The sequence below is a fragment of the Nocardia sp. NPDC003979 genome, from assembly GCF_053605015.1.
On sequence record NZ_JBSGIJ010000008.1, the window covers coordinates 56428 to 169562 of the forward strand.

At 67.5% G+C, this 113135-nt stretch carries 110 protein-coding genes and 4 tRNA genes (2 of these 114 only partly in view); 66 read left to right on the top strand and 48 right to left on the bottom strand.

The window, feature by feature from the left end:
* The 3 genes from ACWEVR_RS18490 to ACWEVR_RS18500 form a co-directional block, all read left to right on the top strand.
* On the top strand, window positions 1–1021 hold the 3' portion of the coding sequence (locus ACWEVR_RS18490; RefSeq protein ID WP_452467935.1) for an ATP-binding protein. The gene continues 4436 nt to the left of window position 1, outside the view; only the last 1021 of its 5457 coding nucleotides appear in the window; its start codon lies beyond the left edge, outside the window; its stop codon occupies window positions 1019–1021.
* A gap of 331 nt (window positions 1022–1352) precedes the next feature.
* Window positions 1353–2393, top strand: coding sequence for an ATP-grasp domain-containing protein (locus tag ACWEVR_RS18495; RefSeq protein ID WP_225280910.1), 1041 nt, complete (start codon window positions 1353–1355; stop codon window positions 2391–2393).
* Between the two features lie 12 nt (window positions 2394–2405).
* Complete coding sequence (locus tag ACWEVR_RS18500; protein WP_452467936.1) at window positions 2406–4406, top strand: hypothetical protein; 2001 nt, start codon at window positions 2406–2408, stop codon at window positions 4404–4406.
* On the opposite strand, the gene ACWEVR_RS18505 is transcribed toward ACWEVR_RS18500, so the two are convergent.
* The gene (locus tag ACWEVR_RS18505; protein WP_181697801.1) at window positions 4403–4675 is read right to left on the bottom strand and encodes a hypothetical protein; all 273 of its coding nucleotides are present in this window, start codon (window positions 4673–4675) and stop codon (window positions 4403–4405) included. The genes ACWEVR_RS18500 and ACWEVR_RS18505 overlap by 4 nt on opposite strands.
* Before the next feature lie 231 nt (window positions 4676–4906).
* On the opposite strand from ACWEVR_RS18505, the gene ACWEVR_RS18510 reads away from it, so the two are divergent.
* The gene (locus ACWEVR_RS18510) at window positions 4907–5296 is read left to right on the top strand and encodes a hypothetical protein (RefSeq protein WP_452467937.1); all 390 of its coding nucleotides are present in this window, start codon (window positions 4907–4909) and stop codon (window positions 5294–5296) included.
* Window positions 5293–5760, top strand: coding sequence for a hypothetical protein (locus ACWEVR_RS18515; RefSeq protein ID WP_452467938.1), 468 nt, complete (start codon window positions 5293–5295; stop codon window positions 5758–5760). The genes ACWEVR_RS18510 and ACWEVR_RS18515 overlap by 4 nt, the downstream gene beginning before the upstream one ends.
* A 3-nt stretch (window positions 5761–5763) precedes the next feature.
* On the opposite strand, the gene ACWEVR_RS18520 is transcribed toward ACWEVR_RS18515, so the two are convergent.
* Window positions 5764–6159 carry a RidA family protein gene (locus ACWEVR_RS18520; protein WP_067642604.1) on the bottom strand — a complete coding sequence of 132 codons (396 nt, stop codon included), beginning with the start codon at window positions 6157–6159 and terminating at the stop codon, window positions 5764–5766.
* Window positions 6160–6229: 70 nt separating this feature from the next.
* Complete coding sequence (locus ACWEVR_RS18525; protein ID WP_452467939.1) at window positions 6230–6868, bottom strand: PadR family transcriptional regulator; 639 nt, start codon at window positions 6866–6868, stop codon at window positions 6230–6232.
* Window positions 6869–7009: 141 nt separating this feature from the next.
* On the opposite strand from ACWEVR_RS18525, the gene ACWEVR_RS18530 reads away from it, so the two are divergent.
* Window positions 7010–7942, top strand: a complete 933-nt coding sequence (locus ACWEVR_RS18530; protein ID WP_452467940.1) for an ATP-binding cassette domain-containing protein — start codon at window positions 7010–7012, stop codon at window positions 7940–7942.
* Entirely contained in the window at window positions 7939–8748 is an 810-nt protein-coding gene (locus tag ACWEVR_RS18535) for an ABC transporter permease (protein ID WP_452467941.1), read from the top strand. Before ACWEVR_RS18530 ends, ACWEVR_RS18535 begins: the two co-directional genes overlap by 4 nt.
* Before the next feature lies 1 nt (window position 8749).
* Here the strand turns inward: ACWEVR_RS18535 and glmS are convergent, their stop codons facing one another.
* Both glmS and ACWEVR_RS18545 read right to left on the bottom strand, forming a co-directional pair.
* Window positions 8750–10582, bottom strand: a complete 1833-nt coding sequence (gene glmS, locus ACWEVR_RS18540) for a glutamine--fructose-6-phosphate transaminase (isomerizing) (RefSeq protein ID WP_452467942.1) — start codon at window positions 10580–10582, stop codon at window positions 8750–8752.
* Window positions 10583–10592: 10 nt separating this feature from the next.
* Window positions 10593–10862, bottom strand: coding sequence for a hypothetical protein (locus tag ACWEVR_RS18545; protein ID WP_225280923.1), 270 nt, complete (start codon window positions 10860–10862; stop codon window positions 10593–10595).
* A gap of 106 nt (window positions 10863–10968) precedes the next feature.
* Between ACWEVR_RS18545 and ACWEVR_RS18550 the strand changes: the two genes are divergently transcribed.
* Together ACWEVR_RS18550 and ACWEVR_RS18555 are read left to right on the top strand one after the other, a co-directional pair.
* Window positions 10969–11148, top strand: a complete 180-nt coding sequence (locus tag ACWEVR_RS18550) for a hypothetical protein (protein WP_357399567.1) — start codon at window positions 10969–10971, stop codon at window positions 11146–11148.
* A gap of 101 nt (window positions 11149–11249) precedes the next feature.
* Window positions 11250–11843 (top strand): hypothetical protein, encoded by a 594-nt coding sequence (locus ACWEVR_RS18555; RefSeq protein WP_452467943.1) that lies wholly within the window; start codon window positions 11250–11252, stop codon window positions 11841–11843.
* Here ACWEVR_RS18555 and ACWEVR_RS18560 read toward each other — a convergent pair whose 3' ends face one another.
* The 9 genes from ACWEVR_RS18560 to ACWEVR_RS18600 all read right to left on the bottom strand — a co-directional run bounded on the left by ACWEVR_RS18560 (window position 11844) and on the right by ACWEVR_RS18600 (window position 18746).
* Window positions 11844–13442, bottom strand: coding sequence for a carboxylesterase/lipase family protein (locus ACWEVR_RS18560; protein WP_452467944.1), 1599 nt, complete (start codon window positions 13440–13442; stop codon window positions 11844–11846).
* Window positions 13443–13520: 78 nt separating this feature from the next.
* A complete protein-coding gene (locus ACWEVR_RS18565; RefSeq protein WP_452467945.1) occupies window positions 13521–13952 on the bottom strand; it encodes a MarR family winged helix-turn-helix transcriptional regulator in 432 nt (143 codons plus the stop codon).
* A 92-nt stretch (window positions 13953–14044) separates the two neighbouring features.
* Window positions 14045–15094 carry a Gfo/Idh/MocA family protein gene (locus ACWEVR_RS18570; protein WP_452467946.1) on the bottom strand — a complete coding sequence of 350 codons (1050 nt, stop codon included), beginning with the start codon at window positions 15092–15094 and terminating at the stop codon, window positions 14045–14047.
* A 329-nt stretch (window positions 15095–15423) separates the two neighbouring features.
* A complete protein-coding gene (locus ACWEVR_RS18575; protein WP_452467947.1) occupies window positions 15424–15837 on the bottom strand; it encodes a PIN domain-containing protein in 414 nt (137 codons plus the stop codon).
* Window positions 15834–16127: a hypothetical protein gene (locus ACWEVR_RS18580; protein ID WP_452467948.1), complete on the bottom strand. Its 294-nt coding sequence runs from the start codon at window positions 16125–16127 to the stop codon at window positions 15834–15836. The genes ACWEVR_RS18575 and ACWEVR_RS18580 overlap by 4 nt, the downstream gene beginning before the upstream one ends.
* A 59-nt stretch (window positions 16128–16186) precedes the next feature.
* Window positions 16187–16594 (bottom strand): arsenate reductase ArsC, encoded by a 408-nt coding sequence (locus ACWEVR_RS18585; protein WP_452467949.1) that lies wholly within the window; start codon window positions 16592–16594, stop codon window positions 16187–16189.
* Window positions 16591–17688 (bottom strand): ACR3 family arsenite efflux transporter, encoded by a 1098-nt coding sequence (gene arsB, locus ACWEVR_RS18590; RefSeq protein WP_452467950.1) that lies wholly within the window; start codon window positions 17686–17688, stop codon window positions 16591–16593. Before arsB ends, ACWEVR_RS18585 begins: the two co-directional genes overlap by 4 nt.
* Entirely contained in the window at window positions 17685–18023 is a 339-nt protein-coding gene (locus ACWEVR_RS18595; protein ID WP_376739953.1) for an ArsR/SmtB family transcription factor, read from the bottom strand. The genes arsB and ACWEVR_RS18595 overlap by 4 nt, the downstream gene beginning before the upstream one ends.
* A 93-nt stretch (window positions 18024–18116) precedes the next feature.
* Window positions 18117–18746 (bottom strand): winged helix-turn-helix transcriptional regulator, encoded by a 630-nt coding sequence (locus ACWEVR_RS18600; protein ID WP_452468081.1) that lies wholly within the window; start codon window positions 18744–18746, stop codon window positions 18117–18119.
* A 58-nt stretch (window positions 18747–18804) separates the two neighbouring features.
* Here ACWEVR_RS18600 and ACWEVR_RS18605 point away from each other — a divergent pair, with 58 nt between their 5' ends.
* The gene (locus ACWEVR_RS18605; protein WP_452467951.1) at window positions 18805–19710 is read left to right on the top strand and encodes an alpha/beta fold hydrolase; all 906 of its coding nucleotides are present in this window, start codon (window positions 18805–18807) and stop codon (window positions 19708–19710) included.
* 58 nt (window positions 19711–19768) lie between these two features.
* Here ACWEVR_RS18605 and ACWEVR_RS18610 read toward each other — a convergent pair whose 3' ends face one another.
* Both ACWEVR_RS18610 and ACWEVR_RS18615 read right to left on the bottom strand, forming a co-directional pair.
* Window positions 19769–21085, bottom strand: a complete 1317-nt coding sequence (locus ACWEVR_RS18610; protein WP_452468082.1) for an FtsX-like permease family protein — start codon at window positions 21083–21085, stop codon at window positions 19769–19771.
* Window positions 21082–21855, bottom strand: a complete 774-nt coding sequence (locus tag ACWEVR_RS18615; RefSeq protein WP_452467953.1) for an ABC transporter ATP-binding protein — start codon at window positions 21853–21855, stop codon at window positions 21082–21084. The genes ACWEVR_RS18610 and ACWEVR_RS18615 overlap by 4 nt, the downstream gene beginning before the upstream one ends.
* A 70-nt stretch (window positions 21856–21925) precedes the next feature.
* Here ACWEVR_RS18615 and ACWEVR_RS18620 point away from each other — a divergent pair, with 70 nt between their 5' ends.
* Complete coding sequence (locus tag ACWEVR_RS18620) at window positions 21926–22486, top strand: TetR/AcrR family transcriptional regulator (RefSeq protein WP_452467954.1); 561 nt, start codon at window positions 21926–21928, stop codon at window positions 22484–22486.
* A gap of 250 nt (window positions 22487–22736) precedes the next feature.
* Here ACWEVR_RS18620 and ACWEVR_RS18625 read toward each other — a convergent pair whose 3' ends face one another.
* Window positions 22737–23135: a hypothetical protein gene (locus ACWEVR_RS18625; RefSeq protein WP_452467955.1), complete on the bottom strand. Its 399-nt coding sequence runs from the start codon at window positions 23133–23135 to the stop codon at window positions 22737–22739.
* Between the two features lie 114 nt (window positions 23136–23249).
* On the opposite strand from ACWEVR_RS18625, the gene ACWEVR_RS18630 reads away from it, so the two are divergent.
* Window positions 23250–23636, top strand: a complete 387-nt coding sequence (locus tag ACWEVR_RS18630) for a helix-turn-helix transcriptional regulator (protein WP_452467956.1) — start codon at window positions 23250–23252, stop codon at window positions 23634–23636.
* Between the two features lie 4 nt (window positions 23637–23640).
* Complete coding sequence (locus ACWEVR_RS18635) at window positions 23641–24912, top strand: type II toxin-antitoxin system HipA family toxin (RefSeq protein WP_452467957.1); 1272 nt, start codon at window positions 23641–23643, stop codon at window positions 24910–24912.
* Window positions 24913–25008: 96 nt separating this feature from the next.
* On the opposite strand, the gene ACWEVR_RS18640 is transcribed toward ACWEVR_RS18635, so the two are convergent.
* Entirely contained in the window at window positions 25009–25707 is a 699-nt protein-coding gene (locus ACWEVR_RS18640) for a class I SAM-dependent methyltransferase (RefSeq protein WP_452467958.1), read from the bottom strand.
* Between the two features lie 517 nt (window positions 25708–26224).
* On the opposite strand from ACWEVR_RS18640, the gene ACWEVR_RS18645 reads away from it, so the two are divergent.
* The 4 genes from ACWEVR_RS18645 (at window position 26225) to ACWEVR_RS18660 (ending at window position 30448) form a co-directional block, all read left to right on the top strand.
* Window positions 26225–27217: a hypothetical protein gene (locus tag ACWEVR_RS18645; protein WP_452467959.1), complete on the top strand. Its 993-nt coding sequence runs from the start codon at window positions 26225–26227 to the stop codon at window positions 27215–27217.
* Window positions 27210–28670, top strand: coding sequence for a hypothetical protein (locus ACWEVR_RS18650; protein ID WP_452467960.1), 1461 nt, complete (start codon window positions 27210–27212; stop codon window positions 28668–28670). Before ACWEVR_RS18645 ends, ACWEVR_RS18650 begins: the two co-directional genes overlap by 8 nt.
* A gap of 406 nt (window positions 28671–29076) precedes the next feature.
* A complete protein-coding gene (locus ACWEVR_RS18655; protein ID WP_452467961.1) occupies window positions 29077–29700 on the top strand; it encodes a hypothetical protein in 624 nt (207 codons plus the stop codon).
* A gap of 172 nt (window positions 29701–29872) precedes the next feature.
* Window positions 29873–30448 carry a dihydrofolate reductase family protein gene (locus tag ACWEVR_RS18660; protein WP_439263689.1) on the top strand — a complete coding sequence of 192 codons (576 nt, stop codon included), beginning with the start codon at window positions 29873–29875 and terminating at the stop codon, window positions 30446–30448.
* On the opposite strand, the gene ACWEVR_RS18665 is transcribed toward ACWEVR_RS18660, so the two are convergent.
* Window positions 30430–31134, bottom strand: a complete 705-nt coding sequence (locus tag ACWEVR_RS18665) for a helix-turn-helix domain-containing protein (RefSeq protein WP_452467962.1) — start codon at window positions 31132–31134, stop codon at window positions 30430–30432. The two genes, ACWEVR_RS18660 and ACWEVR_RS18665, sit on opposite strands and share 19 nt — an antisense overlap.
* A gap of 86 nt (window positions 31135–31220) precedes the next feature.
* Here ACWEVR_RS18665 and ACWEVR_RS18670 point away from each other — a divergent pair, with 86 nt between their 5' ends.
* On the top strand, window positions 31221–31730 hold the full coding sequence (locus tag ACWEVR_RS18670) for a DUF1990 family protein (RefSeq protein WP_452467963.1): 510 nt from the start codon (window positions 31221–31223) through the stop codon (window positions 31728–31730).
* A 394-nt stretch (window positions 31731–32124) separates the two neighbouring features.
* The gene (locus ACWEVR_RS18675; protein WP_452467964.1) at window positions 32125–32694 is read left to right on the top strand and encodes a hypothetical protein; all 570 of its coding nucleotides are present in this window, start codon (window positions 32125–32127) and stop codon (window positions 32692–32694) included.
* A gap of 257 nt (window positions 32695–32951) precedes the next feature.
* Here ACWEVR_RS18675 and ACWEVR_RS18680 read toward each other — a convergent pair whose 3' ends face one another.
* A complete protein-coding gene (locus ACWEVR_RS18680; protein ID WP_452467965.1) occupies window positions 32952–34784 on the bottom strand; it encodes an alkyl/aryl-sulfatase in 1833 nt (610 codons plus the stop codon).
* A 244-nt stretch (window positions 34785–35028) separates the two neighbouring features.
* Between ACWEVR_RS18680 and ACWEVR_RS18685 the strand changes: the two genes are divergently transcribed.
* Entirely contained in the window at window positions 35029–35166 is a 138-nt protein-coding gene (locus ACWEVR_RS18685) for a hypothetical protein (RefSeq protein WP_452467966.1), read from the top strand.
* Between the two features lie 255 nt (window positions 35167–35421).
* Here the strand turns inward: ACWEVR_RS18685 and ACWEVR_RS18690 are convergent.
* Window positions 35422–35503 (bottom strand) — tRNA-Leu (locus ACWEVR_RS18690).
* A 372-nt stretch (window positions 35504–35875) separates the two neighbouring features.
* Between ACWEVR_RS18690 and ACWEVR_RS18695 the strand changes: the two genes are divergently transcribed.
* Together ACWEVR_RS18695 and acpS are read left to right on the top strand one after the other, a co-directional pair.
* Entirely contained in the window at window positions 35876–45205 is a 9330-nt protein-coding gene (locus tag ACWEVR_RS18695) for a fatty acid synthase subunit beta domain-containing protein (RefSeq protein ID WP_452467967.1), read from the top strand.
* Between the two features lie 11 nt (window positions 45206–45216).
* Window positions 45217–45654: a holo-ACP synthase AcpS gene (gene acpS / locus ACWEVR_RS18700; protein ID WP_452467968.1), complete on the top strand. Its 438-nt coding sequence runs from the start codon at window positions 45217–45219 to the stop codon at window positions 45652–45654.
* Window positions 45655–45764: 110 nt separating this feature from the next.
* On the opposite strand, the gene ACWEVR_RS18705 is transcribed toward acpS, so the two are convergent.
* A complete protein-coding gene (locus tag ACWEVR_RS18705; protein WP_452468083.1) occupies window positions 45765–46394 on the bottom strand; it encodes a TetR family transcriptional regulator in 630 nt (209 codons plus the stop codon).
* 283 nt (window positions 46395–46677) lie between these two features.
* Here ACWEVR_RS18705 and ACWEVR_RS18710 point away from each other — a divergent pair, with 283 nt between their 5' ends.
* Window positions 46678–47889 (top strand): hypothetical protein, encoded by a 1212-nt coding sequence (locus ACWEVR_RS18710; RefSeq protein ID WP_452467969.1) that lies wholly within the window; start codon window positions 46678–46680, stop codon window positions 47887–47889.
* Window positions 47890–47938: 49 nt separating this feature from the next.
* On the opposite strand, the gene ACWEVR_RS18715 is transcribed toward ACWEVR_RS18710, so the two are convergent.
* A complete protein-coding gene (locus ACWEVR_RS18715) occupies window positions 47939–48703 on the bottom strand; it encodes an ABC transporter permease (RefSeq protein WP_452467970.1) in 765 nt (254 codons plus the stop codon).
* Window positions 48700–49641: an ATP-binding cassette domain-containing protein gene (locus tag ACWEVR_RS18720; protein WP_452467971.1), complete on the bottom strand. Its 942-nt coding sequence runs from the start codon at window positions 49639–49641 to the stop codon at window positions 48700–48702. Before ACWEVR_RS18720 ends, ACWEVR_RS18715 begins: the two co-directional genes overlap by 4 nt.
* A gap of 119 nt (window positions 49642–49760) precedes the next feature.
* On the opposite strand from ACWEVR_RS18720, the gene ACWEVR_RS18725 reads away from it, so the two are divergent.
* Window positions 49761–50492: a TetR/AcrR family transcriptional regulator gene (locus ACWEVR_RS18725; protein WP_452467972.1), complete on the top strand. Its 732-nt coding sequence runs from the start codon at window positions 49761–49763 to the stop codon at window positions 50490–50492.
* On the opposite strand, the gene bcp is transcribed toward ACWEVR_RS18725, so the two are convergent.
* On the bottom strand, window positions 50493–50966 hold the full coding sequence (bcp, locus tag ACWEVR_RS18730) for a thioredoxin-dependent thiol peroxidase (RefSeq protein ID WP_452467973.1): 474 nt from the start codon (window positions 50964–50966) through the stop codon (window positions 50493–50495).
* A gap of 72 nt (window positions 50967–51038) precedes the next feature.
* Between bcp and ACWEVR_RS18735 the strand changes: the two genes are divergently transcribed.
* Window positions 51039–51272, top strand: coding sequence for a DUF3618 domain-containing protein (locus ACWEVR_RS18735; RefSeq protein WP_084458565.1), 234 nt, complete (start codon window positions 51039–51041; stop codon window positions 51270–51272).
* A 226-nt stretch (window positions 51273–51498) separates the two neighbouring features.
* Here the strand turns inward: ACWEVR_RS18735 and ACWEVR_RS18740 are convergent, their stop codons facing one another.
* Complete coding sequence (locus ACWEVR_RS18740) at window positions 51499–51798, bottom strand: excalibur calcium-binding domain-containing protein (RefSeq protein WP_452467974.1); 300 nt, start codon at window positions 51796–51798, stop codon at window positions 51499–51501.
* A 117-nt stretch (window positions 51799–51915) separates the two neighbouring features.
* Window positions 51916–52887, bottom strand: a complete 972-nt coding sequence (locus ACWEVR_RS18745) for a pirin family protein (protein WP_067486934.1) — start codon at window positions 52885–52887, stop codon at window positions 51916–51918.
* A gap of 69 nt (window positions 52888–52956) precedes the next feature.
* Between ACWEVR_RS18745 and ACWEVR_RS18750 the strand changes: the two genes are divergently transcribed.
* The gene (locus ACWEVR_RS18750; protein ID WP_452467975.1) at window positions 52957–53406 is read left to right on the top strand and encodes a MarR family winged helix-turn-helix transcriptional regulator; all 450 of its coding nucleotides are present in this window, start codon (window positions 52957–52959) and stop codon (window positions 53404–53406) included.
* Here the strand turns inward: ACWEVR_RS18750 and ACWEVR_RS18755 are convergent, their stop codons facing one another.
* Window positions 53407–55068 (bottom strand): helicase HerA-like domain-containing protein, encoded by a 1662-nt coding sequence (locus tag ACWEVR_RS18755; RefSeq protein WP_452467976.1) that lies wholly within the window; start codon window positions 55066–55068, stop codon window positions 53407–53409.
* A gap of 172 nt (window positions 55069–55240) precedes the next feature.
* Between ACWEVR_RS18755 and orn the strand changes: the two genes are divergently transcribed.
* From orn to ACWEVR_RS18770, 3 genes are all read left to right on the top strand, one after another.
* A complete protein-coding gene (gene orn, locus ACWEVR_RS18760) occupies window positions 55241–55879 on the top strand; it encodes an oligoribonuclease (protein WP_067486075.1) in 639 nt (212 codons plus the stop codon).
* Window positions 55880–55933: 54 nt separating this feature from the next.
* Window positions 55934–56006, top strand: a tRNA-His gene (locus ACWEVR_RS18765).
* Window positions 56007–56161: 155 nt separating this feature from the next.
* The gene (locus tag ACWEVR_RS18770) at window positions 56162–56503 is read left to right on the top strand and encodes a hypothetical protein (protein WP_067486076.1); all 342 of its coding nucleotides are present in this window, start codon (window positions 56162–56164) and stop codon (window positions 56501–56503) included.
* A gap of 56 nt (window positions 56504–56559) precedes the next feature.
* On the opposite strand, the gene ACWEVR_RS18775 is transcribed toward ACWEVR_RS18770, so the two are convergent.
* Complete coding sequence (locus tag ACWEVR_RS18775) at window positions 56560–57768, bottom strand: L,D-transpeptidase (protein ID WP_452467977.1); 1209 nt, start codon at window positions 57766–57768, stop codon at window positions 56560–56562.
* 232 nt (window positions 57769–58000) lie between these two features.
* Between ACWEVR_RS18775 and ACWEVR_RS18780 the strand changes: the two genes are divergently transcribed.
* The 3 genes from ACWEVR_RS18780 (at window position 58001) to ACWEVR_RS18790 (ending at window position 59690) form a co-directional block, all read left to right on the top strand.
* Window positions 58001–58073 (top strand) — tRNA-Lys (locus tag ACWEVR_RS18780).
* Window positions 58074–58634: 561 nt separating this feature from the next.
* On the top strand, window positions 58635–59264 hold the full coding sequence (locus ACWEVR_RS18785; protein WP_067642507.1) for a transglycosylase SLT domain-containing protein: 630 nt from the start codon (window positions 58635–58637) through the stop codon (window positions 59262–59264).
* Window positions 59265–59345: 81 nt separating this feature from the next.
* Entirely contained in the window at window positions 59346–59690 is a 345-nt protein-coding gene (locus ACWEVR_RS18790; protein ID WP_452467978.1) for a hypothetical protein, read from the top strand.
* Between the two features lies 1 nt (window position 59691).
* Here the strand turns inward: ACWEVR_RS18790 and ACWEVR_RS18795 are convergent, their stop codons facing one another.
* A complete protein-coding gene (locus ACWEVR_RS18795) occupies window positions 59692–60312 on the bottom strand; it encodes a LysE/ArgO family amino acid transporter (protein ID WP_452467979.1) in 621 nt (206 codons plus the stop codon).
* A 71-nt stretch (window positions 60313–60383) separates the two neighbouring features.
* On the opposite strand from ACWEVR_RS18795, the gene ACWEVR_RS18800 reads away from it, so the two are divergent.
* Window positions 60384–61280 carry a LysR family transcriptional regulator ArgP gene (locus tag ACWEVR_RS18800; protein WP_452467980.1) on the top strand — a complete coding sequence of 299 codons (897 nt, stop codon included), beginning with the start codon at window positions 60384–60386 and terminating at the stop codon, window positions 61278–61280.
* 4 nt (window positions 61281–61284) lie between these two features.
* Here ACWEVR_RS18800 and cmrA read toward each other — a convergent pair whose 3' ends face one another.
* A complete protein-coding gene (gene cmrA / locus ACWEVR_RS18805; protein WP_067486092.1) occupies window positions 61285–62088 on the bottom strand; it encodes a mycolate reductase in 804 nt (267 codons plus the stop codon).
* Between the two features lie 49 nt (window positions 62089–62137).
* Here cmrA and ACWEVR_RS18810 point away from each other — a divergent pair, with 49 nt between their 5' ends.
* Both ACWEVR_RS18810 and ACWEVR_RS18815 read left to right on the top strand, forming a co-directional pair.
* Entirely contained in the window at window positions 62138–63466 is a 1329-nt protein-coding gene (locus ACWEVR_RS18810; protein ID WP_452467981.1) for a purine-cytosine permease family protein, read from the top strand.
* Between the two features lie 48 nt (window positions 63467–63514).
* On the top strand, window positions 63515–64690 hold the full coding sequence (locus tag ACWEVR_RS18815; protein WP_452467982.1) for a phosphotransferase enzyme family protein: 1176 nt from the start codon (window positions 63515–63517) through the stop codon (window positions 64688–64690).
* A 378-nt stretch (window positions 64691–65068) separates the two neighbouring features.
* Here ACWEVR_RS18815 and ACWEVR_RS18820 read toward each other — a convergent pair whose 3' ends face one another.
* Both ACWEVR_RS18820 and ACWEVR_RS18825 read right to left on the bottom strand, forming a co-directional pair.
* Window positions 65069–67099: an FAD-dependent oxidoreductase gene (locus tag ACWEVR_RS18820; protein WP_452467983.1), complete on the bottom strand. Its 2031-nt coding sequence runs from the start codon at window positions 67097–67099 to the stop codon at window positions 65069–65071.
* On the bottom strand, window positions 67096–67650 hold the full coding sequence (locus tag ACWEVR_RS18825; protein WP_067642467.1) for a PadR family transcriptional regulator: 555 nt from the start codon (window positions 67648–67650) through the stop codon (window positions 67096–67098). Before ACWEVR_RS18825 ends, ACWEVR_RS18820 begins: the two co-directional genes overlap by 4 nt.
* 113 nt (window positions 67651–67763) lie before the next feature.
* Between ACWEVR_RS18825 and ACWEVR_RS18830 the strand changes: the two genes are divergently transcribed.
* Entirely contained in the window at window positions 67764–69104 is a 1341-nt protein-coding gene (locus tag ACWEVR_RS18830; protein WP_452467984.1) for an MFS transporter, read from the top strand.
* A gap of 179 nt (window positions 69105–69283) precedes the next feature.
* Here the strand turns inward: ACWEVR_RS18830 and ACWEVR_RS18835 are convergent, their stop codons facing one another.
* Window positions 69284–69937: a TetR family transcriptional regulator gene (locus ACWEVR_RS18835; protein WP_452467985.1), complete on the bottom strand. Its 654-nt coding sequence runs from the start codon at window positions 69935–69937 to the stop codon at window positions 69284–69286.
* A 145-nt stretch (window positions 69938–70082) separates the two neighbouring features.
* Between ACWEVR_RS18835 and ACWEVR_RS18840 the strand changes: the two genes are divergently transcribed.
* From ACWEVR_RS18840 to ACWEVR_RS18850, 3 genes are read left to right on the top strand one after another with little or no spacing between them, the layout of a single operon-like run.
* Window positions 70083–71174 (top strand): ferredoxin reductase, encoded by a 1092-nt coding sequence (locus tag ACWEVR_RS18840; RefSeq protein WP_452467986.1) that lies wholly within the window; start codon window positions 70083–70085, stop codon window positions 71172–71174.
* Window positions 71175–71214: 40 nt separating this feature from the next.
* Window positions 71215–72363, top strand: coding sequence for a fatty acid desaturase family protein (locus ACWEVR_RS18845; protein WP_452467987.1), 1149 nt, complete (start codon window positions 71215–71217; stop codon window positions 72361–72363).
* Window positions 72363–72677, top strand: coding sequence for a hypothetical protein (locus ACWEVR_RS18850; RefSeq protein WP_452467988.1), 315 nt, complete (start codon window positions 72363–72365; stop codon window positions 72675–72677). Before ACWEVR_RS18845 ends, ACWEVR_RS18850 begins: the two co-directional genes overlap by 1 nt.
* Here the strand turns inward: ACWEVR_RS18850 and ACWEVR_RS18855 are convergent, their stop codons facing one another.
* Window positions 72678–73163 carry a DUF4254 domain-containing protein gene (locus ACWEVR_RS18855; protein WP_452467989.1) on the bottom strand — a complete coding sequence of 162 codons (486 nt, stop codon included), beginning with the start codon at window positions 73161–73163 and terminating at the stop codon, window positions 72678–72680.
* A 334-nt stretch (window positions 73164–73497) separates the two neighbouring features.
* Here ACWEVR_RS18855 and ACWEVR_RS18860 point away from each other — a divergent pair, with 334 nt between their 5' ends.
* A complete protein-coding gene (locus ACWEVR_RS18860) occupies window positions 73498–73812 on the top strand; it encodes a hypothetical protein (RefSeq protein ID WP_067642455.1) in 315 nt (104 codons plus the stop codon).
* 2 nt (window positions 73813–73814) lie between these two features.
* Here the strand turns inward: ACWEVR_RS18860 and ACWEVR_RS18865 are convergent, their stop codons facing one another.
* From ACWEVR_RS18865 to ACWEVR_RS18880, 4 genes are all read right to left on the bottom strand, one after another.
* Window positions 73815–74807 (bottom strand): ABC transporter ATP-binding protein, encoded by a 993-nt coding sequence (locus tag ACWEVR_RS18865; protein ID WP_067486110.1) that lies wholly within the window; start codon window positions 74805–74807, stop codon window positions 73815–73817.
* A gap of 2 nt (window positions 74808–74809) precedes the next feature.
* Window positions 74810–75643, bottom strand: a complete 834-nt coding sequence (locus ACWEVR_RS18870; protein WP_452467990.1) for an ABC transporter permease — start codon at window positions 75641–75643, stop codon at window positions 74810–74812.
* Window positions 75636–76424 carry an ABC transporter permease gene (locus tag ACWEVR_RS18875; RefSeq protein ID WP_452467991.1) on the bottom strand — a complete coding sequence of 263 codons (789 nt, stop codon included), beginning with the start codon at window positions 76422–76424 and terminating at the stop codon, window positions 75636–75638. The genes ACWEVR_RS18870 and ACWEVR_RS18875 overlap by 8 nt, the downstream gene beginning before the upstream one ends.
* Before the next feature lie 308 nt (window positions 76425–76732).
* The gene (locus tag ACWEVR_RS18880; RefSeq protein WP_452467992.1) at window positions 76733–77809 is read right to left on the bottom strand and encodes a serine aminopeptidase domain-containing protein; all 1077 of its coding nucleotides are present in this window, start codon (window positions 77807–77809) and stop codon (window positions 76733–76735) included.
* 205 nt (window positions 77810–78014) lie between these two features.
* On the opposite strand from ACWEVR_RS18880, the gene ACWEVR_RS18885 reads away from it, so the two are divergent.
* From ACWEVR_RS18885 to ACWEVR_RS18910, 6 genes are all read left to right on the top strand, one after another.
* Window positions 78015–79205 (top strand): lipid-transfer protein, encoded by a 1191-nt coding sequence (locus ACWEVR_RS18885; protein ID WP_452467993.1) that lies wholly within the window; start codon window positions 78015–78017, stop codon window positions 79203–79205.
* Between the two features lie 30 nt (window positions 79206–79235).
* A complete protein-coding gene (locus ACWEVR_RS18890; RefSeq protein ID WP_067486118.1) occupies window positions 79236–79676 on the top strand; it encodes a type II toxin-antitoxin system Rv0910 family toxin in 441 nt (146 codons plus the stop codon).
* Window positions 79673–80551, top strand: coding sequence for a MaoC/PaaZ C-terminal domain-containing protein (locus tag ACWEVR_RS18895; RefSeq protein ID WP_067486119.1), 879 nt, complete (start codon window positions 79673–79675; stop codon window positions 80549–80551). Before ACWEVR_RS18890 ends, ACWEVR_RS18895 begins: the two co-directional genes overlap by 4 nt.
* A 12-nt stretch (window positions 80552–80563) precedes the next feature.
* Window positions 80564–81442 (top strand): SDR family oxidoreductase, encoded by an 879-nt coding sequence (locus ACWEVR_RS18900; protein WP_067642445.1) that lies wholly within the window; start codon window positions 80564–80566, stop codon window positions 81440–81442.
* A gap of 2 nt (window positions 81443–81444) precedes the next feature.
* Window positions 81445–83655: an acyl-CoA dehydrogenase gene (locus ACWEVR_RS18905; RefSeq protein WP_452467994.1), complete on the top strand. Its 2211-nt coding sequence runs from the start codon at window positions 81445–81447 to the stop codon at window positions 83653–83655.
* Window positions 83656–83774: 119 nt separating this feature from the next.
* Window positions 83775–84485, top strand: coding sequence for a TetR/AcrR family transcriptional regulator (locus ACWEVR_RS18910; RefSeq protein WP_452467995.1), 711 nt, complete (start codon window positions 83775–83777; stop codon window positions 84483–84485).
* Window positions 84486–84573: 88 nt separating this feature from the next.
* Here the strand turns inward: ACWEVR_RS18910 and ACWEVR_RS18915 are convergent, their stop codons facing one another.
* Window positions 84574–85227: an MBL fold metallo-hydrolase gene (locus ACWEVR_RS18915; RefSeq protein WP_452467996.1), complete on the bottom strand. Its 654-nt coding sequence runs from the start codon at window positions 85225–85227 to the stop codon at window positions 84574–84576.
* Window positions 85228–85954: 727 nt separating this feature from the next.
* Window positions 85955–86509, bottom strand: coding sequence for a carboxymuconolactone decarboxylase family protein (locus tag ACWEVR_RS18920; protein ID WP_452467997.1), 555 nt, complete (start codon window positions 86507–86509; stop codon window positions 85955–85957).
* Between the two features lie 110 nt (window positions 86510–86619).
* On the opposite strand from ACWEVR_RS18920, the gene ACWEVR_RS18925 reads away from it, so the two are divergent.
* Complete coding sequence (locus tag ACWEVR_RS18925) at window positions 86620–87171, top strand: TetR/AcrR family transcriptional regulator (RefSeq protein WP_452467998.1); 552 nt, start codon at window positions 86620–86622, stop codon at window positions 87169–87171.
* A 50-nt stretch (window positions 87172–87221) separates the two neighbouring features.
* Here the strand turns inward: ACWEVR_RS18925 and ACWEVR_RS18930 are convergent, their stop codons facing one another.
* From ACWEVR_RS18930 to ACWEVR_RS18940, 3 genes are all read right to left on the bottom strand, one after another.
* A complete protein-coding gene (locus tag ACWEVR_RS18930) occupies window positions 87222–87746 on the bottom strand; it encodes an SRPBCC family protein (protein ID WP_452467999.1) in 525 nt (174 codons plus the stop codon).
* Complete coding sequence (locus ACWEVR_RS18935; protein ID WP_452468000.1) at window positions 87743–88078, bottom strand: ArsR/SmtB family transcription factor; 336 nt, start codon at window positions 88076–88078, stop codon at window positions 87743–87745. Before ACWEVR_RS18935 ends, ACWEVR_RS18930 begins: the two co-directional genes overlap by 4 nt.
* A 260-nt stretch (window positions 88079–88338) precedes the next feature.
* A tRNA-Arg gene (locus tag ACWEVR_RS18940) sits at window positions 88339–88412 on the bottom strand.
* Between the two features lie 134 nt (window positions 88413–88546).
* On the opposite strand from ACWEVR_RS18940, the gene ACWEVR_RS18945 reads away from it, so the two are divergent.
* The 7 genes from ACWEVR_RS18945 to ACWEVR_RS18975 all read left to right on the top strand — a co-directional run bounded on the left by ACWEVR_RS18945 (window position 88547) and on the right by ACWEVR_RS18975 (window position 100272).
* Entirely contained in the window at window positions 88547–90628 is a 2082-nt protein-coding gene (locus tag ACWEVR_RS18945) for a cytochrome c oxidase assembly protein (RefSeq protein WP_452468001.1), read from the top strand.
* Window positions 90629–90681: 53 nt separating this feature from the next.
* On the top strand, window positions 90682–91599 hold the full coding sequence (locus ACWEVR_RS18950) for a serine/threonine dehydratase (RefSeq protein ID WP_084457437.1): 918 nt from the start codon (window positions 90682–90684) through the stop codon (window positions 91597–91599).
* A gap of 128 nt (window positions 91600–91727) precedes the next feature.
* Complete coding sequence (locus ACWEVR_RS18955; protein WP_452468002.1) at window positions 91728–92297, top strand: single-stranded DNA-binding protein; 570 nt, start codon at window positions 91728–91730, stop codon at window positions 92295–92297.
* A gap of 70 nt (window positions 92298–92367) precedes the next feature.
* Window positions 92368–94044: an energy-dependent translational throttle protein EttA gene (gene ettA, locus ACWEVR_RS18960; protein WP_452468003.1), complete on the top strand. Its 1677-nt coding sequence runs from the start codon at window positions 92368–92370 to the stop codon at window positions 94042–94044.
* Window positions 94045–94242: 198 nt separating this feature from the next.
* Window positions 94243–99129 (top strand): NAD-glutamate dehydrogenase, encoded by a 4887-nt coding sequence (locus ACWEVR_RS18965; protein ID WP_452468004.1) that lies wholly within the window; start codon window positions 94243–94245, stop codon window positions 99127–99129.
* 41 nt (window positions 99130–99170) lie between these two features.
* The gene (locus tag ACWEVR_RS18970) at window positions 99171–99596 is read left to right on the top strand and encodes a thioesterase family protein (protein ID WP_067486948.1); all 426 of its coding nucleotides are present in this window, start codon (window positions 99171–99173) and stop codon (window positions 99594–99596) included.
* A gap of 4 nt (window positions 99597–99600) precedes the next feature.
* The gene (locus ACWEVR_RS18975) at window positions 99601–100272 is read left to right on the top strand and encodes a hypothetical protein (protein WP_067642432.1); all 672 of its coding nucleotides are present in this window, start codon (window positions 99601–99603) and stop codon (window positions 100270–100272) included.
* A gap of 219 nt (window positions 100273–100491) precedes the next feature.
* Here ACWEVR_RS18975 and ACWEVR_RS18980 read toward each other — a convergent pair whose 3' ends face one another.
* On the bottom strand, window positions 100492–100812 hold the full coding sequence (locus ACWEVR_RS18980) for an AzlD domain-containing protein (protein WP_452468005.1): 321 nt from the start codon (window positions 100810–100812) through the stop codon (window positions 100492–100494).
* Entirely contained in the window at window positions 100809–101801 is a 993-nt protein-coding gene (locus ACWEVR_RS18985) for an AzlC family ABC transporter permease (protein ID WP_452468006.1), read from the bottom strand. The genes ACWEVR_RS18980 and ACWEVR_RS18985 overlap by 4 nt, the downstream gene beginning before the upstream one ends.
* Window positions 101802–101866: 65 nt before the next feature.
* On the opposite strand from ACWEVR_RS18985, the gene ACWEVR_RS18990 reads away from it, so the two are divergent.
* Window positions 101867–102436 carry a helix-turn-helix domain-containing protein gene (locus ACWEVR_RS18990; protein ID WP_067486951.1) on the top strand — a complete coding sequence of 190 codons (570 nt, stop codon included), beginning with the start codon at window positions 101867–101869 and terminating at the stop codon, window positions 102434–102436.
* Here ACWEVR_RS18990 and ACWEVR_RS18995 read toward each other — a convergent pair whose 3' ends face one another.
* On the bottom strand, window positions 102437–103150 hold the full coding sequence (locus ACWEVR_RS18995) for an HNH endonuclease (RefSeq protein WP_452468007.1): 714 nt from the start codon (window positions 103148–103150) through the stop codon (window positions 102437–102439).
* Window positions 103151–103302: 152 nt separating this feature from the next.
* Between ACWEVR_RS18995 and ACWEVR_RS19000 the strand changes: the two genes are divergently transcribed.
* From ACWEVR_RS19000 to ACWEVR_RS19040, 9 genes are all read left to right on the top strand, one after another.
* The gene (locus ACWEVR_RS19000) at window positions 103303–103716 is read left to right on the top strand and encodes a globin (RefSeq protein WP_452468008.1); all 414 of its coding nucleotides are present in this window, start codon (window positions 103303–103305) and stop codon (window positions 103714–103716) included.
* 175 nt (window positions 103717–103891) lie between these two features.
* Window positions 103892–105493 carry a glycoside hydrolase family 13 protein gene (locus ACWEVR_RS19005; RefSeq protein WP_452468009.1) on the top strand — a complete coding sequence of 534 codons (1602 nt, stop codon included), beginning with the start codon at window positions 103892–103894 and terminating at the stop codon, window positions 105491–105493.
* 61 nt (window positions 105494–105554) lie between these two features.
* On the top strand, window positions 105555–105833 hold the full coding sequence (gene ctaJ / locus ACWEVR_RS19010; protein ID WP_067486150.1) for an aa3-type cytochrome oxidase subunit CtaJ: 279 nt from the start codon (window positions 105555–105557) through the stop codon (window positions 105831–105833).
* Window positions 105820–106284 carry a DUF5130 domain-containing protein gene (locus ACWEVR_RS19015; protein ID WP_067486151.1) on the top strand — a complete coding sequence of 155 codons (465 nt, stop codon included), beginning with the start codon at window positions 105820–105822 and terminating at the stop codon, window positions 106282–106284. The genes ctaJ and ACWEVR_RS19015 overlap by 14 nt, the downstream gene beginning before the upstream one ends.
* A 151-nt stretch (window positions 106285–106435) precedes the next feature.
* Window positions 106436–107575 carry an MFS transporter gene (locus ACWEVR_RS19020; RefSeq protein ID WP_452468010.1) on the top strand — a complete coding sequence of 380 codons (1140 nt, stop codon included), beginning with the start codon at window positions 106436–106438 and terminating at the stop codon, window positions 107573–107575.
* 36 nt (window positions 107576–107611) lie between these two features.
* Window positions 107612–108478, top strand: a complete 867-nt coding sequence (locus ACWEVR_RS19025) for an alpha/beta fold hydrolase (protein ID WP_452468011.1) — start codon at window positions 107612–107614, stop codon at window positions 108476–108478.
* A gap of 106 nt (window positions 108479–108584) precedes the next feature.
* Window positions 108585–109784: an alpha/beta hydrolase family protein gene (locus ACWEVR_RS19030; RefSeq protein ID WP_452468012.1), complete on the top strand. Its 1200-nt coding sequence runs from the start codon at window positions 108585–108587 to the stop codon at window positions 109782–109784.
* Between the two features lie 133 nt (window positions 109785–109917).
* Window positions 109918–110307, top strand: a complete 390-nt coding sequence (locus ACWEVR_RS19035; RefSeq protein ID WP_452468013.1) for a helix-turn-helix domain-containing protein — start codon at window positions 109918–109920, stop codon at window positions 110305–110307.
* 77 nt (window positions 110308–110384) lie between these two features.
* A complete protein-coding gene (locus ACWEVR_RS19040) occupies window positions 110385–110870 on the top strand; it encodes a DUF732 domain-containing protein (RefSeq protein ID WP_452468014.1) in 486 nt (161 codons plus the stop codon).
* A 75-nt stretch (window positions 110871–110945) separates the two neighbouring features.
* Here the strand turns inward: ACWEVR_RS19040 and ACWEVR_RS19045 are convergent, their stop codons facing one another.
* On the bottom strand, window positions 110946–111545 hold the full coding sequence (locus ACWEVR_RS19045) for a TetR/AcrR family transcriptional regulator (protein ID WP_452468015.1): 600 nt from the start codon (window positions 111543–111545) through the stop codon (window positions 110946–110948).
* A 60-nt stretch (window positions 111546–111605) separates the two neighbouring features.
* Here ACWEVR_RS19045 and ACWEVR_RS19050 point away from each other — a divergent pair, with 60 nt between their 5' ends.
* Both ACWEVR_RS19050 and ACWEVR_RS19055 read left to right on the top strand, forming a co-directional pair.
* Window positions 111606–112583, top strand: a complete 978-nt coding sequence (locus ACWEVR_RS19050) for a patatin-like phospholipase family protein (RefSeq protein WP_452468016.1) — start codon at window positions 111606–111608, stop codon at window positions 112581–112583.
* 169 nt (window positions 112584–112752) lie between these two features.
* On the top strand, window positions 112753–113135 hold the 5' portion of the coding sequence (locus ACWEVR_RS19055) for a flavin-containing monooxygenase (RefSeq protein ID WP_452468017.1). 1090 nt of this gene lie beyond the right edge of the window; only the first 383 of its 1473 coding nucleotides appear in the window; it begins with the start codon at window positions 112753–112755; the stop codon falls past the right edge of the window.

Genomic DNA, 113135 nt, shown 5'->3' on the forward strand with positions numbered 1-113135 from the left:
GGCGCCGAACCTCGGTGCGGCGCGCGATGTGCTGATGTCGCACTACGAGCACACCTACGTCGTCCCCGGTGAGTCCGCACCGCGCCGGGCCACCAGCACCGACCCCGTCGACCGGGACATCTCCAGCTTCCCGCACACGCTGGCCGACAGCACCTTCGCCACCGTCGGCGAGATCTTCTCGGCGGCCGCGAACCCGGATCGCAAGAAGCCCTTCGACATTCGCACGGTGATGCGCGCGCTGGCCGACCAGGACCACCCGGTGCTGGAACGCTGGGCGGGAATGGCCGACGCCGAGACCGCCGTGGTGCAGGACGCGCACCTCGGCGGAATCCCGGTGTGCCTGCTGGGTATCGAGTCGCGCAATGTGCCGCGTCGCGGCCTGGTGCCGACCGACGGTCCCGACACCTACACCGCGGGCACCCTGTTCCCGCGCTCGTCGAAGAAGGCCGCCCGCGCCATCAACGCGGCCAGTGGTAACCGTCCGTTGGTCGTGCTGGCGAACCTGTCGGGCTTCGACGGTTCGCCGGAATCGATGCGCAAGCTGCAGCTCGAGTACGGTGCCGAAATCGGCCGCGCCATCGTCAATTTCGACGGTCCCATCGTGTTCTGTGTGATCTCGCGCTACCACGGCGGTGCGTTCGTCGTCTTCTCGAAGGCGCTGAACCCGAACATGACCGTGCTCGCCCTGGAAGGTTCGTTCGCCTCGGTGCTCGGTGGCGCACCCGCCGCCGCCGTGGTGTTCGCCGGTGAGGTCAACGCCCGCACCGCCGCCGATCCCCGGATCGGCGAACTGGAGGCGCGCGTGGCCAACGCCTCGGGCACCGACCGGGCGACCCTGGCCGCCGAACTCGACGAACTGCGGTCGTCGGTGCGCGCGGAGAAGCTGGGCGATGTGGCCGCCGAATTCGACCGCGTGCACAACATCCAGCGCGCGGTGGAGGTCGGCTCGGTCGACGCGATCGTCAGCGTCGCCGACCTGCGCCCGCGCATCATCGAAGCGATCGAAACCCGCCTGGGCTAGGCGATTTCGGTGACCGGCCGCCCTGCTCGGGCGGCCGGTCACAGCTTCGTCATGATTCCGCTCGCCCGAACTGGGTAATTCTCGGTTGGCAGCCTGTCGGCTGTCGATCGAGAAGGGATATGGTTTGTCGATTTCCGCTGACGAATCCCAGAGTCGAAATCCGAACAAAGGTTACATTGCCCTTTTGGGCTGGAGTTTGAACGCCGTAGCGGCTGTCGATCGTTTCGATCGGCGCTACATCGTGGTAGCCCCCGCATGGGCGCAAGATTATTGCACAGAACACAACATTCCCTATATTCCATGGGATTTCGAACGTCTCAACGATCGTTCGATGGAGATCGCGGAAACGCTGAAGGATCTGGGCGTCGACGTCGCCATCCCGATCTTCGAGGAAACCGTCGAATGGGCGGGCGCGATCAATTCCGTGTTGCTCGACAATCCGCGCCTGCTCGGTCAGGCCATGTTGCTGCGCGACAAGTCGCTGATGAAGCGGCGCGCCCAGCTCGGCGGCATCCGGGTCGGCATCTTCGAGGAGGCGCACGACCGTGACGACGTGGCCCGTTTCCTCAAGCGGGTCAACCAGACCCTGCTCAAGCTCGACGGTGACCCGAACGACCCGATCCACCTCAAGGCCTTCGACAAGGCCGGCTGCCTCGGTCACCGCGTGATCCGCACGCCCGACGAGATCGACACCATCCCCGACGACGAGTTCCCCATGCTGATGGAATCGCATCTCGACGGCTGGGAGTTCGCGGTGGAGGCCTGGGTACACAAGGGCCGTATCTGCTTTCTCAACATCTCCGAATACGTCACCCTCGGCTATTCGGTGTTCGTTCCGGCCACTCCTGAACTGGAGAAGTATCGGCCGGAGATCACCCGTCAGGTCGAAAAGCTCATCAAGACCTTCGACATCGAGTTCGGCTTCATCCATCCCGAGTACTTCGTCACCAGTGACGGTGAGATGTACTTCGGCGAGGTCGCCTACCGGCCACCGGGTTTCAAGGTGTTCGAACTGCTCGAACGCACCTACGGTTTCAACGCCTATCACGCGCTGGTGCTGGCCTTCGACCCGAAGACCACCGACGAGGAGATCGACGCCTTCTTCCCGAAGGAAGTCGTCGACGCCACCGGGCACGCCGGATGCTTCGGGGTGTACCCGCGCAGGCGGGTGGTCAGCCAGCTGTCGATTCCACCGGAGACCGAGGACCACGACTATTTCGAGTCCCACGAGCTCACCGAGCCGTTGGCCGAGAAAGTCACCAAGCGAACAGCTTTCGGCAACCATTGGGGCCTGCTCTACTTCTTCGGTGACGATCCGTACACTCTGCGGGATCTGCTGAAGCGACAAGAAGAGCTCGACTTCTACATCTGATCGGATCGGCGATTGAGTCCAAGCGACCAGGCGACGCTCGACAAGCGTCTCGCCACCCTCGACCACGCCACCGGTGCCCTGCACGACACCGGCGAATTCGGCAGGCAGGTGAAGCTGCCGCGAGTGCTCGACGCGCTGCGCCGGGTACTGCTGGTGCCAGGCGGGTGTGCGGCGGTGCGCGAGCGAGCGCAGCGCCTCGAGGCGGCAGGCCTGTTCCTCGGCACCGATTGGGCGCAGCCGCAGATTCTCATTCCGGCGCTGAGCACCGGTTCGCTGCGCAGTGCCAATGCCGACACCGTTGTGGTGGAGGCGGTGAGCGACCTGCGGTTGCTCGCCGTGGCCAAGGGTGATTACGAGCATTCGCTCATCTCGGCCGCGGCGGCCACCGAGCACCTGTCGCAGGTGCTCGCGGTGAATCTGTCGCTGCTGTTCTCGCCGCCCACCGAGGCCGAGCGGGAGCAGCAGGGGCGGATGGCGCAGGTGTCGCGCGAGCTGCTGCACTACCTGGTCGCCGAGGTCGGGTACGAGAAGGTGCTCGAGAATCTCGTGGACGAGATCTGGCGCATTCTGCGACAGCGGCCCATCCAGGTGGACGCGGTGAAGCGGATGATCACCCAGATCGCCGTGGCCAGAGCCAATCCCGATGTCGATCTCGGCGCAAGTGGACTCGGCGCCGACCGGCTCATCAGCAGTCTCTACGGCACCACCGAGGGGTGCCGGGAGGATCCCGGCGTCGAGATCTACCGCGCCCGCCTCGAATCCATGGACGACAGCGCCCTGCAGTACGAGGCGACAGGTTTCGCGCGTTCCATGCACGACACCGGCCTGGTATCGCCGTATCATGCTGTGCTGCTGCGCTTTCTGCTCGGCAAGGGTGAGTATCTGCTCGGTGAGGCGATGGGCTTGTCGAGCACCGGTCGCGACAGCCTGCTCTGCTACCACGAACTCGTCCGCACCCTGATCGAGCAAGCCGTGTTCGTCGAAACAGCGCAGTGTGTCTACGGTTTGGCGTTGTTGCTCGAACGCGGCATCCTCTATCAGCCGCCGGTGGCGCCCGCGCTGTGGCGGCAACTGTCGCTGCGCCTGTCACCGCATTCACAGCAGCGGTTGACGCAGGTGTTCGGCGCCGTGCCCGACCCGCGCGCGCGGTTGCTCGCCGGGGTGCTGTCGGTGCTCGGTCAGCCGCTCGGCATCGGCCAGGGCGACAACCCCACCTGCCAGTCGGCGCGGGCCCTGTCGATGTGGGCCTACAACGACCCCGACTACCTGCTGCAATCGGTGGTGTGGGCCGCGCGCGACGACGAGATCGTCATGCACTTCGAAGGTCAGCCGTTGTCCTCACGCGAGCACGGCGACCAGGCGAACGCGCTGCTGCACCACGACCTCGACCCGGTATCACTGCTGGTCGTGCCCCATCTGGACCGCATCTACGCCGAAATGGGCCGCCGGTGCGCCGGCCGTGAGGGCGACCCGCACCGCTGGATCAACCCCGAATTCCACGGCTGGTGGTCCGGACGGGGTTTCCGCATCAATGTCGATGTCGCCACCGGCAATCTCGTCGATCTCGACGATTTCCAGCGCCACTTCTACGCGAGCTATCACCCCTTCTACAACGGCAATCAGCCGGTGATCCACCCGCAGCCCGCCGGTATCGCGGTCACCGACAGCGCTGCCCGCTTCGTCGGCTGGCACGCGATCACCGTCCTGCGCGTGAGCCTCGACCCGCAGGGCAAGATGCGCGTCTACTTCTACAACCCCAACAACGACAGCGGCCAGGACTGGGGCGACGGAGTAGTCGTCGGCACCGCCGGGCACGGCGAACGCTTCGGCGAAGCGTCACTGCCCTTCGAGCAGTTCGCCTCACGGCTCTACATCTTCCATTTCGACCCGCTCGAGCCCGGGGAATCGGCAGCCGTGGACCGCGCGGAATTGGATCGGGTCACCGGCTACATCCGGCGCAGTTGGGGTGCGGACCGCCTGCCACCGGAAGATGGTGTGGCCGAACAGGATTAACTGTGTGTCGCGAGGTAGACCAGCGTGGCCACGCCGAGTGCGAGCGCGCCCAGAATGCCGCCGGCGATGGTGTCGGCGCGATTTGTCGCGATCCCGCGTTCGATCCGGTCCCACCCGACGAACGCCGCGCCGACCGCGATCACGGCGGCGGGCACCGCGAGAAACTCACTCGCGAACGGGATCACGGAGAATCCGCACGCGAAGATGCCGAGGACCAACGAGAGCAGTCCCGCACCGTTGCGCGGCGGCGGCACCTGGGGTCCTGGCATTCCCCGAGCGTAGCGGGAGGGGCGTCGGCGGGCACTGCGCCGCCGACATCATGCCCAGGGCTGTGAACCGTGACGGCGCGCTCGTCGCCGGGATCGGCGTGTCGCTGATCGGTTGCTGATCTGATCTCGGCATCTCTTCTATTTCATTTTCGTTCGGAAGTTACTCCGCGTTATATCGTGCAATTCCCTGTTCGAATGTGCTGATGCTCAGGATGAAATGGGGTTGTCGACATGGTGGTCGGGGCAGAGAAGGGTTCGCTGAGGGGAAGCCATCGCGCGGTTCGGGTGCGTGCGCGGCGGCCGTTGCGGGTGACGGAACTGGTCACCGGGGCGATGGTGTTGCTCGCCGCGGGTGGCGCCATGGCAGGGCCGGTCGTCGCGGCCGTGCTGGTGTATCGGGCCGGTGGGCCGCAGGTCGGCACCGCCGTCACAGCCTCGGTGGTCGTGGCGGTCCTGGCGGTGGCGGCAACCCTGGTCACCGGAGTGTGGCTGCTCGCCACGGCGTGGAGTCGTCGCACCCCACATCCGGCGCCCGGGACCTCGACCGTGCGAATTCCGATGTCCACCGGCCTGCGTCCCCGGCTGGGAATGACCGGCGTCGCCGTGCGAGGTGCGCCATGACGGCGGCAGAGCGGGTCGGCGTCGTCGAGTGCCATCGGTGCCGGTTGTTCGTCGAGGTTCTCGACCGGGACCGGTGCGGGACGCGGCTCGCCCAGCTTCTCGCACGCGCCAGGCAGCACTGGACCAGCCACAGCGATCGCGCCGTGTTCGGTCCACGAAACCACTGGGACGGCATCACCCTCGACGATGCCGTCCGGTGCCCCGGCGACCTGGTCGAGGCGGCCGCGGCCGGTTGCGGCTGCGGTGACCAGGCCGAGGACCTGGCCACCGTCCTCATGCTGCTCTCGGGCTGTCCCGTCGTGGTCGAGCCGGTCGCGGGGCAGCCGTGTTTTCTGCTGTCCCTGTACGGCCTGGCCGACGACGATCTCGGTCTCGCCGAAACCCTCGTCCAGGTCTTCGAACTCGACCATGCCCTGCGCGTCGTCGACCGGACCAGCTGGACCGTTCCGGTCGCCGCCCGCTGACCCTCAACCGCGCACCGCGAGCGCGTCCACCTCGAACAGCATTCCGGGCAGGGCGAGCGCGGCGACGCCGAGCAGCGTCTGGGTGGGTGGTCGCTCACCCCAGATCTGCGCGATCTTCTCGCCGAGCACGGTCAGCTTGTCGAGGTCGTGCTCGACGATGAACGTGCGCAGCTGAGCGACGTCGCTGTAGTCGAGACCCGCTGAGCGCAGCGCGGTTCCGAGGTTGGCGAAGGCCCGCTCGACCTGTCCGGCGAAGTCGTCGGTGGTGGTGTGTCCCTGTGCGTCCGAGTCGTACTGACCCGCGATCAGCACGAGCTCACCGCTCACCTTCGCGACATGGCTGTAGCCGAATCCGGTGGGATCGTGCAGGTCGGCTGGGTTGCTGATATCCAAAGGCATGGCGTCTCTCCTGTGTGCGCGAATGGCCGGCACAGGGGAGACGACGCACCGCCGGACAGTGTGACAACCGCTAGCGTGCGTCCAAGGGGTGGGGTCCGGTACCGAACGGGTTGGGCTCGTCGTCGGCGAGAACGCCCACGAAGGGCTCGCCCTCACCGGCGAACACGTACGCGCCGTCGGCGATGCGCTCGATGAGGCCGCGCGTCCACCTCGCTTCGCTGTCGGCCGAGTCGACCCACATGTGCATGATCTCGCCGATGTGCCCGAGCTGCCCCGGTCCCTGCTCCGGGGTGTAGTACTCGGTGACCGAGGTGCGCCACTGCTCGAGCTTGCCGATGCGCTGTTCGAGCAGGGTCATCACCTCGTCGCGGGGGAGGTCGACCATGAATCCGATGCCCGCCGAGAGCATGTCCACCTTCTGGTCGTAGGAGGTGAGGGCCTCGCGCAGCAGGGTGAAGTATTCCTCGGTGCCCGCCTCGGTCAGCTCGTACTCGACGCGCGGAGGTCCGCCGACGGTGCTCGGCGCGACTTCGTGGGCGAGCAGGAGTCCCTGCTTGGCCGACTGCTTGAGCGCGTGGTAGATCGACCCGGGTTTGGCGTTGGACCATTCGTGGGCGCCCCAGAACTCCAGGTCGTTGCGCACCTGGTAGCCGTGTGCGCGCCCGTGCTGACGGACCGCGCCGAGAACCAGCAGCCGGATCGCTGACATGGCCGTCTCCCTTCCGCGTGATGGCAACCAAAGGTAGCAGCGGATCAAGTTTGACTACTCGAGTCAGTAATCAAGTTTGACTAATCGAGCATACGCGCGTACGTTGGCCGATCTAGTCAAGTTTGATTAATGGAGGGTGAAGTGAGCGACCACGAGATAGTCGTCGAGGGCCTGCGCAAGAAGTACGGCGCGAAACAGGCGCTCGACGGACTCGACCTGGCTGTGCGCACGGGCACCGTGCACGCCGTACTCGGCCCGAACGGCGCGGGCAAGACCACCGCCGTGCGCATCCTCGCCACGCTGCTTCGCCCCGACGAGGGCCGGGTGGAGGTGGCCGGTCTCGACGTGCGCACCCGGTCCGACGAGGTCCGCGCCCGCATCGGATTGCTCGGCCAGCACGCCGCCGTCGACGAGGAACTCAGCGGCCGCCAGAACCTCGAGATGTTCGGTCGGCTCTACCGGTTGGGCGCACGCGGTGCGAGCGCACGCGCGCAGGAACTGCTGGCCCGTTTCGGGCTGGCCGACACCGGCAAGAAGGCGGTCAAACAGTACAGCGGCGGCATGCGACGCCGGCTCGACCTGGCCGCCTCGCTCATCTCCGCGCCGCGGGTGCTGTTCCTGGACGAGCCGACGACCGGGCTCGACCCGCGCGGGCGCACCGAGGTGTGGAACTCGGTGCGCTCCCTGGTCGACGGCGGCACCACCGTCCTGCTCACCACCCAGTACCTCGAGGAAGCCGATCAGCTGGCCGACCACATCTCGGTGATCGACCACGGCAGGGTCATCGCCGACGGCACGGCCGACGAACTGAAGGCCGACACCGGCGGCGACCGCATCGACGTGGTGCTGCGCGACCCGGCCCACCTGACCCGCGCGGCCGCGCTCATGCCCGGCGATCCGGTGATCGATGAGGACCGCCGGATGGTCAGCGCCACCGTCGGCGACCGGATCGTCGCTCTCACCGAAACCGTCCGGGCATTGAGCGACAACGGCATCGACGCCGAAGACATCGCGATCCGCCGCCCCACCCTCGACGAAGTGTTCCTGCACCTGACCAAGGAGAACGCGGCATGAGCGTGACTCACACCCACCCGGCTTCGACACTGAGCGCGGCGCTGGCCGACTCCTGGACCATGACCCGGCGCGAACTCGCGCACTGGGCGCGCCAACCCGTCCAGGTGGGCGTCGGCCTGGTGTTCCCGGTGATGATGCTGCTGATGTTCGGCTACCTGATCGGCGGCGGACGCGGCATCGACGGCGACTTCACCGACTACCTGGTCCCCGGAATGCTCACCATGACAATGGTTTTCGGCCTCGACGCCACCATGGTCGCGGTGACCCAGGACCTCGGCAAGGGCGTGATCGACCGCTTCCGTTCGATGCCGATGAACTCGGCGGCGGTGCTGGTCGGGCGCAGCGTCGCCGACATGCTGTCGTCGGTGCTCGGCCTGGCCGTGATGATCGCGGCCGGGTACGCCATCGGCTGGCGCTGGCACGACGGACCCGCCGCGTTCCTGGCCGGCGTCGCGCTGTTGCTGCTGTTGCGTTTCGCGATGCTGTGGATCGGGATCTATCTGGCGATGGTCGCGGGCAAACCGGAGCTGGTGCAGACCGTGCAGCTGCTGATCTGGCCGCTGAGCTTCCTGTCCAACGCCATCGCCTCACCCGAGTCGATGCCGTCCTGGCTGGGCGCGGTCATCGAATGGAACCCGATGTCGGCCACGGCCACCGCCGTGCGTGGCCTGTTCGGCAACCCGGTCGCCGCGGGCGACTCCTGGGCTGCCCACCATGCGGAACTGCTGGCGGTGGCGTGGCCGGTGGCGTTGATCGCGGTGTTCTTCCCGCTCGCGGTGCGGCGGTTCCGCGACCTGAGCCGCTGACCTATTCGACGGTGACGCTCTTGGCCAGGTTGCGTGGCTTGTCCACGTCGCGGCCGAGGGCGAGGGCGCAGTGATAGGCCAGCAGTTGCAGCGGGATGGTGAGCAACATCGGGTCGAGTTCCGGGGCGACCTTCGGCACCCGGATCACGTCGTCGGCGATGCTCGCGGGCAGGTCCGCGTTGGTGACGGCGATGACCGGGCCACCGCGGGCCTTGATCTGCTCGATCGTGTTGATGTTCTTGGCCAGCAGTTCGTCGTCGGGGACGATCACCACACTCGGCATCTCCGGGTCGATCAGGGCGAGCGGGCCGTGCTTGAGTTCGGAGGCCTGATACGCCTCGGCGTGCACGTAGCTGACTTCCTTCAGCTTCTGCGCGCCCTCGCGGGCCACCGGCCAGGCACGCACCCGGCCGATGAAGAACATGCTGCGCGCCTTGGCGTAGCGCTGGGCGATCTCGGCGATGGCCGCTTCGTCACCGATCAGCTGGTCGATGGCGTCGGGCACGGCGCGAAGCCCGTCGACGATGCGCTGCCCGTCGGCGGCCGAGAGGTCACGCACCCGCCCGAGCAGCAGGGCCAGCATGGTGAACGACACCGTCATATTCGTCAGCGCCTTGGTCGAGGCGACCGAGATCTCGGGGCCCGCGTGCAGGAACACACCGGCACCGCACTGGCGGGCGATCGCGCTGCCCACCGCGTTCACCGCACCGATCACCCGGCCACCCTTGCGCTGCAGTTCCTGCACCGCGGCCAGGGTGTCGAGGGTTTCCCCGGATTGGCTGATCGCCACGTACAGCGCGTCGGGGTCGACGACCGGATTGCGGTAGCGGAACTCCGAGGCCGGTTCCGCCGTGGCGGGGATGCGGGCGAGCTCCTCCACCAGTTGCGCACCGAGCTGACCTGCGTAATAGGCCGACCCGCAGCCGAGGAACACCACCTTGCTGATGCCGCGCAGTTCGCGGGCGTCCATGTTCAGACCGCCCAGGCGCGCGGTGGCGAAGCGGTCGTCGAGGCGGCCGCGCAGGGCCCGGCGCACGGCCTCGCTCTGCTCGGCGATCTCCTTGCGCATGAAGTCGGGGTAGCCGCCGAGCGCGTAGTCCTCGGCGGCCATGTCGATGGTGGTCGGTACCTTGTCGGTCTGCTCGGGTTCGGCGCCGAGGGTGCTGGTGCGGAATCCGTCGGCGCGCAGGGTGGCGATCTCGCCGTCGTCGAGGAACACCACCCGCTGGGTGTGGTGCACCAGGGCGGCGACATCGGAGGCGATGAACATCTCGCCGTCGCCGACACCGAGCACGATCGGGCTGCCGTTGCGGGCAACGACCAGCTCGTCGGGCCGGCGCGCGTCGAGCACCAGCAGCCCGTAGGTGCCCTGCACGCGGTGCAGCGCGGCGCGCACGGCGGCCTCGAGGGAGTCGGTGACGTCGAGCTCGGCCGCGATCAGATGCGCGATGGCCTCGGTGTCGGTATCGGAGACCAGCTCCACACCGAGCGTGGTGAGCTCGGACCGCAGCTGTTCGGCGTTCTCGACGATGCCGTTGTGTACCACCGCGATTCGGCCGCTGGTGTCGGTGTGCGGGTGGGCGTTGGCGTCACTCGGCTCGCCGTGGGTGGCCCATCGGGTGTGCGCGATGCCGACATTGCCGGGCAGTGTGGCGGTATCGCCCTTGTCGCGCAGATCCTGCACCCGGCCCTGTGTCTTGCGAACCCGCAATTTGCCCCGGTACGGCAGTGCAAGACCCGCCGAGTCGTAGCCCCGGTACTCGAGTCGATGCAACCCTTCCAGCAGCACCGGAACCGCTTGCCGATGCCCGACGTACCCGACGATTCCACACATGCCGGCTCCTTTACCCGTAGACGATGCGCCGCAACTGCCGTTCGGTGAACCGGGGAGCCGCCACCGGCCGCTGCGCGAGTTCGCCCGCGAGCAACCGCCAGATCTCGGCATTGCGCACCTGCCGGGCCTGCAACTCCCCGTGCCTGCGGCGCACGAACTCCTCGGCCGTCTCGTCGAAATATCCGACGATATCGGCGACCACTCGAGCCGCGACCCGCTCCGGAAGCCCCGTGGACATGGCCACATGCCGCACCAGCTCCGCCGAGGATCCGTCGTTCACCGCCGCAATCTTACCCGCCGCGATCGTTTCCGCCAAGTTCCCTGCCCGATTTCGGGCAGAATCGTTGCTCATGGCACCGCGCGCGCATTCGGCGGACACTGGAACCATGGTCGACAGAGAACAACGCACCCCCTTCTACGGGGTGGTGCTGATTCTCGTAGCGCTGGGAGCAACCATGGCGGTGACGTTCTACGGTCCGACCTGGCTGCGCGTCGTCGTGTACCTCTTCATGGTCGTAGCCATCATGGTCGGCGGCGTCATGACCTTCCGCGATTACTCCCGCTGAGCTGCGATCCCGCCCGCGCCCCTGGTCCACGCCAGCGGGCGAGCGATCTGCGGGTGCTTTCGGGCACCGCCATCATGGGTGAGCCGTGGCACCATGCGTGGGTGGGTGACTATTTCGAGCGGATCGTCGATGTCGAGGTGGGTGCGGCCGCAGCGGAGGCGCTCGGTGCGCGGGTGGTGGACTGGATGGTGTCGCGTGGCTTGCTGACGCGAGAGATGTCCAGCGAGTCGATGTACAGCTCGAAGGTCGAGGCGGGCTACGTCCCCGGGGCGCAGTGGGCGGGTATCGCGGACAACTGGGGCGCCGATTGGCTGCCCGGCCCGGTCGCCGTCATCGTCGGCCGCCACGCCCATCACGGCGGCCAGGGTGAAACCGAACCCGAGTACGCCACCTGCCCCCACTGCGCCACCCGCACCGTCATCATCGACTACCCGAACCGATGGGAAGCCGACCCCACTGTCTGGCAACCGTTTTCGTCCGCGATCGAGGAATGGGTGACCACCGGCGTCGGCGACGTCACCTGCCGAACCTGTCGGACATCCGCACCGATCAATGCTTGGACCTGGTCAGACGACTTCGCCCTCGGCGCGCTGGCGGTCGAATTCTGGCACTGGCCACCGTTGCACGACACCTTCGTCAGCGAACTCGCCACCCAGCTCGGCCACCGGATCGTGCACCACACCGGCAAATTCTGACTAACCGATCCGGCTGATCCCCGACCACAGGTCGCAATGATGCTGTTGCGCAAAAGAATCGCTGGTATTGATGCCGGCGCTGCTCATTTCGAGGGTGGCGCCGGAGGTGGTCGGCCAGTCGGCGAAGTCCGCTGTCACCGGATCGCCGGTGTGGGCGAACCGGGCCCAGCTCTGCTGAATGCGGCGGGAGAGCTGGTCGCCTGCCGGTGGCAACGGGATCGGGATGCCGAGCAGATCGGTGAACACGTAGGGAAGTTCGGCCGCGTGAAAGGCGCCGGGCAGCAACGGGTTCTGGCCGAGTGGTGCTTCGTTGAATCGGTATTGCCAGACCTCGGCGCCACCGGCACGTGCGGCCTCGGTGGTGAAAAGTGCTGGGCAAGCGAAGAATCCGTCTGTGAGCACCTTTTCCTTCGCCTTGACCGGGGAGGGAAAGTCGGCCGACGGGTATCGGCGCAGAACCTGGCCGGCGTTGTCGCCGAACAGTTCCTGCGCCCAGGTCAGGTAATCGGATTCATCGGGGATCGTGCCCTTCAGATAGTCGAGCAGTGCGATGAAAGCGGCGCCCTCGTCGGCATTGCTGCCGACCACCAGCGGTATATCGCGCGCGGCTCCGGCGGCGAGCGCCTCTTCGGGAGTGGAGGTCAACACGACCCCGTCCTGTACGGGGCTCCAGGTGATCGCCATCGAATGCAATTCGGCACTGGGCGAATCCAGCAGCTTTTCGACCGGAAGCGCGCGCAGGCAGTTCAGTCGCGTGTACGGATCGTGGCACCCGAGGCTCGCCGCGTAGTCGGCCGACCGCTGGAAGGCGAGTTCTCTGTCCGGCGGTGACAGCGGGCTCCGCGCGCACGACCCACTCTGAATGATCGCCCGGTGGAAAAGGCCCTGTGCCAGCGGCGAAGCGAGCTGGGTGCACACACTCATCCCACCGGCCGATTCGCCGAAGAGGGTGACATTGCCGGGGTCACCACCGAACGCGGCCGCATTCTCCTGAACCCAGCGCAGCGCCGCCTGCTGATCGAGCGTGCCGTACGTTCCCGTGATGCCGCTTGTGCTGTCGGCCAGTTCCGGCAGTGCGAGGAAACCGAACGGGCCGACCCGGTAGTTGGGGATGGCCACGATGACCTTGCCCTCACGCACCAATCGGTCCGGGGAGTCGTACTGAGCGTTGGAGCCGAGTACGAAGGCGCCACCGTAAAGCCAGACCATCACCGGAAGATTCGCGCCCGCAGGGTTTTCCGGCACATAGATATCGATGCTCAGGCAGTCCTCACCGGATTCCTGCAGCGCCAGTCCGAACGGCGCCGGAGACGCCTGCGGACACTGCGGTCCATGCGCGACCGCCGCACGCACATCTGTCCACGGAACAGCGGGCCGCGGAGGGGCGAAACGGTTTTCGCCCGCGGTCGCGGCGGCGAACGGAACACCGAGGTATTCGACGATGCCGTTGGTGTGCCGACCGCTGATCGGCCCGCCCGAGACGGTGACCACCGTATCGTCGGGTGCCGCGGCGGCGGGCGAAACCACCACCGCCGCACCGGCACTCGCGAGGACAACGGCTGCCGCCAACAACTGGCGGATGAAGTTCGGGCTCCGCAACGCACGCTCCCACAGTGAAATGCTTTTGAAACAAAACTACTGTAGGTGACCGGCCTCACAGTGGGAAGAGTGCGCGACCTATTCGTCCAGCACGGCCAGCAGCCGCTGCAAGGCGGGCACGGCGGATTCCAACACCCGTCGATCCGCCGGTGACAGTTTCGCCAGCGAGTCCCGCAGCATGGCCGCACTGGCCCGGTCGTACCTGGCCAGCAGTTCCCGGGCCCGCGCCGACGCCACCAGCACCGCCCCGCGCCCGTCCTCGGTCGACGGAACCCGATCCACCAGATCGGCCATCGTCCGAACCAGATTGCTCACCGTCGACTGCGCCACCTTGAGCTCGTCCGCGGCGCGCCCCGGCGCCAGACCATCATGTGCGACAAGCAATCTCAGTAGTTCGATCCGCGCCTCCGGCAGATCGGGCAAACCCTCCATTGCCCGTGTCCGCCGCAACACCGCCCGCCGCAGCGGTCCGAGCAACGCACTCAACTGAGCTTCGACGCCACCTGCCATCCCGCCATTCTCCCGGCCCCCGACGAATGGCTGTCCGCGGCTACCTACGTCAGGTGTCGAGAGCGGCGGGGCCGGCCGTGGTGTGCGGCAGTTCACTCGAACAGTTCCGGCATTTCGATCGGGCGGGAGCCCTCGCGCAGGGACCGCGCGCCCACGACGCCGACCAGCGATGCCGCGATCGCCTGCTCTACCGGGACCAAGGGCTTCGCGCCGTGTTCGACGCATGCGCGGAACCCCTCGAGGATGCGGACCGTGCCCTCGGCTTTCGGCTCGACCGGAGTGCCGTCGGCCAGACACCTGGGTGTGGGTGCGCGTTCTTCGTCGACGGTGACGCCGCCCACCCATCCTTCGGTGCGCACCCGCACCGACCAGGCGCGATCCCCGGGCGCCCGCACCGATTCCGCCAGCCCTTCGGTACCGCGCACCGAAACCCAGCTCCAGTGGCTGTCGGGTTCGCCTTGCAGGAACCCGTGCCTGCTGATCGCCAGCCCGCCCCCACTGAGCCGGACCACCATGACGACGGCCGCTCGCGGATCGGCGGTGTCGACCGGGTACGCCGACACCTCGACCGGCAGTTGACCGGTGAGGGAGAGGATGGGGGAGAGGGTGTGCGTGCAGTAGGCCGTCGGTTCGATGCGTCCGCGCCAGTGGGCGGGATCGCCGATCAGGCCCGTCACGTCGGCGGGCGACATGGCGTGCAGATAGTCGGCCTCGATCAGGGTGGGTCGGCCGATCTCCCCGTTCGCCAAGGCTTTCCGGATGAGATTCACATGAGGATGGAACACGTAGTTCTCGGCGAACGAGTACGTCGCCGACGACCGCCGCTCGGCCGCGAGCAACTCCGCCGCCTGCCGCTCGTCCACGCAGGCAGCCGATTCCGACAGGACGTGGATGCCCCGATCGAGGAAGGCGATGGCCAAGGGTGCGTGCTCGTCGAAGTCGTTGGCCAGCACCACGGCATCCATGGGTTGATCGAGAAGCGCGGCCCATTCCTCGAAGAAGGTTGTCCCAGGCAGCATCTCGGCCGCCTCGCCCCGTCTCGCCGCATCCCGATCACACGCGGCGACCACCTCCATTCCCAGCCGCCGACACCACGTCGCCAGATGCAACCCCATCCGCAAACCCACAACCCCGACCCGCATTGCCCTGTCCTATCATTTCATCCTGGACCGCCTACAAGACCGAGGTCAGGAAGACTCTTGGTCCGCAGCCCCCCATCCGCGAGTCCACCCGCATGCGAGATCTTTGGCGGCACCCCGAACCGGCAGCGGGTCGGTGAAGATCACCCACACCAGCAGAGCCGCTTCGAGGTACGTGAGCTGGTTCGACGTCCGAAACGACGGAAGATACCTCTACACCCGCCACGGCGAAGATATCCACATCGATCCCTGCACCGACCATCAGTTCATCGACGGCCTTCGCCGACTGGTGGATCTGTGTCGCTAGGCGTGGGGCGGTTTACGGGAAGATCCTACGGACGTTCGACCGGTACCACCGTGACGACACCTTCGGTGCCCTTGAAGTCGTCGGGATTGGTTGTGAACAGCGGCAGACGACGGGCGACGGCGATCGACGCAATCATCAGATCAGCTTCGCGACGCCGTGGCTTGCGCCCGTAGGCGATCACCGCTGCGGCAATCAAGCCGTACTGGCGGGCTGCCTCCGTATCGAATGGCAAGGGGTCGAACACGGCCTCCGTTCGCTGGAGGCGGGCGATACGACGTGCACGCTCTACGGCATCGTCGGTTTGGTGCACGCCCGCCGATAATTCGGCCAGGGTCACGGTGCTGGTCAAGAGCTCACCCGGCAGTGACTCCTTGGGGATTCGCTCCAGATAGATCAGGATGTTGGTGTCGGCAAGGCCGCGCAGATGTTTGGCGGTCATTCGGCGTCACCGGATCGCGCATCCCGCAGATAGGTGTCGAAATGAGCTACTCCATCGACGTATTTTTCTTGGTCTGACCGGAACCGGTCAGGGTCCATCGGTGGTAGGTCACTGAACAGCTCGAACAGTTCATCGACCGGCACGGCACGACGCCGACTCGGCTCCGCCGGTTGGTTGATGTAGTGGTCGATAGCTGCCAAGGCGATCTGCTGCATCGACGTGTGTTCAGCCTCCGCGCGCCGCCGCAGGGCATCTGCCTGTTCATCGGACAACCGCAGAGTCATAGCCATACACGCATGATACCGCTAGGTATCACTGATGTCGACGGTGTTGTGGGCAAGTCGCAGCGTCAGCCTTTTGGCAGCAATTCGGCGATCAAATCGTCGATGCGCTTCTTGATCTCGTCGCGGATCGGGCGCACCGATTCGATGCCCTTGCCTGCCGGATCGTCCAACTTCCAGTCCCGGTAATCGATGCCGGGGAAGTAGGGGCAGGCGTCGCCGCAACCCATCGTGATGACGACCGTGGACGTCTCCACTGCTTCGGGGGTGAGGATTTTGGGGGACTGGGCGGTGATGTCGATGCCGAGTTCGGCCATGGCTGCGACGGCGGCGGGATTCAGGGTGTCGCCAGGAGCACTGCCCGCGGAACGGACCTCGATCGCATCGCCCGCGAGGTAAGTGAGGAACCCCTGTGCCATCTGGGATCGTCCGGCGTTGTGGACGCAGACGAAGAGCACCGACGGTCTGTCGCTCATTTGATGTCCTCGGAAGTGAAAGTCGGCGTAGTACCGGCGAATCGGTTGCGCAGCGCCAGCGAGACGTACACCAGGGCCACAAGAACCGGGACCTCGATCAACGGCCCGACAACACCGGCAAGAGCCTCGCCGGAGGTGGCGCCGTAGGTGGCGATCGCCACGGCGATGGCGAGTTCGAAGTTGTTGCCCGCGGCGGTGAACGCGAGGGTGGTGGTGCGCGCGTAGCCCAGGCCCATGACGGCCCCGAGCGCGTACCCGCCACCCCACATCACGGCGAAGTACACCAGCAGCGGCAGCGCGATACGTGCCACGTCCCACGGGTGGGAGGTGATCTGACGGCCCTGGAGTGCGAACAGGATCACGATCGTGAACAGCAGCCCGTACAGCGCCCACGGCCCGATCTTGGGCAGGAATGTCGACTCGTACCAGTCACGTCCCTTGGCCCGTTCACCGATGCGCCTGCTCAGGTACCCGGCCAGCAGGGGGATGCCGAGGAAGATCAGGACCGATTTCGCGATCTCCCAGGGGGAGGTGTCGATGGTGGTCTGTTCCAGGCCGAGCCAGCCGGGCAGCACCGACAGGTAGAACCAGCCGAGTACGGCGAACATGAACACCTGGAACACCGAGTTCAGGGCGACCAGCACGGCGGCGGCCTCGCGATCACCGCAGGCCAGGTCGTTCCAGATGATGACCATGGCGATGCAGCGGGCCAGGCCGACGATGATCAGGCCGGTGCGGTATTCGGGCAGGTCGGGCAGGAAGATCCAGGCCAGGGCGAACATGAGGGCGGGGCCGAGCACCCAGTTCAGCACCAGGGAGCCGATGAGGAGTTTGCGGTCGCCGGTGACGGTGTCGAGCCGGTCGTAGCGCACCTTGGCCAGTACCGGGTACATCATGATGAGCAGACCGATGGCGATCGGCAGCGAAACACCGTCGATCTCGACCGCGCCGAGGGTGTCGCCGAGTCCGGGCACCATGCGCCCCAACAAGATCCCGGCCAGCATCGCCGCACCGATCCACAGCGGAAGGAACCGGTCGAGGGTCGACAGCTTGCCGACGACGGGCGGCTGCTCGGCGGTGGTCGCCGTGCTCACGCGGGCACATCCTCGGTGCTCAGCGCGCTGGAAATGCGGGCGAACGCTTCGGGCACCACGCGGTAGTACACCCACGAAGCGCGCCGCTCACTGGTGAGCAGCCCCGCCTCGCGCAGCACCTTGAGGTGATGGGAGATGGTCGGCTGGCTCACCTCGACACCGTCGGAGATATCGCACACGCATGCCTCACCACCAGCGCGACTCGCGACCAGCGACAGCAGCCGAAGCCGCACCGGATCCGACAACGCCTTGAACACCGCGGCGAGCTCGGCCGCCTCGGTGTGGGTCAAGGGATCGCGAACGACCGGTTCCGCGCAGCACGCGGCATCGGCCATCAGGTTCAGCTCCGACTTCGACATGCATCGATATTGACGTACGTCGAATCAATGCGCAAACGGTGGCGGTGGCCGCTGGCCGGGATGCGCCCGTCAGCCGCCGAAAACGGTGTCGATCACGGACTCGTCGCCGTCGATCTCGATCAACCGGAGGGCGCGCGCCTCGTCCAGCGTCAGCGCGCCGGCGGCGAGGCCGAGCAGGCATCCGGGATCGGCGCGGACGCCTGCGTCGAGTTCGCGGCCGTCATGCCGGCCGACCTCGAAGCCCGAGCGGGTGCCGCGCAGCTGGAAGAACTCCGCTTCGATCTCCAGGCCGATCGTCACCGCACGGCGAAGCTCGACCCGCGCGTTGAGCAAAGCGGGGAGCGCGAGCGCGAGCCATCCCGGACGGAACGCGTCACCCTCGGCCGGGCCACGGCTCATCAGTGGCGTCGACCAGCGGATCAATCCTTCGATCGGTTCACGCAGCTCGGCACCCCACGGTGTGAGGGCGTACTCGACGACGCTGCCCTCGCCGGTCAACCGCCGCTCGATCACACCCGACGCCTCGAGGTCGCGCAGCCGGTCCGCCAGCAGATTCGTCGCGATACCGGGAAGGCCTTCGAGAAGGTCGCGGTAGCGGGCCGGGGCGAGGAGGAGTTCCCGGACTATGAGCAGATTCCACCGGTCGCCGACGACTTCGACGGCTCGGGCGAGCCCGCAGTACTGACCGTAGCTGCGCATCATCACCTACTAACTCTTGATATTCTAAAGTGCGCGTGAGATATTCAATCATACTCTGATGCCGAGTTCTGAGGAGACCGCCGTGGCCGACACAACCAAGAGCGTGCGGCCCGGTTGGGTCGACGACGAACTGTTCCCGTTCGAGAGCCGATTCGTCGAGGTCGACGGGCACACCGTGCATTACGTCGACGAGGGGTCAGGCCCCACACTGCTGTTCCTGCACGGCAATCCGACCTGGTCGTTCCTCTGGCGCGACGTGATCCGTGCGCTGCGCGACGACTATCGATGCATCGCCCTGGACTACCCCGGCTTCGGGTTGTCGACGGCGAAGCCCGGCTACGGCTACCTGCCGGAAGAACACGCCGACGTGGTCACCGCCTTCGTCGACCAGCTCGGCCTCGACGGCGTCACCCTGGTCGGGCAGGACTGGGGTGGCACGATCGGCCTGGCTGTCGTGCAGCGTCGGCCTGCCGTCTTCGATCGGTTGGTGCTCGCCAATACCTGGGCCTGGCCGGTCAACGGAGTCCTCCACTTCGAGGCTTTCGGCCGCCTCGCCGGCGGGCCCTCGAGCCGCTTCCTGATCCGCCGGTTCAATCTGCTGGTCAACACCTTCATTCCCACCGGCCACCGCAGGCGCAAGCCGACAGCGGCCGAAATGTCGCACTACAGCAAGGCATTGGATACGCCGGAGCGCCGTCAGGCCTGCGCCGTGCTGCCCGGCCGTGTCCTGGCCAGCCGGGCATTCTTCGCCGAAGTCGAGGCCGGACTCGCCGCCATCGCCCACCTGCCGACGCTGATCGTGTGGGGTGACGCCGACATCGCCTTCCGCGCTCAGGAGCGCGAGCGTCTCGAAGCGACATTCGTCGAGCACAAGACCGTGATCGTCGAGGGTGCGGGAACTTACGTGGAGTCGGACGCACCCGAGGAGTTCGTCGCCGCTTTCCGCGAATGGGCCGCGACGTAGCGAAAGCGTCGAGCCGACCGGTTGACGCCTGTCCGGTCGGCCGACGGGTTTGTCGCTGTTACGCCGCAGCTGCTCGAACCGCTCGACGGCCTGCCGCCGCGGTCACCCCGACCGTTGTGCCCGCACCGAGCACGACGGCGAGCGCATAGGGCACTGGTGCGAACGCGGCGAGCGGATCACCGGTCTTCACGATCGCGAACGGGACGGTGGTGACGAACGCTCCGAGCGCACCGGTGACAGCGCTGACGATGACGGCTGCGGCGGCCTCGCCGATGAGCATCCGCTGTGACTGGCTCGCCGTCGCGCCGATGAGGTGCATGGTGGCGAACTCCGGGTGGCGGCGGGCGATGGAGGCAATCAGGTTGTTGGACAAGGCGATTGCCATGAACGCGGCGATGAGGAATACCACCAGGTAGTTGATGGTGGCCATCAGTTCCCCGTCGCTGCCGCCGGTGCCGTAACCGCTCTCGATGCTCTGCATGGACAGGGTGCCTGCGGCGACCCCGACGAACAGGGTCAGGAAGGTGACCGCGGGACGTATCCGTTCCGGTGCGGTGGCGAGATTGAGTGCGATAAGGTGCCCGGCCGGGCCCGAGCGCAGAGCCGGGACCTTGGCGATCACGCGGTGCGCCGCACGGATCAGCTCCGGTGCGAGCAGGCCGGACCCGACTGCCGCGAGGACACACGCCGGACCGGTGAGCGCGGTGGTCAGGATATTGTCCGCATCGACCGCGAGTACGGCCGTCGACGATCCCAGACCGGCCGCGAGCGCCGCACCTGCCGCGATCCGGCGGATGCGCGTCGCACCACCGCGCATTCGTGCAGGCGTGGGGTCTTCGATGGGGCTGCGGGCGGCGATGGTGCGGCTGCCGAGCCAGGCGGCGGCGACGGCCGCACCCAGCATCAGCACGGTCGCGATCGAGGGGAGCGTCGCGCCGGGTGAATAGCCGGTGGTGTCGTCGACCAGGTCCGCGCTGCGGATTCCCGCGAGCAGGCCCGCGCCGAGCAGTTGTCCACCGACCAAGCCCGGCACGGCGGCGATGCTCGCCACGATGGCGGTCTCACCGGCGACCATCCGGCGTATCTGCGACGGCGTGGCGCCGATGAGACGGATGCCCGCGATCTCGTTCGTCCTGCCGTGCAGTGCCACCGCGATCGTGGAGATCATGGCGAACAGGACGATCGCCAGTACCCAGCCGCCGAGGATGAGCGGGAACTGCACGAGAAAATCGCGGTCGCCCTCGGCGGCGGAAAGTCCGGTGCCCAACAGCCCTGCCATGGCGGTGACCAGCGCGGTTCCGGCGGCCGCGACGAGCCCGGTGGCGACGGCGGAGGTTCGGTGGTGCGCGAACGAGCGCGCGGCCAGGCGCATCATCGCGACCACGCGTTCGAGCCGCGTTCGGCGGATTCGACCAGCATGGCCATCCGGTTCGCGACATCGCCCGCCGTCGGTCGCGCGAGGCGGTCGACGAGGGCGCCGTCGGCGAGGAACAAGACCTCGTCGGAGTACGACGCGGCAACCGGGTCGTGAGTGACCATGATGATGGTCTGCCCCTGGTCGGCCAGGCGGCGCAGCAGGGTGAGAACGTCACGGGCGCTACGGATGTCGAGTGCGCCGGTCGGCTCGTCGGCGAACACCACCTCCGGGTCGGTGATCAGCGCACGGGCGATCGCGACGCGCTGGCGTTGGCCCCCGGAGAGCTGGTCGGGCCGGTGATCGGCGCGCTCGCCGAGACCGACGTGGGCCAGGAGCGCGCGGGTGCGGTCGCGGTCGGGGCGTCGTCCGTCCAGGCGCAGCGGCAGTTCCACATTGTCGATGGTCGACAGTGCGGGCAGCAGGTTGAACGACTGGAACACGAAACCGATCCGGCGGCGACGCAGTTTCGCCAGCTCGGTCTGGTCGAGAGCGTCCAGCGCCTGGCCGCCGAAGGTGATGCGCCCCGAGGTGGGTGGCTGTAGTCCGGCCGCGCAGTGCAGGAGCGTGGTTTTGCCCGAGCCCGAGGGGCCCATGACGGCCGTGAACGAACCGGGCGCGAGGTCGAGGTCGACACCGCGCAGCGCGTGGACCGACCCGCTCTCACCGGGGTATTCGCGGCGCAGTCCGCGCAGTGACAGCACTGGCGGGGCCGAAGTTGTGGCGTGCATGGGATTCCTCCATGTGAACGAATGTTCTAAACGTTCGTTGTAAACGAACGTTTATATATACTATCGGGACATGAGCAATCGAGACAAGCTCCGGCAGGCGGCACGTGACTGTCTGCTCTCGCTGGGCTACGCGAACACGACCGTGCGCGAGCTGGTCAAGGCGTCGGGAGCCAATCAGGCGTCGATCAACTACCACTTCGGCTCCAAGGAGCGCCTGCTCACCGAGACGTTGCACGACCTCAACCGGGAATGGGGTGACGTACTTTTCGCGGCTCTAGACGGCGTGGATCCACCCGGCCCGGCGGGCAACGCGGCCAGGTGGGAACGAATCATCGCGTCGATCGACGAGCACCGGGCGCTGTGGTACGTGAACTTCGAGTCGGTGTCGGCCGCCCGTCACGACGAGGAGATCAGGGCGATGATCGCCACCGGCCAGCGTGCGGCCCGCCGCATCCTCGCCCGCGCCTTCGGCGGGCTCGACCTCGACACCGCCGATGCCGATGCCATCGATGCGGTCGGGTCCCACTACTTCGCGCTGCTCGTGGGTGTGGCCAGTCAGTGGCTCGCCGATCCCGATCACGCTCCCACCGCAGAGCGCATCGTCGCGGTCGACACATTGCGAAACTCGTAGTTCCGTAATGAGGGTGCGCTACGCCTGCCCCCGCCCGCCGAAACCGGCTGTGGTGCAGACTTTTCCGACGAGTGCGAACTTCCTGGTGCGGAAATCGACCGTGATGGACCTTTGGGTTTGTCGGGTACATAGGCGGCACAACGGCGCCCCGGATCGTGAGATCAGGGGCGCCGCAATTGCATTCAGTATTGGGTTGGGTTCCCGATCCGCGACCGCCGATGGTGCCGGCGTTCGCGGAACCGCTCGGTGGTCAAACCCCGAGCGCACCCGCGATCTTGGCGGCCATCGCGGTCACCGCCGGGAGCGGAGCACCCTTGGCGGCGTGCGTAGCCGGCTCGATCGCGATCAGCACGGTGTCGCGGAAGTTGGCTGCCTCGCCGGGGTAAGCGGCGAGCGCGGCCATCGCGGCCGTGAGGCTGGGCAGCACGGTGTCGGCGAGTTCGGCCACAGTCTTGCCCGGCAAGCGGATATCACGGGACTTCGCCGACAGAACATGACCGACAAGTCCCGTCGCGGAAGTGAGGGCGATGGTCCCGTGCGAGACAGCCTTGTGCGGAGCCCCCGCGGCAGCGATCAACGAGACGGCCCCATAGGCGGCGGTCCGCAGGGTGGCCTTGTCCTGGTCGGTCAGGGTGACGGTGGCGTTCATGGTGTGCTCCTCGTAATCCGTTGTGGTCCATCCCTTTCGGAGTAGGACCGCTTTGTTCGATGAACACACTTTGTCCGGCCTCGCTGACACGGACCTGACGCTCAGCTGACGCCAGTGCTGACATGGAGCACAGCCCGTGAGGCGGCCGGCGAAACACTGGTTACAGACGGCGATGATTCATATATCGATCTTCTGTCGCAACTGTGCCCAATGATCGATAAATGGATCATCTCGGGAACTTCGCGCTATGATCGTTATATGGATCAGATGCGTGCCCTCACCTCGGCAGAGTTCGGCCGAGCTGTACGCCGTGCTCGGGAGCGGCGGGGCCTGCAGCAGGCTGATCTGGCCGAGCGATTAGGCGTTACGAGGATGACGGTGTCACGGCTGGAACGCGGTGGTGCTGTCAGTATGGAAACGGCCATCCGGGCGCTATCCGAGTGTGGCTACGAAGCAGTGGTCGTACCCAAGTTCAGCCAGGTCACCGTCGAGGCTGGGTGATTCGATGGCCAGGAAGAAGGGTCCCGCCCTGGACGTGTGGTTGTACGGGCACCACGTCGCCCGCCTCACTGAACCCAGCACCTATCGATACAGGCTCGATTTCACCGACGAAGCGCTCGATGTTTTCGGTCAGGGGGCGCGGGTGCTTTCGCTTGCCCTCCCGTTCGATACCAAGCCGGTAGCTGATACGAAGGGTGTGGGGCCCCGACCCGTAGCTGCGTTTCTGGAAGGACTGTTGCCCGAAGGGAATCTGCGTCGACATCTCGCCGCGAGTCTTGGAGTCACCGCCATCGACAAGCTCGCACTCCTGCGAGCGGTTGGCGCCGAATGCGCCGGCGCGGTGCAGTTTCTCCCCGAAGGCGAACGGCCGACCGCGGGTAGCGTCAGAGATCTGTCCAGTGACGAGGTGAACCGGATCGTCGCAGACCTCCCGACGTATCACCTCCCCGAAGGAGCGGTGCCACAAGCGTCGCTGGCGGGCATTCAGGACAAGGTGCTGCTGGTCGCCCGGCCGGACGGATCCTGGGGATGGCCCGAGGGGGGCTCGATCTCGACGCACATCATCAAACCCGAGCCATTGGGTGGCGCGACAGTGTCACATCTTATTCAGACAGAGCACTGGGCGATGTCGGTCGCACGTGCGGCAGGTCTCCGTGCTGCACAGACAGCAGTCCAAACATTCGGCGGACGCAGCGCGCTCGTTGTCGCACGCTATGACCGTGCTGATGAGGGAGGACGGCTGCACCAGGAAGACTTCTGTCAAGCCCTCGGCTTGGACCCGGACGCAAAATACGAAAGTACGGCCGAATTCGAACGTCTCGGTTCGCGGTTGCGCCGTATCGCCTCTGTGGCGGCCGACCGGGCGATCGATCCCCAAGCATTTCGCGTCGATCTGCTGTCGGCCATGACCTTCAATGTGATCGTGGGCAATGGCGACGCTCACTCGAAGAACTATTCGCTGCTGCTAGGCCGTCGCGGCGAGGTGTCATTGGCGCCGCTATACGACTCAGCCCCGGTCATGTATCTGGATTCTCGTTTCAAAGGGACAGGCCAGGTGATCAACGGACGCACCACCATCGATACCGTCGATGAAGCCGACTTGGTGGCCGAAGCCCGCTCGTGGGGGTTGGCGCAGCGCGTGGCGCAGAACACTGTGCGGTCTGTGATGGCAAGAGTGTGGGACGCCGCACGCTCGATCGCTTTGCCATCCGGCGCCGAGCAGGTCTCGGGCCAACTCGAAACGCTCTGGAGTCGGCGCAAGTGGAACATGGGCTGAGATTGCCGTCGTAAGGCTTCTCAGGTCACGGTTTCTTCGAGATCCTCTTGTCAAGACAACGGCTTGCGGGGTCGAAAGAGCTGTTCCCAAAGAGCTTCACATCGAAGTCGTCGGTGGCTGGCGACGCGGTAGTCGAGCTGTGAACAGCGTGACGGCGCCGACGTCGGTGATGCTGTACTCGCCGAACGCCTCTTCAAGGGAGGTCTCGAGTTCGCCGCGGTTGTCGTGGCGATTGTTGAATGCGCCTAGCCGACTGTAGACAGCGGTGAGTGCGCGGCCGAACAAGGTGCGAGGAGCATTGTTCCGGCCGAGGATGGTGGAACCGAACAGCACGCCGTCATCGGCGAGCACGTCGGCGAGGTGGCGAAACGCCACCCCCTTCGTGATGAAATCGCCTGGTACGCAGTGCAATACGAAGTTGATTCCGATCGAGTCGTATCCCGCTCCGGCCTCGACCGGGACCGGATTCAGGACACTTCCGCAGACCGAGTCCACCACCCGATCAGGTTTGCTGATGCGGCGGGCGGTGAACGATAGCGGAGTCGGATTCAAGTCCATCAGCGTGATGTGCCCCGGGTCGGGCGCGGCAGAGGTGTTCGCGAGATACCAACCGCTGCCGGGACCGATCTCGAGGTGCCGCCGCCCGAGGTTCTGTTCGTAGAGCTCGAGCATGACGTCGGAGTCGCATTGCCAGGCAAATCTGTTGCTCAGGCGGATAACCCATGCGTCGTAGACCGTCAGGAACGCCCGCGTGTACGGGGCGGCGGCCTCGTGTTCAGGATCAGGTCGAAACAAAGTTCGGTCCTATCGTCCCAATGGCTGAATCCGAGCGTCTGCGGGCTCAGCACGGCTTGGCGATTTCGCCCTGCGCACAAGCCGATTCGGCTCGCATCAGCTCCGGGAGTCGACCCATCCAATCGGCTCCATCCGAGCCCTCTGTTCCCCAGTACGGGGCGTCGAGTTCCGATAGTAGATGGTGCTGTCGCCGGTCGCGACGAGTTGCTCAGCCAGTTCGGGGGATTGAGTGAGTTTGAACTACGAAGTCGTCCGGGCCGATCCACATCTGCGGTTCGAGAAACTGCCAACTGGCAAGGTCGTCGTGCGCAGACGCACGGGCACCCGACCTCGCTGGTGGTCGCGATCGACCCGCTCGCGAGATTGTCGCGCGGCCGGTCGAGATCGACCATGCGCAGTAGTCGGTCGCCCACCAATGACGCACCCCACGTTGGGTGTTATCGGGTTCTGTGCAACTTGTCACACCATGTCTATATCCTCCCAAAGTGGGTAAGGCACACTGATTTCGGAGGACGCGATGGTCGACCAGCTCAACGTGGGCAACACCAGGGAGGGCATCGGCAGGACCGTCGACGGCCTCGGCAAGGTCGCGCGGACCGCGTCGACACAGTTCGTCGGGCAGGTCGGCAGCGTCAAGGAAGCTGCCAGGGGACGCGTCGAAAAGCTGACCGTCAAGAAGGCGGACCCCTACGAAATGGCTGTGGCCGAATACAACGACGTCTTCACCTCCATGGCCGACAGGGGTCTGTCGCTACTGCGTCAGCGCGAACGTTCGACGGATCTGATCGAGCTGGTCGAGCAGTTGGTGAACAGCATCGCCAACACCCCGAAGTCGTTCGGCACCGACTTCGAGGAGATCGAAGTGCACCGGACGAGGTTCCTCGATGCGGAGGAGTTCGCGCAGAAGGAGCTGGAAGCGGCGCGGCTGTCGGCGGCAGGCGCCGGTGCGGGGTTCGCTGCGGGAACCGCGGTGGCAAGGCTCGCGCCGTCCGTGGCGATCTGGGTTGCCACCACGTTCGGGACAGCGTCGACCGGCACCGCGATCTCGACGCTTTCCGGTGCGGCGGCCAGTCGGGCAGCGCTGGCGTGGCTCGGTGGCGGCGCACTGGCCGCCGGTGGGGGAGGCACGGCCGCGGGCACCACACTGCTCGCGCTCGCCGGTCCGATCGGCTGGACTATCGCGGGCGCTACCCTGCTCGCGTCGATCGCCCTGTTCGCGAAGAAGAAGTTCGAGAACCGAGAGGCGAAACAGGAAGCGCTGACCGCGATCAAGCGAAACACCGTCCTCGTCAAAGGCATGGATGCTCAGATCGACAACCTCCTCCAACGGACGATCTTGCTTCGTGAAGGGCTGGTGAAAGGCTACGGAGAATCCCTGGCGCACTTCCGGGCCGACTTCCGTGAGCTCTCGTCCGCCGAACGGATGGAACTCGCAGCCTTGGTGAACAACACGAAGTCGTGCGCGGCCATGCTGAGCCGACGCGTCGAACAGGACACCGACAGTGAGTGAAACAGTCGGGCTCGTGACGAGCGTCCAGGAGCAGGCGGTCGCTTCCTGGGTGAGCTATCTCAATCAGCTCCGCATCGACAACTTTCTCGGAGCGCCGAGCCGGCAGGACGTACACCTTCGGGACGCGCTCACCAGCATCGATGAGGCCATCAGGAAAATCGACCTCGAGGTGGTCGCCGCCAACCGGGGTGGCCTACACGGCATGCACGGCTTCATCGCCGAGGTCGCGGAGGTCGGCGTCGGCAACGCTCGGCAGCAGATCATGGGCCAGGAGCCCATTTATCGGTGGGTGAACGACAACGGGCCCGTAGACCTGATGCGCGGCACCGTGGAGATTCAGCAGAAATTCGTCGCGGCAGGCGGTCGCTTCGCACTGGGTGCGATCGCCGAACACCTTCAGAAGTATCCCGACTACGTGCGCAACGGCGGGAAGTATCAGATCCCCCGTGATTTTTTCGAGGTGGTCCAGCGGCTGCATTCGTTGTCGCCCGAGGAGGCGAGCCGAGAGCTGTCACGCAGTGGCGACGGCCCGTCGTTCAGAGACTGGCAGCGGGTTCAATCGTTTTTCCAGGACAGATCGGTCGGCCTCGATTCGCTCGAACCCTCGACGCTCGAATACGGCGATGTACAGCGCGATGCCTACACCGCGACAATGGCGGCAGAGAAGGAATCGCTTCTCGCCACAGACCAGTCCGCGCGCGACGTTGCCTACCAGCAGAGCCTGCCCAACTTGCGAGAAGGCGCGACGGCGGGCCTGACTGCCGCCACGCTCGCGGGCGGGACCGCCTTCGTGCTGGCCGTGGTCGCCAGACGCCGGGAAGGTAAGTGGCTCAATGATTTCAGTGGGCAGGACTGGGTCGATATCGCAGGCGAAGCCGGCGGGGGCTTCGGCAAGGGCGGTGTCCGAGGACTGAGTATCTATGCGCTCACGAATTTCACCGCTACCTCCGCCGCTGTCGCGAGCTCGATCGTCACCGCTTCCTTCGGTATCGCAGAGCAAGCGAACAAGCTGCGCCGGAACGAGATCGACGAACTGGAGTTCATCGAGAACGCCGAGCTGGTGGCGTTGGAGGCCGCTGTGCGCGCGCTGTCGTCGTTCGTCGGCCAGGCGACCATCCCGATTCCTGTTCTCGGTGCTGTCATCGGCACCACGGTCGGCACCGTGATGTACAAGGCTGTGGCGTCGTCGCTGTCGAAGCGTGAGGCGGCGCTGATCGAGCGCTATCTCGAGGAGCAGCGCATCCTCGACGAGCAGCTCGCCGCCGAGTATCAGGAGATGCTGGCGAAGCTGGACCAGGGCATGTCGGACTATCTCGGGTTGCTCGAACGAGCCTTCTCGCCCGACGTCCAGGTTGCGCTGACCGGATCGATCCAGCTGGCGGTAGAGCTCGGCGTGGCAGCGGACGAGATCCTGGATTCCGATGAGAAGGCTCTCGCCTACTTCCTCGACTGATGTGGAGGGCGGCGGAGCGATCGATTCGGGGTACTCACCAGAGAGATGCCCCCATACAGAACAGTCCCCGGTAGTCTCCATCGAAACGAAAGTTGTCAGTCGTCGCTGACAGCTCCGGAATTCGACTGGCTTGCCGGGGGCTTAGCCGGATCCTGAAAAACAACTCACCGCTGTCGACGGACGTCTCTGTCGGTAGCGTAGCCATTTTCCGGTGCTCCGGTATGTCTCCAGTCTGCTCCGATTTCTCCTGCTGTCAATACTTGTCGCCTGACTATTTCGCCGAAATTCCGAGGTCGGGCGGGGTGCTGGTGTGCGGCATTGTGCGGAGCGCCGTCGCGGAGGACAGTGGGTATGTCCGGTGGTGTCCACCGGGGGCGCCACTCTTCGGAGAAGCAGGAGGTTGCCTGTGTACGCACGTTCGAGCACTATCGCGGCTCAGCCGTCGTCGATCGACAGCGGGATCGCGTATCTGCGTAACAAGGTGATGCCGCAGTTGCCCGAGTTCGACGGATGGGTCGGCCTGTCGTTGATGGTGAACAGGGCGACGGGACGTTGCATCGCCACGACCGCGTGGGATTCGGAGGATGCGCTGCGATCGAGCCAGTCGCGTGCCCAGCCGTTGCGTGACGGCCTGGCCCAGGCGATGAGTGGGCGGCTCGAGAAGATCGACGAATGGGATGTTGCCGTCATGCACCGCGAACATCTGGCAGGCCCGCGCGCGTGCACCCGATGCACCTGGTTGCAGATGGATCCGGCCGGGATGGACCTGCTGATCGACACCTTCAAAACCAGACTGCTGCCGGCGTTCGAGGAGCTCGAAGGATTCCGCAGCGCCAGCTTGTTCGTCGACCGGGAAACCGGGCGTGCGGTCGGCTCCACGGTGTGGTCGAGTGTCGAGGAGTTGGACAGCAGTCGCGCACACACGGACCGGATGAGGGACGCGGCCTCGCGCAGTCTGAGTGCCGAGGTCCTCGATGTAGCGGAGTTCCGGCTCGGCTTCGCGCACCTGCGCGTGCCCGAATTGGTTTGATCGGCGGTGTGAGCCGGCCGGGAGGGTGCTTCCGGCCGGATTCGCCTTGTCCGGCGGACCACCGCGGTTGATGTGGCTCGCGCGTTGGTCGTGTCGGTTTCGTCCAAGACGGGTGTTGGTGCCTCGACTTAGGGTGAGTGCAGTCCGACGCACGATCTTCAGGAGGAATCGCATGGCACGCGAGCTGGTTTACACGGGATTCATGTCGCTCGACGGGGTGGTCGATTCGCCAGGTGGCACCGTCGAGGGGCATCGCAGTGGTGGGTGGGTGATGCAGACCGAGTTCGTGCCTGAGGCGTATTCGCTCAAGGGGGAGGAGCTCGCGGAAACCTCGGCGCTGATGTTCGGGCGTCGCAGCTATGAGGCGTTCGCGCCGATCTGGCGGGATTCCGAAGATCACGCCGCGTACAAGGATCTGCCCAAGTATGTGGTGTCCTCGACACTGTCCGAGGACGACCTGATCGACGGCTGGGGTGAGATCACGATCCTGCGTACCCTCGCGGACGTGGAGAAGCTGAAGCAGTCCGACGGTGGGGCCGTCTTCGTCCACGGCAGTGCCGAACTGGCACGGAGTCTCGGCGACGCCGACCTGATCGACCGCTACAACCTGTTGGTCTTCCCGGTTCTGCTCGGCGCGGGCAAGAACCTCTTCAGTCATTCGGACCGGCCGAAACAGCAACTGCGGCTGCGTGATTCGGACACCTACCGCAACGGTGTGGCGAAACTCGTCTATGACGTGGTGCGCTGACCGAGCGCGATCGCCCCGCCCGCACTTTCGCGTAGTTGCCGCGCTGTGCGCCCGACATAGCGTCGCAGCGCGCGGGCGAGGTGGGGTTCGTCGTAGTAGTCGAGCTTGGCCACGACATCGGCCGCGGTCTCACCCGCACTCAGCAGCAGCGCCGCGGTGCGGACGCGTTCGATCTGGCGGACCGCCCCCTGCGTGAGGCCGGTCGAGGTGCGGAACCGGCGTTCGAGAGTCCGCTCACCGACCGCGGGTCGCCCACCACGCAGTGCCTCGACGACCAGCGGGTCGCGACCGACCACCCCCGCCGCGATCAGCCGTTCGACGAGCGCCTCGGCATCGTCCGGATGTGGTGTCTCCCAGCGTGTTCCGTCGAACCAGAAGCCGCGGTCGGTGACGTCCGGCAGCAAGATTCCGCCGTCTACCAGCGACGATGTCGCGACGGTACGCAACGAGGTGCCGACAGTGAACTGGACACCGAGGAAACTGGCGCCCTCGGGTACCGGCGCCGTCCCCGCCCGGCTCTCCGGCCCCGTCACCGCGGCTCCGCGCACACCGTCCTGGTCCCAGAACACCAAGCCCCACGTCTCGGTCGCCACGGAGGTCATCTCCGCCACGTGCTCGCTGCGGCAGGTCCACACCGTGGAAATCCACGGCGAATCGGACCCGCGCCCCTCGAACACCAAACCCACACGTCGATGCTAAACGGCCGTGCGACGATCTGGTCCCTGTCCCGGAGCTGACCGCCGCCGTTGTCGGGGAAAGTACCGTCATAGGCATGCACGATCTGACCTACGCACCCGCAGGCGCGACCTGCCCCGCCGAGCGCATCTGGGCCGAAGGTCTCGACGGGTTCCGGCGGTTCGAGACATGCGTGGTGATCGGGGACGGTGAGCAGGTGTGGGAAGCGGCGAGGGAGGCGGTGTTGTGCTGGGGTGTGAAGCGGCGCAGTGGGTTTCGGGTCGTCCCGGATGGGACCGTCGCTGTCGGCGCGGAGTATCGGGTGAGCGTGGGGTGGGGGCGGCTGTCGGTCCATGAACCCGTGCGGGTGGTGGCGGTGGTCGATACCGAGGACAGGTGTGGGTTCGCTTATGGCACCCTGCCGGGGCATCCGGTGTGCGGTGAGGAGGCGTTCGTGGTGCATCGACGACCTGACGGGACCGTGGAACTCACACTGAGGTCGCTCACCCGACCCGCGCCGACCGGATTCTGGCGGACGATCTTTCCGATCCTGCTCGTCGCCCAGCGCCACTACCGCCGCCGCTATTTGCGTGCACTGCTGCGCTGACCTATCTCGTTCTTTACCGAGCTGACGGACAGCGCTTTTACTCAGCGCGAAACTCGGTTCGCACCTTCTTGGCTGCCGAGAATCAGCGATGACTTTCTAACGGCCATCTTAAGGGGGCTGTTCATCTCGGCGCGGCCACCATGCGGCCGACCGTGAGCCGGGCACTCATGCTGAATTCCGAACGCAGCGTGCGTGTCTCAAGTCTGTGCGCGAAAGGTGATTCGCATATCGATCGCGAATCCGAACGACAGAATGGATTGGTCAACCGACGCAAATGTGAAATAGATCACAAAGATTGATTTAACATCTTTCGGCTATTACTAATAGCCCGGTCGACATTCGATTGGTCCGGCTTTGGGGGGCACAAAAGGTCGAGAGGGAGTAGTCAATGTTCATGCGCTCAACCCGCAACATTCTCCTCGGTGCACTGCCTGTGGCTATGGCGGTCGCCTTCGCCGGCAGTGGCGTTGCGTCGGCGGACGTCACCGCCGACCAGCCGGCCACCGTGCTGGCCGTCCAGGAGAACAACTTTGCGACGGCCGTCGCCGCGTTCTCGTTCGGATCCGCCGTCCCGGCGGGCGCAGTGATTTCCCAGGAGGCCGAGCCTTCGATTCCGCAGGCTGCCCAGCTTTCGGACGAAAACTTGGTCTCGGAAGTGGCCGCTCCCGAGATTTCGGAGGCAACCGCTCCCGTGGTTTCGGACGTGATCGACACCCAATTGCATGAGGTCGCGACCAATCCGAAGGCCGAGAACTCCGACCCGGTGGTCAACGGTGCCCTCGCTGGTGCCGGTCTCGGTGCGCTGGCCACTCTGGTCAACTGCATCCCGTCCGCGATCATATTGGGCGTGGGCTACCCGATCTGCCTCCTCCTCGGTGTACTTCCCCACGCGGCCGTCGGTGCCATCATCGGTGGCGTTGTGGGCCATGTGAATCCGGAGGTCGTTCCGCAGGTCCTGCCCTGAGAAGGCGGGTCTGCACGTAACTGCCCCTGCTCGGGACTCCCGGTGCTGCTGCGATGAAAAGCGCAGTCGCACCGGGGGTTTTGCTACGGGGATACTGATGTGTCGACCTGGGACGCTCATGAACCCGGAGCTTGCGCGGCAGCAATTGGCGGCTCGCCGGAGTGCACAGCCACCGGCGGCGGCGTGTCGACGACAATGTGGTGGCGAGCCGTGCGAGCTGTTGCCCAAAGCGCTCAGGGTCCATTGCGGGGCGCGGCTTAGGGAGTGACGATCGGGAAGGCCGGATCGAACTCGTCGAGCAATCCGGCGTAGGTGTCGAGCACGCTCACATCGCCGTCGACGGTGATCTTGTCGGCTTGGATCAGTCCCGTGGCGGTATCGGGCTGTAATAGCACAGATACCAGCAGCGGCTTGGGTCCTGATACTCGCAGCTGGGGGTCGCCGGATTTGCCGCGGCGGACGTTGAGCACACCGCGGCGGATCCACATCGTCCACTGCTCGCCGACGTCGGTGAAGTCGAAGTCCATACGCAGATCCACCTGGGCGGCCTTCTCGCCGATGATGTGGACGGCTACGAAGTCGAACAGGATCTCGATCGGCATCGCCAGGATGGAGTCTTGGCTGGCGGTCACATACGGCGGCGGTTGCGCGCCCTCGCGCAGTTCCAAGGCCGCGGACAAGAAGATGCCGCGCCACTGCGGGCCCTCGGCCTGGTAACCCATCTGCTCGTAGGCCTCGGCCTGCAGATCCTTGGCCCGCTGGTTGTCGGGCTGAGCGAACACCAGATGGTGCAGAATCTGGGCGGCCCACCGGTAGTCGGCGGTTTCGATCGCGCGCTGGCCCTCGGCGAGAATCTTGTCGGCACCGGCGAACTCGACGAATCGGGCAGCGGCTTCGACCGGCGGGTGCGGGTGCAGCGAGACCGGGTCGCCGTCCCACATGCCCAGTTCCTTGGTGTACACCGCGCGCACGTCGTGATGCAGGGTGCCGTGATAGCCGCGGTTGGCCCAGTTGCGTCCGAGTTCTTCGGGCAACTCGATGACCTCGGCCGCCTCGAGCGGGGTGTAGCCCTTGTTCGCCAAGCGCAGCGCCTGGTCATGAATGTATTTGTAGGTGTCACGCTGGGATTCCAGGAATGCGGTGACGTTATCGTTGCCCCACACCGGCCACGTGTGCGGGCCGTAGTGCACCTCGGCCTCGTCGCCCCAGCGCTCGAGCGTTTCGTCGAGGTAGCGGGCGAAGTTGCGGGCATCGCGAGTACGAGCCCCGCGCAGGGTCTGAATGTTGTGCAGCGAGTGGTTCGCGTTCTCCGCACAGGTCAGGGCTTTGAACTGGGGGATCCAGATGTGCATCTCCTCGGGCGCCTCGGTGTCGGGGGCGTAGAGGAATTCGAACTCGATCCCGGCGATCTCGCGCCGGGTACCGGTCTCGGTGATCAGATCGGTCGGCGAGATATAGGAGACCTGCGGACCCTTGGTGGAGGCGATCCCGATCCCACAGGTAACAAATCCCTGCGGTCCCGGCGGCAGCATGGAGCCGAAGGCATAGAAGCTTCGGCGCGCCATCGCGTTGCCGGCGATCACGTTTTCGCCGATGGCGTACTTGTCGAATGCCAGACCCGGCGCGATGATCGGCACCTTGCCCGAGGCGACGTCCTCGGCCGACACCACACCTTTCACGCCGCCGTAGTGATCGATATGGGTATGGGTATATATGACCGCCTTCACCGGTTTGTCGGTGACATGCTCACGAATCAGCGCCATGGCTTGTTTGGCGGATTCGACGCCGGCCATGCAGTCGACAACGACGATCCCGTCCTCGCCCTCGATGACGGTCAGATTGGCGATGTCGTTGTTGCGGGCCTGATAGACACCTTTGGTCACCGCGAATAATCCACCCACGCTGATCAGTTGCGACTGCCGCCACAAACTTGGGTTCACCGTGTCCGGGGTCGGTGGATCCCCACGCAGATAGTCGAACTCGCCCGGATCGAAAACCACCTTCGAGCTGTCGGCATCGGAGTAGACCGGACCCGGCAGCGGCGCGATCAACCCACGCTGAGCGTCGGCGAAGTCACCGCGGTTGTCCATGTCATACCCCTGAGGCGCCGCACGGTTGACCTCCGCGGTCGCCGAGCTAGCAGGTTTGGGCTCCTGGCACATGCGCGCTCCTGGACAGTCGGGGGTGGACAGCTGATTTGAGCGTCCTCCTGTCGCACGCCGACACGCCTCACCCTTACGGGGTGAACTTCACCCGCAGCGGCAGCCGATCGGGCAATGACACGCAAAACCCGCGTTTCCAGCCCACCCAACCGAGCGGCGAACCCCGGCCGGCGTGTGGGCCGAGCGCGCCGCCGCCGGGGGCGCACCGGCGACGGTGACCAACGAGACCGCGTTTCTCATCGACTTCCTGCCCGTGATCCGGCGCAGACTCTCGCGTACCGGGTTCACCGTCGACCACGTGCAGTACTAACGCGACGTGCTGCGCCCGTTGATCGCCCGCCGCGAGCAGCTGGACCGGTTCGTGCTGCGCCGCGATCCCCGCGACATCTCCCGGATCTGGGCGCTGCACCCCGAGACCGGCGAGTACCTGGAGGTGCCCTATCGCACGTGGTCGCACCCGGCGATCAGCGTGTGGGACCACAGCGCCGCGGTGGCGCGGCTGCGCGAGCAGGGCCGCGCCGAAATCGACGAGAACGCCCTGTTCTCCATGGTGGAGCAAAATCTGTGCGCGAGAGGGGACTTGAACCCCTACGTCCGTGGACACCAGAACCTAAATCTGGCGCGTCTGCCAATTTCGCCACTCGCGCTGGATGTGTACGACCGTCCAAACTCTACCGGGCGAATCGGGCTCTCCCAAGCGTTGGGGCGGCGTGGCGTACTGGTGGGTAACACGACCTGGGGTTATAACGATTCGATAAAGGTCAATATGAGGGGCACTCATGTTTTGCAAACGGACAGTAGGGCCTCACCTGCGCGTTCAAACATGAGGCGGGGTCATGTTTCAGAATAAAGTGGTACGGGCGTGCGGAAATACTGGGTGGTAGCTGCCGTGGGGGCGGCAAACGTGAGGCTTTCCTCATGATTTTGTGCGATCGTGGCTTCTAACAGGCCCGAGGGGCTGCCGGATACGTGTGCGTGCCGTCGGTGGGCGGAGCGCCAGGAGAAGGAAGTCGAGCGACTTGACGATCAACGAGAGCACCGAGATGGGCACGGGATCGACCGCGAAAGCCGAAGGTCGTGGCCGGGCGACGGGTGTCCGGGTGTCGCTGCTCGAGCAGTTGCGCGGTGGCGCGGGGTACGCGTTGGCCTTCGGTGGGCAGGGCGCGCAGTGGTTGCGTGAGCTCGAGGAGATCGGGCGCGACAGCGCGCTGGAATCGGAGCTGGCCTCGCTGGTGGGTGAGGCCGCGGCGCTGGTCGATCCGGTTGCCACCCAGTTGCTGATGGTTCGTCCCGGTGGGTTCGACCCCATGGGCTGGGTACTCGAGAGCGAACTCGACGAACCGGAGGAGCCGTCCTCGGCGCCGGCCGACGCGGTACTGCGGTCGGCGGCCGTATCGATGCCCGGCGTGCTGCTCACCCAGCTCGCGGCGATTCGCGCGCTGCGCCTGCAGGGTCTCGACCCGGCCGAGCACGCGCCGGTCGCCGTCATCGGGCACTCCCAGGGGCTGTTCGCCGCCGAGGCCGTGCGCGCCGGTGGCGCCCGCGACGCGGAGCTGCTGGCGATTGCCCAGCTCGTCGGTGCGGCCGCCGGTCTGATCGCGCGCAGGCGCGGGCTGATGCCGGTGGGGGAGCGCTCGCCGATGGTCGCGGTGTCGAATGTCGATCCGGAGCAGTTGCGCGCGATCGTCGCCGAGGTGAGCGAAGGGGTCGACCCGGCGCAGGCCGCGGTGGTGTCGATCCGCAACGGACGCAGGCGCGTCGTGCTGTCGGGTGCGCCCGCGCAGATCGACCGGGTGCGGGCGCGCTGCGCGCAGCTGCACGAGGAACAGAACCGTGAGCGCGAGGCGAAGATCCGTGGTGGCGCGGTGTTCTCGCCCGTCTTCGAAGACGTGACCGTCGACGTCGCCTTCCATCATCCGGCACTGGCCGAGACCGTCGACGTGGTCGCGGGCTGGGCCCGTCAGTGCGAGCTCGACGTAGACCTCGCCGCCTCCCTCGCCCAGCAGATCCTGGTCGACCCGATCGACTGGGTCGCCATCGTCGACTCCGCCGTCGAGGCGGGCACCCAGTGGATCCTCGACCTCGGCCCCGGCGACCTGCTCTCGCGCCTGACCGGTGGTTCGCTCAAGGGCACCGGTGTCGGTGTCGTCGCTGCGGCCACGCGCGCGGGTCAGCGCAGCCTGCTCACCCCGGGTGCGGCACCCGGACCCTCGGTGCCGTGGTCGGCGTTCGCGCCCAAGCCGGTGCGCCTGCCCAACGGTCGCATCGTCGTGGAGACCGCGTTCACCCGCCTCACCGGCCGTTCGCCGATCCTGCTCGCAGGCATGACGCCGACCACGGTCGACGCGAAGATCGTCGCGGCGGCGGCCAATGCGGGGCACTGGGCGGAGCTGGCCGGTGGTGGACAGGTCACCGAACAGATCTTCGCCGACCGGATGACCGAGCTGCGTCAGCTGCTGCAGCCGGGTCGCGCGGTGCAGTTCAACTCGCTGTTCCTCGACCCGTACCTGTGGAAGCTGCAGCTCGGTGGCAAGCGGCTGGTGCAGAAGGCGCGTGCGGCCGGTGCGCCGCTGGACGGCGTGATCGTCACCGCGGGTATCCCCGAACTCGACGAAGCCGTCGCGCTGATCGCCGAGCTCACCGAGGTGGGCATCAGCCACGTCGCCTTCAAGCCGGGCACCGTGGCGCAGATCCGGGCCGTGCTGCGGATCGCCGACGAGGTGCCGGACTACCCGGTGATCATGCACATCGAAGGTGGCAAGGCGGGCGGGCACCACTCCTGGGAAGACCTGGACGACCTGCTGCTGGCCACCTACGCCGAACTGCGCGCCCGCGCCAACGTGGTCGTCTGCGTCGGCGGCGGCATCGGCACCCCCGAGCGCGCCACCGACTACCTCACGGGCACCTGGGCAACCAACCACGGCTACCCGGTGATGCCGCTCGACGGCGTGCTGGTCGGCACCGCGGCGATGGCCACCCTCGAGGCGACCACCGCACCCGAGGTGAAGCAGCTGCTCGTCGACACCCCCGGCACCCCCGACTGGGTGGGTGCGGGCACGGCGAGCGGCGGCATGGCCTCGGGCCGCAGCCAGCTCGGCGCCGACATCCACGAGATCGACAACGCCGCTTCGCGCACCGGCCGCCTGCTCGACGAGGTCGCCGGTGACGCCGACGCCGTGGCCGCGCGCCGCGACGAGATCATCGCCGCGCTCGATGCCACCGCCAAGCCGTACTTCGGTGACGTGGCGACCATGACGTACCAGCAGTGGCTGGAGCGCTATGTCTCCCTCGCCGTTTCCAGCGACGTCCCGATCTCCTTCGACTGCGGCAGCGATATCGGCGACGCGATCCGCGACGCCACTCGCTCGGACTGGCTCGACATCAGCTGGCGCGACCGGTTCGCGGAGATGATGCGCCGCACCGAGGCCCGGCTGCACCCGGCCGACCGCGGTGAGATCGAGACCCTCTTCGCCGACGACGCCGACTTCGAGCACCCCGTGCAGGCGCTGTGCGCGCTGAAGAAGCAGTACCCGGCCGTCGCCGAGACCGTGCTGCACCCGGCCGACGTGCCGTTCTTCGTGTCGCTGTGCAAGACGCCGGGCAAGCCGGTGAACTTCGTGCCCGTCATCGACGCCGATGTGCGCCGCTGGTGGCGCTCGGATTCGCTGTGGCAGGCCCATGACCCGCGCTACTCGGCCGACCAGGTGTGCGTGATCCCCGGCACCGTCGCCGTCGCGGGCATCACCCGGGTCGACGAGCCGGTGGGCGAACTGCTCGACCGCTTCGAGCAGGACGCCGCGTTCAGCCTGGTCCGTTCGGGTGTCACCCCGGCGCCGGTGGACGCGCGCCGGTTGGCCGGTGTGGTCGCCGGTCCGATCGACACGGTGCTGGCGGCCCCTGATGTGCAGTGGGCCGGGCGCACCACCGTCAACCCGGTGCATCGCCTCGGTGCGGTGTCGGAGTGGGTGGTCGAGCAGGGCAGCGCGGTGCACACCGGTACCGGTGCCACCCTCACCGAAACCACCGGCCCGGAAGCTGAATTCAGCTACGTCGAGCTGGTCGTTCCGTTGCTCGGCAAGGACGCGGTGCGCATACGGATCACCGTCCCGACGAGCGTGTACTCCGGTGGGGCACCGGTCATCACCGAAGCCGATGCCGAAGCCGCCATGTCCGCACTGCTGGGCGTGGCCGCCGGTGCGTCGCTGCCCGAGGTGAAATCCGGTGTGGCGCACCTGAACCTGGCCTGGCGGCCGGATCTGATCGCCGACCACGCGGGCGTCACCGGCTCGGGTCTGCCCGAGAGGCTCAGCACCCTCGGCCGGACCGCACCCGACGTGCTCGTCGGCGCCTGCTGGCCCGCCGTCTTCGCGGTGCTCGGCGCGGCCCGCACGCCCGCAGGCGGTTCGGTGATCGAGGGCATGCTGGATCTGGTCCACCTGGACCACCAGATCGAACTGCTCGCCGAACTTCCCTCGGAGACAGCGATTCTCGTCGTCCGCGCCGACGGCGGCGAGGTGGTCGACACCGATATGGGCCGCGTGGTCGAGGTGGCCGTGAGCATCGGCGTCATCCTCGATCAGGGCCTCGACGCCACCCCGCTGGCCCGATTGGTCGAACGGTTCGCCATCCGCGGCCGCAACGGCGCCGGTGAGCTCACCGACCCGCCGCGTGCCGCCGGGTCCGTGTCCGACGCGGCCACCGACACCCCGCGTCGCCGCCGTCGCGATGTGAGCATGGCCGCGCCGCGCGCCATGCACGCCTTCGCCGCCGTCTCGGGCGACCACAACCCGATCCACACCAGTGAGGCCGCCGCCAAGCTGGCCGGCCTGGGCAGCCCGATCGTGCACGGCATGTGGCTCTCCGCCGCCGCCCAGCACGCCGTGGTGGCGATGGATCCCGAAAGCTCCGTTCCCGCACGCACTCTCACGGCATGGACCACCCGGTTCCTCGGCATGGTGCGCCCCGGCGCGACCGTGGACGTGCGGGTGGAGCGGATCGCGGTGGACGCGGGCGCCGAGATCGTCGAGGTCTCCTGCCGCGTCGAGGGTGACCTGGTCATGACCGCGACCGGGCGCACCGCCGCCCCGAAGACCGTGTACGCCTTCCCCGGGCAGGGCATCCAGCGCAAGGGGATGGGCCTGGACGCACTGACCCGCTCGAAGGCGGCCAAGCAGGTGTGGGAGCGTGCCGACGCGCACACCCGCGAAGCACTCGGTTTCTCGATCCTGGCGGTGGTGCGCGACAACCCCACCTACCTCAAGGCGCGCGGTGTCGAACACCGCCACCCCGACGGTGTGCTGCACCTGACCCAGTTCACCCAGGTCGCCATGGCGACCCTCGGTGTCGCCCAGGTCGCCGAGCTGCGCGAGGCCGGTGCCTTCGTGGAAGGCGCCATGCTGGCCGGGCACTCGGTCGGTGAGTACAACGCGCTGGCCGCCGTAGCCGGTGTGCTGCCGCTGGAAGCCGTGCTCGAGGTGGTGTTCCAGCGTGGTTCGGCCATGCACGAGCTGGTCCCGCGTGACGCGCAGGGCCGCAGCGACTACCGGATGGCCGCCATCCGCCCGTCGCAGATCGGCCTGCCCGACGACGAGGTCATCGACTTCGTCGCCGGCATCGGCGAAGCGACCGGCGAGTTCCTCGAGGTCGTGAACCTGAACCTGCGCGGCTCGCAGTACGCCATCGCGGGCACCGTCGCGGGGCTCGAGGCCCTGGAGACCGAGATCGACCGTCGCCGCGCCGAGTTCGGTGGCAAGCGGGCGTTCATCCTGGTCCCCGGTATCGACGTGCCGTTCCACTCCTCGGTGCTGCGCGACGGCGTGCCGGAGTTCCGGCACAAGCTCGAACAGCTGCTGCCCACCGAGGTGCACCCGGAGGTGCTGGTCGGGCGCTACATCCCGAACCTGGTGCCGCGGCCGTTCTCGTTGGACCGGGAATTCCTCACCGAGATCGCCGAACTCGTGCCGTCGGAGCCGCTGCAAGCAGTGCTCGCCGACTTCGACAGCTGGGCCGAGCGCGACGCCGAACTGTGCCGCGTGGTGCTGATCGAGCTGCTGGCCTGGCAGTTCGCCAGCCCGGTCCGCTGGATCGAGACCCAGGACCTGCTGTTCACCGACACCGCCCACGGTGGTCTCGGCGTGGAGCGTTTCGTCGAGATCGGTCTCGGTGCCACCCCGACCGTGGCGAACCTGGCCAGCCAGACGCTGAAGCTCCCCGCGTTCGGTGGGGCGACGGTCGAGGTGGTCAATGTCGAGCGCGACGCCGCGGTCGTCTACTCCACCGACACCGATCCCGCGCCGGTCGAGGACGACATCGAGGAGACCCCGGCTGCCGAAACCCCGGCTGCCGCAGCTGCTCCCGTGGCCGCCGCACCGGTGGCGACCGGCGGACCGCGCCCCGACGACATCGTCTTCACCGCCGCCGACGCCACCCGCGTGCTCATCGCGCTGTGGACCAAGCTGCGCCTGGACCAGATCGGTCCGGTCGACACCATCGAGGGCCTCTGCGACGGTGTGTCCTCGCGACGCAACCAGCTGCTGGTCGACCTCGGCGCGGAGCTCTCGCTCGGTGCCATCGACGGCGCCGCCGACGCCGACATGGGCGCGCTCGCGGCCACCGTCGAACGCCTGGCCCGCACCTACAAGCCGTTCGGCACCGTGCTCACCGACGCCATCGGTGACCACCTGCGCAAGGTCTTCGGGCCGTCGGGCAAGCGCCCCGCCGCCATCGCGGACCGGGTCAAGAAGGTCTGGGAACTGGGTGACGGCTGGGCCAGCCACGTCACCGCCGAGGTCTCGCTCGGCACCCGCGAGGGTGCCAGCGTGCGCGGCGGGGACCTCGGCGGACTCGTCGGTGGCGCTCTCACCGACGCCGCCTCCGTCGATGCCGCCATCGACGCGGCCGTGCAGGCCGTCGCCGCCCGGCGCGGGGTCGCGGTCTCGCTGCCTTCGGCCGGTGGCGCGTCCGGCGGCACCGTCGACGCGGCCGCGCTCGGTGAGTTCACCGAGCAGATCACCGGTCGCGACGGCGTGCTCGCCACCGCGGCCCGGGTGGTGCTCGAGCAGCTCGGCCTCAGCGAGCAGGTGAGCGCGCCCGAAGCCACCCCCGACACCCTCGTCGACCTCGTGTCGGCCGAACTGGGTTCGGACTGGCCGCGTCTGGTCGCTCCCGCGTTCGACGCCCGCAAGGCCGTCCTCATCGACGACCGCTGGGCCACCGCCCGCGAGGACCTCGCCAAGATGTGGCTCGGCAACGACGCCGAGACCGCCCAGCTGTCGATCGACGGCTACTACGGTGCCGGGGAAGCGGTTGCGGCGCAGGCGAACTGGTGGCGTCAGCGGGCCATGCACGAGGCCCGCTCGGTGCTGGCCGGGGTGTACGCGCAGATCGCGCAGGTCGCCCTCGACACCAGCGAACCGGGGCTGTGGTCCGACGACGTCGCCGTGATCACCGGTGCCAGCAAGGGTTCCATCGCCGCCGCCGTCACCGGCAAACTGCTCGGCGGCGGTGCCACCGTGGTGGTGACCACCTCGAGCCTGAACGACGAACGACTGCGGTTCTACCGTTCGCTCTACCGCGACAACGCCCGCCACGGCGCGGCGCTGTGGGTGGTGCCCGCGAACATGGCCTCCTACCAGGACCTGGACGCGCTTATCGAGTGGGTCGGGTCCGAGCAGGTCGACAACGCCGGTGGCGCCAAGATCAAGGTCAAGGACGCCATGACCCCGACGCTGCTGCTGCCGTTCGCGGCGCCGCGGGTCGCGGGCGATCTCGCCGATGCCGGTGCGCGTGCCGAGATGGAGATGCGCGTACTGCTGTGGTCGGTGGAGCGGCTGATCGGTGGCCTCTCCGCCCTCGGCGCCGATCACGACGTCGACGCGAAACTGCATGTGGTGCTGCCCGGTTCGCCCAACCGTGGCCTCTTCGGCGGCGACGGTGCCTACGGCGAGTCCAAGGCCGCGCTCGACGCCGTGGTCGCCAAGTGGCGGGCCGAGAAGTCGTGGGCCGCGCGGGTGACCCTGGTGCACGCGCTGATCGGCTGGGTGCGCGGCACCGGTCTGATGGGGCACAACGACCCGATGGTCGAGGCCGTCGAGGCGGCGGGCGTACACACCTGGTCGACCACCGAGATGGCCGACGAACTGCTGAAGTGGTGCACCTCGCGTGCCCGTCAGGTGACGGTCACCGGCCCGCAGCAGATCGACCTGACCGGCGGCCTGGCCCGCGCCAAGCTCGACCTGCCCGCGCTGGCCAAGCAGGCACAGGAAGCGGCCGCCGCGGCCGAGGAGGAAGCGGCCACCGCCGCCACCATCGCCGCGCTGCCCGCACCGCCGACCATGAGCTCGGTGCTGCCGGTGCCCGAATGGGGCGAGGTGACCGCCGATCTCAGTGAGATGGTCGTCATCGTCGGTGCGGGCGAGCTCGGCCCGTACGGCTCCGCGCGCACGCGATTCGAGATGGAGGTCGAGGACGAGCTCTCGGCCGCCGGCGTGCTCGAGCTGGCCTGGACCACCGGTCTGATCCGCTGGGAGAACGAGCCGAAGCCGGGCTGGTACGACACCGAATCCGGTGATTTCGTGCCCGAGGAAGAGGTGGCCGAGCGCTACCACGACACCGTCGTCGAACGCTGCGGTGTGCGCCGCTACGAAGACGACGGCGCCATGCTCGACAATGCCGCGCCGCTGCTCACCTCGGTGTTCCTCGACCAGGACCTGTCGTTCACGGTGGCGAGCGAGGCCGAGGCCCGCGCGTTCCACACCGCCGATCCCGAGCACACGGTGATCACCCCGGTCGCCGATTCCAGCGACTGGACCGTCACCCGCAAGGCGGGCACCGAGATCCGGGTGCCGCGCAAGGCGAAGCTGTCGCGCGTGGTCGGCGGTCAGATCCCCACCGGCTGGGACCCGACCATCTGGGGCATCTCCGCCGACATGGCGGCCTCGATCGACCGGGTGGCGCTGTGGAACATCGTCTGCACCGTCGACGCCTTCGTCTCGGCGGGCTTCAGCCCCGACGAGCTGATGAGCTGGGTGCACCCGAGCCTGGTGGCCAACACCCAGGGCACCGGCATGGGCGGCATGTCCTCGATGCGCTCGCTCTACGTCGACAACCTGCTCGGCGAGCCGCGCCCGAACGACATCCTGCAGGAGGCGCTGCCCAACGTCGCACTGGCGCACGTGGTGCAGTCCTACGTCGGCAGCTACGGCGCCATGGTGCACCCGGTCGCGGCGTGCGCTACGGCGGCGGTGTCGGTGGAGGAAGGCGTCGACAAGATCCGGCTCGGCAAGGCCGAGGTCGTGGTCGCCGGTGGTTACGACGATCTCGGTATCGAGGGCATCGTCGGCTTCGGTGACATGTCGGCCACCGCCGACTCGGCGGCCATGCGCGCCAAGGGCATCAGCGACCGGTACTTCTCCCGCGCCAACGACCGCCGTCGCGGCGGCTTCGTGGAATCCCAGGGTGGCGGCACCGTGCTGCTGGCCCGCGGCGACGTGGCCGTGGAGATGGGCCTGCCGGTGCTGGGCGTACTGGCCTTCGCGCAGTCCTTCGCCGACGGTGTGCACACCTCCATCCCGGCACCGGGTCTCGGCGCGCTGGGTGCGGGGCGTGGCGGCAGCGGCTCGCGGCTGGCCGCCGAGTTGCGCAAGCTCGGCGTCACCCCGGACGACATCGCGGTGATCTCCAAGCACGACACCTCCACCGCCGCCAACGATCCCAACGAGTCGGAGCTGCACGAGCGGCTCGCGGGCGCGCTGGGTCGCAGCGAGGGCGCACCGCTGTTCGTGGTGTCGCAGAAGAGCCTCACCGGCCACGCCAAGGGCGGCGCGGCGGCCTTCCAGCTCATCGGCCTGTGCCAGGTGCTGGAAAACGGTGTGGTGCCGCCGAACCGGAGCCTGGACTGTGTCGACGAGAAGATGCAGGCCTACCCGCACCTGGTGTGGGCCCGCGAACCGCTACGCTTCGGCGAGAAGTTCGCGCTCAAGGCCGGTCTGGTGACCTCGCTCGGCTTCGGGCACGTGTCGGGTCTGCTCGCGGTGGTGCATCCGCAGGCGTTCCTCGCCGCGATCGAACCGGGTGCGCGCGCGGAGTACCAGGAGCGGGCGCAGGCGCGTCAGCTGGCGGGCAGGCAGCGTTTCGCCGAGGCCATGTGCGGCGGCGCGGCACTGTACGAGAAGCCGGCCGATCGTCGCCTCGGCGCCGACGGCACCCCGGCCAAGCAGGTCCGGCAACTCGAGGCCGACATGCTGCTCTCGCCGACGGCCCGCCTCGACCAGGGGCTGTACCGGGCCAATGGAATCGGTTGCGAGACCGGGCTGCTCGGTTCCGCTCCGCAGACCAGCGAAGCGTCGTAGGCTGCCGCTTCGTGACGATTCTCGGTATCGGCTTGGACCTGGTCACCATTTCCGAGTTCGCCGAACAGCTGCAGCGGCCCGGGTCGGCCATGCTCAGGGAGACGTTCACCGCCGGTGAACGCCGCTACTGCCAGAGCAAGCAGACCGACCCGGCCCGCAGCTTCGCCGCCCGCTGGGCCGCGAAGGAGGCGGTGCTCAAGGCCTGGGCGTCGTCGCGTTTCGCGCGCAGCCCGCAGATCGGGGACAACCCGTATCCGCTGATCGAAGTGGTCAACGACGCGTGGGGCAGGCCGAGTATCAAACTGCACGGCCTGGCCGCGGAGTTCCTGCCGCGCGTGCGCGTGCACCTGTCGCTGACCCACGACGGCGACACCGCCGCGGCCATGGTCGTCCTGGAGGACCCGGGCGAACTCGCCGACCTCATTGAGGGGCGGGTAAGCACGAGCTGACGCCACAAGCGATCTCGTGAGAACATGGGTAACTCACCGGGTACGGGCTAACCCGACCACGTTCCTGAGTCTGGCCGCCGACGACAGTTTCCCCGCACTCGAGTCTGGCCTTAGTCGCGGGGAGGCGGGCCAGTGTGCCTGGACTCCTTCTCGGCGACGAGCAGATACGCCACCATCAGCCGCTTGAGTTCGGCGACGGCGTCGGCGTTGGACTGCTCGTCCTGCACCGAGAAGTTGAGCATCGAATAGACGACGTGCACCAGCACCTCGGCCATCATCGTGCGCCGGGCGCGGGGAGTGCGCGGGGTGAGCGGCCGCAGCATCTGCGACACGACCTCGGCGAACTCCTTCTCGTGCAACGCGCCCGTCGCCCGGGTGGACGGGGTGGACTGCATCGCCAGCCACACCTCGCGCCGCGACGGGTCGGTGGTCCACAGATTCGCCAGGTGATCGACGAACTGGTTCATGTGCCGCAACCAGTCCAGCGACGGCACCTCGCCGTGGAAATCGGCGAGCTCGCGCGAAACCGCGACGAGGTCTTGCCGATTCAGCTCACAGACGATCACGTACTTGTTGGCGAAGAACTGATAGAGCGTGCCGATCGGCACCTCGGCGCGCTGGGCGACCTCTTCACAGGTGAACGATTCGAAACCCACCTCGACCAGCAGTTCTCGCGAGGCCTGCAGCAATGCGTCGAACTTGCGCTTGCTGCGCTCCTGGGTGGGCCGCTTGCGCGGCATCAATTCCTGTGGATCGTCCTGCAATTCCAGCGCGGGGTCCGGGCGGTGCTGCTTGGACCGGGCCTGCGCATGTACTTCCACCCATCCAGGCTAGCGCTAGAGGGACCTATACGACATCCGCATACCCGAAGCGTGTCAGGAACCGGTGTGATTCCCACCCATCCGCCCCGTGACCGGTGACGAATCATCAGATGAGCGTGCGTGCATCCGCACGCTGATTCGCGGTTGGTACCGCACCGCGTCGCACAGGGGCATCGTTTCGCTACAGGGGAAGGCAAGACTGGTGGCAGCAGTATCAGTGGTAACCCTCGGCGTGAGCACCGAGCGTGGAGCCGTGCACGCGGTCGCGCTCGCCGAGACGGGCAGTACCCTCACCGACCGGATGGTGCTGCGGCGCACCGTCCGTACCGCCGGTGACAGCAGACCGGAGACGGCCGAAGCGGTGCGTGTGGCGCTCGACGCCCTCGCCTCCGAACTCGGCGACGACTACGAGATCGCCGGTGCGGCTGTCGGATACCGCGACGCCGCCGATCGCCGCGCCATCGTCACCCATCTGGCGACCACGTCGTGGAGCACGGCATCGCTGGTGTCGGCCAAGTCGGCGCACCTGTTCGTCGGCGGCGTGATGACCTGGCTCGACGAATTCGACACCCTGCTCGTCTACGAGGCGGTGCCGGGCTACCAGGCGATGACCCTGCTCGATCCGGGCAGGCACCGCGTGCTCGCCGCGTGCTCACACACCGGGCCGTCGACACCCGAGGCGCTGCGTGCCGGGGTGGCGGCGGCAGGCGACCAGCTGGATGCGGCGTCGGTGCGCCCGGGCGCGGTGGTGCTCATCGGCTCGTCGGCCGACGCGCCCGCCGTGCGCGAGGCCGCCGCGGGCTTCGGGGTGCCGGTGCTGCCGTGTCGGCTGGCCGGCTACGCGCCCGCCGCCGGTGCCGCACTGGTCGCGCTCGGTGACACCAAGGTGGTGCCGATCACCGGGCCCGCGCGATCCCGCCGCGGCACGGCGGTGGCCGCCGCAGCGGCGAGTGTGCTGGCGGGTGGGCTCGTGGTCGGTGGTTCCTACGCGCTGATGGACGGTGGCACGCCTGCGGTCGACAACACCGCCGCGTCGTCCGAACCCGGCCTGGCACCGGCACATCCGGCCCCGGCGCCGCACGCGCAGGACGCCGCCGATTCCGGTTCGGCCGGTGGGATCGGCTCGGGAAGCGGCCTCGCGGTCGACCCGACACCGCCCACCGACATCTGGCCCTACGAAAAGGTGTCACCGAATCCGCAACTGGTGAATCCCGGGGTATTCCCGCTGGACTACCCGACTCAGCTCTACGGCGACGCGGCCGAGGACGAGCCGCTTCCGCTGGAACCGGTACAGCCGGTCGTCCCGGAGATCCCGGTCGCCGTGCAGACCGTGCCGGGCACCGGCATCCCGCTCAGCATGCAACCCGCCCAGGCGATGACGCCGCCGGGCGGAATGTCGCAGTCGGCCGACTGAGCCGCACACGGGCCGCGCGAGAAGATCGCGCGGCCCGTGTCGTTTCCGCTCAGGAACTGGTGCGGCGCTGGAACATCCACCGCGCGGCCAGATACCCGGCCACCGCGATGCCGCCACACCACAGCACCGCGAGCAGCCCGCTGTCGCCGATGGGCGTGCCCATCAGCAGCCCGCGCATCGTCTCGATCACCGGCGTCACCGGCTGGTTCTCGGCGAAAGTGTGCAGCCAGGTCGGCATGGTCGAGGTCGGCACGAACGCACTGCTCACATACGGCAGGAACATGAAGAAGAACGTGAATCCGTTGGCCGCCTCCGGGTTACGGGCCACCATTCCCAGCGCTGCCGACAACCACGACAACGCGAACACGAACATCGCCAGCACGCCTGCCACGCCGAGCCAGCGCACCGGATCTGTCGTCGGCCGGAAGCCGAGCACCACGGCCACGCCGATCACGACGGCCGAGGTGACCAGATTGCGCAACACGCTCTCCACGACATGCCCGGTGAGGACCGCCGAGCGGGCGATCGCCATCGCCCGGAACCGGTCGACAATGCCCTCGGCCAGATCCGTCGACAGCGCCACCGCCGTGGTCGAGGCGCCGAAACCCGCACACAGCAGGATGATTCCGGGCACCACGTAGTCGATGTAGGCACCGTCGACCCGCATCGCGCCGCCGAAGACGTAGACGAACATCAGCAGGATCATCACCGGCAGCGCGATGGTCATGATCATGGTGTCCGGGCTGCGCAGGGTGTGCCGGATATTGCGGTCGAGCATGGTGACCGAATCCTGCACGGTGGTCATGGCGCTCATGCCGCCACCGCCGTCCGGCCGGTCAACGCGAAGAACACATCGTCGAGGTCGGGGGTGTGCACGGTGAGCTGCTCGATGGCGATGCCGAGTTCGGCGAACCGGTCGAGCAGCAGTTTGATCTCCACCGCGCTGCCTGTCGAGGACACCTGCATGCTCAGTTGTTCGGCGTCGACCTGTGCGCTCGGCACCGCCTTCGCCGCCGCGGTGAGCAGGAGGTGATCGGCGAACCGGAACCGGAGGTGGCCGCCGGGGACGAGCCGCTTGAGTTCCTCCGGGGTGCCGTCGGCGACGATGCGCCCGCCGTCGAGGACGGCGATGCGGTCGGCGAGCTGGTCGGCCTCCTCCAGATATTGCGTGGTGAGGAAGACGGTGGTGCCTTCGGCGGCGAGTTCGCGGATGGCAGTCCATAGATCACGGCGGCTGCGTGGGTCGAGGCCGGTGGTCGGTTCGTCGAGGAAGACCAGTCGCGGGCGGCCCATCAGGCTCATGGCCAGGTCGAGCCGGCGTCGCATGCCGCCCGAGTAGGTGTCGACCGGTTTGGCCGCGGCGTCGACGAGGTCGAACCGGTCGAGCAATGCGGCACTGCGGCGCGCGATTTCAGGCTTGTCCAGATGCAGCAGCTTGCCGGTGAGGCGCAGGTTCTCGTGGCCGGTGAGTACACCGTCGACGGCCGCGAACTGGCCGGTGACGCCGATCAGTGCGCGCACGTCGTCGGCCTCGGTGACCGGGTCGTGGCCGAGGACGCGCAGTTCGCCGCGATCCGGTCGGGTGAGGGTGGCGAGGATGCGGACGAGGGTGGTTTTGCCCGCGCCGTTGGGGCCGAGCAGGGCGAAGACGGTGCCCGCGCGGACCTCGAGGTCGAGGTCGTCGAGGACGACGTGGGTGCCGAATGACTTGTGTAGCTGCCGCACCGAGAGTGCGGGTGGTTCGGGTGCCATGGAGTTTCTCCGATCGATGCCACTGTTTATGGCCTATATTGTTTATAGGCTAAACAGTTGTTCGGCACAAGTGGGCCGCCGGTTAGAGTCGTGGCAGAGCGAAGGAGGCGGACGAGTCGATGACGACCGGCGAAGCGGCGTTACCCAGAGCGGTGGAACTGATGTGGGGGCTGGCCCAGCCGGCCGGTCGCGGACCGAAGCGGGCGCTCACCATCGACCAGATCATCGATGCCGCGATCGAGGTCGCCGACGCGGAAGGCGTCGCCGCGCTGTCGATGAGCAGGGTGGCCAAGCAGCTCGGCTTCACCGCCATGTCGCTGTACCGCTACGTCGACAGCAAGGACACCTTGCTCGACCTGCTGATGGATCGCGTCGTCGGCGCGCCACCGGACATCCCCGCTGGAACCTCCTGGCGCGCAGGTCTCGAACAGTGGGCTTCGGCCGAGTTCGACCGGATCGGCAGGCATCCGTGGTGGATCGACATCCCGCTGGCCCGCCCGCCCATGGGCCCGAACAATATGGCCTGGCTCGAGGTGGCGCTTGGCGCGCTCGCCGGGACCGGCGTGCCGGAGCCGACCAAGCTGGAGCTGGTGATGAACGTGTCGGTCTACGTCATCGGCAAACGCCGCATGCTGCGTGATCTGCAGACCGCCGAAGGCGCCGATTTCGCGTCGGTGATGGCACGCGTACTCGACCCGCAGCGGTTCCCCGCGGTCACGGCCGCCATGTCGGGTTCGGCGTTCGACGGCGAGAGCGAGGTCCATTTCGATTGGGCCAGAGCGGATTTCGAATTCGGGCTGGCGCGGATGCTCGACGGTTTCGAGGTGTTCATCCGCACCTTCGCCGAGTAGCTATACCGACAGGTCGCGGCGCAGTTTCGCCACGTGGCCGGTGGCGCGCACGTTGTACTGGGCCACCTCGATCGCACCCTGCTCGTCGACGAGGAAAGTCGAGCGGATCACACCGGTGACGGTCTTGCCGTACATCTTCTTCTCGCCGAACGCGCCCCACTGCTGCAGCACGGTGCGTTCCGGGTCGGACAGCAGCGGGAAGGTGAGGCCCTCGGCGTCGCGGAACTTGGCCAGTTTGGCCGGCTTGTCCGGTGAGATGCCGAGGACGGCGATCCCGGCATCGTTCAGCTCGGCGAGGTTGTCGCGGAAGTCGCAGGCCTGCTTGGTGCAGCCGGGGGTCGAGGCGGCCGGGTAGAAGTAGACGATCACCTTGCGGCCACGGTAGTCCGACAGCGACACGTCCTTGCCGTCGGCGTCGGGCAGCGTGAAATCGGGTGCGGTGTCTCCGGGGGAGAGGCGATGGTTGTCGGTCACCACCGCACGGTAACCGACCGGGTCCGCCGACGGCATGGATAGACTCGGGCGAGCACAGACACATACCTGGAGGTGACGGTGGCCAAGGACGACACCGACCGGATCGAACGCGAGATCGAGATCGCGCGCGCCCGGTTGGCGACCACGCTCGACGAACTGGCGGTGCGCGCCGATCCGCAGCGGATCGCCGACGACACGAAGGCGATCGTGGTCGCCAAGTTCAACGAGCCCAAGGTCAAATACACGCTGATCGGCGCGGGTGCCCTCGTAGCGGGCCTGGTCCTGGTCAAACTCTTCCGCCGCTGAGCGGTCTACGAACACAGAACACCCGATGCGGCACAAGCCACATCGGGTGTTCTGCATTCAAACGCACCCACAACTCCCCGACCCTTAGGGAGGGGACGCCGCGAAGCGGCGGTCGGCGGCCGTCCCGTCGATCAGGTGCCGGTGCGTAGGCGACGAAGGAGCAAGCACCGGTGCCTGATCGACGGGACCACAGGGGCCGCCGACTCGAGCGCGCCAGCGCTCCATGTCACTGCGTGGGGCAGGCCAGGCCGTCACCGTCGGGGTCGAGGTGTGGGGAGTAGCCCGCCTCGCCGCGGAACAGGGGGGCACGGCCTGCGGCCATCGCTTCCTCGCAGCTGCGGAACGCACCGCCGGCCGAACCGGACTGGACCAGGTTGGCCGAGCCGGTGGCGCCGAGCAGGGAGTCGAAGCTGGACGAGCCGGTGCCCGCGGAGCCCGTCACCAACGGATTCGCCTGAGCGGCGGGGGCGACGAGCAGGCCGAGGCCTACGGCGGCGAGGCTGACAGTGAGCCGACGAACGTTCATGAATTCCTCTATGTCTGCTGCGGTTCGGATGTTGGCCCGGACACACGCCTCGGGCGGCGAAGTCAACCTTCATGACGGGGCCCCCGCTTGTCAACCGCACCGTGTGTGCCTCGACTGTTACTCGCCGAGCCTGCGCCCGGTGAGGTGCTCGGCGGGCACGGTGCCCATCCGTCCGGCCTGGAAGTCCTCGAGTGCCTCGATGATCTCGGCGCGGGTGTTCATGACGAACGGTCCGTACTGGATCACGGGCTCGCGCAACGGTTTTCCGCCGAGCAGCAGCACTTCGAGGTCGCCGTAGTCCTGTGTGGTGTCGGCGGTGAGCGTGATGGCCTCGCCCTTGCCGAACATCACCAGCTGTCCGGTGTGGATCGGCCGACGGTCGGTGCCCGCAGTGCCGCTGCCCGACAGCACGTAGGCCATGGCCGTGAAGTCCTGCGGCCACGGTGTTTCCAGCTGCGCGCCGGGGCTGATCGAGGCGTGCGCGTAGGCGATCGGGGTGTAGGTGGAACCGGGTCCGGCGAAGCCGCCGACCTCGCCCGCGATGAGTCGCACCAGGGCGCCGCCGTCGTGCGAGCTGACCAGGGTGAGCTCGCTGCCGCGCAGGTCCTGGTAGCGCGGGGTGGCGAACTTCTGGGCGCGTGGCAGGTTCACCCACAGCTGGATGCCGTGGAACCGGCCGCCGGAGATCACCAGTTTCTCCTCGGGCAGTTCGTCGTGCAGCATGCCCGAGCCCGCTGTCATCCACTGGGTGTCGCCCTCGCCGATCACGCCGCCGCCACCCTGGGAGTCGTGGTGGACCATGGTGCCGTCGAGCATGTAGGTGACGGTTTCGAAGCCGCGATGCGGATGCCACGGCGCGCCCTTGGCCTCGTAGGGCTCATAGGCCACGGGGCCCATCTGGTCGAGCAGGATGAAGGGGTCGGCCGCGCGCAGGTCGACGCTGGGGAACGGGCGCGTCACCTCGAAGCCCGCCCCCTCGCGCTGACGGTGGGCGGTGACGATCTGACGTACCGGTCGCTGGGTTTCGGTGACGTCCGGGCGGGGGAGCCGGGGCAGCACCATGATGTCGTCGACGGTGATCGCGGGCATGGGAAGCGCCTCCTGGAGTGGAACCTGTTTGGTTTCCATGTCAACCAATGTGGCTCTAGGATCATTCCCGTGACCCGATGGTTGTCCGAGCAAGAGCAGCAGACCTGGCAGGCCTTCATCCGGATGCGGCAGCGGCTGGACGCGGCGCTGTCGGCCGGCCTGGCCGGGCACGGGCTGTCGATGGCCGACTACGAGCTGATGGTTCCGCTCTCGGCCGCGCCGGAGGGCTGTCTGCGTGCCAGGGATCTGGCCGCCGAGGTGTGCTGGGACAAGTCGCGGCTGTCCAAGCAACTGGCCAGGATGGCGGCGCGGGGGCTGGTCGACCGGGCCCCGGCCGCCGACGACGCACGTGGCATCGTCGTCACGCTGACCGACCACGGGCGCGACGTCTTGCGCGCCGCCGCGCCCGAACATGTCGAGCTGGTGCGAAAGCTGTTCGTGGACAACATGACCCGCCAGGAAGCCGCGGCATTGCGGTCACTTTCGGACAAGGTGGCCTCGGCGGTCGAGCAGAGCTGACTACCGGCGCCGCCGGGTGCCGAACAGGCTGCGGCTGATCTCGCGCCCCGCCGCACTGGCCGCCGAGCGCAGGAAGCTCTTCACGGCCGGGTTCTTCATGATCCGTTCGGCCGCCGAATCCGCGTCCGGTACGGCGGGCGGCGGGGCGGTTTCCGGTGCGGGTGCGGCAGCCACGCTGGCCAGCAGCATCTCGTAGGCCGATTCGCGGTCGATGCTCTGCCCGTACTTGCCCTGCAACGAGCTCGACCGGGCGGCGGAGCGGATGGCGTCGTCACCGATGGTGTCCATCAGCGACCGCGGCGGCACGATCTTGGTCCAGGCGACCGGGGTCGGGGCACCCTTCTCCGACAACACTGTGACGATCGCCTCACCGGTACCGAGGCTGGTGAGCGCCTCCTCGAGGTCGTAGACCTCCGACTTCGGATACGTGCGAACCGTTTTCGCCAGCGCCTTCTGATCATCGGGGGTGAAGGCGCGTAGCGCGTGCTGGACGCGGGCGCCGAGCTGCGACAGCACCGCGTTCGGGATGTCGGTGGGCAGCTGGGTGCAGAAGAACACACCCACACCCTTGGAGCGAATCAGCTTCACGGTCTGCTCGATCTGCTGCAGGAACGCCTTGGAGGCGTCGGCGAAGAGCAGATGGGCCTCGTCGAAGACGAAGACGAGCCCGGGTTTGTCGACGTCACCCACTTCGGGCAGCGTCTGGAACAGCTCGGCGAGCACCCACATCAGGAATGTGGAGAACAGCGCGGGCCGCGCCGCCTGCTGGCCCAGTTCGACCAGCGTGATGACGCCCTGCCCGTCGACGACCCGGGCCAGATCGGCGGGATCGAGTTCGGGCTCGCCGAAGAACGTGTCACCGCCCTCGGCCTCGAGATTCACCAGCGAACGCAGGATCACCCCGGCGGTCTGGCTGGACACCCCACCGATTCCCTTGAGGTCTTCCTTGCCCTCGGGGCTGGTCAGGTGAGTGATGACCGCCCGCAGGTCCTTCAGGTCGAGCAGGGCAAGGCCCCGCTGATCGGCCCAGTGGAAGATCAGCCCGAGGGTCGACTCCTGGGTGTCGTTGAGGCCGAGGACCTTGCTGAGCAGGATCGGGCCGAAGGAGGTGATCGTGGCGCGGATCGGCACGCCGATGCCCTCGGTGCCGAGCGAGACGAACTCGGTGGGGAAACCGCTCGGCGCCCAGTCGCTCGCACCGGTCTCGGCGGCGCGAGCGCGGATCTTGTCGTTGTCGGCACCGGGGTCGCGCAGACCCGACAGATCGCCCTTCACATCGGCGAGCACCACGGGAACGCCCGCCCGCGAGAGCTGTTCGGCGATGCCCTGCAGGGTTTTGGTCTTGCCCGTGCCGGTCGCCCCCGCGACGAGCCCGTGGCGGTTCATCATGCGCAACGGAATACGCACGCGCGCAGCGGGATCGGTGGTTCCGTCGACGACAACGGTGCCCAGCTCCAGAGCCTCACCGTCGAAGGCGTAACCGGCCGCGATCTGTGCTGCGGCACCCGACGCGGCCGAGGCGTCGGGTGACGTTGCCGCCGAAGCCGATTGCGCCGCCTCCCGCTCGGCGGCCTCCGCCGCGGCGGCTGCCTCGGCGGCGACGCGCGCGGCCTCTTCGGCTGCCAGGCGAGCCGCTGCCGCCTTCTCCTGAGGGGTGGTCATCGCGTCCTCCGTCTCGATCGCAAGAACATGAACGGACAATCTCAGGCAAACTGTATCCGTGCCGGTCACCCCTGTGGTGGCCTTCGGCGGGTGTCGTCGGCAAACACCTCCGCCGCGCCCGCGCGACACACCTGTCGGCGGGGCGCGCCGATACCCCATTAGGGTGGCTCGGGTGTCCGACAAACTCTTGGTCTGGATGGATTGCGAGATGACGGGGCTCCGTCTCGACAGCGACAAGCTGATCGAGATCGCCGCGCTCGTAACCGACAGCGACCTGAACATTCTCGGTGACGGTGTCGACATCGTCATCCACGCCGATGACGCCGCCCTGGCCTGCATGCCACCCGTCGTCGCCGACATGCACGCGAAATCCGGTCTCACGGAGGAGGTCCGGCGTTCGACGGTCACCCTCGAGCAGGCCCAGGAGCAGGTGCTCGACTACGTGCGCCAGTACGCGCCCGCCGCGCGCACGGTGCCGCTGTGTGGCAACTCCATCGCCACCGATCGCGGCTTCATCGCGCGCGATATGCCCGAGCTGGACGCGCACCTGCACTACCGGATGGTCGACGTGAGCTCGATCAAGGAACTGTGCCGCCGCTGGTACCCGCGCATCTACTTCGGTCAGCCGGAGAAGGGGCTCGCGCACCGCGCGCTGGCCGACATCAAGGAGTCCATCCGCGAGCTGGAGTACTACCGGCGCACCGCCTTCGTGGCGCCGCCCGGCCCGTCCTCGGCCGACATCGCCAGCATCGCGGCGGCGGTCACCGAGGCCGTCGACGTCACCGGAACAGGGTCCCGACCAGCGGATTAGGGCATCGGGGCCGGTACAAGCTAGTATTTACCGCGCCGGTGCAAGCCGGTGATGGTGACCGTAGTTCAGTTGGTAGAGCACCAGGTTGTGATCCTGGCTGTCGCGGGTTCGAGTCCCGTCGGTCACCCCGAAGAGAAGGCCCCGATCCTGTGGATCGGGGCCTTCTTCGTTGTAGGAGCCCACATCCGCTTCATGACGCAGGTCACGTTTGAACCGCTACACTCTGGACGGCTGCCCAAATGTGTGGGTCGCCATATCCTCGTTCGACCGGAAAGACCCTTGATGAAGCGTTCCACCGTCGTCGTGGCCCTCGCGGCCGCCACCGTGCTCGGCCCCGTCGCAGGCACCTCGGCGGCGCAGACCCCCGGCCTGCCCCTCACCGACTTCACGGCCACCCCCTCGGGCGGCATGGAACTGCCGGGACCGCCCGAAACGGGATCGGCGCAGAGCGGATCGACCGGCGGCCTCGAGACCACCGGGTCCTCCGGCACCGGCTCGGCAGGCCTGCCCAACCTCGACCGCCTGCTGTTCGGTGGACGCATCCTCTGCGGGGCCCTCGGCAGCGCCATGGCCGTGGCGGGCGAGGCCATGATGGACTGTGCCGATCTGCCCACCCCGGTCTGATCAGGACACGAAAGAGGCCGCCGGAGACATCCGGCGGCCTTTTTCGGCTGTAGGGGTCAGGAGACGTCGGCGTTGCCCGCCTTCCACTCCGCCCACGGAATGTTCCAGTCACCGAGCCCGTCGACGCCCGACAGCGTCCCGCCGACCGTGTTCTTGATGATCGTGATGTCACCACGCTTGGCGTTCTCGTACACCCAGCGCGCATTGGCGGGGCTCAGATTCAGGCAGCCGTGGCTGGCGTTCGAGTAACCCTGCTGACCCACCGACCACGGCGCCGAGTGGAAGAAGATGCCGCTGTAGGAGATCCGCGTGGCGTAGTCCACCGGCGTGCGGTAGCCGTCGGCGGAGTTCACCGCGACACCGTAGGTCGACGAGTCCATGATGATCTTCTCGTGCTTGTCGGCGACGATGTAGATGCCGTTGTCGGTGGGCGTGGAATCCTTGCCCATCGAGGTCGGCATGGTCATGATCACCTCGCCGTTGCGCTCGACGGTCACCTGCTTGGTGTTGTCGTCGGCGGTGAAGATCACCGCGTCACCGATGGTGAAGTGCGAGGTGATGTTGTCCTGGCCGTACAGGCCCTTGCCGAGGTCCTTGCCGTAGACGTTCACCTCCACGTTCACCCGGGTGCCCGGCTTCCAGTAATGCTCTGGGCGCCAACGGACTTCGCGGTTGTTCACCCAGTAGAACGCGCCTTCGACGGGCGGTTCGGTGGTGATCTTGATGGCGTCCTGTGCGGCGCGACGGTCCGGGATGTTCTCGTCGAACTGGATCGCCACCGGCTGGCCGATACCGACCACCTCGCCCTCGCCGGGCATCAGGTACGGCTTGGTCTGGTTGTTCGGTGCGCTCGTGGTGAAGCTCAGGGTGGAGGAGTTCGCTCCGCCGAGGCCGATCGCGGCGGCCGAGAGCTTGTAGGTCTTGCCGTAACCGAGCACCTCGGTGGTGGCCCACGAACGCCCGTCGGGTGCGAGCTGACCCGACACCGTCGTGCCCTGCTGGTTGGTCAGCTTCACCTCGGTGAACTTGCCGTCCTGCACCTGGAACTTCAGCGGCATCCCCGGCGAGACGCCGACCTGGCCGTCCTTGATCTCGGAGACCAGTTTCGGCTTGATGAGTTCGGTGATCGGGTTACGGTCGATCGCCACCTCGACCCCGGCACCCTCGGCCGACGAGCATGCGGAGGCACCGAGGGCGAAAACCGCCAACAGTGCCACCGGAACGATCATCCGCAATGACCGAGGTTTCCCCCGCTTCTTACCCATGTCCAACCCCGTTTCCATACCGACGCCCCGCCATTCTGCCAGCCCGCCCGGTCGCCACCAACGTCGAAAGCGCGGCGACACGACCCGAGTGGGCAATCGTTAGATACGTGCCGGGCCCCGATCTGTTAACACTGCGAACCGTCCGGCATCGGTGCTGGTCAGAGCCCGATTTCACTTTTCGCCCTCGGGCCTGTTAATGTTTCTTCCGCACCGCAGAGCGGAGCAAAGGCAAGCGCCATTAGCTCAATTGGCAGAGCAGCTGACTCTTAATCAGCGGGTTCGGGGTTCGAGTCCCTGATGGCGCACAGCAGACCGCATCCCGGCAGTTACCGCTGCCGGGATGCGGTCTTTTTGCGGTCTGCCAGCCTCGTCATCGATCGTTATCTTCGGGGCCTCGCGCGCCCGTTTTGCCCTCGCGAACAGCCAGGAAACCTGATTCGGGCAAACTTTTTCTGTGACCCATACCACGGTCGCCGCGGTTCTAAACCCCCTGCATACATAACGATTCTGCAACCACGGGTAGAAGCGACCAAGATCGCCAGCACCTGTCGTTCAGGTTTCGTTCATCTCGCGTTAACCTACCGTGACCATTCTGTCATCAGGTCACAAACAGACCTGCGGTTTGGTTAGCCACCGGGAACCCGGATACCGAACAGCGCGTGGTCTCCCCGCAGCCAGCTGTGGAGCACCGTGCGACGAGCGGGACAGCCATCGAGCGTCTCCGTCACCACAGCGTCGCACATTCCCATACCGACAGAAACAACACATCGCCTGACCGGCGTGCGCCGCTGCGCGCGCTGCGCGGTCCACCGCGTCTCCACCGAGGCCTGCGGTCGCCAGACAGAGATGAAGGAACAGAGAAGAACATGATCGTCAAAGACAAGCTCAACTCCATGATCGGCCACCGCCGCGAGGCGTTCACCGTGGCAGTCGCCGCGGTCGGCCTGGTGGCCGTTGCCGCGTCCTCGGCGGTGTCCTTCGCCGACGACAGCGTCCCGCAGCGTGCCGCCATGGTCGTCGAGCAGGCCGAGGCCATCCCGGCCGTCGGTGCCGCCCCCGCCCCCGCTGTGGAGGCCGTGCCTGCCCCCGCCCCCGAGGTGCTGCCCGCCCCGGCTCCGGCTCCCGAGCCGGCGCCCGCCCCCATGCCCGCGCCCGCCCCCGCGGCGCCGGTGTACCCGAACAACCTCGACGGCTGGATCCGTGAGGCCCTCGACATCATGGCCGCCAAGGGCATCCCCGGCAGCTACGAGGGCATCATGCGCAACATCATGCGCGAGTCGACCGGTAACCCCCAGGCCATCAACCTGTGGGACTCCAACGCCGCCGCGGGCATCCCGTCCAAGGGCCTGCTCCAGGTGATCGACCCGACCTTCGCCGCCTACCACGTGGAGGGCACCCCCTTCGACGTGTGGCACCCCGTGGCCAACATCGTCGCGGCCTGCAACTACGCCGCCGACCGCTACGGCTCGATGGACAACGTCAACAGCGCGTACTGATACGCACTGGAGAACACAGCAACGCCCGCGCACCGGTTTGGGGAAGACCGGGGCGCGGGCGTTCGCCGTTAGAATGCCCTCGTGCCAGACAGCGCCGATCAGGCACCCGATCACGCGCATTCCGACGCGGCGACAGTCAGCCGCGTCGCCAAGGCCCGCCGCTTGGCGGCCTACCTGTGGGCTCGCGACATCAGCAGCGCCGAATTGCTCGCCCTGCCCGCGCCGACGCTGCGCAAGCTCGCCCGTGCCGCCGAGACCAATCCGCCGAGCACCGACGAGACGTGGCGGGTGGTCGCCGGCCTGCTCGATCAGAAGGACGCCTGGGCCGCCCGCAACCCCGACCACGAGGCCGCACGCCGCGCCCATGCCGACGAGAAGCTGCTGTGGGTCAAGCCACCGGTGACGCCGTGGTCGTCGCAGTCCTGAGTCAGCCGAGGACGAGACCGATCGCGAGTGCGAGCATCACCACCGCGATCAGCGAGTCGAGAATGCGCCAGGCGAGAGGTTTCGCGAACAGCGGGCCGAGTCGGCTCGCGCCGTAGCCGAGGCCGAAGAACCACAGCACGCTGGCCAGCATGGCCCCGGCCGCGAGGAACCACCGCTCCGAAGGCGCCCAGGTGCTGGCGAACGAGCCGAACAGGACGAGCGTGTCCAGGTAGACGTGCGGGTTGAGCCAGGTGAGCGCGAGACAGGTGAGCACCGAGGCGCCCAGTGCCGCCGAGGTGCCCGTGAGGTCGGCCTGCAGGGCCGACGACCCGAACGCCCGCCGGGCGGCGAACAGGGCGTAGCAGATCAGGAACGCCGCCCCGGCCCACCGCGCGATGGTCACGACCGCCGGATACGACTCGACGACGGTGCCGAACCCGGCCACCCCCGCCGCGATCAGCACCACATCCGAGAGCGCGCACACCGCGACCACCGGGAGGATGTGTCGGCCGCGCACGCCCTGTCGCAGGACGAACGCGTTCTGCGCGCCGATCGCGACGATGAGCGAGAGCCCGAAACCCAACCCGGAGAGTGCGGCCACTGCGGCCGACGATGTCGTCATATCCCTGACGCTAGGAACCTCGCTACCTTCAGTCCAGCTAATAATTCTGCAGAACCATTAGGATCGCTGATGTGGATCTGCAGCTCGACCAGCTACGCGCGCTCGACGCCGTGCTCACCGAAGGCACCTTCGACGCGGCGGCCCGCCGATTGAACCTCACGCCGTCGGCCGTCAGCCAGCGGATAAAGGCACTGGAGGACGCGGCGGGCCGCATCCTCGTGCAGCGGTCGAAACCGGTGCGCCCCACCGAATCGGGACTCGCCGTGCTGCGACTGGCCAGGCAGGTGCACGTGCTCGCCGCCGATACCGCGCGCGAACTCGGCGAGCCGGATCGGCCGGCCGGGCGACCCGCCCGTATTCCGATCGCGGTGAACGCCGACTCGCTCGAGACGTGGGTGCTGCCCGCCGTGTCGCGGATCGCCGGCATCGCCTGTCTGGAACTGCACCGCGAGGACGAGGAACACACCACCCGGCTGCTGCGTGACGGCACGGTGATGGCGGCGATCACCTCCACCGCCACCCCGGTACAGGGCTGCCGGGTGCGACCGCTCGGCGCCATGCGCTATCAGGCGCTCGCCACACCGGACTTCGCGCGGTACTGGTTCCCCGACGGCGCGCGACCCGGCTCCTACACCCACGTGCCGATGATCCAGTTCGACCGCAACGACGACCTGCAAGCTCGCCACCTGCGCGGCGCCGATCAGCAGCCCGCCGATCCGCCGACACATTTCGTGCCGTCCTCCACCGCGTTCCGTGAGGCGGTCCGGCTCGGCATGGGCTGGGGCATGCTGCCCGACCTGCAGACCGAAACCGACCGGGCCGCAGGCACTCTGGTGAACATCAACGGCCGGGCGCGGATCGACGTGCCGCTCTACTGGCAGCAGTGGAAGCTGGATTCGCCCGCCCTGAACGCGGTCGCCGACGCCATCATCACGGCCGCCGCGAAAGCCCTGCTGCCCGTCGAGTGAGTTGTCAGCCGCCGAGCTTCTTGTAGAACGCGCCCGCGATCGGGGCCGTCATCGCGCGCGGACCGTAGTTGCCCGCGACGCTCATGCCCTTGCTGATCAGGCCGGGGACGATGCGCATCTTGTTGCGGGCCAGGGCGTCGATCGACACCTTCGCGGTGTATTCGCTCGACACCCACAGGAAGTCGGGGACCATCTTGTCGACGATCGACTCCTCTTCCGGCGCAGGCGTTTCCGTGCGCACGGGACCAGGCGCCAGCAGGGTGACATTGACCCCGCTGCCCTTGAGTTCACCGCGCAGCGACTCGGAGAACGTGTTGGCGAACGCCTTCGACGCCGCGTAGGTGGCGTTGTTCGGGATGGGCATATTGCCCGCCGCCGAGCCGCTGATCAGGATGCCGCCCGCCTTGCGCTCGATCATGCCCGGCAGCACGGCCAGGGTCAGGTCGTGTACGGCGGTGGCGTTGAGTTCCATCTGCGCGCGTTCGTAGGCGAAGTCGAGTTCGGCCACAGGGCCGAAGGTGGCGATGCCCGCGTTGTTGCACAGGATGGCGATATCGCGCACCGACAGCTCGTCGACCAGGCTCGCGCGCTGGGTGCGGTCGGCGAGGTCGACGGCGCGGACCTCGGCGGTGATGCCGTGCGCCAGCGTCAGCCGCTGCGCCAGTTCGGTCAGGATCTCTCCGCGCCGGGCGACCAGGATCAGCGAATAGCCGCGCCCGGCCAGTTCGGCGGCCAGTGCGGTGCCGATACCGGAGGACGCGCCGGTGACGACGGCACGATTGTCAGCAGTGGGGGAGGGCAGGCTCACACGGCGAAGCTTAGGGGATCGCCCATCCGGCCATAGCATGGCAGTTGTTATGACAACTGACTCCTCGCCTCGCGCCCAGGAGGCGCCGCTGCTGCTGTCCACCGAGCCGCCGCGCACGTTCGGGTTCGCCGATCAGGCCGCCTTCTGGACCAATCTCGGGGTGAGCCTGATCGGGTTCACCGGGGCCATCTATGTGCTGCAGCCGCCGGGGTACGACCGGTTGCCGCTGCTCGGGGCGGTGCTGGCGACCGTGGTCGGCACGATCGTCGGCACGTCGATGGTGGCCGCCGCCGGTGCGGTCGGCGCCGGAACCGGTGCGCCCGCGATGGCCAATTTCCGTGGGCTGTTCGGCACCAAACTGTCCGGGCTGCCGACGGTGGCCAATGTGGTGCAGTGCATCGGCTGGGGAGTGTACGAGCTCACGGTGATCGCGGCGGGTATCGCGGCACTCACCAGCGATCGGGTGCCGCACGCGGTGGCGGTGATCGCGGCCGGTGTACTGAGCACGGTGATGGCGATCTGGCCGATGCATGTGGTGGGGATCCTGCGGCGCTACGTCACCGTGGCGGTCGGTATCGCGATGCTGTATTTCACCGTGCAGATGTTGCGCCAGCCGCTGCCGGATCTGGGACAGACCTCCTGGTCCGGGTTTTTTCCCGCCGTGGATACCGCGCTCGCCGTCGCCGTGTCGTTCGTGCCGTTGGCCGCCGACTACACCCGGCATTCGCGGTCGGTGAAGGTGGCGGGCGGTGCCACCGTGATCGGGTACTCGGTGGCCCAGATCTGGTGCTACCTACTGGGTATCGTCGCCCTGCTGCACGTGGGCGGCGACCCGAACCAGCTGTTCGACTCGTTCCTCGGGATCACCGCGGGCTGGGTGTTCTTCGCGGTGCTCGTGCTGCGCGAGACCGACCAGTCCTTCGCCAACGTGTACTCCACGGCCATGTCGTTGCAGAACCTGCTGCCGCGCGTGGATCGCCGCATCCTGGCCGCCGTCGTCGGCGTGCTCGCCACCGTCTTCGCCCTGAATGTGCGCGACTTCAGTTCTTACGCGAACTTCCTGCTGCTCATCGGCTCGGTGTTCGTTCCCCTCACCGCCGTGCTCGTGGTCGACTACTTCTTCGGGCGCGGCCGAACCGGCTGGGACCTGTCCGACAACTCGCCCGCCCGCCCGATCATGCTGCTGCCCTGGGCGATCGGCTTCGTGGTGTACCAGCTGTGCAACCCCGGCTCGGTGTCGTGGTGGGCCGACCGGTGGACCGGGATCCAGGACGCGCTCGGCGTGCACCCGACCTGGTGGACGTCGGCATCGCTCTTCTCGTTCCTCGCGGCCGGTTCCGCGACCGGTGTCGTCGTGGTCGTCGGCCGGCGACGGTGATTCGGCGGCGCGGCGGGGTGGGCCGGGCGGCCGGACGGAGTCCGAGCGATGGATGAGGAGCGCGTTTTCGGAATGGGCGACGAGCCGCTGGCCGCACCGACATGGCCCGCGCTCACCGAAGCCGAAGCCGCCTCGGCCGTCGCGGCTACGTGGGGCTCGAGTGGGGGCAGGATCGAATGGCGCAGTGCGAGACCGCTTTCCGCGACGGTCGGGGTGCGTGCCGGCAGTGCGCGATTCGTCGTCAAACGGTTGCCGCGTGCGCTGCGTGACCCGGGTGCCCTGGCGGAGGAGCACCGGTTCATGGCACACCTGCGCGCACGCGGGATTCCGGTGCCGGAGGTGCGCACCGTCACCGGGTCCGAGTTGCGAGCGGCTGCGTCCTGCGACGAACTCGGACAGCACCGGTGCGGCGTCGAGTCCACAGAGCCCGATAGCTCAGGTGGCAGCCACGCCGATCATCGTCGTGCGTTCGTCTATGAGGTGCATCAGTCGGGGGAAGGGGACGATCGGTATCGCGCGGACTTTTCCTGGACACCGTTCCGCGATATCGAGGACGCTGCCGGAGCAGGCACGATGCTGGCCCGATTGCATTCGGCCGCCGAGGGTTTCGACGCGCCCGCACGTCCCGCCCGCCCGCTGCTCGCCAGCATGCACAGCGACGTCATCGGCGCCTTCGAATGGCATATCGCGCGTCGGCCCGCTCTCGCGGCTTTCCTCGCCGACCGCGATTGGCGCACAGAAGCCCCCGACCTCCGCGCCGACCTCACCACCGTCGAACCCTCATGGACGCATGGCGATTGGCACCCGACCAATCTCCTCTGGCGCGACCATGAAGTGACCTCGGTGATCGACTTCGGTCTGTCCGACCGCACCACCGCAGTCTTCGACCTCGTCACCGCCGTGGAGCGTACCGCCGTGGACTGGATCTCCCTCCGGGACGGCGGCCCCGCCAACGTTCGCACGGACCAGATCACGGCCCTGTTCGAGGGCTACCAGTCCATCCGTCCGCTGAACCACGCGGAAAGCCAACTGTTACCGGATCTGCTCCCACTGGCACACATCGGCTACGAACTCTCCGAGATCGACTACTTCCTCACGATTCCCCAAGAACCCCGCAACGCCGAAATCGCCTACCACGACTGGCTTCTGGGTCACCTGCGCTGGTACGAAACCCCCGAAGGCCACGACCTCAGAACACTGCTCCACGACCTGTCCACCCGCTGAGGGACTTACCGCCGACCTGCACATCTTCAACTGTGCGGTGCTACTCGGAGCGGCCACCTACCGCACCCCCAGCCACCCGGCACCACTTAAGTCCGCCATGACCGCACTCCCAGCCCCCGCACGACCCGACCTCGAGGAGGGTCCGCCGCGAAGCGGCGCAGCGGCCCCCCAGGGGCCGCGCTCGAGCGCGCCAGCGCTCCAAAAACACAGCCAGCACCACTTGGGCGCAATCCAAAAAGAGCCGGCCACACCCCCAACTCCCAGCCAACCTCCCCACCACAGACAACCTCCCACCAAAGACAACACCCCCACCCACCGGATGCGAGTTCGGTGGATGGGGGCGTCGCAACGGCCGTCCGTCGCGTCGGACGACCGGGTCTAGAGGCGGGCGGCCAGTCGCGTCCCCTGGTCGATGGCCCGCTTAGCATCGAGCTCAGCAGCCAATTCCGCCCCACCGATGAGATGCAACTCGACCCCGGCCGCCCGCAACGGTTCCTCGAGCTCACGCACCGATTCCTGCCCGGCACACACGATCACGTTGTCCACCTCGATGACTCGGGGGTTCTCACGCTTCTCCCCGAAGCTGATGTGCAGACCCGAATCGTCGATGCGCTCGTAATTCACCCCGCCGATCTGCTCGACACCCTTGGCCTTGAGCGCAGCACGGTGGACCCACCCGGACGTCTTGCCGAGATCCTTGCCGAACGGAGTCGACTTGCGTTGCAGCAGAACGACATCGCGAGCGGCAGGGGAGGGGTTGGGCTTCTTGAGCTGGCCGGGGACCTGCTCGTTGTCGGAGTCGACGCCCCACTCTTCCTTCCACTCGTCGAGCTTGAGCGTGGGATGCCCTTCGACGGTGAGATATTCGCTCACGTCGTAACCGATACCGCCCGCACCGATCACCGCGACCTTCTTGCCGACCGGCTTCTCCTGCTTCACCAGCTCCGCGTACGACAGCACCATCGGATGGTCGATGCCGGGGATGTTGGGGATGCGGGGGCGCACGCCGGTGGCCAGCACCACCGAGTCGAAGCCGCCGTCGATCAGTTCGGTTGCACTGACACGCTTTTCGAGGTGCAGCTGGACACCGGTGAGTTCGATCTTGCGGCGGAAGTAGCGGATCGACTCGTCGAACTCCTCCTTGCCGGGGATGCGGCGGGCGATGTCGAACTGGCCGCCGATCTTGTCGTCGGCCTCGAACAGGTCGACGTGGTGGCCGCGTTCGGCGAGGTTCACCGCGGCCGACAGGCCTGCGGGGCCCGCGCCGACCACCGCGATGCGTTTGGTGCGTCGGGTGGGCAGCAGGTTGAGGGTGGTCTCGCTGCCCGCGCGCGGGTTCACCAGGCACGACACCTTCTTGTTGCCGAAGGCGTGGTCGAGGCAGGCCTGGTTGCAGGCGATGCAGGTGTTGATCTCGTCGGTGCGGTCGCCGCGTGCCTTGTTCGCCCATTCGGGGTCGGCGAGCAGGGGGCGTGCGAGCGAGATCAGGTCCGCGTCGCCTCGGGTGAGGATCTCCTCGGCGATCTCGGGCATGTTGATCCGGTTCGACGCGCACACCGGGATGTTCACCTTGCGGGCGATCTTGGCGGTGAACTCCACGAACGCCGCACGCGGCACCGAGGTGACGATGGTCGGCACCCGAGCCTCGTGCCAGCCGATGTCGGTGTTGAGGATGTCGACGCCGACGGCCTCCAATTCCTGTGCGAGCGCGACGATCTCGTCGAAGGTCTGGCCCTTCTCCACGAGTTCGGCCATCGACAACCGGAACACGATGATGAAATCGGGGCCCACCTCGGCGCGGATGCGGCGGGCGATCTCCACGGGCAGCCGCCGCCGGTTCTCCGGGGTACCGCCCCACTTGTCGGTGCGCTTGTTCACCCGCGGCGCGAGGAACTGGTTGATGAAATACCCTTCACCGCCCATGATCTCGCAACCGTCGTACCCGGCGAACTTGGCCAGCCCGGCGCAGCGCGCGTAGTCGTCGATGGTGCGTTCGATGCCCTTGGCCGAGAGGGCACGCGGCTTGAACGGGTTGATCGCCGATTTCACCGCCGAGGCCGAAACACTGGTCGGCATATAGGAATAGCGGCCCGCGTGCAGGATCTGGATGGCGATCTTGCCGCCCTCGTCGTGCACCGCCTTGGTGATGCGCCGGTGCCGGTAGGCCTCCGTCTTGGTGGTGAGCTTGCCGCCGAACGGGAGCAGCCAGCCGGTGCGGTTGGGTGCGTACCCGCCGGTGATGATGAGACCGACACCGCCGCGTGCGCGCTCGGCGAAGTAGGCGGCGAGCTTGTTGGTATCCCAGGCGCGGTCTTCGAGGCCGGTGTGCATGGAACCCATGACCACCCGGTTACGCAGGGTGGTGTGGCCGAGGTCGAGGGGCTCGAACAGATGGGGATAGGCAGTCATGGGCGATGGTCACCTTTTCGCGGTCGCAGGGCCTGCAGTACTTCGTCGCACCATTCGACGTAACCGGTCTCCGCGCGGATACCCGCGCGCAGCACCAGGTACTGGTGCAGAGCGGTGCCGGAGAGCTGGTCCGGCGCCGGAAAGAATTTCTTCTCGCTGAGCTGGTACTCCTCGAGGCGTTGCGCGTGCTCGGCGCGATGGCGGGCCACCTCGGCGCAGACGGCGTCGATATCGCCGTGCGCGGCGCCACGCACCTTGACGCCGAGTTCGTCGCGGGTGGGCACCGATTCGGCGGGCTCGGCGATCCAGCGGGCCAATTCCTCGGCTCCGGCGGGGGCGACCGAGTACACCTTCTTGTCGGGTTTGCCCTGCTGGGCGACCGATTCCACGGTGACCCAGCCGGCTTCCTCCATCCGCTTGAGCACGCGGTAGATCTGCTGGTGGGTGGCGCTCCAGAAGTAGCCGATCGACTTGTCGAATCGGCGAGCGAGTTCATACCCGGAGCCTGCTCGCTCGCTCAGCGAGACCAGGAGCGCGTGCTCGAGTGCCATGCGACGAGGATATGCGCAACCAACGGTTCTATGCAACCAGGTTCATATGGATTGACGGCGTGGCGGATCGTCGATGCCCTGCCGGGCGCCGAACACGCCGTTACGCTCGGTGCATGACCGAGGTGAGCGCGTCCGCGACCATCGGTGAGGCGGCCGGACGCGGACAGGTGGTGGCGTGGGGGCTGTGGGATTGGGGGTCCTCGGCGTTCCAGGCCGTGACGCTCACCTTCGTGTTCTCGGTGTATCTCACCGACAAGGTCGGCAAGGACCTGCCGGGAACGATCTCCGCGAGCGCGTGGCTCGGTTGGGCGCTGGCGGGTGCGGGTCTGGTGGTCGCGCTGACGGCACCGGTGTGCGGGCAGTACTTCGACGCGGTCGGCTCCCGCAAGCGCGCGCTGGCCACGCTGACCGCGCTCACCGTCGGTGCGATGGCGCTGATGTTCTTCGTCCACGCCGAATACCGCGATCTGTGGCTCGGTCTCGCCCTGCTCGGTTTCGCCTCGGCCACCTTCGAATTGGCGACGGTGCCCTACAACGCGATGATGCGCCAGGTGTCGACGCCTGCGACGGTCGGCCGGGTGTCCGGATTCGGTTGGGCGATGGGCTATTTCGGTGGCATCGTGTTGCTGCTGGCCTGCTATGTGGGCTTCCTCGCCGGTGACGGCGACCGCCGCGGCCTGCTCGACATGCCGACCGATCAGGGCCTCAATGTGCGGCTGGTGATCGTGCTCGCCGCCGTCTGGTTCACGGTGTTCGCGCTGCCGGTGCTGTTCACCGTGCCCGAACTGCCACGCACCGGTGCCGATCCCGGAGCCGACCGCGTCGGATTTCTCGGCTCCTACCGGGTGCTGTGGCGGGATGTGCGCGACCTGTGGCGCACCGACCGGCACACCGTGTGGTTCCTGTTGGCCAGTGCGATCTTCCGCGACGGGCTGGCCGGGGTGTTCACCTTCGGTGCCGTGCTGGCGGTCGGCGTGTACGGCTTCGCCGACGCCGACGTGCTGCTGTTCGGTGTGGCCGCGAACGTGGTTGCCGGGGCGGCGGCGATCGCGGCGGGCCGCTTCGACGACCGGCTCGGACCCAAGCGCGTGATCGTCGGCTCGCTGATCGGGATGATCGTCTGCGGCGCGGTGTTGCTGGTGGTGACCGGTTCGCTGATGTTCTGGATCTTCGGCCTGGCCCTGACCGTCTTCGTCGGCCCCGCTCAGGCCTCGGCCCGATCGTTCCTCGCCAGACTCGCCCCACCCGGCCGTGAGGGCCAGCTGTTCGGCCTCTACACCACCACCGGCCGCGCCGTCTCGTTCCTGGCGCCCGCCCTGTTCGGTCTATTCGCCTGGGCCTTCCACAACGACCGTGCCGGAATCATCGGCCTACTCGTCGTGCTCATCGTCGGTCTACTGGTCCTGCTCCCGGTCCGTGCACCGAGGCCCGTCCAGGACGCCAAACCTGTGTAGCGTCACCGATTTCACCAGCACCGATTTGTGAACACCTGTACTCCCAACCGGATCCGCCGCGAATCCGCAAGAACATGGGTAACTCACCGGGTACGAACAAACGCGATCACGAACCCGCGTCTGGCCGCCGACGCAAGTCGGCCCGCACCTGAACCCGGCCTGAATTCTCGGGGAGGCGGTCAGGCCTCGGGGAGGCGGGAGGGCTGCCATGCGGCGATACCCAGAGCGATCAAGCGCATCTGCATCACAGTGCGTTCCACGATCGCCGCCTCCTCGCGCGGCGTCGCCGACACGAATGATCCGATGCCGTCGGTGACGGTGCTGACCAGCAGATCCGCGGCGATCTCGAGTTCCGTTGTGCTCCACGAGTCGAGCGCCCGCAACCGCGACAGGTCCGCGACGATCTCGCGCACGATCAGCTGCATCTCCATCGCGATGGCCTGACGCAGCGGTGCCGAACCGCCGTGCCGTTCGCGCAGGAGGAATCCGAACAGCGCGCGCTTGGCGGCGACCTGGTCGAAGACGAACCGCACGGTGTCGGCGAGGTGGGCGTCGGGCTTGCGCCTGACCTCGCGCAATGCCAGCCGGAGCGCGGTGACACCCTCGTCGACGAGGGTGGCGCCCAGATCGTCCAGCGACGCGAAGTGGCGGTAGAACGCCGTCGGCACGATCCCGGCCGAGCGTGCGACCTCGCGCAGGCTCAATGCGGCGAACCCGCGCTCCGCGGCCAGGGCCAGCGTGCCGTCGAGGAGAGCCGCCCGAGTGTGCGCTTTGCGCTCATTCCGGGTTCCTGCCTGCTCAGTCACATCGGTGAGCATACATCCGTTCACCATAGTCGCTTCCTTGGAAATGTAGTCCGGCTCACATCGTTGCCGGTTGACAGTGGGCCGGGTTCATCCGGCACACTGGTGAGTGTACAGGCGTGCACTGAAATTTTCGCCAGCACGTCCACGGAATATCCGCAGAGGGGCAATACACATGGTGGGACTGATCGACCTGGTGCAGACGTTGACGACGCCGCATCCGCTGGACCGGTACCTCGAACTCGTCAGCCCGGCGCTGACCGCGCGGGAACTGCGTGCCGAGGTCACCCATGTATCCCGCGCGGTGCCCGGCTCGGTGACCCTGACCCTGCGCACTTCGCGCCGCTGGCGTGGACACAAGGCTGGGCAGTACATCCAGATCGGGGTGCTGATCGACGGCGTGCGCCACGTCCGCTGCTACTCGCCCATCGACCCGGAGGGCGGCAGCGACCGTTTCCTGCAGATCACCGTCAAGGCGCACCCCGGCGGGCTGGTCTCGAATTACCTGCACGATCACGCCGAACCGGGCATGGTCGTCAACCTCGAGCCGGCGAGCGGCGTGTTCGCGCTGCCCGAGCAGCGGCCCGCGAAGGTGCTGCTCATCAGCGGCGGCAGCGGCATCACTCCGGTGCTGTCGATGCTGCGCACCCTCGACGCCGAGGCCTACACCGGTGAGGTCACCTTCCTGCACTACGCGCGTCAGCCGGAGATGATTCCGCACCGCGCGGAACTTGCCGCGATCGCCAACCGGCGGCCCAACTTCCGGGTGGAGTACCGCTTCCCGGTGGAGCCGGGCACGGTCGTCAACGGTGAGACCTCCACCGGCAGCGGCTTTTTCGACTACGACGAGCTCGAGCGCGTGGCGCCCTGGTTCGCCGACGCGCAGACCTTCGTGTGTGGCCCGCCGCCGCTGATGAACGCCGTGAAGAACATCTTCGAGGCCGAGGGTCTCGCGGATCGGGTGCACAGCGAGGAGTTCACCCTCACCACCGTTCCGGTCGACCCGTCCGAGGCCACCGGCACCGTCACCTTCTCCGGCAGCGACGTCGCGGCCGAGAACAACGGTTCCTCGCTGCTCGAACAGGCCGAATCGGCCGGGCTCACCCCGGAATACGGCTGCCGCATGGGGATCTGCTTCTCCTGCACCGCGACCAAGGTGTCCGGCTGCACCCGCAACCTGCGCACCGGCGAACTCGACGCCGACCCCGACAAGCAGATCCAGATCTGTGTGAACGCACCCGTCGGCGACGTCGACATCGCCCTCTAGTCAACCGATCACCGCGAAACAACCCAGGGGAGATACTGCTATGACGATCCTCACCGAAACCGCAGACGGTCCGGTCATCCTGACCCCCGACCAGGTCGAAGAGCTCGGCAAGGCGCTCGACGACCTGCGGGCCCGCGTGGTCGCCGACCTCGGCGAACGCGACCGCGAATACATCTACAAGATCATCAAGACCCAGCGTGGTCTCGAGGTGGCCGGCCGCGGTCTGATGTACCTCGGCTTCCTCCCGCCGTTCTGGCTGGCCGGTGTCGCCGCACTCGGCGCGTCGAAGATTCTCGACAACATGGAAATCGGCCACAACGTGATGCACGGCCAGTACGACTGGATGCGTGAGCGCGGCGTGAACTCCCGCGAATTCGACTGGGACACCGTGTGCCCGGCCGATCAGTGGAAGCACTCGCACAACTACATGCACCACACCTACACCAACATCCACGACATGGACCGCGACATCGGTTACGGCATCCTGCGTATCGACGAGGGCCAGAAGTGGAACCCCTACTACCTGGGCAACCCCGTCTACGCCTTCCTGCTGATGGTGCTGTTCGAGTGGGGCGTGATGGTGCACGACCTCGAGGCCGACAACATCATCAAGGGCAAGCGCAAGTGGTCCGACCTCAAGCCGCTGCTCAAGGGGCAGTTCAAGAAGGCGGGCCGACAGGTCCTCAAGGACTACGTGGTGTTCCCGGCGCTGACCGGCCCGCTGTTCCTGCACACCCTGGCGGGCAACGCGGCCGCGAACCTGGTGCGCAACCTGTGGACCTTCTCCATCATCTTCTGCGGTCACTTCCCGTCGGGCGTGCAGACGTTCACCAAGGAGGAGACCGCCGAGGAGACCCGTGGTGAGTGGTACGTGCGCCAGATGCTCGGCTCGGCCAACATCAACGGCTCGCGACTGTTCCACATCATGTCGGGCAACCTCTCGCACCAGATCGAGCACCACCTGTTTCCGGATATCCCGGCCAACCGGTACCCGGAAATGGCGCCCGAGGTGAAGGCGCTGTGCGAGAAGTACGGTCTGCCCTACAACACCGGCCGTTTCTCCAAGCAGATCGGTTCGGTGTGGGTCAAGATCTTCCAGCTCGCGCTGCCCGACAACATCACCAAGAGGGCGCCCAAGCCCGGTGTTATCGTTATGCGTAATCGGAAGGCAACCGAAGTGGGCGTGTAATGGTCGGCAAATTCGAAACCAACAAGGATCTCGTCCAGGAATTGACGACCTCCGGCGCGCAGCGGGTAGGCAATATCGCCGCGCTGATCACCGGAACCGTCGCGGGAGTGGCTCGGGAGATCGGTGAGTTCATCACCGACGCGATCGAGATGAAGGAAGCGGCCGCCGCGGCTCGCCGTGACGCGGCGGCGGCCGAACCGGCCTACGACGCCACCGACGACGAGGTGCGGGCGCCCGAGCAGCCCGTCACCGAGGCCGAGATCGTCGACGAGACCGAGGTGGTCCCGCCGAAGCCGGTTCCCGAACAGCGCTGATCACCACACCGGCAACCGGCGCCGGTGCTCGATCACATCGGTGATGAGATCGCGGTAGCCGTCGGCCAGTTCGGCCAGCCGGGACCAGTGCAAATGGGTTCGACCCTCCGGATCGCCGTCCAGCGCATGCTGGGCGGCGATCCATTTTCGTGCCATCCGATCGATCACCGCGCCGAGGGTCTCGGTGTGCAGCGAGGCCCCCGCGCGATGGGCAAGGTTGGTGGCCACCCAGTTGTCGATGAGCGCCATCTGGGTGGTGCGTTCGCGGTCTATCCCGTCGATCAGGCGCAGGATCCGCGCGCTCGAGGCGGCCGGGTCGCGGGCCTCCTCGATCACCGCGCGCCTGCGTGCGTGGCATTCGGCGAGGGCGGCGGCCGCGTCGAGTACCCGGTGATGGGGCCGGTTCCGATCGATCGGCCGGACGAATGCCCGTAACAAGGCCGACGGTGACGGTGGTTGTGTCAGGTGGCCGGAGTCGATCGGCATGGTGCACGCCCCTGAAAAAGCTCGCGAGGGTGGATACGCCGGGGCCGGGGAATCGCCGGGACGCGCCCCGGCACCGGCGTAGCCCCGCCCAGGCGCCGACGTATTCCGCGACGCTGCGGTGAGGATGACGGCCCGGGAAATATCGGGACCCTTTCAGGAAAGCGCGATCCGGGATCGACGCGCAATAGTATGGTGTACAAAACTCCGGGTCGGCAGAAATTGTTATGTGCCGATGACGGGCGAGTCACCGGGCGGTGACCGGGAAAACCGCTGCGGCACATTCACGGCAATCTCACCGACGACAAGACCCGCGTATGCACTAGCCTCGGTAGATGTGCCGGCTTACGTGTCCTCGCCCGAGCTGACCTTCGGCTTTCTCTTCGCGCTGGAAGACCCGCAGCGAATCGCCGATGTGGTCCGCGACCTGATGGAACGCCGTGCGGTGTCGGTGTTCCGGCTCGCCCGGCTGTCCGACGACGAAGGGCCACCGCAGCGCTATGTGGTGAACTGGGCCGCCATCCCGCAGATCGCCATCACCACCAGCGCCCCCGATGCCGACGAGCTGCGTGCGCAGCGGATCATGCTGGTCAACGCCTTCATCGGCGAGGGCGGCGAGGTGAGTATGTACTCCGGTAACCCGAACGCTTGAATTCAGCGCGCGGACTCGTAGATTCGGCGCACCACGTCCTCGATGCCCGGTTCCTCGATGGACAGATCGCGCACCTTCGCCCGATCCGAGACCGCCGCGAGCAACGCCGCGGCGGTGGTGTGTTCGGCGTCGAAGGCCAGGCGCTGACGCATGCCGCCCGCCGCGCTCGACAGCAGTTGCGCGCCGCACGGCAGATCGTCGAGATCCGGTGTCGGCTCGGCCAGGTCGACGACGAGCACCCGGCGCGCGCCGACGGTGGCGCCGAGGCCGGTGAGCGAACCGTCGTAGACGAGGGTGCCGTGATCCACTACGAGCACCCGCTCGCAGAGTCGTTCGATATCGCCCATGTCGTGGGTGGTGAGGAGCAACGTGGTTCCGCGTTCCATGCGCTCGGCGCGCAGGAACTCGCGTAATCGCTGCTTGGACAACACGTCGAGACCGATCGTCGGCTCGTCGAGAATCACCAGCTCCGGCGAATGCAGCAGGGCGGCGGCCACCTCGGCGCGCATCCGCTGACCGAGCGAGAGCTGACGCACCGGCGTGTCGAGGGTGTCGGCCATCTCCAGCTGCTCGACGAGCTCGTGCGTCCGTTTGCCCGCGACCTCCGGATCGAGCCGGTGGATCGCGGCGAGGATCGAAAACGACTCGTGCAGCGGCAGATCCCACCACAGCTGCGACCGCTGCCCGAACACCACACCGATGCGCGAGGCCAGTTCCCGCCGCTGGCGCACGGGTTCGAGACCGCACGTGCGGACCGTGCCCTTGGTGGGGACGAGGATGCCGGTGAGCATCTTGATCGTGGTCGACTTGCCCGCGCCGTTGGCGCCGATATAGCCCACGGCCGAGCCGCGTTCGACCCGGAAACTCATCCGGTCCACGGCGGTGATGATGTCGCGATGTCTGCGCCAGCGGCTGCCGTTCTTGCGGTACACGCTGAATTGCCGGGTGAGGTCGTCGATGTCGATGATCGGATCCGATGTGGCGTTGTCGTCCATCGTTATCCGCCTCCTCCCTGATAGTGCCTCGTCCCGACCCGCCACGCCGCCGCCGCGAGCAACCACACCCAGGCGGCGGCCAGCGGGGTCAGCCATGCCGACCACGCGGGCAGCAGCGGCGGACCCTGCAGTCCGAGCAGCGCGATGGTCGGCACGTACGCCGTGAACGCGACCGGAATCGCGAACCCGAACAACAGTTTCAGCGGTGTCGGGAACACCGAGGCCGGCTGCATCGCGGCGAACGAGCCGCCGTAGGTGAAGCTGTTGGTGAGCTCGGCACCGTCTATCAAGAAGAACTGTAGCCCCGCCGCACATACGAAAAGGCCACAGAACAGCGCGATTCCACTCAGCAGGGTGATCACGATCAAGGTAACCGGGACGATGCCCCAGTCGATTTCGTTGCGCCACAGCCCGATGCCGAGCACGATCACCGCGACGGCGGCTCTGGCGATCCGGCGCAGCGAGATGTCGCTGGTGATCAACTGGAGCAGCAGTGGTTGTGGGCGAAGGTGATACGCGTCGAGGGTGCCCATGCGGATCATCGCGGGGAGCGAGTCGAGGTGGCCGACCACCACCTGGGCGAGTGCGAAAGCGGTGTTGGACAGGCCGAACAGCAACAGTGCCGCGTCGACGTCGAGCCCGCCGAGGGTGTCGACGTTGTGGAAGATCACCCACACCTCGGCGAACTCCACCAGGCCGATCAGGAACGCGCTGAACACCTCGATGGCGAAGGAAACCCGGTAGACCCGCTGTGCTTTGACACGCGAACGCAATACTGCGAGGTAGGGGGTGAACCAGGTCCCGGACACAATGCGTGCGGTCTCCGGTTCAGCCACCCTGTACCTCCAACCTGCGTTGTCCCGCTCGCAACAACACCCTGCCGAGCAGTCCGATCGCCAGTACCCAGAAGGCTTGTCCCGCAACGACTGACAAGGCTTCCATTCCGACGACCCGCCCTGACAGCGTATCGATCGGGGACTGAAGGATGGAGGGAAACGGGGTAGCGTGTGCCACCACGCGCAACCACTCGGGAAACATGTGGACCGGGACGAAAAGGCCCGCAAGGAACGTGCCGACGATCTGGTACAGCATGCGGATGCCGCGGATCTCCACCACCCAGAAACCGCACAGCGCGACCGCGAAAAGGCACAGGAACGACAACGCGACCGCGAGCACCACGCTCAGCAGGCCGAGCAGATAGGCCGGTAGCGAGTCCGGCATCGACAGCCCGAACAGCGTCGCGCCGATCACGATGCTCGGCACGCCGCGCGGGATGAAGGTGCACGCCGCGCGGCCCATGTCGGCGGCGAGGTAGCCGAGTTGTACGTCGACCGGGCGCAGGAAATCGATGGCGACGTCACCGGTCTTGATCCGCTCGACCAGATCGATCGGCGGGCCCATGAACTGCGTCGCCCCGAGCAGGGCCTGCGACAACCACACGTACGCGGCGATGGTCGACTCGTCGTACCCGCCGAAATCCCCGGCCGATCGCACGGCCGCGACCATCACCGCGGCACGGACGAACCCGAAGACGCAGTTGGTGAACAGCCCGGCGAACATCGCCAGCTTGTACTGCGCCTGTCTCTTGAAACCCGCCCGCACCAGGGTCCAATACACCCCGGCGGTACCTGGTGCGCGCCGTCGGCACCTGCGTCGGCGCACCGCGAGAACAATCCCCGCGTCCCCCTCCGCATTGCCCCGCACAATCAGTCAACTCTAGGCGGCCGACCCTGGATCAGGACGAAAACGGCGTTGTTCGCCGATCGTTGTCAGTCCTTGGGGAACCCCGTCGCGAACAGGATCGCGATGGCGACCGAGCTGACCACAGAGATGGCGAGAATGATCCACATGAGGGGCAAGATTACCTGTCGCCCACTCTTGACACGGCATCGGTCCGGCTCATCTCGGGCACTCGTGCCGGACCGTCAGTGCGCGGTGGCACTCTCTGTCAGGAGTTCGTCGGTGTCGACAGTGGTGTCGGCGAGAAAGTCGGCGATCGCGGCCCAGCTGGTGGTGCGGGCATCGGGGCCGGCGATGATGCCGAGGTGGCTGCCGTCGACTTCGACGAAGGTGACGGGGGCTCCGGTGAGGACGTCGATTCCGGCGGCTACCGACGCGGCGGAGGCGAGGGTGTCGCGGTTTCCGCCGATCAGCAGTACCGGGACGGTGATAGCGGCCAGGTCGACGGCGTGTTGGGCGTTGAGATGCACTGTGCCGGTCCACATTTCGTTGCGGATGATCAGCTGGCGGTACACCTGCGCGTAGAAGCGCGCCGGGTAGCCCGGCATCGTGTCCATGAATCGGTCGACGGCCTGCATTCTGGCCAGCGATTCGGGGTCGTTGGCGTGGCGCGCGATGTAGAGCGGTTTGGTCAGCTCCCGGTCGAGCGATTGGGCGCGGAAACCGATCCGCACGGCCTGTTTCGGGATGCCGCCGAGTAGGCGCACCGGCGTGGTGACGATCTTGGTCGGTGCGAGGCGGCCGAGCGACCTGGCCAGCGACATCGGCCCGTTGCGTCGCTGGTCGAACGGGGTGCCGACCGCCGTCACCGACGCGACGGGGAGTTCGGGGTCGGCCGCGGTGGTCAACAGGCTGATGGTGCCGCCGAACGACCAGCCGATCACCTCGACCGGGGCGTAGGCGTGCTCGGCGCTGACCCGGCGGATCGCGTCGGGCACGATGTCGTCGACCCACTCCTCGAAGCCGAGATCACGGTCGGCGTAGGTGATCTCGCCGTAATCGATGACGTACACCGCACGGCCGAGGCCGAGGAGGAACTCGACCAGGCTCTGGTCGGGCCGCAGGTCGTAGCACGAGATCGTGACCGCCAGCGGCGGGACGAGCAGGATCGGATTGCCGACGGCCGGTGTGGTGCGGCGATAGCACCGCAGCCGCCGATGGGGGTGGCTGTACACGTCGACCGACGGTGTCGGGGTGTAGGGCTCTATCCCCTCCCGGAACAAGGCGCCGATGTTGCGCACCGCGGTGCCCCATCCGACCATCGTCTTTCCTCCATCACTGTGCGTGCGCTGACCTGGACATCGTGTCTCACTTACACGATGGGTCGCAACTTCCCCATGTTCGAACATCTGCGTGACCGGCGATTTTCCGCTCGTCAAGGTATTGACTGGGACACGATGTCCAATATACCTTCCTGGTACACGTAGTCCCACGTACTTGGGATACGCGACACACAGGAGTGCGTACATGACACAGAAGGTGTTCGTCGTCGGCGTCGGCATGACGAAGTTCGAGAAGCCGGGCGCGCTGGAGTGGGATTACCCGGACATGGCCCGTGAGGCGGGCACCAAGGCGCTCACCGATGCCGGAATCGACTACAACCAGGTCCAGCAGGCCTATGTCGGGTACGTCTACGGCGAGTCGACCGCCGGACAGCGCGCTGTCTACGAGCTCGGCATGACCGGCATCCCGGTGGTCAACGTCAACAACAACTGTTCCACCGGCTCGACCGCGCTCTACCTCGCGGCCCAGGCGATCCGCGGCGGCCTGGCCGACTGCACCCTGGCGCTGGGCTTCGAGAAGATGCAGAAGGGTTCGCTCGGCTCCACCTACGACGACCGCGAACAGCCGATGATGCGGCACCTGCTGGCGCTGGCCGAACTGCAGGAGTTCGCCATGCCGCCCGCGCCGTACATGTTCGGCGCCGCGGGCAAAGAGCACATGGAGCGCTACGGCACCACCGCCGAGCAGTTCGCCAAGATCGGCGTGAAGAACCACCGCCACTCGGTGAACAACCCGTACGCGCAGTTCCAGAAGGAATACAGCCTGGAAGAGGTGCTGGCCGCCAAGCAGATCTACGGCCCGCTCACCAAGCTGCAGTGCTCACCGACCTCCGACGGTTCGGGCGCGGTGATCCTGGCGAGCGAGTCGTTCGTCGACCAGCACAACCTCGCCGACCAGGCGATCGAGATGGTCGGGCAGTCGATGGTCACCGACCTCGAGACCACCTTCTCCACCAAGAGCGCGATCAATCTGGTCGGCGCCGACATGTCGCGCACCGCCGCGGAAGCGGTCTACGCCCAGGCCGGGATCGGGCCCGAGGACGTCGACGTGATCGAGCTGCACGACTGCTTCTCCACCAACGAACTGCTCACCTACGAGGCGCTCGGCCTCTGCGCGGCCGGTGAGGGTGGACGCCTCGTCGACGACAACGCCACCACCTACGGCGGCGAGTGGGTCGTCAACCCCTCCGGTGGCCTCATCTCGAAGGGACACCCGCTCGGTGCGACCGGTCTCGCCCAGTGCAGCGAGCTCACCTGGCAGCTGCGCGGCACCGCCGACGCCCGTCAGGTCGACGGCGCGCGTATCGCCCTGCAACACAACATCGGACTCGGTGGCGCGGTCGTGGTGACCGCCTACCGCCCGGCCAACCGCTGATTTCCACCCATCTCACCGAGGAGTATCCCCATGGCATCTGTGTCCGTCTCCACCGAACTGCCCATCACCCCCGAAGCCGCCTGGGCGAAGCTGAGTGATCTCGCGACGTGGGAGGAGTGGCTGACCATCCACCAGGGCTGGCGTTCGGACCTGCCCGCCGAGCTGACCGTCGGATCGCGGTTCATCGAGGTCGTCTCGGTGATGAACATGGCCAACAAGATCGAGTGGACCGTGGCCGAGGTCGACCCGCAGAAGTACCTGAAGATCACCGGCACCGGCATGGCGGGTGTCTCCGTGGAATTCGTGCTGAAGGTCGAGCCGACCGCCACCGGTTCCTCGGCCGCCTTCGACGCCTCCTTCAAGGGCACCATGATCGTCGGCCCGATCGGCAAGGCCGTCGCCAAGAACGCCGAGGCGGATCTGAAGGAGTCGATGGCCAAGTTCACCGAGCTCGTCGGGTCCGCGGCGTGAGCAGCGCCGACGCGACCACGGCCGGAGTCGTCTTCGACGGCTCCGGCCTGGGGGAATGGACCGACGAGGAGCGTTTCTCGGTCACCGCCGAGCGGATCGCCGAATACGCTGCCGCCACCAATGACCCGATCGCGGCCCACCGCAACGGTGAAGTCGCACCGCCGGTGTTCGCGGTGGTGCCGGTGTTCACCTCGATGGCGCCGGCCGCGCTGTCCGTGGCCCCGGTGGAATTGCTGATGAAGCTGGTGCACGGGGAGCAGGACTTCCTGTTCCACCGCCCGATCCGGCCGGGCGACGAACTGGTCGTGCGCGCCAAGCCGATCGGGTACGTCGGCAAGCCCAACGGGTCGACCGTCGTCGTCTACGCCGAAACCCGCGACGCGGCGGGCGAACTCGTCAACGAGCAGTGGATGACCGCGTTCTTCCGCAAGGTCGACGCGGGCCCCGGTGAAGGCGAGGCCGCACCGGAGCACCGCATCACCGACGCCGACCGCGCGGGGGAGCCGGCCGCGCAGGTCACCGCGCAGATCGACAAGGATCAGACCTTCCGGTACTCGCCGGCCTCCGGCGATCCGATGCCGATCCACCTCGACGACGAGATCGCGCAGATGGCCGGGCTGCCCGGCATCATCAACCACGGCCTGTGCACCATGGCCTTCACCTCCTGGGCGGCGCTGACCGAACTCGCCGACAGCGAGACCGCCCGCCTGCGCCGACTGGCCGTGCGCTTCGCCAAGCCCGTCCTGCCGGGCCAGGAGATCACCACCACCTTCTGGCCGACCGGGTCCGCCGACTCCGGCGTGCGCGCCTACGCCTTCGAAACCGAAGCCGCGGGCCAGATCGCCATCACCGACGGCCGCGTCGAATTCAATTAGGAGACAAGACTTATGGGAAAGCTTGACGGTCGCGTCGCGGTGATCACCGGTGCCGGTCGCGGTATCGGTCGCGAACACGCGCTGCTGTTCGCCCGCGAGGGCGCCAAGGTCGTGGTCAACGATCTCGGCGGCGCCAACGACGGCACCGGCACCGATGCCGGGCCCGCCCAGCAGGTGGTCGACGAGATCGTCGCCGCCGGCGGGCAGGCCGTGGCGAACACCGACAACATCGCCACCTGGGAGGGCGCGAAAGCCCTTGTCGACCAGGCGATCAGCGAGTACGGCTCGCTCGACGTGCTGGTGAACAACGCGGGCATCCTGCGCGACGCGTTCATCGCGAGCATGGAGGAATCCCAGTGGGACGCGGTCATCGCCGTGCACCTCAAGGGCCACGCCGCCACCCTGCACCACGCCGCCGCGTACTGGAAGGCGCAGACCAAGGCCGGTAACCCGGTCTCGGCGTCGGTGATCAACACCGCCTCGGCCTCGGGCACCTTCATGCCCAACGCGGGCCAGGGCAACTACGGCGCCGCCAAGGCGGGTATCGCCGCGCTGACGCTGGTCGCCGCCGACGAGCTCGAGCGCTACGGCGTGCGGGTGAACGCGATCGCCCCGATCGCGCGCACCCGGCTCACCCTGGCCACCCCTGGCATGGGCGCGCTGTTCGCCGCCGAGGTGCCCGAGGGCGAGTTCGACCCGTTCTCCCCGGCCAACATCTCCCCGCTGGTCGCGCACCTGGCGGAGGCCGACTGCCCGCTCACCGGCAAGGTTTTCGCGGTGCAGGGCGGCGCCATCATCGAACTCGGCGGCTGGCACGACGTGCGAACGGTCGAGACCGACGGCCCGTGGACCATCGACGGGGTCGCCGCGCAGCTGAAGGAGACCAGCTAGTCATGGCGCGCAACAGCTATGAGCTCGGCGTCGGCGTCAGCGAGGACCACCTGGCCCTCGCCGACGCGGTGAGCGGATTCGTCGAGCGCACCATCACAAGCGAAACCGTCCGTGCGGCAGTCGAATCCACCGATGCGGGCAAGCTGCCCTACTGGGACGCCATCGTCGCGCAGGACCTGCTGAGCCTGCACATCGCCGAGGACCTCGGTGGGCAGGGCGCGGGCCTGCTGACGCTGGCTGTCGCCCTCGAGCCGCTCGGCCGCGGCCTGCACACCGGGCCGTTCGTGCCGACGGCACTGGCGAGCGCGGTGCTCGCGCAGGACGGGGGAGCGTGGGCGCGTGCCCAGCTGCCCGGTCTCGCCGACGGATCGCGGACCGGTGCGGTGGCGCTGTCGTCGTCGCTGACGGGTGTGCTGCGCGACGGCGTGCTGATCGTCGACGGCACGGCCGACGGTGTCGTCGGGGCGTTGTCGGCGGATGTGCTCATCGCGCCGGTCACCGTCGACGGTGACCGGCAGTGGGTCGCGTTCGACAATGTCGAGCTGAGCGTGAGCACCCAGGACAACGTCGACGTGCTGCGCGGTGCCGGGCGGTTGCAGGCGGACGCCGTCGAGGTGCCGGCCGAGCGGGTGCTCACGGTGACCTCGACCCGGGTGCGCTCGGTGGCGGCGGTCGTGCTCGGCGCCGAGGCCGTCGGCGTGATGTCGTGGTGTGTCTCGACCGCGGCGGAGTACGCCAAGAGCCGCGTGCAGTTCGGTCGTCCGATCGGGCAGTTCCAAGGTGTGAAGCACAAGTGCGCGCACATGGGCATCGCGCTCGAGAAGGCGCGCGCCGTGCTGTGGGACGCCGCCTATGCGCTGGATCGCGACGACGACACCGCCGACTACGCGGCCGCGATCGCCGCGCTGATCATTCCCGACGCCGCCGTCGAGGTGGCCCAGGACTGCATCCAGGTGCACGGCGGTATCGGCTTCACCTGGGAACACGACGCGCACCTGTACTACCGGCGCGCGCTCGCGTTGCGTGGTCAGCTGGGCGGGCGCGACGAACGGGCCGAGGCTGTCGCCGGGTACGCGCTGTCGGGGATCACGCTCTCCAACGAACTCGAATTGCCCGAGGAAGCCGAGCAGATCCGGGCGGGTATCCGGGCCGAGCTGGCCGAGATCGCGGCGATCGAGGACGAGGACGACCAGCTCGTCGCCCTCGGTGACGGCGGCTGGAACCTGCCGCACCTGCCCCGCCCGTACGGCCGTTCGGCCTCGCCGCTCGAGCAGGTGGTGATCTCACAGGAGATCAAGGCCTCCGGTATCGCGATGCCGCAGTTGCTGATGGGCACCTGGGCGGTTGGCGCCATCGTCCCGCACGGTGACGAGCGGCAGAAGCGCGAACTGGTCGTGCCGACGCTGCGGGGTGAGCTCGTGTGGTGCCAGTTGTTCAGCGAACCGGGTGCCGGGTCCGACCTGGCGAGCCTGACCACGAAGGCCGTCAAGGTCGACGGTGGTTGGCGGGTCACCGGCCAGAAGATCTGGACCACGGTCGCGCAGTTCGCGCAGTGGGCGATGCTGATCGCGCGCACCAGCCCGGACAAGCCGAAGCACGAGGGCATCACCTATTTCGTGCTCGACATGGCGACCCCGGGGATCACGGTGCGTCCGCTACGCGAGATGACCGGATCGGCGCTGTTCAACGAGGTGTTCCTCGACGACGTGTTCATCCCGGACGAGAACGTGGTCGGCGCGGTCGACGACGGCTGGCACGTGGCCCGCACGACCCTGGCGGGCGAGCGGGTGGCGCTGAGCCAGAAGATGGAGGCCTACGCCACCGACACCGACCTGCTGCGGTTCGCGGTCGGCCGCGAGCTGTCGCCGGTGGCCCGCTACCGGGTCGGCGAGCTGATGGCCGAGAGCCGGGCGGTGGACGTGATCGGTTCCCGGGTGGTGCTCAAGCAGCTGTCCGGCATCGATGTCTCCACCACCTCGAGCGTCGGCAAGCTGCTCGGTATGGGTCTGGGACAGGCGATCTCGGAGTTCATCGTCGCCGAACTCGGTGTCGCCGGTGTCGTCTCGGTGCCGGGCGAGCGTAGCGATCACGCGATGGAACAGCTCATCGCCGGTCGCGCCACCACCATCTACGGTGGCACGACCGAGGTGCAGCTCAATGTCATCGGCGAGCGCATGCTCGGGCTGCCGCGCGACGCGGCGCCGAGCGCGTAACCATGCCGATCGGTCTGCTGTCCGGCTGTCATCACGTGACGGCCGGGCAGCACCCGCGCTGCCTCGATGCCCTGTTCGCGGGCAAATCCCCGTCCGACCTCGCGGTGTAGGGTCCGACTGTGCCGAATCTGGAATCCGCCGCGCCCGCTACCTCGTCCGATGGTCGATCGCAGCGGTGGGACGGGCACAAGGCCGAACGGCGCGACCAGATCCTGGCCGCCGCCGTCGTCGCCATCCGCGAGGACGGCGCGCGGGTCGGCGTCAAGGACATCGCCGCCCGGGCCGGCGTCCCACGCTCTGTGGTCTATCGCCTCTTCGGCGACCGCGACGACCTCGACGAACAGGTCCGCACCCGGATCATCTCCGAGCTGATGACCCGGCTGACCCCGGTGCTCAGCCCGGAGGGCACCGTCGGCGACGCGGTCACCAGGGCGGTCGAGACCTATATCGGCTGGATCGTCACCAATCCTCACCTGCATCGATTCCTGGCCGCCGGGTCGAAACGGGTCGTCGGCAGCTCCCCGTCGGTCTCCGACGCCCGCACCGCCGTCGCGGTGCAGACCGCGCGCCTCTTCGCGATCAGCATCGCCCGCCACGGCGGCACAACCGAGGTCGCCGAGCCCATGGCCTTCGGTCTCGTCGGCATGGTCGACAACTCGGTCAACCGCTGGCTCAGCCGCGGCATGCAACCACTCACCGCCGACGAACTGTCACGCGTCCTGCAACGCTGGATCGTCAACACGATCGCCGTCACCCTGGCCGACATCGGCGTCGCCGTCGACGCCCAAACCCCGGTCGCCGACCTCTTCGGCCCGGACCAGGACGACTGAGATACCAAGTCTCGCGGCCCGATACGTCCCCTGAGACGCCAGGCGAACTCGGCTCGATGAACCCGGTGTAGATATGGTCGACACAGGTTCAGACGGTGATCGGTGTATCGATTGCGAGCCGCTGGTAGCGCACCTTCTCGGGCAGCAGGCCCGCCAGTTGATCGGTCAGGGTTCGACCGATGTCGTTGAGATCGCCGTCGTGGATGGGGACGACGATGTTCGGCTGGGTCGCGTCGACGTAGTCCACGGCATCGGCGTACCTCATCCATGGCCCGCTCACCGGCAGGAACAGCACGTCGAGGGTGGTGTTGCCGGGCAGGGGCGGGAAGGCGTCGCCGGGATGCAGAATCCGGTTGTCGATCAGGTAGGCGACATTCGGCGAGCTCGGCAAACTGGGATGGATCGCGGCATGCTCGCCCACAATCGCCCGCACCCCGAGGCCCGCGAGATCGAAACGCCTGTTCTCGTCGGCTCGTTCCAGCTGCCGAGCTTCGGCGCCTGCGGCGGCCAGTTTGTCGACAACTGATTGCGGAGCAAGGACCCGGGTCCTGGGCCGCGTGGCCAGCGCGGAAGTCATTCGTCCGATGTCGACGTGGTCGTCGTGGTCGTGGGTGACCAGGAACGCGGCGACGTCGGCGAAGGCTTCCGGCGGCGCCAGAACGCCGGGGTCGACCACGACCACGCCGTCCTCACCGGTCAGCCGCACCGTCGAATGTCCCAGCGACGCAATCGAAACGCTCATCCTGCTCCAGTTCTGGCGAAGGGGGACGTCGGCTGTCTGTCCCCGGAGGAACTGTTCAGGCCGACGAGGTGGAGGGTGTTGAAGAAGCGAGGTGCGACGAGCAGCGAGATGCGAATGATCCGCATAACGAAGCATGTCACACGGAGGGCGCCATCTGAACGCATTGTCGAGCTGCGACCGATTCCGCGCGGTGCCGCAGCGCGGCTGCGCGCTGTCGCGGAAGAATCGCCGCAACGGAATCACGAGCCGCGTGCCCGCGATCGCGGTGACGACCGCGACGATCAGTACCGGGAACCCGGCGAGCACCGCGGCCACCCCGGACAGGCCGGTCGCGCTCCCACCCCGACCATCGCGACGAGGCTGGTGAACCACGACAGCGTCACCAGACCGGTCACGGCGACCGTTACCGGACCCCTCCCAACCCGGGCGAGTCCAAACTCGTTGTCGCAAAAGAGGACTAAAACCCAACGCGCGCAACTCGATTGCACGTTTCTGCGGTGGGCCGAGCCGCGACATCGCTCGGCGACTTCGGCTCGGCCCGCGCGTGATCACCTCGGCCGGTGAAGGATTCCGGCCCGGAACTCCCACTGCCGCGTTCCGGTCGCCGCCACCGGTACCAGCATCGGGGCGATATCGAGCACGGCGGGCAGGATCAGCGTCACCCATTGTGCCCGCGCCCGCCGGCACAACGAGGCTGGTAAGGGTCTTCGATGCCCTGAAATCGGTGTCAGGCGGTCACTGTCGGCAGCGGTGTGACCAGCGGCCACTCGACGTCGACGCCGAGAGCTTCGTTGACATAGTTCGTGAAGATGTTGCGAGCGACATTCGCGACCACCTCCACGATCTCCTCATCCGACAGTCCCGCCGAGCGTGCAGCCTCGAATTCGTCGTCGCCGACGTGGCCTCGACGCCGCACCACCGCCAGCGTCAGTTGCAAGATCGCCGCGCTACGCGCATCCGCGCTCTCGCCGCGACGTGCGGCCTGGATCTCGGCCTCGTCGAGCTTGACGACATTGCGCGAGACCGCGCTGTGTGCCGACAGGCAGTAGGTGCAACCGTTTGCCTCGGCGACAGCCAGGGCGATCCGTTCCTGATCGGGCGCGCTCAGCACCCCCGCCTTCAGCGCGCCGAACATGCCGAGGAACCCGCGCAGTGCTGCCGGGCTGTTCGCGAGCGCCTTCGCCATGTTCGGCACCACGCCCATGGTGGTGCGAGTGGCTGCCAACTGCTCGGCGGCAGCGCCGGTCGCGTTAGCGGGATCGATCAGATTCACACGAGACATGACGTCCTCATCCTCCAGAATCGAACCGAACTGTTCGGTTCGATCGAAGGAAACATAAGCCCCACCGACACCGCTGTCAAACGAACTAGTTCGTTCGATATGATCGTGTGGTGACGACGTCGACCCGCCCCCCGTCCGTACAGCAGCGACTCCTGGATACCGCCGACGCGATGTTCTATGCCGAGGGGATCCGCGCTGTCGCCATCGACCGGGTCATCGCCGAGAGCGGCGTCTCGAAATCGACCATGTACGTGCACTTCCGAACGAAGGAAGACCTGGTGCAGGCGTATCTGCGCCGCCGAACCGACAATTGGCGCGCTCGTGTCGAATCCGAAGTCGCCCGCCGTGCCGCCGGCGCCGTCGAGCAGGCGTTGACCGTGTTCGATCTGTTCGACGAGATGTTCCACGCCCCGGGCTACCGCGGCTGCCCCTTCGTCAACGCTGCCGCGGAATACCCCCTTCACGACGGAATTCGCGAGACCGTCGCCTATCACCGCGCCTGGATCAACGGCCTGTTCCCGAAGATCCTCGGCGACCGCTGCGATTCCGAGTTGTCCGCCGGCCTCGTCCAGCTCCTCGACGGTGCGATCGCCGCTGCCCATCTCGACGGAGACCTCGACTCCGCCCAGCGCGCACGGCGCATCGCAGAGCGGATCCTCTGACGACCGGATCGGTTATGCGCCAGGGTGCCGGATCGCGGAATTTTCCCTGATCAGCGCCGGAAACTTCCGCCGCTGACCGTGTCAGGGGTTCCGTGTCGGGAGGATTGCGCGGTCTCGGCGAACAGTTCCAGCAGGGTGCTCCATCCGCCGCCGCGTTCGACGATCGTGTCCTGGATGGCTTTGCCGTCGACGAGGCGGTCGAGGTGGCGGTGTTCCAGGGTGACAGCGGTTTGCTCGGGCCCTTCGGCGGTGAAGCGGACTTCGATCTCGCTGGCGTGGGACGGGTCGGGGTCGAATTCCCAGTGGCCGTTGATCTGCCAGGTCACCACGAGCCGGTGCGGTGGTTCCCAGACCAGTACTCGGCCCCAGTCGCATTCGGTGTCGTCGACGCCGCGTTCGTACCAGCGTCCGCCCTCGCCGGGCTCCAGGATCGCATCGGCCATCTCGCTTTTGCCGATGTGGTAGGCCGCGGGCCACCAGCTGCCGAATGATTCGGTGAAGAACTCGAACGCCCGCTCCGGGCTCATCGCGACGGTGGCTTTGCCTGCCAGGACGGGCCGTTGTCCAGTGGTCATGGTCGATTCTCCTGTTCGAAATCGTCGGCGGCCGCGTCGGCGGCCTTCTGAAAAGCGGTCAAAGCCTGGTCCCAGATGTTCTGGAAGTAGGCCTGGATCGCGGCGAGGCCGTCGGGATTGATGCGGTATATGCGTTTGGTGCCGTCGGGGGTCGCCACGACCAGACCGCCCTCTTTCAGGACACGCAGGTGCTGCGACACCGCTTGACGGGTGACCGGCAGCGTTTCGGCGAGCTCGCCCACCGACGACGGCCGCCGGGCGAGACGCTCGAAGATCGCCTTGCGAGTCGGATCGCCCAGAATCCCCGGATCCACATCTTTGAAAGCCTCCACTTGCGTAAGTGTGCGCTTTCAAATAAAGGTACGCAAGACCTGGGTGCCGTCAATGGTCGGCGGATTTGTGAGTGGTGAACGCGCTGCGAAGTCAGGCGCTGTACGAGGCATCCGTCGTCCGCGGTGACCGTCTCGAGCAGGCCGGTTCGTCACGACCTGGGCTGCGGGTACCGGGGAGTTCGATGTTCGTGGCGCAGGCGGTTCAGGGAACGTTCTGGAGAACAGCTCCCCAAAAACGCCCCTGAACTGCGCAAATGATGCGCCCCCGGCAGGAATCGAACCTGCGACCTAGGGATTAGAAGGCCCTTGCTCTATCCAACTGAGCTACGGAGGCAGACGCGTTCACCTTTGTCGATGTCGGCGTCGGTGTCCAGCGCGAAAAGTATAGCGACCGACCGGGTGGTGGGCGGGGTCGGGAGCGACGCCCCATGGGCGCGTGGGGGAGCAGGTCGAACTACCCTCGTTGACATGTCGTTATCGCAAGACCGCTCCGCAGGAACCGTCGGCGACGGCGCTGGACCGGCGGAGACGGATCGGGCGGCCGCGACGGGCAGCAGTTCCTCGGCGGGTGGGCGGGCGTTCGGCGCGCTCGGTGCGATCGCCGGGGCGATGGCCGCGGCGGTCGCGGCGATCGTCGTCGCGTTGTCGGCGGCGCAGGCGCTGAGTCTGCTGGGGATCCCCGATCCCGGCGCGCTCACCACGTACGGGTTGCCCGCGTTGCGGGCCCTCGCCGACCTGTCCGCCGCCGTGACGGTCGGCTCCCTGCTGTTCGCGGCGTTCCTGCTGCCGCCGAAAGACAGCGGGTTGCTCGAGGCGGGCGGGTACCGGGCCGTGCGACGGGCCTCGGACGCGGCGATCGTCTGGGCGGTGTGCGCGGCGTTGCTCGTGCCGCTGACGGTGTCGGATACGACGGGTCAGCCGGTGGGTTCGATCTGGCGGCCCGAGGTGCTGTGGCCGGTGATCGCCCAGGTCGAGGTGGCGGGTGCGTGGCGAACGACCACCGTGCTCGCCCTCGTTCTCGCGATCGGGTGCCGGTTGGCCTTGCGCTGGAGTTGGACGCCGATCCTGCTCGCGCTCGCGATCGGCACCATGATGCCGTTGGCTTTGACCGGGCACTCGTCCTCGGGCGGTTCGCACGACGTGGCGACCAACTCGCTCATCCTGCACATGATCTCGGCCGCGGTGTGGGTCGGTGGGCTGGTCGCGGTGCTCGCCCACGCGATGCGCGGCGGCGCCGATACCGATGTCGCCGCCCGGCGTTTCTCGCTGGCCGCGACCGTCGCGATCGTCGTCATCGCGCTCAGTGGTGTGATCAACGCCTGGGTCCGGGTGCCTGCCGCCGAGCTGTTCACCACCACGTACGGCAGGCTCGTGCTCGCCAAAACGGCGGCACTCGTGCTGCTCGCGGGCCTCGGCTTCCTGCAGCGACGGGCCGCACTGCCCGCGCTGGCCGCGGATGCGCGCGATCGCGCGGCGCTGATCCGGTTCGCCGGCGTGGAGATGCTGATCTTCGCCGCCACGATCGGCCTCGCCGTCGGACTCGGACGCACCCCACCTCCGCCACCGACGGCCATCCCCACGCCGACGGAAGTGGAACTGGGCTACACCGTCGACGGCCCGCCGACCGTCGGCAGGCTGCTGTTCGACTGGCGGTTCGACCTGATCTTCGGCACCCTTGCCATCGTGCTCGCCGCCCTGTACCTGCTCGGTGTGCACCGGCTGCGCGCCCGCGGCGATGCCTGGCCGCTCGGCCGGACCATCGCCTGGGTCAGCGGTTGCCTCGTGCTGCTGCTCGCCACCTCCTCGGGCGTCGGCCGGTACGCGCCTGCCATGTTCAGCGTGCACATGGGCGCGCACATGGCGTTGTCGATGCTCGCGCCGATCCTGCTCGCCCTCGGCGGTGCGGTGACCCTCGCCCTGCGCGCGCTCACGCCCGCCGGTCGCGGCGGGATTCCCGGTCCGCGCGAATGGATCCTCGCGGCCGTGCACAACCCGGTCTCGCGGTTCCTCACTCAGCCGGTGGTCGCCTCGGTGATCTTCGTGGCCGGGTTCTACGCGCTCTACCTCGGTGGGATCTTCGACGCCACCGTCGATTCGCACGCGGCGCATCTGATGATGAACGCGCACTTCCTCATCAGCGGTTATCTGTTCTACTGGGTGGTGATCGGCATCGATCCCAAACCGCGTGAGGTGGCGCCGTTGACCAAGCTGGCCATGGTGTTCGGCACCCTGCCGTTCCACGCCTTCTTCGGTATCGCTCTGATGAGCATGACGACCGTCCTCGGTGGCTGGTTCTACCGCACCCTCGATCTGGGCTGGAATATCGACCTGCTCGCCGATCAGCGCAACGGTGGCAGCTTCGCCTGGGCGAGCGGTGAGGTGCCGCTGGTCGTGGTGATGCTTGCGCTGCTGATCCAGTGGTCACGCAGCGATCAGCGGCTCGCCAAGCGCACCGACCGCGCGGCCGACCGCGACAACGACGCCGAACTCAACGCCTACAACGCGATGTACGCCGAACTCGCGCGCCGCGACCGCGAGGTGCGTCCGTGACCGAATGCGGTATACCGGCGAGCCAGACGAGCCGACCGGTCGGGACCCCGCGTGTGCTGCGGACCGACGTGCGGACGGCTCGGCGCCGATTATCGGGGCGGGTACGTAAGACACCGGTGTTCCACACCAGCGTCGACGGGCCCGACGGACCGGTTCCGGTGTCGTTGAAGATGGAGTTCCTGCAGCACGGCGGCACCTTCAAGGTGCGCGGCGCGTTCAACGCGCTGCTGGCCGAGGAGTCGGCCGGACACGTTGTCGTCGCCTCGGGTGGCAACGCCGGGATCGCGTTCGCGCTGGCAGCGGCGCAGCTCGGTAAGGAATGCACGGTCGTCGTGCCCGAATCCGCACCGCACACCAAGGTCGCGGCCATGTGGGCACACGGTGCCGAGGTGCTCTGGCACGGTGCGACCTTCGCCGAGGCCGAGCGCCACGCGGTGACCCTGGCGGCCGAACGCGGCGCCGGGCACCTGCGCGCCGACGACATTCCCGCGGTGGTGGCGGGCGCGGGCATCATCGGCCTGGAGCTGGAGGAACAGGTGCGTGGGCGGCCGCCGGTGCTGGCCGCCGTGGGATGTGGCGGGCTGATCGCCGGACTCGGTGCCGCGCTCGGCAGGCGACGTCAGATCGTCGGGGTGGAATCCGAGCACACGCCCGCGCTGTCGGCCGCGCTCGCGGCGGGCAGGCCGGTCGACGTCGCCGCGCCGTCCCCGGGCGACGAACCGATGTGCGCGACCCGGGTCGGCGATATCGCCTACGACATCGCCAGCAGGCAGCAGATGCGGGCGCTCGGCGTGGCCGACGACGCGGTGACCCGTGCGCGCGAATACCTGTGGCGCGAATTCCGGGTGGTCGTCGAGCTCGAGGGCGCGTCCGCGCTGGCTGCGGTGCAGAGCGGGGCCTACAAACCGGAGCCCGGCGTGCGGCCGATCGTGGTGTTGTGTGGGGCGAACACCGAACTCCCCATGCTCTGACACGGCAGATATCCACAACCCGAGAAGTTGTCCCCAGATGTCGGCGGTGCCGGATCGGCGGTGCTCGCCTGCGCCATTCTTGGATGGTCAGAGCAACAACACCGAATGTCTGAGCGGGGGCGGTTTCGATGTACGAGGCGAATGCGACGGTGATCGGCACGGTGGTCAACCATCCCGTGCGGCGGGATCTGGCCAACGGGGAGCAGGTGGTGTCGTTCCGGATGGCGAGCACGGCGCGCCGGTTCGATCCGAGCGCGGGTGAATGGGTGGATGCGGGCACGCTCTATCTCACGGTCAGCTGCTGGCGCCGATTGGTGGCCGGGGTCGATCGATCACTGCGCAGGGGCGACCCGGTGATCGCCTACGGTCAGCTGCGTTCGCACGAATACCGGGGCAAGGACGGCGGCGAACGTCGTGATCTGGAGATGCGCGCCGTCGCGGTGGGACCTGACCTCGGCCGGTGCAGTGCCACGATCCAGCGACGCTCGGAGGCGGCGCGGTTCACCCCGCACGTGGTACGGAATATTTCGGGCGATCAGGGCGCTGTAGTGTCGGCTGCCGCACCGCCGGGGGCGGAGGGCGAGTATGCGCCCGACGACCATTCTGCCGTAGCCTCTACGTCCGCGGCGGATTCCCTCCCGGCGCGATCGCCGGACGAGATGCCGATCGAAGGCATTCCCGCGCAGGTCGACGCCTGAGGGCAGGTCCGCGGCACCGGCCCCCGCTCCGCATCGCACCCCCGTTACCCGCACCGATAGGCTTCCATATATGGCTGAGTTCATTTATTCGATGATCAAAGTTCGCAAGGCGCACGGCGACAAGGTCATTCTCGACGACGTTTCGTTGAACTTCCTGCCCGGCGCCAAGATCGGCGTGGTCGGCCCGAACGGCGCGGGTAAGTCCAGCGTGCTGAAGATCATGGCGGGGGTGGACCGGCCGAACAACGGTGAAGCGTTCCTCGCGCCCGGCGCTTCGGTCGGCATCCTCATGCAGGAACCCGACCTGAACGAGGAGAAGACCGTCCGCGGCAACGTGGAGGAGGGCCTCGGCGAGGTCAAGGTGAAGCTGGATCGCTTCAACGAGATCGCCGAGCTGATGGCCACCGAGTACTCCGACGAGCTCATGGACGAGATGGGCAAGCTGCAGGAGTTCCTCGACCACGCCGACGCGTGGGATGTCGACTCCCAGCTCGAGCAGGCCATGGACGCGCTGCGCTGCCCGCCGCCGGACGAGCCGGTCACCAACCTCTCCGGTGGTGAGCGTCGCCGCGTCGCGCTGTGCAAGCTGCTGCTGAGCAAGCCCGACCTGCTGCTGCTCGACGAACCGACCAACCACCTCGACGCCGAGAGCGTGCTGTGGCTCGAACAGCACCTCGCCTCCTACCCGGGCGCCGTGCTCGCCGTCACCCACGACCGGTACTTCCTCGACAACGTCGCGCAGTGGATCCTCGAGCTCGACCGTGGTCGGGCCATCGGCTACGAGGGCAACTACTCCACCTACCTGGAGAAGAAGGCCCAGCGTCTCGAGGTGCAGGGCAAGAAGGACCAGAAGCTGCAGAAGCGCCTCAAGGAGGAGCTGGCCTGGGTTCGTTCCGGCGCCAAGGCCCGTCAGGCCAAGAACAAGGCCCGTCTCGGTCGCTACGAAGAGATGGCGGCCGAGGCCGAGCGGCACCGCAAGTTGGACTTCGAGGAGATCCAGATCCCGGCGGGTCCGCGCCTCGGCGACATCGTGGTCAACGTGTCGCACCTGGACAAGGGCTTCGGCGATCGTCAGCTGATCAAGGATCTGTCGTTCACGTTGCCGCGCAACGGCATCGTCGGTGTGATCGGCCCCAACGGTGTCGGTAAGACCACGCTGTTCAAGACCATCGTCGGCCTCGAAGAGCCCGACAGCGGCGAGGTGAAGGTCGGCGAGACCGTCAAGCTCAGCTACGTCGACCAGAACCGTGCGGGCATCGACCCCAACAAGAACGTCTGGCAGGTCGTCTCCGACGGGCTCGACTTCATCGAGGTCGGTAACCAGGAGATGCCCTCGCGTGCCTACGTCAGCGCGTTCGGTTTCAAGGGCCCGGATCAGCAGAAGCCGGCCGGGGTGCTCTCCGGTGGTGAGCGCAACCGCCTGAACCTGGCGCTCACCCTCAAACAGGGTGGAAACCTGATCCTGCTCGACGAGCCGACCAACGACCTCGACGTCGAGACCCTGAGTTCGCTCGAGAACGCGCTCGAGCAGTTCCCGGGCTGCGCCGTCGTGATCTCCCACGACCGGTGGTTCCTCGACCGCACCTGCACCCACATCCTGGCGTGGGAAGGCGACAACGACAACGAAGCCAAGTGGTTCTGGTTCGAGGGCAACTTCGAGGCCTACGAGGCGAACAAGGTGGAGCGCCTCGGCGCGGAAGCCGCTCGCCCGCACCGGGTTACGCACCGCAAGCTCACTCGCGACTGATATCCGCGCGGACCGCATCGACGGCCCGGCCTGACGATCGACTTGTCGATCGATCGGCCGGGCCGTCGGCGTTTCACAAGTTACCGGCGGGGAAGCCGGATTTCCGACGGCACGGCTCGCGCGGCGGCGTTAGTCTCGGAATCGCGTCACCGGACTTTACGGAATCGAAGCCAACCGAAACATGGGAGCAGGCGAAAGATGACGGTCTCGTCGGAAATGTCGAGTGCGGGCTGGGCGGCGGGAATGCCACCGAGTTTGCGCGACGATCTCGCGACACTCGAGGAGGCGTATTTCCGACACGTCGACGCGGGGGACGTGGATTTTCCGATCACCGGGATCACCCAGATCTTCCGCCACCACATGGAACTCGCCGCCGTGCGGCAGCCGGGTAAGGCCCTGGTCCAGGTGCATCATCCCGACGACGGGTCGGGCATGGGCGCCGCCGTGCAGGTGGTGACCGACGATATGCCGCTGCTGGTCGAGTCGATCACGGCGGCGCTGGGCCGCATGCAGGTGAGCGTGAGCGAACTGATCCACCCGATCTTCGAGGTCACTCGCGACGCCGACGGCACGCTCGTCGGCGCGGCACCGCACGAGGTGGACGGCAACGGCGCCGAGGGGCTGGCCGAGTCGTGGATGCATCTGCAGTTGCACCCGTCGACCGAGCGGGCCCAGCTCGACGAGATCGAACGCACCCTGCCCGAGGTGCTCGCCGACGTGCGTCAGGTGATCGACGACACCGAGGCGATGGTCGCGGCACAGAGTTCGCTCGCCGACCATCTCGACCGGACCGCCGCGGCGAGCACCGCGCCCTTCCCGTCGGTCGATCTCGCCGACTGCGCCCAGCTGCTGCGCTGGCTGGCCGCCGGGAACTTCACCCTGCTCGGCTACACGCGCTACCAGCGCACGACCGAGAACGGCCACACCGTCTCCGCGCGGGTTCCGGGCACCAGCCTCGGTGTGCTCCGTCCCGATATCGGCACCGACTTCCAGGTGCCGATCAACGGTGGTGACCGCCCGCTGCTGATGCTCACGCAGGGCTTGGTCCGCGCGACCGTGCACCGCTCGGTGTACCCGTACTTCATCGGGGTCGCCGACGTCGACGACGCGGGTGCGGTGGTCGGGGTGCATCTGTTCATCGGTGTGTTCACCGTGAGCGCCGTGCACGAGAACGTCCTCGACATTCCCGTCATCAATCGCCGCGTGCGCACGGCCATCGAGGCCGCGGGCTTCGACAAGGACTCGTTCTCCGGGCAGGCGATGCTCGAGGTGATCGAGTCGTTCCCGCGCACCGAACTGTTCTCCGCCGACACCGCCACCATGCGGCGCACCGCCGTCGCGGTCCTCGGCGTCGGTTTGCGCAGGCAGGTACGGCTGTTCCTGCGCTGCGACACCTACGGCCGGTTCGTTGCCTGCATGGTGTACCTGCCGCGCGACCGCTACACCACCGCGGTGCGGCTGGAAATGCAGTCCATTTTGGTGCGCGAACTCGGCGGCGTCGACATCGACTACTCGGCCCGGGTGAGCGAAAGCGAGCTCGCCAGTGTGTATTTCACCGTGATGCTGCCGCCCGAGGCCGCCGGTCAGGACGGCCCCGACACCTCCGAGGAGAACCGGCGCCGCATCCAGTCGCTGCTGAACGCGGCAAGCCACTCCTGGGACGACCGGATCGGTGACGAGGTCGCGTCGTCGACCGTGCTCGACCCCGCCGTGGTCTCACGCTATTCGAAGGCGCTGCCGGAGAGCTACAAGGAAGACTTCGCACCCGCCCGCGCCCTGGCCGACATCGCGCGCCTCGTGCAACTGTCCGAAGGTGGCATCGACCAGCACCTGTACCGCCGGTCCGAGGCCGCGCCCGGTTCGTGGCGGTTCAGTCTCTACATCGCCGGGCGTGGAGTGTCGTTGAGCCAGGTGCTCCCGGTGCTGCAGAGTCTCGGCGTGGAGGTCGTCGACGAACGGCCCTACCAGCTCGAACTCGACGGCGGAACCGAGCGCTGGATCTACGATTTCGGCTTGCAGGCCCGTCCCGAACTGCTGCGCAACGCCCTCGGCGGCGATCTCGACGCGGAGCTGCTCGAACACCCCGGCCAGGCAGACGGTCTGCGCGCCCGCTTCACCGAGGCGTTCGAGGCTGTCTGGTACGACCGTGCCGAAGCCGACGGTCTCAACGAACTCGTGCTGCGGGCAGGCCTGCCCTGGCGCTCGGTCGCCATCCTGCGCGCCTATGCGAAGTACCTGCAGCAGGCGGGTTTTCCCTACAGCCAGGTCAATATCGCCCGCGTCCTGCTCGCGCATCCGGAGGTGGCGCGCGACTTCGTCGCCCTGTTCGCCGCGCGATTCGATCCCGACACCGTCTCGGCCGAGCACGCCGCCGAACTGGAAACGCGCGTGCGCGCAGGCATCGACGAGGTGGTCAGCATGGATGCCGACCGCATCCTGCGCGCCATCCTCGGTCTCATCAAGGCGACCTTGCGCACCAACAACTACGTCGTCGACGCCGACGGCGCACCGCGCGGCTACCTGTCGCTGAAGGTGGAGCCGCGAGAAATCGCCGAACTGCCCAAGCCGCGACCGCAGTTCGAGATCTTCGTGTACTCGCCTCGGGTGGAGGGTGTGCACCTGCGCTTCGGTTCGGTGGCGCGTGGCGGTCTGCGCTGGTCGGACCGGCTCGAGGACTTCCGCACCGAGATCCTGGGTCTGGTGAAGGCCCAGGCGGTCAAGAACGCGGTGATCGTGCCGGTCGGTGCCAAGGGCGGGTTCGTGGTGAAGCGGCCGCCCGCCGCCACCGGCGACCCGGCCGCCGACCGTCAGGCGAGTATCGCCGAGGGCATCGACTGCTATCGCACCTTCATCTCCGGCCTGCTCGACGTCACCGACAATGTCGACCTGGCCACGGGTGCGGTACTGCCGCCCGAGCGGGTGGTCCGCCGCGACGGCGACGACACCTACCTCGTGGTGGCCGCCGACAAGGGCACGGCGAGCTTCTCCGACATCGCCAACGATGTCGCCAAGCGCTACGGCTTCTGGCTCGGCGACGCCTTCGCCTCCGGCGGGTCGGCAGGCTACGACCACAAGGCCATGGGCATCACCGCCAAGGGTGCGTGGGAGTCGGTGAAACGCCACTTCCGGGAGATGGGCATCGACACCCAGAGCCAGGACTTCACCGTGGTCGGCGTCGGCGACATGAGCGGCGACGTGTTCGGCAACGGCATGCTGCTCTCACGGCACATCCGGCTGGTCGCGGCCTTCGACCACCGCCACATCTTCCTCGACCCGAACCCCGACGCGGCCACGTCCTACGCCGAGCGGGAGCGGCTGTTCGCACTGCCGCGTTCGTCGTGGGCCGACTACGACCGCAGCCTCATCAGCTCCGGTGGCGGCGTGTTCGAACGGACCGTGAAGTCGGTGCCGATCTCGCCGCAGGCCAGGGCTGCGCTCGGCCTGCCCGACGCGGTGCAGGCGCTGTCGCCGCCGGAACTGGTGCGCGCCATCCTGCTCGCACCCGTGCAGTTGCTGTGGAACGGCGGTATCGGCACGTATGTGAAGGCCAGTACCGAGACCAATGCCGAGGTGGGCGACAAGTCCAACGACGCGGTCCGGGTGAACGGAGACCAGTTGCGCATCAAGGTGATCGGCGAGGGCGGCAACCTCGGCGCCACCGCGCTCGGGCGCATCGAGTTCTGCCGCGCGGGCGGCAAGATGAACACCGATGCCCTGGACAACTCGGCGGGCGTCGATTGCTCCGACCACGAGGTCAATATCAAGGTGCTGCTCGACGGCGTGGTGAGCGCGGGTGCGCTCGCACCGCAGGACCGCAACCCGCTGCTCGCCTCGATGACGGACGAGGTCGCGCGAATGGTGTTGCAGGACAACGTGGATCAGAACTTCCTGATCGGTATCGCCCGCACCGACGCGCCGCAGATGGCCAGCGTGCACGCGCGGGTGATCTCCGATCTCGAACAGCGGCGTGGTCTGGATCGTGAGCTCGAGGCGCTGCCGTCGGAAACCGAGTTGCAACAGCGGGAGGCGGAGGGCGTCGGTCTCACCTCACCGGAGCTGGCGAACCTGCTCGCCCACGTGAAGCTCGGCCTCAAGGCCGACCTGCTCGACACGGACCTGCCCGACAGCGCCGCGTTCGCGGGCAGGCTGCCGCTGTATTTCCCCACCCCACTGCGCGAACGGTTCGGTGCCGAGATCAAGAAGCACCGGCTGCGTCGCGAGATCGTCACCACGATGCTCGTCAACGAGGTGGTCGACTACGGCGGCATCACCTACGCCCACCGGCTCAACGAAGAGGTCGGCGCGACCACCTCGGACACGGTTCGCGCGTTCGCCGCGGCCACCGCGATCTTCCAGCTGCACGATGTGTGGTCGCGCATCCGCAGCGCCGACGCCCCCGCCTCGGTCTGCGACCTGCTCGAACTGGAATCCAAGCGCACCCTGGACCGGGCCTCGCGCTGGCTGCTGAGCAACCGCCCGCAGCCCGTCGCCGTCGGCGCGGAGATCAACCGCTACCACCGGCGGGTGCAGGAGCTGGCGCCGCAGGTGCCCGGCTGGTTGCGCGGTCACCACGTCACCTCGCTCACCCAGGGCGCGGCCGAACTCATCGCCCGTGGCGCACCGACCGAACTGGCCACCGAAGTATTCGGACTGCTCGGTCTCTTCCCGCTGCTCGACGTGGTCGACATCGCCGACATCACCGACCGCGACGGCGCCGAAGTGGGCGCGCTGTACTACGCGCTCAACGAGCACCTCAAGATCGATTGGCTGCTCGAGGCGGTGAGCCACCTCGAACGCGGCGACCGCTGGCACGCACTGGCCAGGCTCGCGCTGCGCGACGACATGTACGGTTCGCTGCGCTCGCTGACCCTCGATGTGCTGTCGGCGGGCGACCCGGAGGAGACGCCCGACGAGAAAATTGCATACTGGGAGTCGAAGAACCAGTCCCGGCTGGGTCGTGCGCGCGCTGCCCTGTCGGAACTGTTCGAGTCCGGGACCCACGACCTCGCCACACTGTCGGTCGCCGCGCGACAGGTGCGGAGCATGGTGAGCGGGGTGGGCGCCCAATCGGAGGTACCACGGTGACGAGTTCGCCGAACGGCAGCACCGCCGCGCCCGAAGCGCAGCTGGTTCTGCCGCAGCGTTTCCACGCGAAGGTCGAGATCCGCTGGTCGGATATGGACGTGTTCCAGCACGTCAACCATGCCCGCATGGTGACGTTGCTGGAAGAGGCAAGAATTCCGTGGCTGTTCGACGACGACAAGCCGACCGCGTCGATGGGCAGGCAGGGTTGTGTGCTCGTCGATCTGCATGTGAAGTACCGGGGACAACTGCGCCACGAGGACACCCCGCTCGACATCGCCATGTGGATCAAGCAGTTGCGCGCCGTCGACTTCACCGTCGGCTACGAGGTGCGGGCCAGTGGCGCCGCACCGGATTCGCCGCCCGCGGTCACCGCGACCACCCAGCTCGCGGCGTTCGACATCGACACCCAGCGGTTGCGCAGGCTCACCGACACCGAACGCGACTACCTGGCGTTGTGGCGGGCCTGATTTCGTGAGTTCCGAACAGCGCGTGCTGCATACGCCCGACCCGGCCGAACGCGAGAACCTGGCCACCTTCCTGTCGCGGGCATTGCGCTTGGACCAGGCGGCGGTGGTGCGGTTGCGCCGCCGCGGCTCGAGTCTCGTCTCCGCCTGGGTGGCCACGGGTTTCGAGACGCTGGCGGTGCGCACGATCACGGCTGAACTCGGCGTCGACGATGTCACCGTCGGCGCCGACATGGTGCTGGCCGGGCTCGGCACCGGGCATCCGATCGACCTCGGCTATTCGATGGACTCGGCTTGGCGCGGTGCGCTTCCGCCGACCGACGGCTTCGCCCACGTCGACGATGTGCCTGCCCGCGCGCTCGTCGAATTGGCCGAGCGCGGAGCGGATCTGGCGCGTGAGCACGGTGGCGCCCACGGGCCGCCTGCGTCCCTGCTCGACCAGTCGGTGCTCACGGTGACCGGCGCGGGTGATCTCGCGGTCGAGGTCCCGATGCGCGTCGTCTTCGCGCTCACCGCCATGGACTTCATCCCGCACGCGGGGGAGAAGGCCGAATCCCGGCGCATTCAGCCGACCGAACTGGTTCGCGTCCGCACCACCCGCACCTGGCTGCGCCTCGACGCCCGCTACGGTTCCGTCGCTCGCCGCCTGGGTGGCGGAATTCCCTTGTCGCCCAGCTGAACTCACACGCAGCAGCGCTCGACGCCAACCCGCAGGCACGCAGGTGCCGAATTCGACTCGAGCGCCATGCGAGGTGATCGGGCCGCGTCTTGCGATCGGTCGGTACTTTGCCGCCGGGCCGCGCTACGCCACCGGGCGGCACTCTGCCACGGGCCGGCATCTTGCCATCGGCCGGCGCTACGCCCCTCGGCCGATCGCGCGGCGCGGGTGGGGCTCGGTTCAGTGCACGCCGACGAGCCGAAGCAGTGCGGTCGTGGCGGCGGCGGCGATCACTGTGAGGAGCAAGGGCGCCCGTCGCCAGGCGAGCACACCGCCGACCGCCACCCCCGCGGGCAAGGCGACCCCGAGTTCCCCGGTGCCCGTCGGCAACGTCGCCGTAGCCACCAGCGCGGCCAGCAGAATCAACGCCCCGGTGTCGAGCAGCGCAATAGTGCGCGCCGACAACCGGATTCGATCCCGCAACGCCGGCCCCGCCCACCGCAACGCATAGGTGCCGACCGCCAGCGCCATCATCGCGGGCACCAGGTAGGGCGCGTTCACGACGCATCCCCGCGCGAGAACGCCGCAGCTGGGCGGCAATCCGAGTCGGCGGCGACCCACCCGCCCGGCCGCACGCCGGCACCCGCCGCGCCGACGCCTGCTACGCAACCATCGTCCACCGCTGAAACCACGCCCCGAGCGCCGACGTTCGCATGGCGAGCCGATCGGAGAGCTTGTGGTGCCGCCAAGGCTGTGGCGTCCGGTGCATGGGCTTCCGCATAGCCGGCCTCCGGGACGCGCTGTGGTGTCGCCCCCGCCGCGTCGACTTCCGCGCGGCCGACTCCACCGACGCTCTCCGGCTGTGCCGCTGAGGAATCCGACGGCTTCGCAGGCCGGGACGCCAGCACCAACCCGATCAGCGCGATCAACACCGGCAACCCGGCAGGCACGAATGGCGCGATCGCGACTGCCAGCCCGGCCCCGGCCAGTACCGGCCGCAGCGTCGCGCGATCACGCAGTGCGGGTAGCAGCAGCGTCAGCAGGATGACCGGGAACACCGCGTCCAGGCCGAGTGCGGAGGTGTCGGGGACGAGGGAACCGAGGGCGGCGCCGAGGGTCGCACCGAGCGGCCAGCACAGGGCGACTCCGATTCCGCAGGCCCAATACGCTGCACGCTTGCGTTCCCGAGCACCGGGTGCGGTCGCGAAGGCCACCGACTCGTCGTTGAGGACGTGGATACCGAACAGCCGACGCCAGCCGTGCCCGAACACATCGGGGGCGGCCAGCCCGTACGGCAGGTGCCGCGCGTTGAGCAGCAAGCCGGCGACCACGGCGGCGAGCGGGCTCCCACCGGCCGCGACGATCCCGAAGAACAGCAGTTCCGAGCCGCCGGCCAGCACCGTCACCGCGGCGACGATCGGCATCCACACCGGGAATCCGGCAGCGATGGTCGAGGCGCCGTAGGAGACGCCGAAGAGGCCGACGGCCAGGCAGGCCGCGGCCACAGCGGCGGCGGTCCGCCGATCGAGTGTTCGCCAAATCGAACGCATGTTTTTCATAGTGAACGCTGCGGGTCGGTAAAGTCAACGCGGAAACAGCTCCGGAGGAGGCGTTGATGGACCGGCAGGACCCGGTAGCCGGACCACCCCAAGCGGTGATCGCGGCGGCCCTGCGACGAGAACGTGCCCGCGCCGGCCTGTCGCTCACCGAGGTCGCCAGCCGCGCGGGTGTGGCGAAGTCCACACTGTCGCAACTGGAATCGGGCACCGGTAATCCCAGCTTGGAAACTCTGTGGGCGCTGTGCGTCGCCCTGGAGATGCCCTTCTCGCGACTGCTCGATCCGCCGCGCCCGAACGTGCAGGTGATCCGCGCCGACGAGGGTTCGCAGGTGCCCTCGGCCGACGCGGACTATCGCGTCACCCTGCTCGCGGCAGGTCAATCACACACGCGCTGCGATGTGTACCGGATCGCGGCCGAACCCGGTCAGATCCGTCGCTCGGAACCGCACACGCCCGGTGTGGTCGAGCATGTGGTCCTCGCGGCCGGTCATGCCATCGTCGGTCCCGCCGACGAGCCCGTGGAGATGCGCCCAGGTGACTATATCCGCTACCTGGGTGATCTCCCGCACGTCTTCGAGGCTCTCGAACCGGGCACGTGGGCCACGATGGTCATCGAGAGCGCCTGATCAAGCGGCCCCTTCGCCCAGGTACTGCAACCAGAGCGGGTCGAGGTCGGCGGTGGTCGACAGCAGCCGCCAGTGCGGGCCCTTGGGCGAGACCAGCGGATTACGCAGTGTCCAGCCCAGTTCGGTCAGCATCTTGTCGGCTTTGCGGTGGTTGCACGGCGCGCAGCTGGCCACGCAGTTCTCCCACGAGTGCTCCCCGCCGCGACTGCGCGGGATGACGTGGTCGATGGTTTCGGCTTTGCCGCCGCAGTACCCGCAGCGGTAGCGGTCGCGGTGCATGAGTGCCGCCCGGGTCATCGGCACCCGGGCGCGGTAGGGGACCCGCACATAGGTGCGCAGCCGGATAACGGAGGGGATGGCAACCGTCGCGCCCGCCGAATGCAGGACCGGGGCGGCGGGATCGTCGTGGACCGCGTCGGCCTTCGCGCAGATCAGCAGAACGACAGCGCGGCGAGCGGACAGTGCGGTGAGTGGTTCGTAGGTGGCGTTGAGAAGCAGCACCCGGCGTTTACGCCAGGCGGCGGCGTCGTGATCGCCGGCGAGATGCAGTGGCGCGGGGCGATGCGGCAGGTCGTGCAGACCGTGTGCGCCCGGATGGTGATCGGACAAGATGTGCAGCGGAACAGCCCCCGAGCCACGATTGTGGACGTCGGCGGGCTGGAGTTGTCGGTGCGCGCGCGCCTCGTGTGACCGGGCGCCTGGCCGCTGCTTCATTGTGTGACCTCAATTTCATGATTGGCAGGATCATGTGGTATCTGGGGTCGATACTGTCCCCCAGTTGACCACGGTTGAGCCCGTATTGCACGGTTATTTTTCAAACTTTCGGGTGAACTGTGATTGAAGGCCCGGCGCGCGCTCGGGGCACAATGGAGCGCGTGACTTCAGGTGAGCAGACAACGACCTCGTTCTACGACGCGGTGGGTGGCGCGGAGACCTTCCGCCGCATCGTGTCGGTGTTCTATCGCGAGGTCGCTGCCGACGAGATCCTGCGCCCGCTGTATCCGGAGGAGGATCTGGCGCCTGCTGAGCGCAGGTTGCGGATGTTCCTCGAACAGTACTGGGGTGGGCCACGCACCTACTCCGACGAGCGCGGCCACCCACGGCTGCGGATGCGTCATCATCCGTTCGTCATCGGGGCGCTCGAGCGGGACGCGTGGTTGCGTTGCATGCGGATCGCCGTCGACGAGATCGAGCCGTCGATCCTGGACGCCGAACACCGCAAGGCGATGCTGGACTACTTCCAGATGGCAGCGGCTTCGTTGCAGAACGCCCCGCACTGAGCTGGGGACGCCCGGGGTTCGCTGATGACGTCCAGGTAGCGACCCGATTTCGGACCTGCGGCCCGGTTTACCGCGATGTTTCCGTCCGGCGTGGCGAACGCTGGCGATTTGCCGGATTCGAAGAAAGTCTCGCGCCGCATGAATATTGTGGGCGTTCTTTGGCAATATTGCGGTTGTGACACAGACACCTGCCTCGCCGGTGCCGGGGGACAACAGCACCGCTCCGTGGTGGAAAACCGCCCTGTTCTATCAGGTCTATCCGCGTTCGTTCGCCGACTCCGATGGTGACGGAGTCGGCGATCTCGGCGGTGTGCGCGAGAAGATGGGCTACCTCGAGCTATTGGGTGTCGACGCGCTGTGGATCTGTCCGGTGATGCGCTCACCGCAGGCCGACGGCGGTTACGACGTGTCCGATCCCCGCGACATCGACCCGCTCTTCGGTGGCCTCGAGGCCCTCGACGAACTCATCGCCGAGGCCCACGATCGTGAGATCAAGGTCACCATGGACCTGGTGCCCAACCACACCAGCACCGAGCATCCGTGGTTCGCGGCCGCGCTCGAAGCCGCACCGGGCAGCCCCGAACGGGCCCGCTACATCTTCCGCGACGGTCGCGGCGAAGACGGCGCCGAGCCGCCCAACAACTGGCCGAGCATCTTCGGTGGCCCGGCCTGGACCAGGATCACCGAGCCCGACGGCACGCCGGGCCAGTGGTACCTGCACATCTTCGCCCGCGAACAACCCGACCTGAACTGGGACAACCCCGACGTCGCCGCGGATTTCGAGAAGACGCTGCGGTTCTGGCTCGACCGCGGGGTCGACGGTTTCCGTCTCGATGTGGCCCACGGCATGGCCAAACCTGAGGGCCTGCCCGACATGGCGCGCGTCGACACCAAGATGCTGGTGCACGACGACGACGATCCCCGCTTCAACAACCCCGGTGTGCACGCCATCCACCGCCGCATCCGCACCGTGCTCGACGACTATCCGCATGCGGTGTCCATCGGTGAGGTGTGGGTCGACGACAACGTGCGCTTCGGCGAGTACGTGCGTCCCGACGAACTGCATCTGGCGTTCAACTTCCGGTTGGCCGAGGCGGCCTTCACCGCCGAGGACGTGCGCACCGCCATCACCCATTCGCTCGAGGCGGTGAGCGCGGTCGGCGCCCCACCCACCTGGACCCTGTCCAACCACGACATCGAACGCGAGGTCACCCGCTACGGCGGCGGCAAGACCGGGGTGGCGCGGGCGCGGGCGATGATGATGGTCGAATTGGCGCTGCCGGGCGCGGTATTCGTCTACAACGGCGCAGAGCTCGGGCTGCCCAATGTCGACGATCTGCCCGAGGAGGCGCTGCAGGATCCGGTGTGGGAACGCTCCGGCCACACCGAGCGCGGTCGCGACGGGTGCCGGGTGCCGATTCCGTGGGAGGGCAGTACGCCGCCGTTCGGTTTCACCACGGGCACGCCGTGGCTGCCGCTGCCCGCCGAGTGGGCCGACCGCACCGTCGAAGCCCAGCTGGAAACCCTGCATTCGACGTTGTCGCTGTACCGCCTGGCGATCGATCTGCGCGGTACCCGTTCGGAATTCGCGGGCGACCGGATCGACTGGTACGGCAGTCCGGCCGGATGTCTGGCGTTCCGCAGGCCGGGTGGGCTGGTGTGTGTGCTCAACGCCTCGGACGGGCCGATTCAGCTGCCGCCGGGGGAGTTGCTGCTGTCCAGCGCTCCGGTCGCCGACGACCGCCTGCCCGCGAACGCGGCGGCCTGGTTGGTCTGACACGCGCGTTTCCGACGGCCGGAGGATGAACTACTACAGAGCATCGTCTAACGTTTCACTCGTGAGCATTCTCGAGACAGTGCTGATCTTCGTCGGCATCCCGGCCGCGATCTACTTCGCGATCGCGGGTTTGTCCTATCTCGGTAAGCCACTGCCCGGTGAGAAGCCGGCCCACTTCGAGCTCGGGCAGAAGTGGACCCACCCGCCGGTGCTGTGGAGCGCTACCGACGAGGTGACCGCTGCGTCCGGTCACCACCACGCCGAACCGCATGGCAGCCATGCGGTTCTCGAACCCGCGCACGCGGAGCTGATCGGAGGCCGGGCAAGTGGCAAGTTCTAATTGGCCCGCGGTTGTCGAAGCCGACCTGCCGCACGGGTACGCGCTGACCAGCAGTGGCCGCGTCTCCGGTGTGCACGAGCCCGGCACGGTGTTCGACGAGGTGCCGTTCACCGATCGTGAGCGGGTCGCCCTCGACAACGCGCTCACCGACGCCACCCGCGCCACGAAGGTGCGCTTCAACATCTACCTCGGCGACCTGGGTGCCGACCCGGCCGCCGGTGCCGACGCGCTGCTGCCGAACACCCCCGAGTCCGCCGACTCGGTGCTCATCGCGGTCTCGCCCAACCAGGGTGCCGTCGAGGTCCGCTCGGGTGCCGCGGTGGCCGAGCGCGCCAACGACCGCATCTGCCAGCTCGGCGTCACCGCCGCCCTGGCCTCCTTCCGTCAGGGCAACCTGATCGACGGGCTGATCTCGGCTGTCCGGGTGATGGCCGCCGCTATCGGCCGCTAGTCCCTTTCGCCGCGCACCGGCGCGTTCACCTGCAGAGGTGAACGCGCCGTTCGTGTTTCGGCGCGAAAAATTTTCGCGCATCGGGAATCAACCCGACGACTGTCGACTTCTAACCAGTGAAACAACTTTGACTGGTTAGGAAGTGGCGGGCATGCGGCGAGAGAATCTTGCCTGGGCGGGACTGGCGGCGATGACCGTGTCGTTCGGGCTGAACTTCACCATGGGGGTGTTCTTCGCGCCGACCGCCGCGTCGTACGGGGTGTCGTCGACGGCGCTTGCCGTGGCCGCCGCGCTGGGGACTGCGGTGACCGGGGTGGCGCAGCAGGGGATCGGGCGACTGCTCGATCGCTTCGGGCCCAAGATGGTGCTGACCGGTGGGCTCAGCCTGATCTCGGGCAGTTATCTCGTGCTCGCCACGGTTACCCAGACCTGGCAGTTCGTCGCCGCCTACATGGTGCTCGGCGGGCTCGGGTTCGCCTCGGCATCCACGCTCACCGTCACCACGCTGCTCGCGCGGGCGCACGGCGCGCAGGCGGGACCTGCGATGGCGCGGGCGGCGATCGGCATCAATCTGGGTCAGCTGGTGACACCGTGGGCGGCGACCGCGTTGTTCGAGCCGATCGGAGTGCGCGCCACCTTCGCCCTGCTCGGTGCGGTCGGCTTGGCCGTCACGGCCGTGTTGTGGCTGCTGCTGCCCAGCGATCGGCGGACCACCGGTGTGGCGGGTGCGGGGGAGTCGCTGGCCGATCGGTGGAATGTCTTGGTGGCGTTCGGATTACACTCCGCGACCCTCTATGTGGTTGTGCTGATGTTGCCCAAGCACGCGGTGGAACTGGGGTGGTCGGTCACCGGTGCGGGCAGGCTGGTCGCCGTCGCGGCGCTCGCGGCCGGCGTGACCTCCGCCGCGCTGGTCCCGCTGTTGCGCCGTCACCGGCCCGAAGATCTGCTGCGAATCCTGTTCGTGGTGCGGCTGTCCGCGCTGCTGCTCGCGGTGTTCGTGCCGGGGTCGCTGGTGCTGGTCGCGGTGCTGTTCGGTATCGCCTCCTTCCCGGTCATCCCGCTCACCATGGCCATCGTGTCGCGTGGACTCGATCCGGCGCGGATGGGCCGAACCCTGGCTCCCGCCTGGGTGATTCACCAGCTGTCCGCCGCCGCCGGGCTGGGTGTCGCCGCCCTGATCCACACCCTCACCGATAGCTACCGCGGCTATTTCGCGCTCACGGTGGTGTTCACCGTGGCCGCCGCTGTCCTCGTCGCACCGGTTCGCCGTCGCGAACCGGTCACCGTCTGAACCTCCGCAAAACCCATCGAGAAAGAGAGATCCATCATGAGCCAGGTCCGTCACAACACCGTGCAGATCCAGGGCCAGTCCATCTTCTACCGCGAGGCGGGTGACCCGTCGGCGCCGACTGTTGTTCTGCTGCACGGATTCCCGACGAGCTCGGCGATGTTCCGGAACCTGATCCCGGTTCTCGCCGCCGACTATCACGTGATAGCGCCCGACCATCTGGGCTTCGGGCAGTCCGGGATGCCGAAGGCCGACGAGTTCGACTACACCTTCGACAACCTCACCGCCCTCACCCTCGAACTGCTCGACACCCTCGGCATCGACCGGTTCGCGCTCTACATCCAGGACTACGGCGCGCCCATCGGCTTGCGTATCGCCGCACGCAACCCGCAGCGCGTCAGCGCCCTCATCACCCAGAGTGGCAACGCCTATCTGGAGGGCTTCACACCGTTCTGGGAGCCGCTGTTCGCCCACGCGAACGACCGTGCCGCCCACGAACCGGAGGTGCGCAAGCTGCTCGAGGCCGACGCGACGGAATGGCAGTACACCCACGGCGTTCCGGCCGACCGGTTGTCACTGGTCAGCCCGGACACCTGGACTCTCGACCAGGCCTACCTGGACCGTCCCGGCAACAAGGAGATCCAGCTCGACCTGTTCGCCGACTACAAGAACAACCTCGACGGCTACCCCGAATTCCAGAAGTACTTCGCCGAGCACCGTCCCCCGACGCTCATCGCCTGGGGCGAGCACGACGAGATCTTCGGAGCCGACGGCGCCCGCGCCTACCTGCGCGATCTGCCCGACGCCGAGCTGCACCTGCTCGACGCGGGGCACTTCGCGCTCGAGACGCACGGCCCCGAGATCGCCGCGCTGATCCATGATTTCCTCGGCCGGGTCCTGCGCTGAGCCACCTGCGAACGGCCGGGCACCCGCCCGGCCGTTCGCGCGTGATCGAGTACCCTGAGCGGCGGCTTTCGCGGCCGGCACGGCCGGTCGCCGGTGAAGGGGGATCATGCGCACAGCACTGGCTCGGATCGTCGCCGCGGTCGCGGTGACCTGCTTGTCGACCGTCGGTTGCGCCGACGACTCGTTCCGCGACACCGAACCCGCCGCCGGTGCGCCGACCTCGGACTTCTACACCGCCGACGGCGAAACCCTCCCGGGCGCACGGGGTTCGGTGATCCGCACCCGGTCGCTGCCCGATGCCGTACCGGGTGCCCGCACCGAGCTGATCCTCTACCGCTCGATCGACGCGCACGGGGCGACGGTCGCCGTCTCGGGAACGGTATCGGTGCCGCCGGGGACGCCGCCGGTGGGCGGCTGGCCGCTGATCTCCTTCGCGCCGGGCACCAACGGCGTCGCCGACGTGTGCGCGCCCTCGCGGGCCGACGGTGCGTCACCGACGAAGGACGAGCTGGCCCGCTGGGTCGCCGCCGGGTACGCGGTGGCCCGCACCGACTACCAGGGGCTCGGCACACCCGGCGGCCACGGCTACCTCATCGGGGAAACCGAGCAGCGCGCTGTCGCCGACATCGTCGTCGCGGCAAGGGAATTCAACCGCGATATCGGTGCCCGTTGGGTGGCGATGGGGCATTCTCAGGGTGGGCACGCGGCCCTGTTCGCCGCGAGCGCTTCCAGCGGTTGGGCTCCCGCGGTCGATCTGCTCGGTGCGGTGGCGCTCGCACCCGCGTCCCATCTGGCGGAGCAGGTGCGGATGGCCAAGTGGGCGGTGTCGAATCCGCTCGGCTCGGTCGGGACCGGCGGGCTGGCGGTGTACCTGCCGATGCTGGTTCGTGGCGCGCAGACGGTCACCGAGCTCGACCCGGCCCAGTTCCTCACCGAGCGTGCGGTGTCGATGCTGCCGCTCGCCGACACCGACTGCGCGGCGGCGCTGAGTGAATCGGGCAAATGGGGCGGGCTGTCGGTCAAGGACGTTCTCGAGCGCGATGGTGACCTGTCGGGGTTGCTGCACGTCCTCGACGACAACGACCCGAGCGGGCTGAGCTTCACCGAACCGGTGCTGGTGCTCCAGGGCCGCGACGATCACACCGTTCCGCTGAAGTCGACCGACGCGATGGTGGCCCAACAGCAGATGCGCGGTCAATCGGTGGACTACCGCAAATACGAGGGCGTCGACCACAGCGAGATCATCTCCGCGTCGTTCACCGACGCCCTCGGCTGGGTCGACACCCGCTTCGGCATCACCCGTTGACGCGTACGCCCTCGCATCGACGCGACCTGCCGCCTGGCTGAAGGCGTCTTCGCGCTGTCCCGGCACTGCCGCTGAGTTACGCCCACAGCAGAAGAACCGGGTGTGTCGCGTCGGCAGTCTTTACGCTCGGACCATGGGCGAGCACAAGGGTTTGCGGGTGATTCCGGGCGGGCGCGAGGAGCGACGGGCACGCCCCGAACCGCTGTGGCGCGAGGCCCTCGGCGAACGCCTGCGCACGCTGCGCCAAGAGCAGCGCTCGACACTGGTCGACACCGCGGGCCGCGCGGGCATCTCCCCGCAATACCTCTCCGAGGTGGAACGCGGCCGCAAGGAACCCTCCAGCGAAATGATCGCCGCCCTGGCCGGCGCACTGGGCACCAGCGTGGGCGACCTCGTCGGCCAGGTGGCGGAAATGATGCGCCGCCGCACCGCCGTCGTCGTCGGCGGCGATCGCCGCATCACCGCCCCTGCCCTGCCGCGCACCACGATGATCGCACCCAACGCACTGCTGATGGCGGCGTAGACCCGACCACGCGTAACGGTGGCATAGACGCCTCCGACAGATCAGGTAGGGCGGGACCTTTCGACGGAGCCACGCCCATGAGTATTCATCCGACCCCCCGAACATTATGTGTGGCCGTATGCGGAGCTATCGCAGCAATTGCCCTTGTAGCGGGATGTGGCGGAGGCGGTGAGATCGAACCGACTGCCCAGAACCGGGTTTTCCCAGCCACCCAGGATGCCCCGACCAGTGGATATGCCGCCCCGAGCAGTGAATATGCCGCTCCGACCACTGCGTACACGGCTCCGACTTTGTCGGAGGACCAGAATGACCAGATCTACCTTGCGGTACTGGGGGAGCGGGGAATCACGAGACTGCAGGGCACCAGCGTCAGTCTGATTGCCTTCGGTGAGACCGTGGTCTGCGGTGCGCTCGAAGAAGAAGCCTATCCAACCCTGGCCTTCACTGCGGGCATGGCTCTGGGCGCCCTCGAGTACTTCGACAGCTATGGCGATGCTGCCTATACGATCGGCGCTGCTATCGCCACCTACTGTCCCCAGTTCGAGTACGTGCTCGGTGAGTGACATTGCGGCACTGAGCATTTACCTACCCTGGCAGAGCTTCCGTCCCGACTTTCATCTGCGCGGATAGCCGCGCGCTCAGGGGGTCCGAGTCAGGACGGTCAGTTCGCGGAGCATGTCGACGAGGGCGGTTACCGGCATTTCCGGGTCGATGGCGCGCTGGACGCCGAGGCCGATGCCGAGGGCGAGCATGCGGAGGGCCGCTTCGTCGGCGGGGAGGGGGAGGGCGATGCCGAGTTCGGCGGTCTGGATTTCGATGAGGGAGGCCAGGACGGCGGTGAGGGAGCGGCGGCGTTCTGCCAGTTCGGTGCGGATATCGGGGAGGTGGCGGGTGCTGGTGGCGAACTCGACCTCCAGGGCTGTCCAGCCGACATCGCCGATGTTCTCGTCGGCCCAGCGGGCGAAGCCCTCGATCCGTTCGGCCATGGTGCCGGGCCCGAGGACCGCCGCCGACAGCGATTCGGCCCGCTCCACGTGCACCACATCGAGCACGGCGAGGCCGAGTTCGTGTTTGGTGGCGAAATTCGAGTAGACCGCGCCCTTGGAGAAGCCGGCCTCGGCGGCGACCTTCTCCAGGGAGGTCACGTTGTAGCCGTCGGCCAGGAACAGGCGTTTGGCGGTCTCGACGAGACTTTCGCGCGTCCGTGCGTGGGACTCTTTGCGCGTCAACCTGGCCATATGCGGCAGTTTAGCAAAAAGGGGTACCGAAAGAATTCGAATACCGTTAGTATCTGGAATATGAGCACTCGACGTGGCCTCGCCATCGGTTGCGGAGGCGTCCTCGGCTTCGCCTGGACCGCCGTCGCCCTCGACGCGGTCGAACGCGCACTGGACTGGGATGCCCGATCGGCCGATGTGCTGATCGGGACGTCGGCCGGGGCGGAGATCGTGGCCGCCCTCGGTTCCGGCCGCACACCCGCCGATCTCCTGGCCGCCCTCGACGCCGAGCCCGGCGCCGACCCGGTACTCGCGGCGCACATCGCCGTGGACCCCGGCAAGTTCCCGCCCAGGCCCGGTATCGGCCTGCCGAACCTGGGCCTGATCGGTGCCGGCCTCCGCGCGGGCTCGGCCTACAGCGCCCTGGCCGGGCTGCTGCCACGCGGGCGCGGTGACGCGAGCTGGCTCCGCTCGTTCGGCCGGTCTCTCGCCAACGCCGACGGCTGGGTGGATCACCCCGCGACCTGGTTGGTGGCCGCCGATGCCGCGACCGGGCAACGGATCACCCTCGGGGCCAACAGGTTCGATGCCGATTCGCCGCATCGGTCCGCCGATGGCTCACCCGTCGACCTCGGCGACGCGATCGCCGCATCCTGGGCGATCCCCGGCTGGTTTCCGCCGGTGCGGATCGGTGGCCGGGACTATGTCGACGGCGGCGCGATCTCCTCGGTCTCGGCCGACCTGCTGCTCCCACTCGACCTGGACGAAGTCGTGGTGATCGCCCCGATGACCTCCGCGGGCGGTGCCCCGGCCACCGGCTTCGACCGCATCGAACGCCTCCTGCGCGCCCAGATGACTCGCGGCCTCGACCACGAGGTGAAGCTCCTGCGCGACAACGGCGTTCGCGTGATCCGCGTCGAACCGGGCCCCGCCGAATTGGCCGCGATGGGCCCCAACTTCATGGATTCCCGCCGCCGCCTGGCGACCCTCGCCGCCGCCCGCGCCAATGCCCACGCCCGCGTGCACGAAGCACTGCGCACCGCGAGTCTCGCGCGATGAGCGGTAACTCGCAGATCAGAGCACGCACTCGGTGCGCGGCAGGCCCCGGCCGCCGGAAGGCACCCGGTCATCTGCGGGTCGCGGCCACCGGCGTGTGGCACCCAGCCCATGAGCCCATGCGCACCACGCGCGCACAGCGACCCGAGATTCTGTGAAGAAGGAGAGCCGGATGACTCAGCACCATGAGGTGATCGTGATCGGGGCGGGGGTGTCCGGGGTCGGTGCCGCCATCAAATTGCGGGAGGCGGGCGTCGACGACGTCGTGATCATCGAGAAGGCCGAGACGTTCGGCGGGACATGGCGGGCCAACACCTATCCGGGGTGCGCGTGTGATGTGCCGTCGGGGTTGTACTCGTTCTCGTTCGCGCCGAACCCGGAGTGGTCGCGGCTGTTCGCGACCCAGCCGGAGATCCTCGCCTACGTCGACCGGGTGGCCCGTGATCACGGACTGGACGAGCGCACCCGCTTCGGGGTGACGATGACCCGCGCCCAGTGGGACGCGGCGGCCGAACTGTGGCGCCTCGACACCACCTCGGGCGAGTTCACGGCGCG

Bases quoted from the DNA above. Each gene is read 5' to 3' on its own strand.
- ACWEVR_RS18495 (WP_225280910.1), top strand. From the start codon at position 1,353: ATGGAGATCGCGGAAACGCTGAAGGATCTGGGCGTCGACGTCGCCATC.
- ACWEVR_RS18505 (WP_181697801.1), bottom strand. From the start codon at position 4,675: ATGCCAGGACCCCAGGTGCCGCCGCCGCGCAACGGTGCGGGACTGCTC.
- ACWEVR_RS18510 (WP_452467937.1), top strand. From the start codon at position 4,907: ATGGTGGTCGGGGCAGAGAAGGGTTCGCTGAGGGGAAGCCATCGCGCG.
- ACWEVR_RS18515 (WP_452467938.1), top strand. From the start codon at position 5,293: ATGACGGCGGCAGAGCGGGTCGGCGTCGTCGAGTGCCATCGGTGCCGG.
- ACWEVR_RS18520 (WP_067642604.1), bottom strand. From the start codon at position 6,159: ATGCCTTTGGATATCAGCAACCCAGCCGACCTGCACGATCCCACCGGA.
- ACWEVR_RS18525 (WP_452467939.1), bottom strand. From the start codon at position 6,868: ATGTCAGCGATCCGGCTGCTGGTTCTCGGCGCGGTCCGTCAGCACGGG.
- ACWEVR_RS18535 (WP_452467941.1), top strand. From the start codon at position 7,939: ATGAGCGTGACTCACACCCACCCGGCTTCGACACTGAGCGCGGCGCTG.
- glmS (WP_452467942.1), bottom strand. From the start codon at position 10,582: ATGTGTGGAATCGTCGGGTACGTCGGGCATCGGCAAGCGGTTCCGGTG.
- ACWEVR_RS18550 (WP_357399567.1), top strand. From the start codon at position 10,969: ATGGTCGACAGAGAACAACGCACCCCCTTCTACGGGGTGGTGCTGATT.
- ACWEVR_RS18565 (WP_452467945.1), bottom strand. From the start codon at position 13,952: ATGGCAGGTGGCGTCGAAGCTCAGTTGAGTGCGTTGCTCGGACCGCTG.
- ACWEVR_RS18570 (WP_452467946.1), bottom strand. From the start codon at position 15,094: ATGCGGGTCGGGGTTGTGGGTTTGCGGATGGGGTTGCATCTGGCGACG.
- ACWEVR_RS18575 (WP_452467947.1), bottom strand. From the start codon at position 15,837: ATGACCGCCAAACATCTGCGCGGCCTTGCCGACACCAACATCCTGATC.
- ACWEVR_RS18580 (WP_452467948.1), bottom strand. From the start codon at position 16,127: ATGGCTATGACTCTGCGGTTGTCCGATGAACAGGCAGATGCCCTGCGG.
- ACWEVR_RS18585 (WP_452467949.1), bottom strand. From the start codon at position 16,594: ATGAGCGACAGACCGTCGGTGCTCTTCGTCTGCGTCCACAACGCCGGA.
- ACWEVR_RS18595 (WP_376739953.1), bottom strand. From the start codon at position 18,023: ATGGCCGATGCCGCGTGCTGCGCGGAACCGGTCGTTCGCGATCCCTTG.
- ACWEVR_RS18600 (WP_452468081.1), bottom strand. From the start codon at position 18,746: ATGCGCAGCTACGGTCAGTACTGCGGGCTCGCCCGAGCCGTCGAAGTC.
- ACWEVR_RS18605 (WP_452467951.1), top strand. From the start codon at position 18,805: ATGCCGAGTTCTGAGGAGACCGCCGTGGCCGACACAACCAAGAGCGTG.
- ACWEVR_RS18610 (WP_452468082.1), bottom strand. From the start codon at position 21,085: ATGATGCGCCTGGCCGCGCGCTCGTTCGCGCACCACCGAACCTCCGCC.
- ACWEVR_RS18615 (WP_452467953.1), bottom strand. From the start codon at position 21,855: ATGCACGCCACAACTTCGGCCCCGCCAGTGCTGTCACTGCGCGGACTG.
- ACWEVR_RS18620 (WP_452467954.1), top strand. From the start codon at position 21,926: ATGAGCAATCGAGACAAGCTCCGGCAGGCGGCACGTGACTGTCTGCTC.
- ACWEVR_RS18625 (WP_452467955.1), bottom strand. From the start codon at position 23,135: ATGAACGCCACCGTCACCCTGACCGACCAGGACAAGGCCACCCTGCGG.
- ACWEVR_RS18635 (WP_452467957.1), top strand. From the start codon at position 23,641: ATGGCCAGGAAGAAGGGTCCCGCCCTGGACGTGTGGTTGTACGGGCAC.
- ACWEVR_RS18645 (WP_452467959.1), top strand. From the start codon at position 26,225: ATGGTCGACCAGCTCAACGTGGGCAACACCAGGGAGGGCATCGGCAGG.
- ACWEVR_RS18660 (WP_439263689.1), top strand. From the start codon at position 29,873: ATGGCACGCGAGCTGGTTTACACGGGATTCATGTCGCTCGACGGGGTG.
- ACWEVR_RS18670 (WP_452467963.1), top strand. From the start codon at position 31,221: ATGCACGATCTGACCTACGCACCCGCAGGCGCGACCTGCCCCGCCGAG.
- ACWEVR_RS18675 (WP_452467964.1), top strand. From the start codon at position 32,125: ATGCGCTCAACCCGCAACATTCTCCTCGGTGCACTGCCTGTGGCTATG.
- ACWEVR_RS18680 (WP_452467965.1), bottom strand. From the start codon at position 34,784: ATGGACAACCGCGGTGACTTCGCCGACGCTCAGCGTGGGTTGATCGCG.
- ACWEVR_RS18705 (WP_452468083.1), bottom strand. From the start codon at position 46,394: ATGCCGCGCAAGCGGCCCACCCAGGAGCGCAGCAAGCGCAAGTTCGAC.
- ACWEVR_RS18715 (WP_452467970.1), bottom strand. From the start codon at position 48,703: ATGAGCGCCATGACCACCGTGCAGGATTCGGTCACCATGCTCGACCGC.
- ACWEVR_RS18720 (WP_452467971.1), bottom strand. From the start codon at position 49,641: ATGGCACCCGAACCACCCGCACTCTCGGTGCGGCAGCTACACAAGTCA.
- ACWEVR_RS18725 (WP_452467972.1), top strand. From the start codon at position 49,761: ATGACGACCGGCGAAGCGGCGTTACCCAGAGCGGTGGAACTGATGTGG.
- ACWEVR_RS18740 (WP_452467974.1), bottom strand. From the start codon at position 51,798: ATGAACGTTCGTCGGCTCACTGTCAGCCTCGCCGCCGTAGGCCTCGGC.
- ACWEVR_RS18745 (WP_067486934.1), bottom strand. From the start codon at position 52,887: ATGCCCGCGATCACCGTCGACGACATCATGGTGCTGCCCCGGCTCCCC.
- ACWEVR_RS18755 (WP_452467976.1), bottom strand. From the start codon at position 55,068: ATGACCACCCCTCAGGAGAAGGCGGCAGCGGCTCGCCTGGCAGCCGAA.
- ACWEVR_RS18770 (WP_067486076.1), top strand. From the start codon at position 56,162: ATGAAGCGTTCCACCGTCGTCGTGGCCCTCGCGGCCGCCACCGTGCTC.
- ACWEVR_RS18775 (WP_452467977.1), bottom strand. From the start codon at position 57,768: ATGGGTAAGAAGCGGGGGAAACCTCGGTCATTGCGGATGATCGTTCCG.
- ACWEVR_RS18785 (WP_067642507.1), top strand. From the start codon at position 58,635: ATGATCGTCAAAGACAAGCTCAACTCCATGATCGGCCACCGCCGCGAG.
- ACWEVR_RS18795 (WP_452467979.1), bottom strand. From the start codon at position 60,312: ATGACGACATCGTCGGCCGCAGTGGCCGCACTCTCCGGGTTGGGTTTC.
- ACWEVR_RS18810 (WP_452467981.1), top strand. From the start codon at position 62,138: ATGACAACTGACTCCTCGCCTCGCGCCCAGGAGGCGCCGCTGCTGCTG.
- ACWEVR_RS18815 (WP_452467982.1), top strand. From the start codon at position 63,515: ATGGATGAGGAGCGCGTTTTCGGAATGGGCGACGAGCCGCTGGCCGCA.
- ACWEVR_RS18820 (WP_452467983.1), bottom strand. From the start codon at position 67,099: ATGACTGCCTATCCCCATCTGTTCGAGCCCCTCGACCTCGGCCACACC.
- ACWEVR_RS18825 (WP_067642467.1), bottom strand. From the start codon at position 67,650: ATGGCACTCGAGCACGCGCTCCTGGTCTCGCTGAGCGAGCGAGCAGGC.
- ACWEVR_RS18830 (WP_452467984.1), top strand. From the start codon at position 67,764: ATGACCGAGGTGAGCGCGTCCGCGACCATCGGTGAGGCGGCCGGACGC.
- ACWEVR_RS18835 (WP_452467985.1), bottom strand. From the start codon at position 69,937: ATGGTGAACGGATGTATGCTCACCGATGTGACTGAGCAGGCAGGAACC.
- ACWEVR_RS18840 (WP_452467986.1), top strand. From the start codon at position 70,083: ATGGTGGGACTGATCGACCTGGTGCAGACGTTGACGACGCCGCATCCG.
- ACWEVR_RS18845 (WP_452467987.1), top strand. From the start codon at position 71,215: ATGACGATCCTCACCGAAACCGCAGACGGTCCGGTCATCCTGACCCCC.
- ACWEVR_RS18850 (WP_452467988.1), top strand. From the start codon at position 72,363: ATGGTCGGCAAATTCGAAACCAACAAGGATCTCGTCCAGGAATTGACG.
- ACWEVR_RS18855 (WP_452467989.1), bottom strand. From the start codon at position 73,163: ATGCCGATCGACTCCGGCCACCTGACACAACCACCGTCACCGTCGGCC.
- ACWEVR_RS18865 (WP_067486110.1), bottom strand. From the start codon at position 74,807: ATGGACGACAACGCCACATCGGATCCGATCATCGACATCGACGACCTC.
- ACWEVR_RS18880 (WP_452467992.1), bottom strand. From the start codon at position 77,809: ATGGTCGGATGGGGCACCGCGGTGCGCAACATCGGCGCCTTGTTCCGG.
- ACWEVR_RS18885 (WP_452467993.1), top strand. From the start codon at position 78,015: ATGACACAGAAGGTGTTCGTCGTCGGCGTCGGCATGACGAAGTTCGAG.
- ACWEVR_RS18890 (WP_067486118.1), top strand. From the start codon at position 79,236: ATGGCATCTGTGTCCGTCTCCACCGAACTGCCCATCACCCCCGAAGCC.
- ACWEVR_RS18900 (WP_067642445.1), top strand. From the start codon at position 80,564: ATGGGAAAGCTTGACGGTCGCGTCGCGGTGATCACCGGTGCCGGTCGC.
- ACWEVR_RS18905 (WP_452467994.1), top strand. From the start codon at position 81,445: ATGGCGCGCAACAGCTATGAGCTCGGCGTCGGCGTCAGCGAGGACCAC.
- ACWEVR_RS18915 (WP_452467996.1), bottom strand. From the start codon at position 85,227: ATGAGCGTTTCGATTGCGTCGCTGGGACATTCGACGGTGCGGCTGACC.
- ACWEVR_RS18920 (WP_452467997.1), bottom strand. From the start codon at position 86,509: ATGTCTCGTGTGAATCTGATCGATCCCGCTAACGCGACCGGCGCTGCC.
- ACWEVR_RS18930 (WP_452467999.1), bottom strand. From the start codon at position 87,746: ATGACCACTGGACAACGGCCCGTCCTGGCAGGCAAAGCCACCGTCGCG.
- ACWEVR_RS18945 (WP_452468001.1), top strand. From the start codon at position 88,547: ATGTCGTTATCGCAAGACCGCTCCGCAGGAACCGTCGGCGACGGCGCT.
- ACWEVR_RS18955 (WP_452468002.1), top strand. From the start codon at position 91,728: ATGTACGAGGCGAATGCGACGGTGATCGGCACGGTGGTCAACCATCCC.
- ettA (WP_452468003.1), top strand. From the start codon at position 92,368: ATGGCTGAGTTCATTTATTCGATGATCAAAGTTCGCAAGGCGCACGGC.
- ACWEVR_RS18965 (WP_452468004.1), top strand. From the start codon at position 94,243: ATGACGGTCTCGTCGGAAATGTCGAGTGCGGGCTGGGCGGCGGGAATG.
- ACWEVR_RS18985 (WP_452468006.1), bottom strand. From the start codon at position 101,801: ATGCGTTCGATTTGGCGAACACTCGATCGGCGGACCGCCGCCGCTGTG.
- ACWEVR_RS18990 (WP_067486951.1), top strand. From the start codon at position 101,867: ATGGACCGGCAGGACCCGGTAGCCGGACCACCCCAAGCGGTGATCGCG.
- ACWEVR_RS18995 (WP_452468007.1), bottom strand. From the start codon at position 103,150: ATGAAGCAGCGGCCAGGCGCCCGGTCACACGAGGCGCGCGCGCACCGA.
- ACWEVR_RS19000 (WP_452468008.1), top strand. From the start codon at position 103,303: ATGGAGCGCGTGACTTCAGGTGAGCAGACAACGACCTCGTTCTACGAC.
- ACWEVR_RS19020 (WP_452468010.1), top strand. From the start codon at position 106,436: ATGCGGCGAGAGAATCTTGCCTGGGCGGGACTGGCGGCGATGACCGTG.
- ACWEVR_RS19025 (WP_452468011.1), top strand. From the start codon at position 107,612: ATGAGCCAGGTCCGTCACAACACCGTGCAGATCCAGGGCCAGTCCATC.
- ACWEVR_RS19030 (WP_452468012.1), top strand. From the start codon at position 108,585: ATGCGCACAGCACTGGCTCGGATCGTCGCCGCGGTCGCGGTGACCTGC.
- ACWEVR_RS19035 (WP_452468013.1), top strand. From the start codon at position 109,918: ATGGGCGAGCACAAGGGTTTGCGGGTGATTCCGGGCGGGCGCGAGGAG.
- ACWEVR_RS19040 (WP_452468014.1), top strand. From the start codon at position 110,385: ATGAGTATTCATCCGACCCCCCGAACATTATGTGTGGCCGTATGCGGA.
- ACWEVR_RS19045 (WP_452468015.1), bottom strand. From the start codon at position 111,545: ATGGCCAGGTTGACGCGCAAAGAGTCCCACGCACGGACGCGCGAAAGT.
- ACWEVR_RS19050 (WP_452468016.1), top strand. From the start codon at position 111,606: ATGAGCACTCGACGTGGCCTCGCCATCGGTTGCGGAGGCGTCCTCGGC.